Here is a 112,518-nt window from a genome sequence, read left to right as displayed (position 1 = left end):
GATGGTCCTCAGTGGATTGGCTGCCGGCGTCGTCATCTCGCCGAACCAGACCCTGATGCTCGCCGAGGTGCCCGTCCGTCAGGGCGGCGTCGCCGGCTCGATCGGCCAGCTCGGCCAGCGGATCGGAACGGCGGTGGGCACCGCGGTCGCGTTGGCGCTGTTCTACGCCACGGTGTACCGGGAGAAGGGCACTGAGCCCGACCCGGTGGTCTTCCACGACGCGTACGCCGTCGGCATGACCTCGGTGGGCGTGTTCCTCGGGCTCGCCCTCATCGCCGCAGTCGTCGACCTCGCCGTCCGCCGTCGCGACGGTGAGCCGCCCCTCCCGGCGGCGCCGGATCAGACGCCGTAGGCCTCGCGGATGCGCTCGCGCAGCTGGCGGGAGCACTCGATGACGGCGGTGTCCCATTCCACGGTCGCGCCGTCCTGTGCGCGATCGGAGACGGCCTTGAGGATGCGGATCGGCACGCCGAACTGCGCCGCCACCCACGCGTAGGCGAACGATTCCATGTCGACCAGGCGCGCGCCCAGGCGGCGGATGATCGCGACGGCGTCCGGGTCGTCGACGAACGAGTCGCCCGTGGCGATCGTGGCGCCCTCCACGGCCAGGGTCATGCGCGGGGGCAGCGACACGTGCTGGCCGCGCACGCCCTCCAGGTCGGTCACGTCGTGCTGCACCGTCGCGTCGATGTCGTACACGCCCGGCTCCAGCTCCGGGTCCAGCGCGCCGGCGGTGCCGACGACGACGATCTCGTCGTAGTGCGCGGCATCCAGCGCACGGGTCAGCGCGTAGGCGGCGCGGAGCTTGCCCACGCCGGTGAGGAGGCGGTCGAACCCGGGGAGCTCGGGTTCGAAGGCGACGAGTTCGGATTCGTGGGCGGCGACGAGGAGTCTCACCCACCCATTCTGCCGGTCGGAGCGGTCAGCCGCCGGTCGTGAGAATCCCGATGATGCCCGAGGCGAGCATGTAGACGCCGACGCCGGCCACGACGATCCAGATGCCCACGCGGGTCGGAGAGGGCTTTTTCGGGTCGTTCGGGGCAGGGAACATGCGGGTCCTCAGGGGCGGACGAGGAGGAAGACGGCGGCGGCGAGGGTCAGCGCGCCGCCGACCAGGGCGATGACGCCGATGACGAGGCCGAGGCCGATCAGGAGCGCGGCGGCGCCGAGCGCGAGGAACAGCGCGCCCACGATGATGCCGATCACGGCGGCGGCGCGGGGGCGTCGGACGGGGCGGGCGTCTTCCATCGCGTCCAGGCTACCTGCTCGCGGGCGCGCGGAGCGGATCGAGCACCACGCCCTCGAACGTGCGGTGCCACACCGCACCGGTGCGGCGGTGCTCGGCGCGCGTGGTGAAGCGGTAGTGGTAGGCGTGCACGCGCACCCACGCCGGTCGGCGCCCGTCGAAGGGGTCGCGGCGCAGCAGGCGCAGCATCCGCGGATCGGCCTCCAGCAGGCGCACGACGAAGTGGGTGAACCAGTCCTCCAGCGACCGGCCCAGGGGCAGGAACCACATCAGCCAATCCAGGCGCAGGTGGTACGGGGCCACCTGCGGAGGGATGCGGCGGACCTCCCCCGGCTTCCCGCGGAATCCGTACTCCAGCCACACCGCGTGTGGGTCGTCCGGATCGGTGGCCTCCGTGCCTTCGATCACCCACTCGATGCGTCGCTTGGTGACCGTTCCGAACGCGCCGTACGCGTTGGCGAGGTTCCAGCGGTTGAAGCTCGCGTTCATGAGCTGCCGGCGCGCGGCGAGGTTGCGCAGCGCCGGCCAGCTCAGCACGACGTACAGCACCGCCACGGCCCCGGTGATCAGCAGCCAGTACAGCGGCACGTCGGCGGGGGAGCCGGAGCCCGGGACGCTCACGGCGGAGAAACCGAGGACGATCGTGAGAACGTTCAGCCAGGCGAAGTTGCCGGTCGCCACGAGCCACAGCTGCGTGGCGATCACGATCGCGCCGGCGATCGTGCCGATCCACGCGAAGCCCGGCCACGGGATCCATACGCCCAGAAGCGGCGCGAACAGGAACCACGGCACCACGAGCTGCGAGAAGTGGTTGCCGATCACCTCGAGTTCATGGAACCAGCGCGGCAGCAGGTGGGCCTGACGACTGAGGGGCCCCGGCAGCGGCTGCGTCTCGTGGTGGTAGGTCAGTGCGGACAGATCCCGCCACTCCCGGCCTCCGCGGATCTTGATCATGCCGGCGCCGAACTCCAGCCGGAACAGCAGCCACCAGAACAGCACGATCACGACCGTGGGCGGCGGCTGGTCGGCCGAGCCGAGGAAGGCCGCGAGGAACCCGGCTTCCAGCAGCAGCATCTCCCACCCGAAACCGTAGAAGGTCTGCCCGAGGCTCACGACCGACATGTACGCCAGCCACACGAACAGGAAGCACAGCATCGGCACCCACGGCGGACCGAGCTGAGGGAGCCCGCACACGAGCGCAGCGGCCACCACGCCTCCCGCGCCGCACACCGCGAGCAGCCGGCGGTCGGTGTAGGCCCACCAGCGGAATACGGTGGGATGCAGCATCCGCCGTCGCGCGCGGGAGCCCGAGCGCACCCACTCCAGCAGCCGCGGGGCCGGGAGCAGCCCGTCTTCGCCCAGCAGCGCACGGAACTGCGCGGCGGTGGACAGGAAGGCGACGACGTAGACCGCGGCGATGCCCCGCTGGAGCACCTCCCTGGCCAGGGTGAAGTCGATCGCGGCGAAGCCGTCCATGCGTCCGAGGCTAGGGACGCCGCCCTACCCGTGCATCGGGGTTGCGTCCGCGCGAGTCTTTCCCACAGTGCACGTGCGGCGTCGTACCGTGGAGCATGGCGCACACATCGGGAACGGGAACCATCGTCGCCGTCGTCGGAGCCGGCTCGGGGGACGCGCTGGAGACGCTGGAGGGCCTCGCGGGGGTGGAGACGCTGAGTCTGCACGGCACCGAACCGGCCCTCGCCGCGCGGCGCATCGCCGCCGCATCCACCCCGTGGATCGTGCACGACGCCGACCCGCTCGAGCACGTCGCCGCCGCATGGGTGGAGCTGTACGAGGAGCGCGCGACGCTCGGGACGCTCGAAGTGGAGGTCGAGACGACGCTGGCCGACTTCGAGGCCGGCCGCGCGCTCATGCCCGACTACTACATCGTGCTCGACCCCGACCAGGCCGACACGACGTGGCGGCACTGGTGGTGCGGGGCGCTCGGGCACCGCGCGCCCCGTCGCGTCCTCCCCAGGGCCGCACCCTCGTCACCGCGCGATGCCGCGCTGCGGCGCACCCTGACGGCGCTGCCGACCTCGCGCCCGTGGCCCGACCCGGCCTCGTGGCTACCGGGCCTGCCGTTCGCCATCCCCGACCGCATCGGCCTGCAGGAGTAGCACCCCCGCCGCCGGCCCCCGCCCCGGTCCGCCGAGACACCACTTTCCGTCCGAAACACCACGCGTCGCCGGGGGTCTCGGACGGGATGTGGTGTCTCGGCGTCAGGAGGAGGGGAAGACGTCGGGGAGGGCGGCGTGCAACTCCTCGAGCCACGCGCGGGCGTTGCCGTCGGACGGGGCGCGCCAGTCGCCGCGGGGCGACAGCGACCCCGCGGGGGACACCTTCGGCCCGTTTGGGATGGCCGAGCGCTTGAACTGCGCGAACGCGAAGTACCGCTGCAGGAACACCTCCAGCCACCGGGCGATCGTGGGCAGGTCGTACGCATAGCGTGCGTCGTCGGGGAATCCGGGCGGCCACTCGCCGGCCTCGGCGTCGCGCCAGGCCTGGTAGGCGAGGAACGCGATCTTGGACGGGCGGAACCCGAACCGCAGGATGTGGTGCAGCGTGAAGTCGTGGAGCGCATACGGGCCGATGCGGTCCTCGGTCGACTGCATCCGTCCCTCGGCGTCGGCCGGCACGAGCTCGGGGCTGATCTCGGTGTCGAGCACCGACTGCAGCACGTCCTTGGCCTCGTCGACCTCGCCCGCGGAGATGACCCAGCGGATGACGTGCTGGATGAGCGTCTTGGGCACCCCGACGTTGACGGCGTAGTGGCTCATGTGGTCGCCGACGCCGTACGTGGCCCAGCCCAGGGCCAGCTCGGACAGGTCGGAGGTGCCGATCACGAGGCCGCCGTGGTGGTTGGCGAGGCGGAAGAGGTAATCCGTGCGCAGGCCCGCCTGCACGTTCTCGAACGTCACATCGTGCACGGGCTCGCCGGAGGCGAACGGGTGCCCGAGTTGGCGGAGCATCTCCTCGGCGGCGGGGCGGATGTCGATGGTCTCGATGGATGCGCCGAGAGCCTCCGCGAGCGCGATGGCGTTCTTCCGCGTGCGGTCGCTCGTGGCGAAGCCGGGCATCGTGTACGCGAGGATGTCGCTGCGCGGGCGTCCCATGCGGTCCATCGCTCTGGCCACGACAAGCAGCGCGTGCGTGGAGTCGATGCCGCCGCTGACCCCGATGACGGGCTTGGGTCCGCCGATCGCGGTGAGGCGCTGCTCGAGCCCCGAGACCTGGATGTTGAACGCCTCGTAGCAGTCCTGCGCGAGGCGGGCCGGGTCGTCGGGGACGAAGGGGAACCGGTCGAGGGAGCGGCGCAGCCCGATGTCGGTCGCCGGCGGCGCGAGGACGAAGGGGACGGTGCGGAACGCCGGCCGGTACGTGCGGCGGTTGTCGTCGAAGGTGCCCTGGCGCAGGCGATCCTGGCGGATCTTGTCGAGGTCGACGTCGGCGACGCTGCGCCGCGGCCCGTCGGGGAAGCGCTCGGTGGTGGTGAGCAGCTGCCCGCCCTCGTAGATCATCGTCTGGCCGTCCCATGACAGGTCGTTCGTCGACTCGCCCATGCCGGCCGCCGCATACGCGTACACGGCCAGGCACCGCAGCGACTGCGACTGCGCCAGCAGGTTGCGGTCATCCGCGCGCCCGATCGTGATGGGGCTGCCCGACATGTTCAGCAGCACCGTGGCGCCGGCCATCGCCGCCTCGGAGGACGGCGGGACGGGCACGAACATGTCTTCGCAGACCTCGGCGTGCACCACGAGGCCGGGGACATCCAGCGCCTCGAAGAGCAGATCCGGTCCGAACGGGGCCGCGAGGTCGCCGATGCGGATGTCTTCGCCGGCCTGATCGTCGCCGGCCGCGTACCACCGCCGCTCGTAGAACTCGCGGTAGTTGGGCAGGTACGACTTCGGCGCGACGCCGAGCAGTTCGCCGCGGTGGATCACGACGGCGCAGTTGTACAGGCGGTTGCGGTGGCGCAGCGGCGCCCCGACCACGAGCATCGGGAGCAGGTCGGCGGATGCCTCGACCAGCCGCTGCACGGCCGCCTCCACCGCATCCAGGACCGGGTCCTGCAGCACGAGGTCCTCGAGGGAGTAGCCGGTGAGGCACAGCTCGGGGAACAGTGCGACGGCCACGGTCTCGTCGTGGCACTTCCGTGCGGTGGCGAGGACCGATTCGGCGTTGGTGGCGGGGTCGGCGATGGCGACCGGGATCGTGCACGCGGCGACGCGGGCGAACCCGTGCCGGTATGCGCTGGCGAAGGGAAGGCTCGTGCTCACCGTCCCATCCTGGCAGGGCGCTCCCGCGGCCGCTCGGGGGTTGACGCTCCCGCGCGGGGGCGTGCGGCGACGTCGGAGGTCGCGGTTAGGGTCGAAGACGGAGAAGGGGACCATGCGCTACATCGAGAACGAAGGCCGGATCGTCTGGAGCGCGAGCGACCTCAAAGCAGCCGCCGAGTGCGAGTTCGCGTGGCTGCGTGCGATCGACGCCAAGCTCGGCCGGGTCGCCGCCGTGGAAGACCCCGAAGACCCCACCCTCGAACGGGCGGGGCGTCTGGGCACGGCGCACGAACTGCGCGTGCTCGAGGCGTACCGGCAGCGGTACGGCGCCGGGGTCGTGGAGATCCCCGAGACGCGGTCCTCGGATGCGGCGGCGCTCGCCGCGGCGGTGGAGCGCACGCGCGCCGCCCTGGCCTCCGACGCCGACGTGATCTACCAGGCGGCGTTCGCGACGGACGAGTTCGTGGGGTTCGCCGACTTCCTCGTGCGCGACCCCGGGGCGGAGCCGGGAGGCGCGACGGGCCCGGCGACCGCGACAAGCCAGCCGACTGCGCGGTGGCTCGTGCAGGACACCAAGCTCGCCCGACACGCCCGCGTGACCGCTCTCATGCAGCTGGCGGCATACGTCGACCAGCTCGACCGGCTGGGCGTGCCGCGCTCCGACCGCGTCGAGCTGCTCCTGGGCGACGGGACCGTCAGCACGCACGAGGTCGACGACCTCCTGCCCGTCTTCGGCCTGCGACGCGAGCGGCTGCGCGCGCTGATCGCCGACCGTCGTGTCGAGCTGGGCGGCGCGGGGGAGCCCATCGCGTGGGGCGACCCGCGCGGAGACCTCGCCGTCGTCGCGTGCGGGCGCTGCCCCACGTGCGAGCTCGAGATCGTCGCCCACCGCGACCTGCTGCTGGTCGCCGGCATGCGCCCGGTGCAGCGGGCACGGCTGACGGCGGCCGGCATCCGCACGATCGACGCGCTGGCCGGTGCGCCCGAGGCGCCCGACGGCATGAGCGCCGACACGTTCGCGTCGCTGCGCACGCAGGCCCGACTGCAGCTGCAGAGTCCCGACCCCGACGCCGACGCGACCGCCGTGCCGGTATACGAGGTCGTCGCACCCCAGGCGCTCGGCGCCCTGCCCCGCCCCGATCTGGGGGACATCTTCTTCGACTTCGAGGGCGACCCCCTCTACACCGAGGGCGAAGGCGGCCAGTGGGGATTGGACTATCTCTTCGGCTGGGTCGACATGCGGGAGCAGTACTCCGCGCTGTGGGCGCACGACTTCGCCGCCGAGAAGGCGGCGCTGGAGCGCTTCCTCGATTTGGTGGCCCTCCGCCGGTCGCAGCATCCCGACATGCACATCTACCACTACGCGCCCTACGAGCCGGCCCACCTGCTCACGATGGCGGCGCGCTACGGCGTGCGGGAGGGTGACGTCGACCGGCTGCTGCGCGAGGGCGTCTTCGTCGACCTGTACCCGATCGTGCGCCGCGCGCTGCGGGTGGGGTCGCGGTCGTACTCGATCAAGAAGCTCGAGCCGCTGTACATGGGCGAGGAGGTCCGCACCTCCGACGTGCAGCGCGGCGACGACTCGATCGTGCGGTACGTGCAGGCGCGGGCGCTCGCCGACGACGGCGACACCGCCGCATCCGAGGCGATCCTCGCCGACCTCGCCGACTACAACCGCTACGACTGCGTCTCGACGCGGCGCCTGCGCGACTGGCTCGTCGACCGGGCGCGTGAGGCCGGGCTCGTGCCCGCGCGCGGACTCGAGCCCGACGAGGTGGTCTACGCCGAGTCGCCGCGGGCCACCGCCCTGCAGCGCTGGGCCGCCGAGGCGCCGGAGTCGGAGGCCGGTGCGCTGCGGCTGGGTGCTGCGGCCATCGACTACTACCCGCGCGAGGCGAAGTCGTTCTGGGCCACGCACTTCCTGCGCCTGCGCGAACCGGTCTCGGTGTGGGAGGACACGCGCGACGTGGTCGTGGTCGACGCCGCGCGCTCGCGCGTGCTGACCGACTGGCACTTCGCCGAATCGGGCAGGGGAGCGGAGCGCCGCATCCTGCAGCTGCGGGGCGATGTCGCGCCCGGAACCCGCCTCACCGCGGGCGGAGAGCCGTTCGCGATCTACGACCTGCCGGCACCGTTCCCGTACCAGCCGCGTCCGCGGTGGATCCACGGGGCACGCTGGGTGCGCGTGGTGGAGGTGCTCGACGACGGCGCCGTCGTGGAGGAGACCGCCGTCGACGGCAACACCTGGAGCGAGCTGCCGCTGGCCCTCACGCCTGCCGCCCCGCCGCGCGCGGGCAACCAGCAGGCCGCGATCGACGCATGGGCGGATGCGGCGCTGGCCGCCGCACCCTCGCTGCCGGCCGACGCGGCCACCGACATCCTGCTCCGCCGTCCGCCGCGCACCCTTCGACAGGGGCAGGGCGGGGCCGGGGCCCTCACGCCGTCCGCCGGTGACGACGTCGCCGCCATCGTGCGCAGCGTCGCCGACCTCGACCGGAGCTACCTGGCCGTGCAGGGCCCTCCCGGCACGGGGAAGACCTATGTCGGCTCCCACGTCATCGCCCGGCTGGTCGCCGAGCGCGGGTACAAGATCGGCGTCGTGGCGCAGTCGCACGCCGTCGTGGAGCACATGCTCGACCGCGTGGTCGCCGCCGGCGTGCCGGCAGCCGTCGTGGCGAAGACCCCGAAAGACCCCGCGGCGGAGACCTCCTTCACGCCGCTGCCGCGCAACGGCCTCGCCGCCTTCACCGCCGAGCACGCGTCGGGCGGGTTCGTCGTGGGCGGCACCGCGTGGGACTTCAGTCACGAGGGGCGCATTCCCCGGGGGAGCCTCGACCTCCTCGTCATCGACGAGGCCGGCCAGTTCTCCCTGGCCTCCACGATCGCCGTCTCCCTCGCCGCGCCGCGCCTGCTGCTGCTGGGAGACCCGCAGCAGCTGCCGCAGGTGTCGCAGGGCACCCACCCCGAGCCCGTGGACACCTCGGCGCTCGGCTGGGTCATGGACGGCGCGGAGGTCGTGCCGCCCGAGTACGGCTACTTCCTCTCGCGCACATGGCGCATGCACCCGCGGGTGGCCGGCCCCGTCTCGCGCCTGTCGTACGAGGGCAAGCTCGCCTCCCACCCCTCCACGGCGCTGCGCGAGCTCGAGGGCATCGAGCCGGGCGTGCATCCGGTCGCGCTCCGCCACTCCGGCAACGCCACGTGCTCGCCGGAGGAGGCGGCGGAGGTCGTGCGGATCGTCGCCGACCTCGTCGGCCGCTCGTGGACGGCGACGGAGGTCGACGACGACGGCGCGGTGCGGATGCTGCCGTCCCGGCCTCTCCGGCCGGAGGACATCATCGTGGTGACGCCCTACAACGCGCAGCAGGTCGCGGTGGAGGAGGCGCTGTCCGCGTCCGGGTTCCCCGCCGTGCGCGTGGGCACCGTCGACCGGTTCCAGGGGCAGGAAGCCGTCGTGGCGATCGTGTCGCTCGCGGCGTCGTCTGGGCGGGATGCGCCGCGGGGTCCGGAGTTCCTGCTGTTGGCCAACCGCATCAACGTCGCGCTCTCGCGCGCGATGCAAGCCGCGTACCTGATCTACTCGCCGGGGCTGCTCGACGACCTGCCGCGCACCCCGGAGGGCGTCGCGCGCCTGAGCGCCTTCGCGCGACTGGTGTCCGCAGCGACTCCGGCAGCGACGCTCGTGCCCGCCTGAGGACTCCGGAGGAGGTCAGACGGTGCCGTACAGGCGGTCGCCGGCGTCGCCGAGGCCCGGCACGATGTAGCCCTTCTCGTCGAGGCGCTCGTCCAGCGCTCCCAGCACGAGGGTCACGTCGCGTCCGTCGACCTGCTTCTCGATCGCGGCGACGCCCTCCGGCGCGCCCAGCAGGCAGATCGCGGTGACGTCCTGCGCGCCGCGGCGGAAGAGGAAGTCGATCGCAGCTCCCAGCGAGCCGCCCGTGGCGAGCATCGGATCCAGCACGAAGCACTGGCGGTCGCTGAGGTCGTCGGGAAGGCGTTCGGCGTACGTCGTGGGCTCGAAGGTCTCCTCATCGCGCACCATGCCGAGGAAGCCGACCTCGGCGGTGGGGAGGAGCTTGACCATGCCCTCGAGCATGCCCAGCCCCGCGCGCAGGATCGGCACGACGATGGGGCGCGGCTCGCTGATGTGCACGCCCACGGTGGTCGTGACGGGGGTCTGGATCTCGTGGGGCTCGACGCGCACGCCGCGGGTGGCCTCGTACGCCAGCAGCGTCACGAGCTCCTCGGTGAGCTGCCGGAACACCGGCGAGGGGGTGCGCGCGTCGCGCAGCACCGTCAGTTTGTGGGTGATGAGGGGGTGGTCGGCCACGTGCACACGCATAGGCTCAATCTATCCGCTCGACATCGTCCGAACCTCGGAGCCGCATGACCGTCCTGCCCGGCGACCTTCTCGCGATGCGTCGCGCGCTCGCCCTGGCCGAGCAGGCGGAGGAGACCGGCGACGTTCCCGTGGGAGCGGTCGTGACGGATGCGGCGGGCACCGTGATCGGCGAGGGGCGCAACCTGCGCGAACGCACGCACGATCCCACCGCGCACGCCGAGGTCATCGCGCTGCGGGCGGCGGCTGCATCCGCGGGCACATGGCATCTGGCCGGCTGCACCCTCGTGGTGACCCTCGAGCCGTGCGTCATGTGCGCGGGGGCAGTGCTGCAGGCGCGCGTGCCGCGGCTGGTGTTCGGCGCGTGGGACGACAAAGCCGGGGCTGCCGGCTCGATGTACGACGTCGTGCGCGACCGCCGTCTGCCCCACCGGGTCGAGGTGGTCGCCGGTGTCGAGGCGGAGGCGTCGTTGATGCTGCTGCAGCGCTTCTTCGCCGGGCGCCGCTGATCCGGCCGCGGACCCGGCCGCACGGAGAGGTCAGCGCGGAAGGTGCGGCAGCACCTCGGACCCGAGGTACTCGAGCTGCTCCAGGTCGCCCATGTCCATGAGCTGGAAGTACACGCGCTCGGCGCCGAGCGCCTGCAGCCGCTCGACCTTGGCGGCGATCTCCGCCCGTCCGCCCGCGACGTTGCCGCCGTTGCCGCGGTACTCATCCAGATCCCGGCCGAGCGTCGCCGCGCGTCGGGCCACATCGGTCTCGGAGGCCCCGGCCAGCGTCGGGGTCGCCACCGAGAGCTTGAGGGTTCGCGGGTCGCGACCGATGGCCTCGCACGCCGCGCGCACGCCGGCGAACTTCTCGGCCACGGTGGGCTCGGGCACGAAGCCGATGTTGAACTCCGTCGCGAACCGCGCCGCCACCGCGGGCGTGCGGCGCGGGCCGCCGCCGCCGACGATCACCGGCATGCGCGTCTGGACCGGCTTGGGCAGGGCGGGGGAGTCCTCGACGGTGTAGTGCTCGCCGGCGAAGTCGAACCGTTCACCGACGGGGGTCTGCCACATGCCGGTGAGGATGGCCAGCTGCTCCTCGAGGATGCCGAACCTCTTCGCGGGGAACGGGATGCCGTAGGCGCGATGCTCGCGTTCGAACCAGCCCGTGCCGAGGCCGAACTCCACCCGGCCGCCGGACATCTGATCGACCTGCGCGACCTGGACGGCGAGCACACCGGGGAGGCGGTGCGTCGCGGAGGAGACGAGCGTGCCGAGGCGGATGCGGCTGGTCTCGCGGGCGAGGCCGGCCAGGGTCGTCCACGCATCCGTGCCGCCGGGGAGGGGATCGCCCTCACCCATGCGCAGGTAATGGTCGGAGCGGATGAACGCGTCGAAGCCGAGGCGTTCGGCCGCCAGGGCGAAGGCGAGCTGGTCGTCGTAGTCGTAGCCCTGCTGCGGCTCGGTGAAAATGCAGTACTCCACCGGCCCAGTCTGTCAGCCCGCCGGGGGAGTGCCGTCCGCGAGGGTGCCCGTCCCCGCCGCTGTCGCGCCACCCGGGGCGACGTCCGTGCCGGCACGGTCGAGGTCCGGCTCGAGATAGATCGCCCGTGCGACCGGTACCGCTGCGCGGATGCGCTCCTCGACGGTGTTGATGTGCGCGGCCACGGCGGTCAGCGTCTCGTCGGCGGGCAGCGCCAGCTTCGCCGCGACCAGCAGCTCGTCGGGGCCGAGGTACAGCGTCTTGAGGTGGATCACGCGATCGACCTCAGGACCGTCCTCGATGGCGGCGACGATGCGGTCGTGGTCGGCCTCGGTCGCGCCCTCGCCGACCAGCAGGCTCTTGGTCTCGATGCCCAGGACGATCGCCACGAGGATGAGGAGGGTGCCGATCATCAGGGTGCCGATGGCGTCGAAGACGGGATTGTGGGTCAGGGCTGCCAGCCCCACGCCGAACAGCGCGAACACCAGACCGGTCAGCGCAGCGATGTCCTCCAGGAGCACGACCGGGAGCTCGGGGGCCTTGGAGCGGCGCACGAACGACACCCAGGACTGGCCGGGCAGCCGGACATGATTGCTCTCCTTGACGGCGGTCCGCAGCGAGAAGGACTCCAGGACGATCGCGATGACCAGCACGGCGATGGGGATCCACACGTTCTCCAGCTCGTGCGGGTGCGTCAGCTTGTCCACGCCCTCGTAGAGGGAGAACAGCCCGCCCACGGAGAAGAGGATGATCGACACCACGAACGCGTACACGTAGCGTTCGCGGCCGTAGCCGAACGGATGCTCACGGTCGGCGCTGCGCCGCGCACGGCGACCGCCCAGCAGCAGCAGCAGCTGATTGCCCGAGTCGGCGAGCGAGTGGATCGCCTCGGCGAGCATCGATGCCGAGCCCGATACCAGCCACGCGAGGAACTTCGCGATCGCGATCCCCATGTTGGCCAGGAACGCCGCGATGATGGCGCGGCCGCCTCCGGTTGCGCTCACGTCAGTCCGCCGATCGGATGATGATGGCCTCGGTGGTGGGAGCAGGGTCGGCGGGCGTGCCGACGTAGCCGATGCGGGTCAGCAGCGCATGGCGGAACTTCGCCGGGGCCTCCAGGTGCGGACTGTGCCCGACGCCGGGAAGCGCGATCTCCACGACGTCGCCGCCGGCCGCGGCGTACGCGTCCAGCACGTCGCGGGTCTGCGACACCATCGGCTGCGGCGGGGCGATGTCGTCTCCGGGCCAATCGGGCAGGATCCCGAGGCTCCCGAGTCCGTTGGGCTCGTAGACCGACGCATCCGAGATGATCGCATCCACCTCTCCGTGCACCCACAGCAGCGGCGGCTTCTCGGCGAGGTCGACGATGCCGGAGAGGTCGAAGTGCTTCGGGGCGAGCGCGTTCAGGACACCGGTGGTGCCGGCGGCGAAGCCGGGCCACGCGTCGGTGCGCACGGAGTCACCCGGGTAGTTGCCGCCGGCGGTGGAGGTGGCGAGCATCGCCGCCACCCACACGTCTTCGTGATCGCTGCGGTAGCCGCTCGCGACGAAGCCGGCGCGGAACATGCTGCGCGGCGAGGTCTCCGCCTCGTCGCCGGAGTCGCCTGCCGCGAGGCGCCGCACGAAGTCGGGGTTCGCCGTCCCGCCCCCGGTGCCGGCATCCTCCGGTGTGAGGCGCGTGCCGTCCCGGCGGGTGCCGCCGAAGCCGTACGGCGAGATCGGCGCTTCGAGAGTGAGCGAGAGCGCGGGATGCTCCAGCGCGTACTGCAGGATGACGGCTGCGCCGAGCGACCAGCCCACGAGATGGGCGGTGCGGATGCCGATCGTGTCCAGGGTGGCGGCGAGGTCGTCGCTGAAGTCGCGCACCCCGCGTGTGGCGTCCACCGGTGCGTTCTCGGTGCCGCCGTACCCGCGCAGATCGACGGCGAGCACGCGGAGGTCGCTCGGGAGGTCCTGCAGGATCTCCTGCCAGAACAGCGAGGACCCGACGGTGCCGTGGACGAAGACGACGGTGCGATCGGCGGGGGTGGACGGATCGTCGCCGTCCCGCTCGAGCACGGTCACGCTCAGCCGCGGCGTCTCGACGCGTCGTGAGGAGATTCCGTCGAACAGGGTCATGGGGAGGTCCTCCGCACTGTGTCGCGGGCGATCGGGCGCCTGCGCATCGACTATATCTCCGGCGTCGGCGCGACGGAACGCGACCCTCGGCCCTTGCGGCGGTTCCTCTCCTCCGGTCGGGCCGTCGGTGCCGCCGCTGCGGCCGTGCGGTGCTTCTAGGATGGCGCCATGACCGATGCGCCGTCCGACTCCCTGCCCGCCGTCGCGATCCTGGGAGCCGGATCGATGGGCGGCGCCATCCTGAAGGGTCTCGTGCGTTCGGGGTTGGCCCCGTCGATCACCGTCACCAACCGCACGGCCGCGAAGGCGGGGAGTCTCGCCGCGCTGGAAGGCGTGACCAGTCTCGCCCTCGAGGAGGACCCGCAGGCCAATGCCGTCGCGGCCTCCTCCGCCGATGTCGTCCTCGTGGGCGTCAAGCCCGCCATGGTGCCCGATCTGCTCCGCGAGATCGCCCCGCACGTGCGCGAGGGAGCTCTCGTGGTGAGCCTGGCCGCGGGTGTGCCGCTCGCCACTTTCACCCGGATCCTCGGCCCGCGCGCGGTCGTCCTCCGCTCGATGCCGAACACGCCCGCGCTGGTGGGCAAGGCCGTCACGGGCCTCGCGGCCGATGCCGCCGCATCCCCGGGCGACATCGCCGTCGTGCGACGCCTGTTCGAGACGGTGGGAGAGGTCGTGGAGGTGCCCGAGTCGCAGATCGATGCCCTCTCCACCATCTCCGGCTCCGGTCCGGCCTACGTCTTCCTGCTCGTGGAACAGCTCGCCGAGGCGGCCGTGCGGAAGGGGTTCACCGAGGCGGAGGCGTGGATGCTGGCGCGGCAGACCTTCGTCGGCGCGGCGGCGCTGATGGAGGCCACGGGCGAGGACCCGCGCGAACTGCGTCGTCAGGTCACGAGCCCGAAGGGCACGACCGAACGCGCCGTCGCCGTGCTGCAGGAGGCGGATCTGGCCGCGGTGTTCGAGCGGGCGACGGATGCGGCGCTGGCACGCGCGCGGGAGCTGGCCGCAGGCTGACGCCGCCGCCGGCGCTCAGCGGTCGAGCGAGGCGAACCGCTCGATGTCGGAGTTGGTCCCCGACACGATGATGAGGTCGTGGTTGGTCACGATGGTGTTCGCCTCCGCGTAGCGGAACGGCCGCCCGGGGCTCTTCACGCCCACGACTGTGACGTTGTATTTGCTGCGCACGCCCGATTCGTTCAGGCCGATGCCCCGGATGAACTTCGGCGGGTACATCTTCGCCAGCGCGAAGTCGTCGTCGAAGCGGATGAAATCGAGCATCCGCCCGCTGACGAGGTGCGCCACGCGCTCGCCGGCCTCGCGTTCGGGGTAGATGACGTGGTTGGCGCCCACGCGGGCGAGGATCTTGCCGTGCGCCTGCGAGACGGCCTTGGCCCAGATCTGCGGCACCTTCAGGTCGACGAGGTTGGCGGTGATGAGCACGGATGCCTCGATGAGCGATCCGACCGCCACGACGGCGACCTGGAAGTCCTGCGCGCCGATCTGCTTGAGGGCGTCGATGTTGCGGGCGTCGGCCTGGACGGCGTGCGTGACGCGTTCGGACCACTTCTGCACGAGCTCGAGGCTCTCGTCGATGGCGAGCACATCGCGGTCCAGCCGGTCGAGTTCACCGGCGCACGCGGCGCCGAACCGGCCGAGGCCGATGACGAGGACGGGCGAATCGTTCCGGATGCGGTCAACCAACGATGGGCCTTTCCACGGGCAGGGAGTACAGCTGCGTGCGGGACGTCGCAGCGACCGCCGCGGCGAGTGTCACTGTACCAACGCGCCCCATGAACATGGTCGCCGCCAGAACGTAGATGGCCGGGTCGGGCAGGTCGGCGGTCAGACCCGTGGACAGTCCGACCGTCGCGAAGCCGGAGATCACATCGAACAGCACCTGTTCGATGGGCGCCTGGGTGATCTGACCGATCGCCACGGTGGAGACCGCCACGATCGTCGCGCCCCACGCCACGACGGAGAGGGCGACGCGCTGCACGTCGCTGGGGATGCGGCGACCGAAGGCCTCGACCGACGAGCGGCCCTTCGCCTCCGACCACACGGCCAGGGCCAGCACGGCGAGGGTCGTCACCTTGATCCCGCCGGCGGTGGAGGCCGATCCGCCGCCGACGAACATGAGCATCGAGCCGACCACGAGGGTGGAGCCGTTCATGTCGCCGATCTCGACGACGCTGAATCCGCCCGACCGGGTCATCGCCGAGACGAAGAAGGCCTGGAACGTGGTGTCCCACGCGTCCATGCTCCCGAAGGTCTTGGGGTTGTTGTATTCGAGCAGGAGGATGATGCCCGCCCCGGCGACGAAGAGGATCGTCGTGGTGATGAGGGTGAGCTTGGTGTGCAGCGACCAGCGGCGCACGTGCCAGTAGTTCTTCCACAGCGAGAAGATGACGGGGAAGCCGATCGAGCCGAGGAACACGCCGGCCATGAGCACGGTGAGCAGGAAGTAGTCGTCGGCGAAGGGCACGAGGCCGTTGGCGTTGGGGACGAACCCCGTGTTGGTGAAGGCCATGGCGGCGTAGTAGGGCGCTTCCCACAGTGCCACGAGCGGGTCGATGCCGGCCATGATGAGCGCGGGGTAGAGCAGGATCGCCAGCCCCGCCTCGATCGCGAGGGTGGAGAGGGCGACCGTGAGCAGCAGCTGTCCCACCTCGCCCAGACGAACCGTCTGGCCCTCGTTGACGGGCCCGCCGTGCACGCGGAGCGGGTTCGAGTCGCCGGCGGCGATGAGTTTGGCCCGCAGCCCGAGGCGCTTGGAGATCACCAGCCCCAGGATGGATGCGAGCGTGAGCACGCCGAGGGCGCCCACGTTGACGCCGATGTAGGTGAAGACGTGACCCAGCGGCGACCAGTGGGAGTACATGTCCACCGTCGCGAGGCCCGTCACGCAGATGGTGGACACCGCGGTGAACAGCGCGTCGGCGAACGGCGTGCGGGTTCCGTCGGCCGAGGCGGCCGGCAACGAGTACAGCGCCGTGAACAGCAGGATGAGCGCGAGGAACACGAGCACCGCGAACCGGGCCGGCGACGACGTCGTCAGGTTGCGGACCCGGTCCCAGCCTCGGTCGAGTGGCGCCGACCATCTGTGGCGGTCGCGAGACCACGCCGGCGCTGACGCCATCGCGTCGCCCCCTTCGCTCGTGGACCCCGCTCATGGTACTCCGCGGCGAGCGCGACTAATCTGAAGCAATGGCGGACATCTTCGACGTGATCGCAGACCGCACGCGTCGCGACATCCTCCAGCTCCTCCTCGATCGTTCCGCGGACGGCCAGGACGGCACCAGCGTGTCGCACATCGTGCAGGTCCTCGGGGCGAGCCAGCCCACGGTGTCCAAGCACCTGAGGGTGCTCCGGGACGCAGGGCTGGTGTCGGTGCGCGAAGAGGGTCAGCATCGCTATTACAGCCTGCAGACCGCGCCGCTGGACGAGGTCGACGATTGGCTGGTGGCCTTCTTCTCCGCGGATCCGCCGACGCCGGCGACGCTGCCCGAACCCGCCGCTCATGCGGCGGACGTGGTCGGGCGCGCCGCCGCGTCGGCGAAGCACGCCGTGACGGCGGCCCTGCGCAAACTGCCGGGCCGCTGACGCCTCACGCGTCGCTGTCGGCGTCGTCCTTCTGGTCGGCGTCCCTCCGGTCGGCGTCCCGATCCGCGTCGTCCGTCTCGGTGTCGTCCGCGTCGGCGTCGCCGTCCGGGGCCGTGGGGGTGCGGTCGTCGTCGCCGCCGCGCGGTCCGAATCCGTCACGCGGTCCGGAGCCGTCGCGGTCGTGCGATTCGGAGGGGTGGTCGTGCCCGCGCGGGCCGTTCCGGTCGTCGGAGCCGCCCCGGCCCGGGCCGCCCTCCTCCGGCATCTGTGAGCCGTCGGTGAATTCGAATCCCGACTCGGGGCCCGAGTTCAGGTTCCAGCCGGTCGCGAGACCGCCGCCGAAGGCGAGCGCCGTGACGGCGACGCCACCGGCGACGGCCGCGGCGATGACGGGCCAGTTCCGCTTGCGCTTCGTCGGCTCGTCCGCAGTCTCGGCGGGGGAAGGAGCCGCGGGGATCGTGGTGTCGGTGGTGGTGGATTCTTCCGGGGTACTGGGTGTGGCCGGAGCCGGTCCGGCAGCTGGTTTCTCGGTCATGCCCTCACTATCGCCATCCGGGATTTGCGCGATGTCAGGGCAGTTTCAGCGTGCGCTGTGAATCCTCGTCAGCGGCTGCGCCGGCGGAACAGCCACGCGCCCCACGCGGCGGAGACGGCGAGGATGAGACCGCACCACGCCAGCGCCCATCCGAGTTCGGCTCCCGCGCCCGTGCCGAAGAGGAAGGCGCGGATCGTCTCGATGATGGGCGTCACCGGCTGGGTGCTGGCGATCCCCTGCAGCCACTGCGGCATGGTCTCCACGGGGACGAAGGCGCTGGAGAGGTACGGCAGGAACAGCAGGATGAAACCGTAGGCGTTCGCCCCTTCCGGACTCCGTGCGGCCAGGCCGATGGCGGCGAACAGATACGTGATCGCGAGGATGTACAGCGCGATGATTGCCAGGGCGCCCAGCCATCCCAGCACGCCCGCGGTGGGGCGGAAGCCGACCACCACGGCGACGAGGATGACGACGCCGGTGGCCAGGAGGTTGCGCACGAGGCTCGCGACGACGTGTCCGGTCAGCACCGCCCCCGAGCGCAGCGGCATGGTGCGGAAACGGTCGACGATGCCGGCCTTCATGTCGCCGGCCACGTACAGGGCCGTGGACGACGCGCCGAAGCCCGCGCACGTGAGGATGATCCCGGGGACGACGTAGTCGACGTAGCCGCCGCCGGGTTCCAGGGCGCCGCCGAAGACGAACGTGAACATCAGCATCAGCAGGACCGGCAGCAGGATCGCCATCATGAGGGATTCCCCATCCCTCAGCGAGCGCACGAGCGATCGCCGCACGAAGACGCGTTCGGCGGTGATCCCGGTCAGGCGGGGGCGCAGGAGGGCGGGGGTGGTCACGGGGTGCTCCTTTCGGGGAGGGCTGCGGGGTCGTCGGTCAGGGCAAGGAACACGTCGTCGAGGGTCGGTCGACGAAGGGTCACGGCACCCTCGTCCCGGTCCGCGTCGAGGGTGTCGAGGGCGGCGCGCAGTCCCCGCACCGTCCCGTCCGTGGCGATCTCCTGCAGGAGCTCGCCGGCGGGGTCGCGCAGCTCCACCACCTCGGTTCCGACGCGCGATTTCAGCTCGGACGGAGCGCCGGATGCGGCGATGCGACCCCCGTGCAGGACGGCCACGCGGTCGGCGAGCTGGTCCGCTTCCTCCAGGTACTGCGTCGTGAGGAACACCGTGGTCCCACCCGCGGCCAGCGTGCGGATGACGTCCCACAGTTCACGCCGGCTGCGGGTGTCCAATCCGGTCGTGGGTTCGTCCAGGAAGAGCACCTCCGGGGTGACGACGAGGCTCAGGGCCAGATCCAGACGCCGCCGCATCCCTCCGGAGTAGGTGCCGACCGGCCGCGACGCGGCGTCGGTCAGATCGAACCGCGCGAGGAGCTCTGTCGCGCGCTCGCGCGCCATGCGGGGGCGCAGGCCGGACAACCGGCCGAGCATCATGAGGTTCTCGGCTCCGGTGAGCACATCGTCCACCGCGGCGGCCTGTCCGGTCAGGGCGATGCGCTGCTGCACGTCGCGCGGGGAGGTCGCGACGTCGAATCCCGCGACGGAGGCCTCCCCGCCGTCGGGTAGCTGCAGCGTCGTGAGGATCGAGATCGTCGTCGTCTTGCCGGCCCCGTTCGGTCCGAGCAGGGCGAAGACCTCACCGCGACGGACGCTGAATTCCAGGCCGTCGAGGACGGCATGTCCGCCGTACTGCTTGCGCAGGCGGTGGACCGAGATGGCGGCATCCATCGGCTTTCCTTTCTGTATACGACCTAAACTGCGTATGAAGATAACACACGGTGTACGTCATAAACAGCCCTAAGATGTCGGTGTGGATGAGCAGACCCCCGATCTCGAGCTGCCGCGCGGCGTGGCGCTGGCGTGGGGCATGGCGGCCGACCCGCAGCGCGGGCCGAAGCGGGAGATGAGCCTCGAGCGCATCGTCGACGCCGCCGTGCAGATCGCCGACGCCGACGGACTCGGCGCGGTGTCGATGGCGGCGGTCGCCGCGCGCCTGGGGTACACGACGATGTCGCTCTACCGATACGTCAGCGCCAAGGACGACCTCATCCAGCTCATGCAGGAGGAGGCGACGGGGCTTCCCCCGGAGTCCATCCGCGAGGCGAAGGGGTGGCGGGCCAGGCTGGTCGCCGCATTCCGTGCCAGCGTGCAGGTGTACCTGGAGCACCCGTGGATCCTCGACATCCCGATCACCGGGTCACCGGCCACGCCGAACTCCGCGGCCTTCATGGACGTCATGCTCGACGCCCTCGCCGAGACTCCGCTGACCGATGACGAGCGCCTCGCGGCGGCGCTGCAGGTCACCGGCCAGGCCCGGTGGTACGGCACGATCCTCGCCGCCTACGCCCGCCAGGCCAGGGAGCGGGGGATGTCGCCGGAGGAGATCGCGGCGTACGAGGATCGGCTCTTCGCGACCCTCATCACGCCGGAGGAGTACCCGGCCCTCCGGCGGGCCGTCGACGCCGGTGTGTTCCGCTCGGAGGCCGACCCCTTCCAGTTCGGGCTGGATCGCACTCTCGACGGGCTCGCCGCATACATGGCCGAGCGTGAATCCGGAGCACCGCCGGCACCCTCCGCGCCGTGGCACGAGCCGGAAGCGCCCGATGTCGCCGAGGACAAGCGGTACCGCGAGGCGCGCAAGGCCGTGCGGGACGCGGAGAAGGCGCTCAGGGCGGCGCGGAAGCTCGAACGCCAGGCGCTCGCCGAAGCGCGTCAGCGTGCGGCGCGCACTCGCCGCGACACGTGATTCTGCCCCATCCGGCCCATCAGCCACGCGGGTTTACACGTGTCGCACCCACGGCCTAGAGTGTCGACAGCACACCGCGAGAGGGGAACGCCATGGCCGAACTGCCGGACGTGCGCTTCCTCACCGTCGCCGAGGTGGCCGAGCTGATGCGCGTGTCCAAGATGACGGTCTACCGGCTCGTGCACTCCGGCGAGCTTCCCGCCGTGCGATTCGGCCGCAGCTACCGCGTGCCGGAATCGGCTGTGGTCGATGCCATGCAACGGCCGGTCTCCGACGTCGGCTAGACTGATCTGAGGCCTTTTTCTGCGCCTCGTGTACCCGGGAGCCGGCGATCGGCACCCAGACCCCTGACATTGTGAGGTTTTCCGTGGGTTCTGTCATCAAGAAGCGCCGTAAGCGCATGGCGAAGAAGAAGCACCGCAAGCTGCTTCGCAAGACTCGTCACCAGCGCCGCAACAAGAAGTAAGCGGCCGAACACACCGAGCGCCTGTCCTTCGTGGCGGGCGCTTCGTGTTCGACCGTTCCGCCGTCATTCTGGAGTCGCCATGCAGTCCATCTCCGTCCAGCAGCTGCGCGAGCGCGAGGGTGTTCCGCTCGTGGACGTGCGCGAGCCCGACGAGTACGCGGCCGGCCATGTGCCGGGTGCCGTCAACATGCCGATGTCGACCCTCGGCGAGCACCTCGATGAGCTCCCGGAGGGCCCGTTCGACGTGATCTGCCAGGTCGGTGGACGCTCGGCGCGTGTCGTGGAGGCCCTCACCGCGCGGGGCATGGATGCCACCAACATTGAAGGCGGCACGGGTGCGTGGGCCGAGGCCGGCTACGGCCTCGAGCACTGAGTGCCGCGCCGTGATGCCGCAGGGGATCCGGTCGTGACGACGCTGACGGTCATCGGCAAACCGGAGTGCCATCTGTGCGATGTCGCCGAGGAGATCGTGGAGGCGGTGGTCGCCGACCTGCCCGACGACGTCGCCGACTCCGTCGCCGTGGAGCGTCTCTCGATCCTGGAGGACGCCGCCCTGTATGAGCGATGGTGGGAGAAGATCCCGGTCGTGCTGATCGACGGATCCCTCCACGCGCACTGGCGGGTCTCCGCGGACCGCCTGCGCGAGGCGCTGCTGGTGGCGGAGAGGGCCTAGGGCCCCCGCGCGCCTCGACGCGCCCTCGCGCTGCGCCCTCGCGCTGCCCTGCCGCTGCCCGCCGCTGCGCCGTCGCGTCCGCCCTGCCGCTGCGCCCTCGCGCCGCCCTCCCGCTGCCCGAACTCCGCAAGAACGCGCCGGAAAGGCCCCGACAAACCCGTTTCGAGGCCTATTCGGCCGGGATTTGCGGAGTTCGGTCGGTGGGCAGCGGGCGGGCGGGCCGAGGCCGGTCGGCGGGGACGCCGGGGTCAGGCTTCGCGCGGCGGACGGGGCGGATCGTCCTCGGGGCGGATGACGGGGATCGCGTTCGTGAAGGCGGATGCGCGCTCCTCGGCCTCCGCGCTGCCGGTGAACAGGCCCGCACCCGGCTCGGGGGAGTGCTCGCGCGCGGGCGCGGGCTGCGGGTCGCCCGCGCTGGTCACCAGCACGCGCTGCACGGGGAGCGCGGCGGGCATCGTGTGCTGCATCCACGTCACCATCGCCTCGCGCACGTGGCAGCGCAGATCGAACAGCGTCGGCGCGTCGGCGGCCGTGACGAGGATGCGGATGCGGACGAGTCCGCCGGTGGCCTCGGTCACCTGCAGCACGGAGGCGCGCCCGTCCCACAGGTCGGTGCGGGCCAGCACGTCGTCGAGGTGCTCGCGCATGCGCGCCGGCGAGACGCGCCAATCCACGTCGAGCTCGACCGAACCCAGCAGCTCGCTGCCCCGCCGAGTCCAGTTCTGGAACGGCTGGGTGGTGAAATACGTGCACGGCAGCACGAGCCGGCGGTCATCCCACAGATCGAGCACGACGTAGCTCAGGGTGATCTCGCCCACGCGTCCCCACTCGTCCTCCACGACGACGACGTCGTCCACGCGCAGGGCGTCGCTGAAGGCGAGTTGCAGGCCGGCGAACATGTTCGCCAGCACCGTCTGGGCCGCCAGACCGGCGACGATCGAGGCGATACCGGCCGACGCGAGCACGCTCGCCCCGACGGCGCGGACGGCGGGGAAGGTGAGCAGGATCGCGCCCAGCGCGATCACGACGATGAGCGCGATCGCCAGGCGTCGCACGATGAGGGTCTGCGTGCGGATGCGGCGGGCCACCCGGTTGTCGGGGACGTCGATGCGATTACGGCCGAGGGTGAGGTCGGTCGCGAACGTCACGAGGGCGCCGAGCAGCCACGCGGCGGCGATGATCACGAGGATCGAGAGCAGCTGAGTGAGCGCGGGCAGCCACGACGCTTCCGGGAATGCCAGCCCCACGGCCGTCCACATCCCCGCGAGCAGCACGAGCGTACGGAACGGTAGGCGGGCGTGGTGGACGAGGCGGTGCGGCCACGACCGTCGTCGCGCGACCAGCCGCGCAATCCACGCGACGAGGAGGGTGACGATCGTCGCGACGACGACGCACGCGACGAAGGTGACCGCGAAGTTCAGCCAGGCATTGTCGAACACGTGCATCCACGCTACGGGGCGAGGCTGGACCGATCCTGGCCGTCGGCTCAGTGCCGGATGGTGCGGGGTGGGGTCAGGGAGCCAGGCGCGTGGGACCGCGGAAGAGGAACGTGACTTCGCGGATCGACGACTCGCCCAGCAGCAGCATCAGCAGACGCGCGAGACCCATGCCGAACCCGCCGTGCGGGGGAGTGCCGTACCGGAAGAAGTCGAGGTAGTGCTCCAGGCCGGCGAGGTCGAGCCCCTTCTCGACGGCCTGCTCCTCCAGGACGCGCACGCGGTGCTCGCGCTGAGCGCCCGTGGTAATCTCCACGCCCTTGAACAGAAGGTCGTAGCTCCGCGTCATCCCGGTCTCCGGATCGCGCATGTGGTAGAACGGCCGGATCTCGGGGTGGTAGTCGGTGACGAAGACGAACTGGTGCCCGTAGGTCTCCTCGATGTACGCGGCGACCTGACGTTCGCCCTCGGGGTCGAGGTCGCCGTCGGTGCGAGGGATCTCGTAGCCGCGCTGCTTGACCGTCTCGCGGGCTTCGGCCAGCGGGATGCGGGGGAAGGGGAGGGTGGGGACGACGACCTCGATGCCGAAGAGCTCCTGGATCTCGGCGCCGTGCTTGTCCTTGACCGCCTGGATGGCGAACTGCAGGAGCTCCTCCTGCATCCGGGCGACGTCCTCGTGCGAGTCGATCCAGCTGATCTCGGCGTCGACGGAGGTGAACTCGGTCGCGTGGCGGCTCGTGAACGACGGGTCGGCGCGGAAGACGTCGCCGATTTCGAAGATCTTGCCGAAGCCGGCCGACTGCGCCATCTGCTTGAAGTGCTGCGGGCTCTGCGCGAGGTACGCGGTCTTGTCTTCGAAGTAGTCCATGCTGAACAGCTCGGCGTTGGATTCCGAAGGGCTCGACATGAGCTTGGGGGAGTGGATCTCGATGTAGTCCCGCTCGATCCAGTACGTGCGCATCGCGTGCTCGAGCGTGGTCTGCACGCGGAAGATGAGGTTGTTGCGGGCCTGGCGCAGGTCGAGGAAGCGCCAGTCCATGCGCTTGTCCATGCCGCTGTCGGCGGCGATGGGCGTCTCGGGGAGGGCTTCGGCCGCGATGTCGAGCGTGCCGATCTTGATCTCGACGCCACCGAGCTTGACGCGCTCGTCGTGCTTGAGCTGGCCGCGCACCGTCAGGAAGGTTCCGGTGGCGAGGGCCGAGATCGTCTCGGTCAGGGCGAGCGCGGCGGATGCCTCGGGGCCGGCGTGCTCGGCGAGCTCACGCGTGGCGGGGTTCACCAGCTGCACGGCACCGGTCTCGTCCCGGAGGATGACGAACTGCACCTTCTTCTGATCGCGCACCGTTTCCACCCATCCCGACACCGATACCGGGCCGTCGGGGAGGGACTGCAGCTGCTTGACGAGGACGCGTTCGCTCACGAGGGTTCAGTCTACGTGCGGGCGGTGAACCCGTTCCCCCGGGTCGGCCTCGATGGGTTCGTAGCTCTGACCGTGCGGCCCGGTGAAGGCGATGGGTTCGCCGTCCACAGCCAGCACCGTTCGCCCCGCGGCCGGTTCGGGTAGTTTCCGCGCGATGTCGGGGAAGACCCCCTCACCTTCGTTGCTGAGCCACCGCGCGCCGCGGAGGGAGCGCACGATGTCGACGAAAGCAGAGCGCCGGCCGGGGTCGAGGTAGACGAGTACCGAGCTGTGGAACACGACCAGGGTCGCACCCTTCGGCGCGGCGGCGGCGAGGGTGTCGAGTTCTGCGACGAGATCACCGGGGACGATATCGGCCGGCCGCGGTTCCGCCGCGACGAGGGATGCGGCGGAGCGGAGCCGCTCTCGTCGTTCGCCGTGCTCGGGCCATACGAGCGCCTCGAGCCAGGCAAGGTCGTCCCCCCGACTGGGATCCAGCGGATGGAGATCGATCCCCGCGCGCCACACCACCTCCGGCACGCGCGCCGGAAGCGTCGTCGCCGTGGTGCGGCAACGGGCGAGCACGGGACTCGGGCCGTTCGTCGGATCGATCGCTACGGCGCCGGCGGGCGTGTCGTATCGGTAGCTGTACCGGTCGGGATAGAGGCAAAGACCCGCGGATGCGCCGACCTCCAGCAGGGCGAGCGGTCCGTCGATGGCGTCGAGGGCCGGGAGCAGCACCGCGCATCGGCCCGCCTCGTTGGTCTGCGTCGACCGCACGGTGATGATTGCGCGGACGCGGCGCCAGTGCGGGACGAGCCAGGTGCGGAAGCGCTCGTAGTCCGCCAGCGGCGCGCCAGCGGCCCGGGCCGAAGCGAAGACGAGGTTTGCCTGCTGCTTCGCGCGGGGGAGCGTGCCGATCAGCGCGGCGACCTCTTCGTCTCCGCCGACGCCGAGTGCCCACTCCTCGTAGGTCGGGGAAACCCCACGCGCCTCCATCTCGGCGAAACCGCGATAGCGCGCGGCCACGGAATCAGCGACCATGCCCCGACCGTATCTGCAGGGCACGGCCCGATCCAGCCGCTCGCGCGGTCACACATTCCCGCGCTCATCGCCGGCTGCCATGTCCCGGCCCGGATGGTTCTACGTCCGCCGGCCGACGAGGTCGAGGAGGCGGGTGCGCGACCGGGTGACCGCTCGCCATCGGCGATGAGGGTCGTGCCACCCGGGGGCACGCACCTCGGGGACTCCGCGATTCATCCGGATCCCCCAGCCGCTGCGGTCGAGGAACCGATGGTGGAACCAGCACAGGAGCACGCCGTTGTCGGTGTGGGTGGGCCCACCGTGGGCGTGCTCGGTGACATGGTGGATCTCGCACCACCCGGCTGGAACGCCGCATCCGGGAATGAGGCACCCGCCGTCGCGGAGTGAGATCGAGCGACGCTGATGCCGGTTGAAGACGCGCTCCTCCGTGCCGAGGCGCAGGATGCGGCCGCGGGAATCCACCACGACCCGCTGGATGCTGCCGCTGCAGGCGACGTGGCGGGCACATGCGGGCGACAGCGGCTCATCGGTGCCTTCGGCGTACGCCCAGCCCGCACCGGTCAGGTGGTCCTCTTCGCGGACCGAGACCACGAGCGTGGGGGCGGCCCCGCCGATCGTGGGCAGCTCACCGCTCGCGGCGGCGGCGCCCAGAGCGGTGGCCAGCGCGTCGTGCTGCCGCTGCGCGAGCCGGCGGTCATCGACCGGGGGTCGTTCGTCGAGGTCGGCGTACGAACCGGCCGGCGGCTCCTCGCGGAACGCGACGCCGCCGACCCGCGGCGACAGCACGGCGTCGAAGATGCGCCGCAGCTGCGCGGCCACCTCCGGCATGAGCCTTCCGTGCACGGGCACGAGGCCGTCCTGGGGTGCTCCGAGCGTCACGCCGCGGCGGTGGGAAGCGGCCCGGTCGCGCGGCTCTGCGCCGTCCTGGTCGAGCGCCGCCGACCACACCAGCGCCTGCAGGCGGAGCAGCTCCGCGCACGCCGGCGGGGCGGCATCCGGTCCGGTTCCCCGTGCCTGGGCGGCAGGATCTCGTCGGCGACGAGCAGGTCCTCCCGCGGGACGCGTCGGTCGAGCGTGGCCAGCGCCGTGCTCACCGCCAGGACGCCGTCGACGCCAGCCTCGCCGGCGGTCATGACGGCGCGCAGAGCGGGCAGGAAAGGGGGGAGGACCTCACCGGACGACGGCGACACCTGCCCGCGCACGGCACGGGCCGCCCGCTGCCACTTCGCCGCCGTCTGGGGCGCCACCCGCGTGGTGCGCTGCAGCAGCTCCGACACGTCGTGGCACCCGGCGTGCGAAGTGAGCCGGGCATCGCGATCGGGGGAACCCGACCGCGCTGCCGCTTCACCGGCGAGCTCGACGAGAACGGCCTCGACCCGGCGCTCGAGGCGCCCCGCGAGGCTGAGCGCCTCGAGGATGTCGTCGTCACGGGCGATGCCGAACGCGTCTCGCGCGATCAGCTCGCCGACGGCCGCATCCGCGCGATCGATCAGATCGCGGAGGGTGCCGACGAGTTCGTCCATACCCGTATCCTCCCGCGGGCCACCGGCATTGCGACCGCGAAAAACCCCGGTCGCACCGCGTTCTGTGGATAACCCGCGTGCCCTGCGCCCCGTCCGCGGCCGCCCCTTACGATGAGCGCGTGAGCTACGCCCCGCCCCCCGACTCCACCGCCGCCCCGCCGCGCACCGCCCGGCCCGTGCGCGTGTGGGACATCGTGCTCACCGTCGTCCTGCTGATCCTGCTGGCGATCTTCGCGGCGCTGGCGTCGTACTTCGGCCTCTTCCTCGCGATGGCGTCGGACGGATGCTTCGACGACAACTGCAACGACGGCCTGCTGACCTTCGGGGTCTGGTTCGCGGCGATCTCGCCGTGGGTGACGCTCCTGCTCGGCCTCGTGGGGGCCGTGATCCTCCTCGTCGTGAGGCGTGTCGCCTTCTGGGTGCCCCTGGTGAGCGCTGCGCTGATGGTGCTGACCTTCTTCGTGGCGGTCGCGATCGTCGGCGCCGCGGTGGGTGCGTAGTCCGGGATCCGGCTGACCGGAACCGGGACGGGGGCGAGCCCCCAGCAACTCGTAACCTCCCGCGCCTAGGCTGAATCGCGGCACCCGCACGTCCGCCGATCACCGAGAGCAAAGGCCCCGATGACCGAAATCACGCTTGCCGCGACCTCCACAGCCGGCGACGGATCGTGGCTGTCGGCGCTGGCCGACTGGACCGTCTCCCTGATGGACATCATCGGACCGGTGGGCGCGGGCCTGGCGATCGCGCTGGAGAACCTCTTCCCCCCGCTGCCGAGCGAGGTGGTGCTGCCGATGGCGGGTCTGGCGGCGAGCCGCGGCTCCTTCTCGCTGGCCGAGGCCCTCATCTGGACCACGATCGGATCGATCGTCGGCGCCCTGGCGCTGTACGGCCTCGGCCGGTGGCTGGGGGTCCAGCGGCTGCGCCGGATCGCCGACCGGATGCCGCTGATGAAGGTGCAGGACGTGGACGTGACCGTGGCGTGGTTCCAGCGGCACGGCGGCAAGGCGGTGTTCTTCGGCCGGATGCTGCCGATCTTCCGGAGCCTCATCTCGATCCCCGCCGGTGTCGCGAAGATGCCGGTGTGGCGGTTCACGCTGCTGACGGCGGCGGGCAGTCTGATCTGGAACACGATCTTCGTCCTGGCCGGGTATCTCCTCGGCGAGCAGTGGCACGTCATCGAGCAGTACGCCGACATCCTCCAGTACGTCGTGATCGCCGCCGTTCTCGTCGCGGTGGTGTGGTTCGTGGTCGTCCGGGTGCGCATGCTGACGCGCGCGCGCCGCACCGGCACTGACGGCGTCTGACCGAGCCCAGGGCCCACCCTCCCCACAGGCGCTCCACAGAACGCCCCCGCCTAGACTGGAGGGGTGTCCGCCGATCGCCTCCACCTCGTGCGCCACGGCGAGGTCGACAACCCCGGGCGTGTCCTCTACGGACGGCTGCCCGGCTTCGGCCTGAGCCCCGATGGGCGGCGGATGGCCCGGCAGGCCGCCGAGTACGTGCGATCGCTCGAACGATCCGTGAGTGCACTGGTCGTCTCACCGCTGCAGCGCACGCGCGAATCGGCCGAGCCGTTCGCGGAGCTGTTCGCGCTGGAGCCGGTCATCGATGAGCGCGTGATCGAGCCCACGAACGTCTTCGAAGGCCGGCGGATGGGGCGGGTCTTCTACAACCCGCTGAACTGGCGCCACCTCGCCCGCCCCGCCCTCCCCAGCTGGGGCGAGGCCTACGAGAGCATCGTCGCGCGGATGCGGACCGCCATGGACGACGCGTGGGACACGGCTGACGGCGGGGATGTCGTGATCGTGTCGCACCAGCTCCCGATCTGGATCTCGCACCTCTCGATCGCCGGCGGCGCGCTGCGCCACGATCCGCGTCGCCGTCGCTGCGCACTGTCCAGCGTCACGAGCTTCGAGCGCCGCGGCGACCGCTGGGTCGAGGTCGACTACGCAGAGCCGGCGTCGACCGCGGGTGCCGTCGACGTGGGGGCCGTGTGATGCGCCGGCGCCTCCTCGCCGCATCCCTCACCGCCGCTCTCGCGTTCGGGCTGGGCGCGTGTGCGGCCGACCCGCTGGCCGATCAGTACCGGGCGGGCGACAACAAGGGCTATATCGCCGCCAACGGCTTCCAGACCTCCGAGATCCCGGCCGCGGATCGCGGTGAACGGGTCGAGTTCGCCGGCGTGACCGAGACGGGCGCCGAGGTGTCGGACGCCGACTACGCCGGCCAGGTGCTCGTCGTGAACTTCTGGTACGCCGCCTGCGGCCCCTGCATCGTCGAGGCCCCGCGCCTGGAAGAGGCGTATGAGAGCTTCGAAGGGCAGGACGTCGCGTTCCTGGGCGTGAACACCTACGACCAGGCCGCGACCGCGGCATCCTTCGCCCGCGACAACGGCGTGAGTTACCCGAGCGTCATCGACGTCAACGGCGGCGCGGTCAAGCTCGCCTTCGCCGAGCATGCGCCGCTCACCGCCACGCCCGTGACGCTCGTGCTCGATAAGGAGGGTCGCGTCGCCGCGCGCATCATCGGCGAACTGCCGGAGGCCTCGATCCTCCAGACGATCGTGCGCGACGTCCTCGCGGAGCCGGCGTGAACCCCGGCGCGGTCGTGTTCGACGGTGCGCTGTGGCTCGCCCTGCCCATCGCCCTCGCCGCCGGGCTGGTGTCGTTCCTCTCCCCGTGCGTGCTCCCGCTCGTCCCGGGCTACCTCGGGTTCATCGGCGGCTCCGTCGCGCCCCGCCGCGGCTCCTCCGCGGCGGCGCCCGGCCGCGGCCGGCTCCTGGGCGGCGTGCTGCTGTTCATCGCCGGCTTCACGCTCGTGTTCATGACCGTCAACGTCCTGGGCGGCACGGTGGGGCGCTTCTTCGTCGAGTACGCCGACCCGATCACGCGCGTCATGGGCGTCATCGTCATCCTGCTCGGCCTGGTCTTCATCGGGCTGTTCGGCATCGCCCAGCGCACCGTGCGACTGCAGGCGCGCAACAACATCGGGCTCATCGGCGCACCGCTGCTGGGCATCGCCCTCGGCATCGGGTGGACGCCGTGCATCGGCCCGACCCTTGCCGCGATCTTCTCGGTGTCGTGGAACCTGGGCGACCCCGGCCGCGCCGCGCTGCTGGGCCTGGCCTACTCGCTGGGCCTGGGCATCCCGTTCCTCCTCCTCGCGCTCGGCTTCGGCTGGGCGACCCGTTCGGTGGCGTTCCTGCGCCGCCACATCCGCGCCATCAACCTGATCGGCGGGGCGCTCCTGATCCTCCTGGGCCTCGCGATGGTCACGGGCGTGTGGGGCGCGTGGATGTCGCAACTCCAGGGGGTGATCCAGAGTGTCCCCCTCCCGCTCTGACGAATCGACCATGACCGACCCGCTGCGCCCTGCCGACCACGCCTCCGCCGATCCCGAGGACATCACCGCGCCCGCCCTCGGATTCGTCGGATGGATGCGGTGGGGCTGGCGTCAGCTGACGAGCATGCGCACGGCGCTCGTCCTGCTGCTGCTGCTGGCGATCGCCGCGGTGCCGGGATCGATCGTGCCGCAGCGCAGTGCCGATCCCAACGGCGTCACGCAGTACTTCACCGACAACCCCGACCTGGCTCCCATCCTCGAGAACCTGAGCCTGTTCGACGTCTACTCCTCGCCGTGGTTCTCCGCGATCTACCTCCTCCTGTTCGTCTCGCTCATCGGCTGCGTCATCCCGCGCACCAAGCACCACTGGAAGGCGCTGCGCTCACGCCCGCCGCGGACGCCCGCGCGCCTGTCGCGCCTGGACGACTTCCGCGAGGCGGAGCTGGATGCCGCGTCCCCCGACGACGCCGCCCGCCTGGCGGCCGAATCCGTCGAGCTGGCGGCCGGGGAGCTGCGCAAGGCCGGGTACCGCGTCGAGCGCTACGACGGCCGTGGGGCCTTCTCGGTGTCGGCGGAGCGCGGGTACCTGCGTGAGACGGGCAACCTCGTCTTCCACGGGGCACTGGTCGGGGTGCTCGTGGCCGTCGGTGTGGGCGGCGGATTCACCTACACCGGCCAGCGCGTCATCGTCGAGGGGACGACGTTCGTCAACTCGCTGCTGGATTACTCCTCGTTCAACCCCGGTCGCTTCGTGAGCGCCGAGACTCTCACGCCCTACGCGCTGACCCTCGACGAGTTCGACGTCAGCTATGTGCCCCTCGGCGAACAGGGCGCCGGTCAGGCCGGCGACTTCGCCGCGAACCTCACCACGCGCGTGGACGGCGAGGAGGGCGAGGGGCAGGTGCGCGTCAACCACCCGCTCGACGTCGCGGGCGACCGCGTTTACCTGATGGGCAACGGCTACGCCCCGACCCTCACCATCCGCAACGCCGAGGGCGAGGAGATCTTCCACGACTCCGTGCCCTTCCTGCCGCAGGACACCAACATGACCTCGCTCGGCGTCGTGAAGGTGCCCGACGGTCTGCCCGAGCAGATGGGCCTGGTCGGGTTCTTCTATCCCACGCAGGCGGCGCTGGCCTCCGGCGCGTTCACGTCGGCGTATCCCGACCTCATCAGTCCCGTCGTCACCTTCAACGTCTTCGTCGGCGACCTCGGCATCGACGGGGGCCAGCCGCGCTCGGTCTACACGCTGGACACGAGCGAGATGGAACAGCTCAGCGGTGGAGACACGGGCATCGACTCGATCGAGCTCGCCCCCGGGCAGTCGGCCGAACTGCCGGACGGGCTCGGCACGATCACCTTCGAGGACGAATCGCCCGAGGGTGCCACCGGCTATGCCGAATCCGTGAAGCGCTTCGCGTCGCTGTCGATCCATCGCGACCTGGCCGCCCCGTGGGTGCTGCTCTTCGCGGTTCTGGCCACCCTCGGCCTGCTGGCGGCGCTGTTCGTCCCGCGACGGCGGATGTGGGTCAAGGCGACGGTGCAGGGCAGCTCCGTGCACCTGGAGTACGCCGGACTCGCCCGCGGGGAGGACCCCACGCTGGGCGCCGCGGTGGATCAGTTCCAGGCCCGTCACGCCGCCGCCGTCCAGGGTTGGCGCAGCACCTCGGACGTAGACTGAGACCATGCCCGGATCCGAAACGCTCTCCCTCGACGCGGTCTCCGTGCTGCTGGTCTGGACCGCCATCGCGATCTACGTGCTGGCCTTCATCGCCTACGCCGTCGATCTCGCGCGCCGCTCCGATGTGGCGCTCAAGGCGCAGGACGCCGCGCGCGAGCGCGAACTCGTGACCGCCGGCGCCGCCACCGCTCCCGCCGGCACCCGGACCGGGCGGCCGCAGGGCGCCATGGAGGCACGCGCCGCAGTCAAGCCCCGCTACGTCTGGGGGCGGATCGGCACGTCTCTGACGGTGCTGGGCTTCCTCTTCCACGTCGCCGCCGACGTCACGCGCGGAATCGCCGCCGAGCGCGTCCCGTGGTCGAACATGTACGAGTTCGCCCTCACCGGCACGATGCTCATCGTCGCGGTGTACCTGGTCGTCCTCTTCCGCTACGACCTTCGCTTCCTGGGCTCCTTCATCACGGGGCTCACGGTCGTCCTCCTCGGCGGCGCGACACTGGCGTTCTATGTCGAGGTCGTGCCCCTGGCCGACCCGCTGAAGTCCGCGTGGCTGGTCATCCACGTGTTCGTCGCGTCGCTGGCCACGGCCCTGTTCGCGCTCGCTTTCGGCCTGTCGGTGCTGCAGCTCATGCAGTCGCGCCGGGAGCGGCGTGCGGTGGCGACCGTGGCGTCGGGCGACGCAGCATCCGCGCCGTCGGCCAAGCGCGGGCCCGGGTTCCTGCGCACCCTCCCCTCCAGTGAGACGCTGGAGTCCCTCGCCTACCGCTTCGCGATCGTCGGGTTCATCTTCTGGACCTTCACCCTCATCGCCGGCTCCATCTGGGCCAACGACGCATGGGGCCGGTACTGGGGCTTCGACACGAAGGAAGTCTGGACCTTCGTCATCTGGGTGCTCTACGCCGGTTACATCCACGCCCGTGCGACGCGCGGATGGCGCGGCACGCGATCGGCGTGGCTGTCGATCATCGGGTTCACCGCCGTGATCTTCAACTTCACGATCGTGAACATGTTCTTCAAGGGCCTGCACGCCTACTCCGGCCTCTCCAGCTGACCCCGGGTTCCTGTCGGTCCTGACGCCGCCCCGCGCCTTCCCGGCCCGGGGCGGCGTTTCGCGTGCGTCACGATCGTCGCACTCTTGTCCCGCCCCGCGACATGCAATATATTGCACGTCGTCCGGACAACCGTCCCGACTGGACAGCACCGGGGGAGACCTGCCGGCGCGCGAACGAAAGGAACAGCACCATGAGCAGCACTCCCACCCAAGAGATCACCAATGTCGTGCTCGTGCACGGCGCGTTCGCGGATGGCTCCGGCTGGCGCCGCGTCTACGACACGCTGACCGCGCGCGGGTACCGGGTCATGATCGTGCAGAACCCGCTCACCTCCCTCGAGGACGACGTCGCGGCCACCACGCGCGTGCTGGACCTCATGGACGGGCCGACGATCCTCGTCGGTCACTCGTGGGGCGGCACCGTCATCACCGAGGCGGGCATGCATCCCCGCGTGGCGGGACTGGTCTACGTGTCGGCCCTCGCGCCGGACGCGGGGGAGACGACCGGCCAGCAGTACGAGGGCTTCGCGCCGACGCCGGAGTTCATCATCGACACCGTCGAGGACGGATACGGCTTCCTCAACCTCGAGAACTTCAAGGCGGGGTTCTCGGCGGACGCGACGGACGAGGATGCCGCGTTCCTGCGTGACAGCCAGGTGCCGATCAACATGTCGGTGTTCGCCACACCCGTGAAGAACGCGGCGTGGCACGACAAGCCGACGTGGGCCGTCATCGCGACGGAGGACAAGTCCTTCGACCCGGCGATGCTCCGGCACATGAGCGAGCGCATGGGCGCCAAGACCACGAGGGTCTCGGGGAGCCACGACGTCTACATCACGCAGTCCGACACGGTCGCCGCCGTGATCGTCGACGCCGCCCGGAGCGCCCTCGCACAGGAGTCACTCAGCTCGTCGACCGCGTGAGCGGCCGACGCGAGTGACCACGGTCAGGCCGGGGCGGCGGTCAGGAGGGCCCGCGCGGGAACCGAGCGGCGACGTGCCACCGCGATCGTCGTGACGACGAACGCCAGCGCTGTCCACACGGCGAGTCCGACGACCGCCGCCCCCAGGCCGTCCGCGGCGGTCAGTGCCGCGAGCATCCCCTGGTACGCCGGGGCGGTGGGGAGGAGCCCGGCCACGGCCGAGATGACTCCGGGGACGGTCGAGACCACGCCCGTGGCAACGGCCAGCACGCCCACCAGCGCCGAGATCCATCGCCCGGCGCCGCCGAAGACCGCCACCAGGGCCTGGTTCACGGCCGCGAACGCGACCCCTGCCACCGCGGCGACGGCGGCGAACAGTGACCAGTCCGCCCAGTTGTAGCCGGCGGCCAGCTGCACCACGATCGCCACGAGCACGCCCTGCACTGCGCCGATCGCGGCGGCCGGGGCGAGCGCGCGAAGCGCCAGCAGCGCCGACGGGCGGCGGGAGGACAGCGTGCGCGCGGTCACGGCGCGCAGTGCCACGAAGGTGCCCAACCCGCCGAACCACAGGGCCACCGTCACGACGAGGGGGACTGCCGACGCGCCGAACAGGTTCGTGCCCACGCCCTCCGCCGCGACGGGGTCGGCCACGACGGAGGCCAGGTCGGCGGCCTCGGTGTCGGTGTAGGAGGGCAGTTCTGCCACGGCGGTGCCGAGGCCCTCGGCCAGGTCCGCGGTGCCGTCGGCGACCTGCCGCACCCCACCGGAGAGCTCCTCGGCACCCGTGGCCGCCTCCCCGGCCCCGTCGGCCAGCTGCGATGCGCCGTCCGCCAGCGCGGATGCTCCGCCCGACAGCTGTGCGGCACCGTCCGACAGCTGCCGCACCCCACCGGCGGCGGTGGTCGCCCCCGCGGCGAGCTGGTCTATCCCGCCGGAGAGCTGCGCGAGGTTGGCCGAGATCGTCTGCAGGCCCGGGCCGAGCTGCTGGAAGCCGGTGACACCCGCCGCGATCGTGTCGGACTGCCCGATCAGCTCGTTGACGGGTCCGACGGCGGCCTGGGCCTCGGTGGACAGCTGCGTGAGGGTCGCGCACAGCTCCGCCGATCCGCCCTGTGCGGTGCAGTCGGCAGCTGCCCGGGTCAGCGCGTCGGATGCGGCGGTGACCTGCGCCTGAATGGCGGCGCTGTTGGCCGCCAGCCCGTTGGCCGCGGTGACGAGCTCCGCAGGAAGCTGCGGGATCGCATCGGCGGTCTGCTGCAGCCCGCCGGCGAGGAGCCGTCCGTTCGCGGCGATCTCCTGCGCGCCGCCGGCCCACGCGTCCAGGCCGTCAGCGGCTTGCGCGGCGCCGGTGCCCAGCTCGGCGGCGCCGCCGGCGAGCTGGGTCGCGCCGTCGGCGAGGGCTGCTGCTCCGTCGGAGAACTGCGCGATCCCGCCGGAGAGTGCGGTGGCGCCGTCGGCGGCCTGCGTCGCGCCGTCGGCGAGCTGGGCGGCACCCTCGGCGGCCGTGCCGAGCTGGTCGCCGAGCGTGGTGAACCCGAGGAACACGTTCTCCAGGTACACCTCCGACAGCGATGTCCCCAGGAGGGATGCCGCCGCCTGCGTGACCTGCGCCGAGATGGCGTCGTCCACCACAAGACTGTCCGGTGGCGTGGTCACCTCGATCGTGGCGCGCTCGGGTGCCTCGCCTCCCGGAGAGGTGGAGGTCGCCGCGGCGGAGAAGTTCTCCGGGATGCGGATGACGGCCGCGTACGAGCCGTCGGCCAAGCCCTGGCGGGCGTCTTCGTCGTTGGTGATCGTCCAGTCCAGATTGCTCGGGATGTCGTCCGAGCCCTCGATGAGGCCCGCTGTCAGCTGCCGGCCGAGCGGCACGGGCTGGTCGTCGATCGTGACGGGCTCGTCCGCGTTCACGATGGCCGCGCTCATGGACTCGAGGCGCTCGACGGGGTTGTACAGCGCGGCGACGAGCACGCCGCCGACGATCACCGGCAGCAGCAGCGCGCCGATAATCGTGAGCCAGGTCACGGGCCGGCGGGAGCCGGCGCGCTCGAGCGCGAGGGGGGAGCCAGGACGGGTCATGCGGTCACCTCGGACAGGTCGAACGTGCGGGGGGATGCGGCGGCGACGCGCGTGACGGATGCGCCGGTCCAGCCGGCATCCGACAGAACGCGGCCGGCCGCGTCGGGGTCGGCGGCGGTCAGCAGCAGCGTCCACTCGCCGGTGGCCGCGGCATCCCGCAGGGTCGCGGCGGCCTGATCGCGCAGGGCGCCGTGGGCGAGGGACTCGATGCCGGAGACCGCGAGCACTCCGGGCGTACCGGTGAGCGCGTCGCGGAGCTCGGCGAGCGGGTCTTCGGCCTCGTCCAGCGCGGCGATGCCGACGGAGCCGCGCACCCACGCCTCCCGGCCGGGCAGCAGGTGCCCGGCGACGCGGAGGCGGCCGGACGTGGGCGAGACCCGCCCGGAGAGGGTGTACAGCGCTGCGCGAGAGGCGCGCGGGTCGACGGAGGTGAGGATGGCCGCGTGCCCCGGCTCCACCTCGAGGGAGAGGTCGTCGAACAGGGGCGTGTCGCCGACTTCCAGTCCCACGCCGTCCGCGATCACGACGGCGCGCGAGCCGGGTCCCGGCCAGTCCTGCAGCGCGATCTCGCGCTCGACGGCTTCGCCCTCGACGTCGAGCTTGGGCAGCATCCGGTCCAGCCACCGCGGGATCCACCACGCCTTGTCGCCCAGGAGCGTCATGAGCGCGGGGATGAGGGTCATCCGCACCAGGAACGCGTCGACGGCGATGCCGACGGCCAGCCCCAGCGCGATGGGCTTGATCGAGGAGTCGCCCTCGGGCACGAACGCGGCGAACACCGCGAACATGATGAGGGCCGCGGCGGTGACCACGCGCGCGGTCGCGGAGAAGCCCGAGCGCACCGCCGCCACGGCGACGGCGCGGGCGTCGGCACCCGAGGCGTTCTTGGCCCGCGCGTGGACGTAGTCCTCGCGCATGCGGGTCACGAGGAACACCTGGTAGTCCATCGCGAGCCCGAACAGCACGCCCATCAGCACGATCGGCATGAAGCTGATCACGGGTCCCACGCGCGCCACGTGCAGCAGGTCGGCGAACCAGCCCCACTCGAACACCGCCGCGACCACGCCGAACGCCGCGGCCACCGACAGCAGGTAACCGAGGGCGGCTGTGAGAGGCACCGCGATGGAGCGGAACACCACCATGAGCAGGAGGAAGGACAGCCCGACCACGAACAGGCCGAAGGGGACCAGGGCGGCGCCCAGGCGGTCGGAGATGTCGATCGCGACGGCGGTGTAGCCGGTGACCTTGAGGTCGATGCCGTACTCGTCCAGCAGCCGGTCGTGCTGCGCGCGCAGCTCGCGCACGAGGTCGGCGGTGGCCGGGTCGTCCGGTGCCGTCTCGGGCACGATCTGCACGATCCCGGTGTCGGCGGTCTCGTTCGGGGTGGCCAGGGCCACCTCTGCGACGCCCGGAAGGTCTTCGACCTCCGCGGCGATGTCGGACATGAGGCCCAGGGGGTCGGTGGAGGTCACGATCGTGCCGGTCAGCACGAGCGGCCCGTTGACGCCGGGGCCGAAGTGCTCCGCGGCGAGGTCGTAGCTCTGGCGGGCGGAGTTGCTCTCGGGCAGGACGCCCGCGTTGGGGAGGGCGAGCGCGAGGCTTCCCGCCGGGACGGCCAGGGTGCCCAGGCCCACCACGACGGCGATGGCGGTGACGAGGGGGCGCCGCGACACCATCGCCACCCACCGGTTGGTGCGCACGGCGGCAGCCGGCGTGGCCGGGGGCTCTTCCGGAATGTCGCCGTCGGCCTCGGCCTCGGCTTCTCGTGCAGCCGCCGCCCGCCGGCGGGCGCGACCGCCGGCAGTGCGTCCGGCGGCCCGGCGGCCTACGAAGCCCAGCAGCGCGGGGGTGAGGGTGACCGAGACGACCACGGCGATCGCGACGGCGACGGATGCGGCGATCCCCATGGTCGTGAGGAAGGGGATGTTCGCGAACGACAGGCCGATCAGGGCGATGAGCACCGTGACGCCGGCGAACGTGACGGCCGATCCGGCGGTGCCGGTGGCGCGTGCGGCCGACTCCTCCGGGTCCATCCCGCCGCGCACCTGGTCCTGATGTCGCGCGGCGATGAACAGCGAGTAGTCGATCCCGACGGCAAGGCCCAGCATGAGCGCGAGCAGCGGGGTGGTCGAGGAGATGGTGGCGACCGCGGTGGCCAGGAGGATGAGCGCCATGGACAGCCCCACCCCGAGGATCGCGGTGACCAGGGGCAGCCCCGCCATCACGAACGAGCGGAAGGTCACGATCAGCACGATCAGGGCGATGAGCAGCCCCAGCGCCTCGGTGATCGTCACGCCGGGGATCGACTGGGCGAACAGGTCGCCGCCCAGTGCGGCCTGCGCGCCGTCGGGGAGGTCGGCGGCGAAGTCGTCGGCGGCGTCGCTGAGCGTCTGCTTGGACTCCGGCGAGACGCTGGCGCCCTGGCCGTCGAACTGCAGCCGCACGATGGCGGCGTCGCCCTCGTCGCTGATCAGGCCCGAGACGGTCTCGTCGAACGGGTCGGTGACGGCGAGGACGCCGTCGATGTCACCCAGATCGGCGACCAGCTCGTCGATGCGGGACGCATACGGATCGTCATCGATCCGGTCGCCGTCCGCCGCCACGACGACGATCTGGGCGCTCGTTCCGCTGACTTGCGGGAAGGTCCGGGAGAGCTGTTCGAGACCCTCCTCCGACTCGGTGCCGGGGATGGAGAAGGAGTTGTCGGTGCCCTGGTTGAACGCGAGCGCCCCGCCGCCCGCTGCCAGCAGGACGACCACCCAGGCGATGAGCACGCGCCAGCCGTGACGGTACGACCAGCGTCCCAGCGTGGCGAGGAGAGTGGACACAGCGGCTCCGATCGGTCAGACGGCTCCGATACAGCGTCGTATCCGATACACCCATGTATCGTATGTGGCGCAGAGCCCCCCGGGGCTGAGTGATCCGTGTGAAACGAGGACTGATGAGCGAGACGACCGCCACGACCCCTCGCGGCCGGGAGGCCACGCGCCAGCGGCTCCTGGACGCTGCCACCGAGGTGTTCGCCGAAGTCGGGCTCGATGCGACCTCCGTCGAATCGGTATGCGAGCGGGCGGGGTTCACGCGCGGGGCGTTCTACTCCAACTTCGCGTCGAAGGAGGAGATGTTCCTCGAGCTCGCGGCCTCCGTCGCGCGGTCCCGCGTCTCGGATGTGGAGGCGCGGGTCGCCGAGCTGGCGGGCGAGGGGGCGCTGGATGCGACCCCGGCCACCGCCGTCGCGCTGGTCGAGCGCGTGCTGGATCTCCCGGGGGATGACCGGCTGGGCGTGCTGCTCATGAGCGAGATCCGCATCCATGCCCTGCGCAATCCCGCGATGGCCGAAGCGTTCCTCGAGCAGGATCAGGAGCTCAGCCGGAACATCGCCCGCATGATCGGCGACATCGCGCGCGCCAGCGGGCTGCGCCTCGCGCTGCCGCAGGATCAGGTGGCCCAGCTGCTGCTGCTGGTGTGGGAAGGGACCATGACGCGCGCGGTGATGGCGGGACGTGACCGTCTCGGCGCACGCGAGGAGGTCCAGCACGCCCTCGCGGGCGTCGTCCCGCTGCTCATCGCCGGGTCGGACTGACCCCCGGTCAGCGTTCGGCGAGCAGCGCGTGGCAGCGCGTGAGACGGCGCAGCCACCACTCCCGGCGCTCGGGCGCGGCAGCGAGTGCGCGCAGCCGGTCCGGCGAGGGCACCACGGCTCCCACCGGCAGCATCCCCTCGCGCGGTCGCAGCGGCGGGTCGGCGACATCGGCCAGGAACAGGGACGAGGTCCCCAGGCCGCAGTCGTAATCCAGCTCGGGCAGCGCCGCGGCCAGCGCCACGCCCATGGCCAGTCCCACGGAGGTGTCCAGCGCGCTGGACACGACCGCCGGCAGGCCGGATGCGGCGACGATCTCCAGCGCGCGATGCACTCCCCCCAGGGGCTGGGCTTTGACGACGAGCAGGTCGGCGGCGCCGGCGCGCGCGACCCGTAACGGGTCATCCGCCTTGCGCACGCTCTCGTCGGCGGCGACGGGGATCCCCAGGTAGGCGATGCGCTCCCGCAACTGCGCCAGGTCTTCCAGGCCGCCGCACGGCTGCTCGACGTACTCGAGATCGAAAGGCGCCAGGGCGTGCACGGCGTGCTCTGCCTCATCGAGGTTCCAGCCGCCGTTGGCATCCACGCGCACTCGGCCCTCGGGGCCCATGGCGGTGCGGACGGCGCGCACGCGCGCGATGTCGTCGGCGAGGGTCTGCCCCGGCTCGGCGACCTTCACCTTGGCCGTGCGGCAGCCGTCGAAGCGCGCGAGCACCGCGGGGACGTCGTCGGCCGAGACCGCGGGGATCGTGGCGTTGACCCGCACGGTGTCGCGCCGAGTCGTCGGGGGCTCGCCCCATCCGAAGTCGATCGCGCCGGCGAGCCACGTCGCGGCCTCGGAGTCGTCGTACTCGACGAAGGGCGAGAACTCCGTCCATCCCGACGGGCCCTCCAGCACGACCGCCTCGCGCACGTCGACACCGCGGAAGCGTCGCGCCATCGGGAGGGCGACGACGTGCGCGTCGGCGAGCAGTTCGTCGAGCGGGGGTAGGGGAGCGGTCACGCCCCCATCCTGCCTCGGATGTGCGTCCGTGCAGTGACGGGCACACAGCGGTGTGAGGTTGACGTTAGTGTGTGACGCACAGTACCGTGTGCGTCATGAGTGAGGATGACGCGCTGAGCGGACACCTGCAGGAGATCCGGCGCGGGACCGTCGTGCTCGCCTGCTTGCAGCTCCTGCGCGAGCCCGGCTACGGCTATGGCCTGCTCGAAGACCTGGAGCGTCACGGGTTCCCCACCGACGCCAACACGCTCTATCCCCTGCTGCGCCGCCTCGAGAAGCAGGGCTACCTGACCAGCGAGTGGAACACCGACGAGACGCGGCCCCGCAAGTTCTACCGCACGAGTGCCGCCGGCGCGGCGCTCGCCGACCGGCTCACCGCCGAATGGCGCGCCGTCGCCGACGCAATCGCCACCCTGCCTGAGGAGAGATGACCATGTCCACGTTGACCGACCGGTACGTCGATGCCGCGATGCGTTCGGTGCCCGAGAAGCAGCGCGCTGACCTCGCCGCGGAGCTGCGGGCACTGATCGACGATCAGCTCGACGCCCGCGTGGCGGCCGGGGAATCGCCCGATGCCGCCGAGCGGGGGGTGCTGACGGACCTGGGCGACCCCGATCGCCTCGCGGCCGACTACATCGACCGCCCGTTGCAGCTCATCGGGCCGCGTTACTACCTCGCGTGGTGGCGACTGACGAAGCTGCTGTGGGCGATCGTGCCGGTGTGCGCCGCGTTCGGGGTGGCGCTGGGCCAGACCCTCTCCGGCGCGGCCTTCGGCGAGATCGTCGGCTCGGTCGCGAGCGTCACGGTGAGCGTGATCGTGAACGTCGGCTTCTGGACCACGCTGGTGTTCTTCACCGTGGAACGGTCTGCGGGCGGTGCGGACGTCGGGTTCGTGAGCCGATGGACGCCCGACCAGCTTCCGGAGCCTCGCGACAGCGGTGCGCGCCTGTCCGACCTGGTCGCGTCGCTCGTTCTCCTCGGGGTGGTGGCCGGCGCTGTCCTGTGGGACCACTTCGTGGGGACGGCGTACCTGGCCGACCGCGGCTGGACGTCGTTCCTGGCGCCGGGGCTGTGGCCGTGGTGGATCGGGGGCCTGCTCGCCCTGTGCGCGTGCGAGGCGCTCCTGGCAATCCGCGTGTATGCGCACGGCCGCTGGACGGCGCGTTCGGCTTCGGTCAACCTGCTGCTGAATCTGCTCATCGTGGTGCCGGGGCTGTGGCTGCTGGTGCGGGGCGAGCTGGTGAACCCGGAGTTCTTCGCCTCGGTGATCCCGGAGTCCGGCGACACCGTGGCGGTGATCGTCGGGGTCGTCTTCGGGTTCACGCTGGTCGGCGTCGCCGGGTGGGACAGCGTGGAGGCCTTCCTCAAGGCCCGGCGCGCGGGGCGGACGTCAACCCGGGCCCGGGCCGCGGTGACCGCGGAATAGGCTGACGGCATGCTCCTGGACACCCCCGTGCGCATCGGCGTGCAGATCGAACCGCAGCACGCCTCCTACCCGCAGATCCGCGATGCGGTGCTGCGGCTGGAGGAGATGGGCGTGGACGTCCTGTTCAACTGGGACCACTTCTTCCCCCTGCACGGCGACCCCGATGGTCTGCACTTCGAGTCGTGGACGATGCTCGCGGCGTGGGCCGAGCAGACCGAGCGCGTCGAGTTCGGCGCGCTGGTGAACTGCAACAGCTACCGCAATCCGGATCTGCAGGCCGACATGGCCCGCACGATCGACCACATCAGCGGCGGCCGGTTCGTCTTCGGCACCGGCGCGGGCTGGTTCGAGCGGGACTACGCCGAGTACGGGTGCGAATTCGGCACGCCCGGGACGCGCCTGAACGACCTCGCGGAAGGCCTCGACCGGGTCGTGGCCCGCTGGGGCGTGCTCAACCCGCCGCCCACCCGCCGCATCCCGATCCTCATCGGCGGCAAAGGGGAGCAGAAGACCCTGCGGATCGTCGCGCGTCACGCCGACATCTGGCACAGCTTCGTCGCGCCGGAGGAGATGGCGCACAAGATCTCGGTCATCCGGAAGTGGGGCGAGGTGGAAGGTCGGGATGTCTCCGGGATGGTCGTCTCCAACGAGCTCAAGGGGCGCGACGACGACGCGGCCGACGCACTGTTCGACGCCGGTGTGCGTCTGTACACCCTCGGCTGGGCGCCCGGCGCCGCGGATTACGACACGGTGGCGCGATGGCTGCGCTGGCGCGACGGAAAGAACGGCTCCTGATGGTCTCGGAGCTGTTCGACGCCGCGGAGTGGACGGCGGCACCTGGAAGCGAGCGCTACACCGACATCACGGCGCACGTCTCGCACGACGGGCGGATCGCGCGCATCGCGTTCGATCGCCCGGAGGTGCGCAACGCCTTCCGCCCGCACACCGTCGACGAGCTCTACACGGCCCTGGACATCGCGCGGCAGGATCCGCGCATCGGCGTCGTGCTCCTCACCGGCAACGGACCCAGCCCCAAGGACGGTGGCTGGGCGTTCTGCTCCGGCGGCGACCAGCGCATCCGCGGGCGCGACGGCTACACCTACGCCGGCGACGACGCGACCGCGCCGGACCCCGCCCGCGCCGGGCGGCTGCACATCCTCGAGGTCCAGCGCCTCATCCGCTTCATGCCGAAGGTTGTCATCGCCGTCGTCCCCGGGTGGGCCGCGGGAGGCGGGCACTCCCTCAACGTCGTGTGCGACCTGTCGATCGCCTCGGCCGAGCACGGCCGGTTCAAGCAGACGGACGCGGATGTCGGCTCGTTCGACGCCGGCTACGGCTCCGCGTACTTCGCGCGCCAGATCGGGCAGAAGCTCGCACGGGAGGTCTTCTTCCTCGCGGAGGAATATTCCGCCCAGCGCGCGTACGAGATCGGCGCGGTCAACCGCGTCGTGCCGCACGCCGACCTCGAACGCGAGGCGATCGCGATGGCCCGCACGATCCTCGGCAAGTCCCCCACGGCGATCCGCATGCTCAAGTTCGCCTTCAACGCCGTCGACGACGGCCTCGTCGGACAGCAGGTGTTCGCGGGGGAGGCCACGCGCCTGGCGTACGGCACGGATGAGGCCGTCGAGGGTCGCGACGCCTTCCTGGAGAAGCGCGACCCCGATTGGACCGGCTTCCCGTGGCACTACTGACGCCCCCGCGCACCCCCTTGCGAGAAGCGACCGCCGAGTCGACCGTGGAAAACAGCGGCATCCGGAGGGAGTGAGACCGACGTGAGGCTGGAGCAGATCGACGCGGCCGACCCGCGGGATGTGCTGCGGGCCCTGCGCGCGGCCCTCGGCGCAGGGCCGGCGGTGGGGTTCGGTTCCACCCGTGGCCAGCTGCCCGCCGAGGTGCCGGCGGGGACGGCGGTCGTCGTGACGACGTCGGGCTCCACCGGCGTGCCCAAGGCCGTCGCGCTCAGCCGCAGCGCGCTGACCTCCAGTGCGCTGGCGACCTCCGCCCGCATCGGCGAGGGCGCGTGGCTGCTCGCGCTTCCGCCGGCCTACGTGGCAGGTGTGCAGGTGCTCGTGCGCTCCCTGATCGCCGGGCGCGAGCCGGCGATCCTGTCGGGATCGTTCTCACCCACATCCTTCGCCGCCGCCGCACGGCTCATGACCTCCACCGAGAACGGCGTGCGCGTGCCCACGTACACCTCCCTCGTGCCGGTGCAGCTGCAGCGGGTGCTCGACGCCGCCGCATCCGATCGCGACGTCGCCGACGCGCTGCAATCGTTCGAGGCGATCCTCGTCGGCGGGCAGTCCCTCCCCGACGCCCTCCGCGAGCGCGCGGCCGACGCCGGTGCCCGGATCGTGCGCACCTACGGGTCGACGGAGACGTGCGGGGGGTGCGTCTACGACGGCGCGCCGCTGGACGGCGTGCGTATCCGGGTCGTCGGCGGCGAGGTGCAGATCACCGGCCCCGTCCTGGCCGACGGTTACCTCGGCGAACCGGGCCGCACGGCCGCGGTGTTCCCCACCGACCCGGACGGAACCCGCTGGTACCGCACGGGCGACGCCGGACTCGTCGACGAGCACGGGCTGCTCCGCATCCACGGACGCATCGACAACGTCATCGTGTCCGGCGGCGTGAACATCTCCCTCGACCGCGTGGAACAGGTCGTGCGCAGCATCCGCGGACTCGAATCCGCCGTCGTGGTGCCCGTGGCCGACCCGCAGTGGGGCGAGGCATCCGTCATCGTCGCCCCGCGCGGCGACGCCCTGCGCCGTAGCGAGGCGGAGCAGCTCGAGCACGCGCGCACAGCCGTCGCCGCCGAGCTGGGTGCCCCCGCGCGGCCGTCCCGGCTCATCGTCGTCGACGAGCTCGACTCCCTGCCCTCCGGCAAGCCCGACCGCGAGGCGATCCGCCGACTCGTGGCATCGCTGCACTAGGCGGAGCGGGCAGAGACCGCCGGTGGAGGGTGGCGCGCCCGCCTAGGATGGCACTTCGTGGCCGCTCAACCCCGTAAACGTCCCGCCCGCACCAGCTCCGCGCGCCCCCGCCCCCGTGGCAATCCGCAGAAGCGTCCGGTCGCGGCGCCTCCCGCGAAGGCCACCGCGCGCGACTGGATCGGTGCGGCACGCCTGCGCACGCTGCCGCTCGCGGTGAGCCCCGTGCTCGTGGGAACGGGCGCCGCCAACCTCGGCGCCGAGCCGTTCCACTGGGTCATCGCGCTGGCCTGCCTCGTCGTGGCGGTGAGCCTGCAGATCGGGGTGAACTTCGCCAACGACTACAGCGACGGCATCCGCGGCACCGATGACCACCGCGTGGGGCCTGCGCGGCTCACCGCATCGCGCAAGGCTCAGCCCCGCACCGTGCTCGTCGTGGCCCTGGTCTTCTTCGGCATCGGCGCGCTCGCCGGCCTTGCCATCGTCATCCGCACGCAGCAGTGGTGGATGATCGTGGTCGGGGCGGCGTGCATCGTGGCGGCGTGGTTCTACACCGGCGGGAAGCGCCCCTACGGCTACGCGGGGCTCGGGGAGCTGTTCGTCTTCGTCTTCTTCGGGCTGGTCGCAACGCTCGGGACGACGTGGGTGCAGGCCTTCGCTCTCCCGCAGGAGGCGTGGTTCGGCGCGGTCGCGATCGGCTTCCTCGCATGCGCCGTGCTCCTGGCCAACAACCTGCGCGACATCGACCAGGACCGCGTCGCCGGCAAGCGCACCCTCACGGTGCGCATCGGACGGCGGGCGACGCAGGTGCTGTACACCGTGCTGGTGCTGGCCCCCTTCGGGATCGCGGCGTATCTGGCGCTGTTCTACCCCATCGCTTGGCTGAGCCTCATGGCACTGCTGGCCGCCCTGCCGGCGATCCTCATCGTCTGGACCTACCGCGTGCCCCGCGAATTGGTGGTCGCGCTCGCACTGACGTCGCTCACCTCGCTCGCCTACGGCGCGTTCCTCTTCTGGGCGTTCATCGGCTGACGCCCCGAGCGGATCGTCAGCGGTCGGTGTCGCGGGAGGAGGCCGCGGTGTCTGCCGCGGCGTCCTCGGCGAGGGCGTCGTCGGCGGCGTTCGGGCGGTGGGCCCTGCTGCGGCGCTCCGCGATGCCGGAGGTCACCTGATCGAGCGGGCGGCGCAGGAACAGCAGCGACAGGCTCAGGCCGATCAGCGCCGCGAACAGCGCGGCCAGCCACGGCAGGTCCTGGAACACCGGGAACAGCATCAGGACACCGAACGGCACGAAGAACGCGAGCAGCCGCAGCACCGTGTAGACCAGGGCGGAGCGTGCGTTCATGCCTCCATCCTAATTCGCACCTCTCGAGGTCCCGGCCGCCCGGCCCACGCTCAGACATCCCGCCTAGGATGAGCACATGACGAGGCTGTTGCTGATCCTGGCGCTCGTGGGCACCGCGTTCTGGGTGTACGCGATCGTGGATTGCGCGCTGCAGCCCGCCACCCGCCACCGCGGTGTGAGCAAGGGCGCATGGATCGCCATCGTCGTGCTGCTTCCCGTCCTCGGCGGCCTCCTGTGGTTCGTGGTCGGACGTGGCCGAGGCGCGAAGGCCGCAGCCGCCCGTCGCGCTCCCGATGACGACCCGGAGTTCCTCGGCAGCATCGGATCGATCGCCGACCAGGACGAGCGCATCCGCCGCCTCGAGGAGGAGCTCGCCCAGCTCGACGCCGAGGCCGACGACGAGCAGTTCCGGGGGGATGCCTCCGCGGACACCCCGCCCGCCGACCCCGGCCCCACCCCGCCGAGCACCGACGGCGACGACGACGCGCGCGGTCAGCGCGGCGCCGTCGGCTGAGGTGACCTCAGCCCGCCGCCCCGACGCGGCACCCGCCACCGACGCGGCCGCTGCGCTCCTGGGTGCCCTCGTGGGCAGCGGTGTCGCACACGTCGTACTCAGCCCCGGCTCCCGGTCGCAGGCGCTCGCGCTCGTGGCCGCCGCGCTGGAGCGAGCCGGCCGCATCCGGCTGCACGTGCGCATCGACGAGCGCGTGGCCGGCTTCACGGCCCTGGGCATCGGACGCGAGACCGGCACCCCCGCGGTGCTGATCTGCACGTCGGGCACGGCCGTCGCCAATCTCCTTCCCGCCGTCCTGGAGGCGCATCACGCCGGCGTCCCCCTCGTGCTCCTGACCGCCGACCGGCCGCCAGAACTGCGCGGAGTGGGCGCGAACCAGACCACGCGCCAGCCGGGCCTGTTCGCCCCGAACGTCCGCTTCGACGCCGATCCGCCGGTGCCGGAGAGCGTCGACCCCGATGGATCCTCCGAGCAGACGATGCTGCTGCGCTCGCTCGCGGCGGAGGCTCTCACCGCAGCGCGGGGGAGCGCGGGCCGCCCTGCCGGCCCCGTGCACCTGAACCTGCCGTACCGGGAACCGCTCGCCGGCGCCCTCCCCGCGTGGCTCTCGGAGCCGGCGGCGGCGGAGAGCGACGCATCGCCGGAGGGCGAGTCGGGGGCGCTGTATCAGGGCGGCGGCGGCATCGGCGGCGCCGACGCGGGGCCTGCCGAGACACTGCCGCACGAACTCGCCCGTGGGCCGCGCACGATCGTGGTGGCAGGGGCGGATGCCGGTCCCGCGGCGGAGGAACTCGCCCACGTGGGCGGGTGGCCCGTCGTGGCGGAGATCGTCAGCGGTGCCCGCTTCGGCCGCAACCTCGTCCACGGATACCGCGAACTGCTGCGCGAACCCGACCTCGGCGGCGCCGTGCAGCGCGTCGTGGTGTTCGGTCATCCCACCCTCAGCCGCGAGGTCGCGGCGCTCCTGGCCCGCCCCGACGTCGAGGTGCTCGCCGTGCGCGGACCCGGCGAACCGCTCAACCTCAACGGCGCCACCGCCTGGGTGGATGCCGTGCGCGTCGGTGACGGTGCGCCCGATCGCGAGTGGCTGGGCCGCTGGATGCGCGCCTCGGCCGCCGCCGCGGTGGATCTGACACCGCCCGCGCCCGACGCCCAGGCGCTGTCCTCCGCCGAACCGCAGCAGCGGCTCGGGGCGATCGCGGCCGAAGTCGCCGTCCTGCGCACCCCGCTGGACCGCGCGTCGCTCGTGGATGCGCTGTGGCGGGCGACGTGGCCGCATGACCGGCTCGTATTCGGCTCCTCCCGGCTCGTGCGCGTGGCCGACGCGCTCCTCGGGGGCAAGAAGGTGCCCGTGCACGCCAACCGCGGCCTCGCCGGAATCGACGGCACCGTCGCGACCGCACTGGGGGTGGCTCTCGCCAGTCAGGCCGACGGGCGGCCCGGCGTCACCCGTGCCCTGGTCGGGGACCTGGCGTTCCTGCACGACGCCGGTGCGCTGCTGATGCCCGGCGTCGAGGACGAACCCCGCATCCAGGTCGTCGTGGGCAATGACGGCGGCGGCACGATCTTCGACGGCCTGGAGGTGGCGGCGACGGCCGGCCCCGAGGCCATGGACCGGGTGCTCTACACGCCGCAGGCCGTGCGGCTCGAGCACCTCGCTCTCGCGTACGGGTGGGAGTTCCACCGGGTCACCACGCGCGGCGCGCTCGATCAGCTGCTCACGTCCCCCGCCGGCGGGCGCCAGCTCATCGAGGTCCCGCTTCCACGGTGACCACTGCCATCCCACTGCCACCGTGAGGCAGGGGATGCGCCGCCGGCTGCGGGCCGCCATCATGAGGGCATGACCACTTCCGCGCGGTGGCGCACCGCTGCATCGGAGGTGCTGCGCGCCGGAGCGGGTTTCGCCCTCGCGGATGTCGATCCGGACTCGACGCCGGGGTACACGGGGAGGAAACGTGACGGCGTCGACGACCTGGCGGAGGGTGCCACGCGGCTGGGCGAGCTGCAGGAGCGCCTGTTCGCACAGAGCGTCGCCGGTACGGCTGAGGGGTCGGTGCTGCTGCTCCTGCAGGCCATGGACACCGCCGGCAAGGGCGGCGTCGTGCGGCACGTGGTGGGCGCCGTCGATCCCCAGGGCGTGGAGCTGGCCGCGTTCAAGAAGCCGACCGAGGAGGAGCTCGCCCACGACTTCCTGTGGCGGGTCGAACGGCGCTTGCCCGAGCCCGGCCGCATCGGGGTGTTCGACCGTTCGCACTACGAAGACGTGCTGATCGGCCGCGTGCGCGCCCTTGCTCCGCCGGAGGAGATCCAACGGCGCTACGGCGCGATCGAGGAGTTCGAGGCGGATGCGGCGGCCCGCGGCATCCGGTGGGTCAAGGTCATGCTGCACCTCTCCCGCGAAGAGCAGCGGAAACGGCTGGCCGACCGGCTCGACCGCCCCGACAAGCAGTGGAAGTACAACCCGGGCGACGTCGACGAGCAGGAGCGCTGGGACGACTACATGGCCGCCTATCAGGTGGCCATCGAGCGCACCTCCAGCGAGGCGGCGCCGTGGCACGTGGTGCCCGCCGACCGCAAATGGTACGCGCGGCTGGCCGTACAGGAACTGCTGGCCGAGGCGCTGGCGGGGCTGAACCCGACCTGGCCGGCACCGGACTACGACGTCGAACGGGAGAAGGCGCGGCTGGCGGCGACGTGAGGCCTCGCACTGCCGGGGCGCAGTAGGGTGCGACCGGAGGGATTCATGAGACGCGGGTCGAACCTGCCGGCGGTGGGCACGTACAACCAGACGCTGGTGCTCGACCTCATCCGCCGAGCGCCGGAGGGCATCAGCCGTACCGAGCTCGCCGAGCGGACGGGACTGTCGGCGCAGACGCTCAGCAACGTCGCGCGTCGGCTCGTGGGCGAGGGGTGGATCGTCGAGGGCACCCCGGTCGCCGCAGGACCCGGGAAGCCGCGCACGCCGCTGCAGTTGCGCCCCGCCGCCCGCTGCGCGGTCGGCATCCATCTCGACCCCGCCGTCGACACGTTCGTCGTGGTCGATCTGACCGGCGCCGTCATCGCCCACAGCGAGCGCACTCCGCCTCAGATGGGCACCGCCGCCGACCTCGTCGCCGATCTGGCCGACGCCGTCGAGGAGCTGCTGACCGCCGCCGGCGTCCCGCGCGAGCGCGTCCTGGGCATCGGCGTGGCCGCGCCCGGCCCCTTCGACGCCGAGCGCGGAGCACTGTTCGAGCCGCCCCTGCTGGCACCGGCGTGGCATCACGCCCCTCTGCGCGAGCACCTGTTCGCGGCCACCGGGCTCCCCACGACGGTGGAGAAGGACGTCGTGGCCGCAATGGTGGGGGAGCTGTGGATGGATGCCGACCAGGAGCTCGACGACGCGATCTTCGTGTACTACGGCGCCGGGGTCGGAATGGGGCTCGCGATGGGTGGCACGCCGCTGCGGGGCCGCACCGGCAACGCCGGCGACGTCGCCCACCTCGGCGTCGAGCGCGATGGCCCGCTGTGCGAGTGCGGGCACCGCGGATGCCTGGGCGCAGCGATCGCGCCGGAGCGGCTCCTCGTCGACGGAGGGGTTCTGCGGGCGGGTGCGGCGCCGACCGCTCCGGAGCTGCGGGCCCACGTCGACGTGCTGACGCGCCGTGCACGGGGCGGGGATGCGCGCGCCGCGGCCGCTGTCGAGCGGGTCGGGGAGAACCTCGCGCGTGCCGTCGTCCAGATCAACAATCTCCTCGACGCCGACGTCGTGGTGGTCGGGGGACCGTTGTGGAGCCGGTTGGCCGAGGCGGCGCGCCCCGTGCTGGAGCGCGCGGTGGCCGCCAGCCGCGCCACCGCGACGGTGCGCGGCATCCGGCTGCTCGACAGCGCGCTCGGAACCGACGTCGCCGCGGTGGGCGCCGCGTGCCTCGTGCTCGATTCCGCGCTCACGGCGCGCCCGGCCGATCTGATGATCTCCTCGGGCTGACCCGCGGTCCGGTTCGGCGCACTCTTGCCCATTTACTCCAGTTGGTTTAGAAAAGAGGGGCGCACCCCGGGCGCACTGCGGAACGAGCAAAGGAGCTTCGACCATGAAGAGATCGACGACGACTCTCGCCCTCGCCGGCCTCACCGCCACGGCACTGGCGCTGAGCGGATGCGGCGGAGGTGCCGAGTCGGAGGCGTCCGATGGAACCATCCGCGTCGCCTACCAGAAGACCAAATCGTTCACCGCGATGGACGAACTCATGAAGAAGGTCAAAGAGCAGTACGAGGAGGAGTTCCCCGATCGCTCGGTCGAGCTCATGCCGATCGAGGCCGAGCAGGATCAGTACTTCACCAAGCTCGCGCTGATGAACGGATCCGCCGACACCGCGCCCGACGTGATCTACGAAGACACCTTCCAGATCCGCTCCGACGCCGCGGCCGGCTACCTGCAGCCGATCGACGAGTTCGTCGCCGAGTGGGACGAGTGGGAGCAGTACGACGAGGGCGCCCGCCAGGCGGGACTCGGCGATGACGGCAAGATCTATGGGGTGCCGCTGGGCACCGACACGCGCGGCCTGTACTTCAACAAGGAGATCTTCGCCGACGCCGGCCTTCCCGAGGACTGGGCTCCGACGAGCTGGGACGACGTGCTGGACGCCGCGCGTGCGGTGCAGGAGAGCAATGCCGACGTCATCCCGTTGAACGTCTACGCAGCGCAGGCGCTGGGGGAGGCGACCTCCATGCAGGGCTTCGAGATGCTGCTGTACGGCACCGGGGACGAGCTCATGGACACCGAGTCGAACAAGTGGGTGACCGGATCACAGGGCTTCCTCGACGCGCTGGAGTTCTACCAGACCGTCGCCGAGGAGAAGCTCGGCCCCGACCCTGCGCTGGCCCTGGACGCCGGCTGGGGGACGAAGGTCAGCACCGAGCTGCTCCCGCAGGGCGGCATCGCGATCGCGCTGGACGGCTCGTGGCTGCCGAGCAACTGGATCAACGGCGAGAACGAATGGCCGGAGTGGGAGGAGACGCTCGGGTTCGCCGCGATGCCCACGCAGGACGGCGGGGGTGAGGGCTTCACCTCGATGTCGGGCGGATGGACGCTCTCGATGGGCGCCAACGCCTCCGACCCGCAGGCGGCCTTCGATTTCATGGCGCAGGCTCTGACCTTCGACAACGCGCTGACGTACCACCAGGAGGCCGGCCAGATCGCCGTGCGCACCGACGTCGCCGAAAGCCAGGAGTACCTCGACTTCAACCCGTCGTTCGAGTTCTTCTCCTCGCTGGTCCCGTACACGAACTTCCGCCCCGCGACGCCGGACTACTCGCAGATCTCCTCGAACATCCCGGTCGCCACCGAGGGCGTGTACACCGGGCAGACCACGCCCGAGGACGCGCAGACCGCGTACGACCAGGCTCTCGTGGGCATCGTCGGCGAAGAGAACACGCAGGCGGGCTGAACCCGCGATGACCGCCACCGCCACCCTCACGACCGGTGGTCGGCACCGTCCGGGCCGGGGGACACCCTCCCGGCCCGGGCGGCCCGGCCGCATGGCCGCTCGCCTGCTGTCACTCCTGCCCGCGACGCTGCTGCTGCTGGCGTTCATGCTGGGTCCCATCGTCTACTCGCTCTACGGATCCCTCACCGACCGGGCGATGACGGGGCCGCGCGCCGCCGACCCGCAGTTCATCGGCTTCGCCAACTACACCGAGCTGTTCGCATCCCCGGACTTCTGGCTCTCGCTCGGGCTCACGGTGGTGTTCGTCCTCGCTTCGGCCGTGATCGGCCAGAACGTGCTCGGGATGCTGCTGGCCGTGCTCCTGCGCAGCGCGGTCAAGCCGCTGCGGTCCCTGGTGGGAGGGCTCGTCGTGCTCGCGTGGGTGCTGCCGGAGATCGTGGCGGCCTTCGCCCTGTACGCCTTCTTCCAGACCGACGGCACGCTCAACGCGTTCCTCGGCTGGTTCGGGCTGGAGGGCACGAGCTGGCTGTATTACTTCCCGATGCTGTCGGTCATCCTCGCGAACATCTGGCGCGGCACCGCCTTCTCGATGATGGTCTACAACGCCGCGCTGTCCGAAGTGCCGCCCGAGCTGATCGAGGCGGCCACGATCGACGGTGCCGGCGCGTGGCAGCGTTTCACGCGCGTGACCCTTCCCGTGATCAACCGGTCGATCTCCACCAACCTGCTCCTCACGACCCTGCAGACCCTCGGCGTGTTCACCCTCATCTGGGTGATGACCGGCGGCGGGCCGGGCACCCAGTCCTCGACACTGCCGGTGCTCGCCTTCCAGGAGGCGTTCAAGTTCGCACAGGTCGGCTACGGCACGGCCATCGCCACCGTCACGCTGCTGATCGGCGCCGTGTTCTCGGCCATCTACATCAGGATCCTCAAGCCGGAGGTGGTGTGATGGCGACCTCCACCGCGGCAGTGTCCGTCTCCGCGCCGCGCCGGCGCCCGCAGACCGTGCTGTCCTCGATTCTCCTCGCCGTGATCGGCGTGCTGTTCCTCGTGCCGCTGCTGTGGATCGTCTTCGCCTCCTTCGACGGCGACGCGCAGGTCACGATGAAGCTGCCGGGGACGTGGACGCTGGAGAACTACACGCAGGTGATGACGTGGGAACTGACGTGGCAGCCCCTGCTGAACTCCGTCGTGATCTCCCTCGGCACCGCGGTCATCACGGTGGTGGCCGGTGTGCTCGCGGCCTACCCGCTTTCGCGGTACTCGATGCGGTTCCAGCAGACGTTCATGTACGGGATCCTCTTCGGCACGGGCCTGCCCATCACCGCGATGATGGTGCCGGTCTACGCGCTGTTCGTGTCGTTCGGACTGCTCGACTCGGTGTGGGGCGTCGTCGTCTTCATGGCCGCCACATCGCTCCCGATGGCGATCTGGATGCTGAAGAACTTCATGGACTCCGTGCCCATCTCCCTGGAGGAGGCCGCGTGGGTCGATGGCGCCGGGTCGATGCAGGCGCTCGGCCGCATCGTCATCCCGCTCATGCGGCAAGGTATCGGCGTGGTGTTCATCTTCGTGTTCACCATGGCGTGGGGGAACTTCTTCGTTCCCTTCGTGCTGCTGTTCACGTCGTCGAACCTCCCCGCTGCCGTATCGATCTTCAACTTCTTCGGGCAGTACGGCTCGGTCGCTTACGGGCAGCTCGCCGCGTACTCGGTGCTCTACGCCGCACCGATGGTCCTCCTCTACGTCCTGGTCCAGAAGCTCTCCGGCGGGGCCTTCGCCCTCGCCGGCTCCGTCAAGGGCTGACCGCCTCCTCTCCCCACTGCTCCACCGGAAGGCACGACATGCACGACCGCTCCACCCTGGCCGCACTCCGCGTCGACCGGTTCATCCGCGAACGGCTCCTGCCCGCCGTGCACCGCGACGCGCACCCTCTCGAGGTGACGTGCTGGGAGGCACCCGGTGAGCCGGTGACCTTCGCGGAGGCGGCTGCGGGCGAGTACCGGCCGATCTCCGCGGGGGAGGCGTGGGGTCGCCCGTGGGGCACGACCTGGTTCCGCGTGACGGGCGCGGTGCCCGACCGCTGGCGCGGGGCGGACGGTGCGCTGCCGGCCGGGACACGAGCCGAACTGGTGGCCGACCTCGGCTTCACGATCGGCCAGCCGGGCTTCCAGTGCGAGGCGATGGTGTGGTCTCCCGACGGCCGGCCGGTGCGCGGGATCGCCCCGCTGAACAACGCCGTCATCGAGGCCGTCGGCGCCGACGGCGCCGTCGACGTCTACATCGAAGGGGCGTCCAACCCCGATGTCGGGAGCCTGTTCACCTTCGCGCCGACACCCGTGGGGGATCCGCTCACCGCGGGCACGGATCCGGTCTACCGCCTCCGTCATGTCGACGTGCGACTGCGCGACCTGGAGGTGGCCGGCCTGCTGGCCGACACCGTGGCCCTGCACGGTCTCGCGGCGCAGCTGGATCCGGCCTCGCCGCGCCAGGCCGACATCGTCGCGGCGCTCGAGCGGATGATCGACGCCGTGGATCCGCACGACGTCGCGGGCACGGCGACCGCCGGTCGTGCCGTGCTCGCGCCGGCGCTCGCCCGCCCCGCGGCCGCCAGTGCGCACACGCTGCACGCGGTCGGTCACGCCCACATCGACTCCGCGTGGCTGTGGCCGGTGCGCGAGACCGTCCGCAAGGTGGCCCGCACGTTCTCCAACGTGCTGTCGCTCATGGACGAAGACCCGGGGGTGGTCTTCGCGGCGTCGTCGGCGCAGCAGTACGCGTGGATGAAGGAGTACTACCCCGACCTGTTCGAGCGCATCCGCGCGCGGGTGGCGGAGGGCCGGTTCGTCCCCGTGGGGGGCATGTGGGTGGAATCGGACACGAACATGCCCGGCGGGGAGGCCTTGGCGCGGCAGTTCGTCGCAGGGAAGGGCTTCTTCCTGCGCGAGTTCGGCATCGACACGCGGGAGGTGTGGCTGCCGGACTCGTTCGGCTACACCGGCGCGATGCCGCAGGTGGCAGCCGCCGCCGGCGCGCGGTGGTTCCTCACGCAGAAGATCTCGTGGAACGAGACCAACCGCTTCCCCCACCACACGTTCCAGTGGGAGGGGATCGACGGCACGCGACTGTTCACCCACTTCCCGCCGGTAGACACGTACAACTCCACCGTGTCCGCCGCCGAGCTCGCCTACGCCGAGCGGAACTACGCCGACAAGGGACGCGGCACCGTGTCGCTCCTGCCCTACGGCTACGGCGACGGCGGGGGCGGCCCGACGCGGGAGATGGCCGCGGCCGTCGCCCGTGCGCAGTCGCTGGAGGGCTCGCCCCGCGTCGTGCACTCGTCCCCGCGTCGGTTCTTCGAGACGGCCGAGGCAGAATACCCCGACCCCGAGGTGTGGGTGGGCGAGCTCTACCTGGAGTTCCACCGCGGCACGTATACGAGCCAGCTCCGCACGAAGCAGGGCAACCGGCGCAGCGAGCACCTCCTGCGCGAAGCGGAGCTGTGGGCGACGGCCGCGACCGTCCACACAGGCGCGGAGTATCCGGCCGAGCGCCTGTCGCGCGCGTGGGAGACGGTGCTGCTGCAGCAGTTCCACGACATCCTGCCCGGGTCCTCCATTGCGTGGGTCCACCGCGACGCCGAGCGCAACTACGTCCACGTCGCGCGCGAGCTCGAGGACATCATCGACGCGAGCCTGCGCCGCCTGGCCGGGGACGGCGCGCACACCCTCACCGCCAACGCGGCGCCGCATGCCCGTCGCGGTGTGCATGCCCTGTCGGCTGCTCCCCGCACGGCCACCGCCGGCACGGTCCCGCGTGCCGAGGCCGCCGGGTGGGTGCTCGACAACGGCGTCGTCCGCGTCGTGATCGACCGGCGCGGGCTGGTGACCTCAGCGGTCGATCTCGCCACCGGGCGCGAATGCATCCCGCCGGATGCCGCGGGTGGACTGCTGCAGCTGCATCGCGACACCCCGACGCAGTGGGATGCGTGGGACGTCGACGTGCACTACCGCGCGACCGTGACGGAGCTGACCGATGCCGACCGCGTCGTGGCGGTGGAGGACGCGGTCGTGGTGGAACGGTCTTTCGGCGACTCGCGCATCGTGCAGCGGATCTCGCTGGAGGCCGGCTCGCACACGGTGGAGTTCGCCTTCGAGCTGGACTGGCACGAGACGCAGAAGCTCCTGAAGCTCGCCTTCCCGATCGACGTGCACACCGACCGGGCGACCTCCGAGATCCAGTTCGGCCACATCGACCGCGCCACCCACACGAACACCTCGTGGGACACGGCCCGTTTCGAGACCGTGGCGCACCGATGGGTGCGCGTCGCCGAACCCGATTTCGGCGTCGCCGTCGTGAACGACTCCACCTACGGCCATGACATCACGCGCGCTCCGCGCTCCACCGGCGGCGGCACGGTCTCCATCGTGCGGCTGTCGCTCATCCGCGCGGCGCTGTTCCCCGATCCCACGCAGGATCAGGGGGCGCACGCGCTGCGGGTCGGTCTGGTCATCGGCGCCGAGGTCGCCGATGCCGTCGCGGAGGGCTACCGGATGAACCTGCCCGAGCGGGTCGTGACCGGAGCCGCCGCGACGGACATCCCGCCGCTCGTGTCCGTGTCCGCCCCCGGCGTCGTCGTGGAAGCGGTCAAACTGGCCGAGGACGGCAGCGGCGACGTCGTCGTCCGTCTGTACGAAGCGCTCGGACGCCGCACGACGGCCAGCCTGTCGACGGGGTTCGCCGCAACCGCCGTGACGGAGACCGACCTGCTCGAGCGCGCGCTCACGGCATCCGCGGTCGTGGACGTGCAGATGGGCGAACGGCTCGAGGTGACGCTGCAGCTGCGGCCGTTCCAGCTCGTCACGCTGCGCTTCGCCCGCTGACCCCGGCTCAGGCGAGTGCTTCGACGATCGGCCGGAACTTCACGCGCGTCTCCAGCAGTTCCGTCTCCGGGTCGCTGCCCGCGACGATGCCCGCTCCGGCATAGGCGGTGAGGGGCAGGGCGCCGTTGGCGTCGGGCAGATCGAACTGGGCGCAGCGCAGCGCGATGGCCCACTCCCCGTCCCCGGAGGCGTCGATCCATCCGACCGCTCCGGCGTACCGGCCCCGGTCGAAGGGTTCGAGCCGGCGGATCATCGCCATCGCGGCGGGGGTCGGGGTCCCCGCGACCGCTGCCGTGGGATGCAGTGCCGCGACGAGGTCGAGGGAGGACGATCCGTCGTCCAGCTCCCCCTCCACATCGGTGGCGAGGTGCCACACGTTCGGCAGGCGCAGCGTGAACGGCTGCTCGGCCGCGGCGAGGGCGCTCGTGTGCGGGCGCAGCGCGTCCAACACGCTCTGCACGGCGAAGCGGTGCTCGTCCTGGTCCTTCCCGCTGTCGGAGAGGAACAGGGATGCCGCGGTGTCGGCATCCGCGTCGGCGCCGCGGGCGATCGTCCCGGCGAGGACGCGCGCGGTGACGGTGCCGTGCGAGGCGGTCACCAGGGTCTCGGGGCTCGCCCCGATCAGGCCGTCGACGGCGAACACCCAGCAGTCCGGGTAACCCGACAGCAGGGCGCGGACGAGGCGGCGGAGGTCGGCTCCGGAGGGCGCGGTGCCCACGACGTCGCGGGCCAGGACGACCTTCTCGACGTCGTGGCGGGCGATCGCCGCCAGCGCCGCGCGCACCGCGTCCTGGTACCCCTGTGCGCTCATGCGCCCGGGGCCGAGCGTCGCCGACCAGTGCGGCCCGTACGGCGTCGCGGGCGGGAGCGCGGTGGCGTCCTCGGCGGGAACGGGGTCGTCGACGCGGACGTGCGTGACCCACGTGCGCCCGCCGCGCCGCCCCACGAGCGTCGCCGGCACGGTCAGCACGCTCGCGTGAGCGGAGCTGGGGTCGAACGCGAAGGAGCCGAACGCGACCAGGCCGGTTCCCGGGATCCCCACGGCGTCGTCGATGTCGGCGGCTGCCGCGACCGCGCGCCAGCGGACGGCCAGTTCGGCCGCCGGAGTCAGGGCGCCCGCCGCCGCCTCCAGTCGCAGAGCGACGCCGAAACCGGCCAGCGCATCGCCGCGGCGACTCCAGAAGAGCGGGTCGGTGGCGGCGGAATGCGCGAGGACGTCGTCCACCGTCGCGATCTCGCGCGTGACGACGCGCAGCCGCGGGATCGGAAGCGAGGCGGGCGAAGGCACGACTCTCAGCCTAGTTCGCGCCCGGTCAGCGATCCTGGGGAAGGGCCCGGGGTGGGCGCCGCATCCCTAGACTGCGATCGTGATCCCTCGTCCTGCCCCCGGCACCCGCGTGATGTTCCGCTGGCGCAAGTGGGACGGCGGTGTGCACTGGGAGCACGAGTGCGTGTACCTGGGCCGCGATGACCATGGCGACTGGGTGGGGCAGCAGGCCGGATGGCGCAGCGTGCGCCCCGGCCGCGATGTGCGGGCACGACAGCCCAATGTCACCCTGATCCCGCCGAGCGGGGAGTGGACGTTCACCTCCAACGCCGCCCCGCACCCCACGCGCGTCTACATCGACCTCGCATGGGACGTGGGCTGGGAGGGCGACGAGCCCACCGGCATCGACATGGACCTCGATGTGGTCGAGGAAGCCGGCCGCGGCATCTGGATCGACGACCGCGACGAGTGGGACGAGCACCGCGTGCAGTACGGCTACCCGCTCGACATCGTCGAGCGCCTGGAGTCGGTCGCCCTGGACCTCGAGCTGCAGGTGCGGCGGCGGCGGGCCCCCTTCGACGACGCCACGATCGGCCGCTGGCTCGACGCGCTCGCCTCCTTCCCCGGCTGACTCGCACCGTCCCGGGCGGGGTGCGTGCACGGTGGGGCGGCGCATCCGCCCGGCCTAGACTCGACACGTGACCACTCCCGAGCCGAATCGCGCCGACCTCGGCAAGGACCCGGCACGCGTCAGCGGCATGTTCGACCAGGTCGCGCCCGCCTACGACCGCACCAACACCGTCCTCAGCCTCGGCAACGACCGGTTCTGGCGCGTCGCCACCACCCGCGCGGTGGCCCCGCGCCCGGGGCAGCGGATCCTCGATCTGGCGGCCGGGACCGGCGCCAGTTCGGTGTCGCTGGCCCGCAGCGGCGCCGAGGTCATCGCCGCCGACTTCTCGCCCGGGATGATCGCGGAGGGCCGGCGCCGCCACGGCGGCATCCCGAACCTGTCGTTCGTCCAGGCCGACGCGACCGACCTCCCCTTCGGCGATGCCGAGTTCGACGCGGTGACGATGTCGTTCGGACTGCGCAACGTTCACGACCCGCGTGCGGCGCTGCGCGAACTGCGCCGCGTCACCAAGCCCGGTGGCCGCATCGTGATCTGCGAGTTCTCCCACCCGCCCGCACGTGCTTTCGCCGAGCTGTACCGCTTCTACAACGGCCGCATCCTGCCGCTCGTGGCCAAGGCGGTCAGCTCCAACGCCGAGGCGTACGACTACCTGAACGAGTCGATCCGCTCGTGGCCCGACCAGCGCACGCTGTCGAGGTGGCTGCGGGAAGCGGGCTGGACGGATGTCGCCTACCGCAACCTGTCGTTCGGGATCGTGGCGCTGCACCGGGGCATCGCTCCGGGAACAGAGGCCTCCAGCCTGGCGGGGTAGGGTGGGACGGTGACCCCCAGACCTTCCGCTGCGGGCTCGCAGATGGCGGGCAAACTGGGCCTCGCCGACCGCATTTTCGCCGGCGTCCGTTCCCGCAAGCTCCTCGCCACGGTCGAGGCCGGACTCGAGCGCGTCGAGCAGAGCCTCGCCGGCGAACTGCGCGTCACAGATTCCCTCGCTGATGCGACCAGCCGTTACCTCTACGAGGCCGGCGGCAAGCGCGTGCGTCCGATGCTGGCGATCCTCACCGCGCAGCTGGGGGACGGCGTGACCGATGCCGTCGTGCAGGGCGCGACCGCACTGGAGATGACCCACCTGGGCTCGCTGTACCACGACGACGTGATGGACGGCGCGGACGTCCGCCGCGGGGTCCCCAGCGCGCAGACGGTGTGGGGCAACAACATCGCGATCCTCACCGGCGACCTGCTGTTCTCCCGCGCCAGCGGGATCATGGCCCGGCACGGCGACCGCGCCATCCGGCTGCAGTCCGACACCTTCGAGCGGCTCGTCCTCGGGCAGATGCACGAGACGGTGGGCCCGCAGGCCGGCGACGATCCGGTCGCCTTCTATCTGCAGGTGCTCTCGGACAAGACCGGATCGCTCATCGCCGCCGCCGCCGAGGCGGGTGTCGTCTTCGCGCGCGGCCCCGAGGAGTACGAAGAGCCCGTGCGCGTCTTCGGCGAGAAGGCCGGAGTCGCGTTCCAGCTGCTGGACGACGTGCTGGACCTCTCCGACGACCCCGACGAGACGGGGAAGGTGCCCGGCACCGACCTGCGCGCGGGTGTGCCGACGATGCCGTACCTGCTGCTCGGGCAGCGTCAGGATGCGGCATCCCGCGACCTGCACGCGCGCATCGACGACGGCGTGGCGCGCATCGCCGGCGGCGCCGACCCGGGGATCCTCGACGGCGCGCTCGCCGAGCTGCGCGATCACGAGGCGACCCGTGCGACCCTCGATCTGGCCCACTCCTGGTCGGCCGAAGCGATCGCGGCGCTGGGCCCGGTTCCCGACGGCCCCGTGCGCGAGGCGCTCACGCGCTTCGCGCAGGCTGTCGCCGACCGCTCCAGCTGACCTTCGAACGCGCGCAGCGACCGGTGTCCGGAAAACCCGAAAGGATCTTCATGACCAAGCTCAGGCTGGCCATCGTCGGCGCCGGACCCGCCGGCATCTACGCGGCCGACATCCTGCTCAAGGCCGAGCGCAAGTTCGATGTGTCGATCGATCTGTTCGAGCAGCTGCCCGCGCCCTACGGGCTCGTCCGCTACGGCGTCGCCCCCGACCACCCGCGCATCAAGGGCATCATCACCGCACTGCGGGAGGTGCTCGACCGCGGCGACATCCGCCTGTTCGGCAACGTCCGCTACGGCCAGGACATCACGCTCGAAGACCTCAAGCGCCACTATCACGCGGTCATCTTCGCCACCGGCGCGGTCCGCGACACGAGCCTCGACATCCCCGGCATCGACGCGGAGGGCTCGTACGGCGCGGCCGATTTCGTCAGCTGGTTCGACGGTCACCCCGACGTGCCGCGTACGTGGCCGCTGGACGCCGCCTCGGTCGCCGTCATCGGCAACGGCAACGTCGCCCTCGACGTCTCTCGCATGCTCGCCAAGCATGCCGATGACCTGCTGCCCACCGAGATCCCGGACAACGTGTACGAGGGCCTGAAGGCCTCACCCGTCACCGACGTGCACGTGTTCGGACGCCGCGGCCCCGCGCAGGTCAAGTTCACCCCGCTCGAACTGCGCGAGCTCGGCGAGCTCCACGACGTCGACATGGTCGTGTACGACGAGGACTTCGACTACGACGAGGCCTCCAAGGCGGCCATCGCCAGCAACAAGCAGGTCATGGTGATCGATCGCGTGCTGCAGGCCTGGCGCAAGCGTCCGAGCGTGAACAACGCCGGCGGCGAGGCGTCCCGCCGCCTGCACCTGCACTTCTGGGCCAAGCCCGTCGAGGTCAAGACGGATGAGGCCGGCCACGTGTCGGGGTTCGTCTACGAGCGCACGCGCCCCGACGGCGAGGGCGGCGTGGTCGGCACCGGCGAACTGCGCGAGATCCCCATTCAGGCGCTCTACCGCGCGGTGGGCTATTTCGGCTCCCCGCTCCCGGGTGTGCCCTTCGACAAGCGGCACGGCGTCATCCCCAACCGCGAGGGCCAGGTGCTGCACAAGGACTCCAACGAGCCGGTGCCGGGCGTGTACGCCACCGGGTGGATCAAGCGGGGACCGGTCGGGCTCATCGGGCACACCAAATCGGACGCGATGGAGACCGTGCGTCATCTCATCAACGACCAGGGTTCGTGGTGGCAGCCCGAGGACGCGTCGGAAGGGGCGATCCCCGCGCTGCTGGAGTCGCGCGGGGTCCAGTGGACCGACCTCGAGGGATGGCACCGTCTCGACGAGCACGAAGTGGCCCTCGGCCTCCCGCACGAGCGCGCCCGCATCAAGGTCGTCCCTCGCGACGAGATGGTCTCGATCTCTCGCGGCGAGTGACCCACCCCCTCCAGCTCGAGGGCACCCCTGCCCGGGCGGGGGCGCGGCCCTGGGGGAGCGGATCGGTCCGCCCGTAGGGTGGGAGGATGAGTGGCCAGTGGCGCGCCGACATCCTCGGGCCGGGGTTCGAGCAGCTGACGCTCCCGCTCGGCCACGAGGACGGCGAGGAGATCGTCGCGACCCTGGTGCGGAGCATCCCCTCTGTCCTGCTGCGGACGGTGGGTCCGCTGCGGGATGTGGACGTGCTGTACGTGCACGGCTGGTCGGACTACTTCTTCCAGACCGAGGTCGCGGAGTTCTGGACCGAACGCGGTGCCCGCTTCTTCGCGCTCGACCTGCGCCGGTACGGCCGGAGCCTGCGGCCGGGGCAGCGCCCCGGCGACGTGCGCTCCCTCGAGGACTACGACCTCGACATCGCCGCCGCCCTCGCGGCGATGGAGGTGGACGCGCGTGGCCCCCGTAGGCTCGTGCTGCTGGGACACTCCACGGGCGGACTCACCCTCACGCTGTGGGCAGCCCGGCACCGCGGCCGCGCGGCCGCTCTCGTGCTGAACAGCCCGTGGCTCGAGCTCCAGCTGGGCCCGATCGGGCGTCAGGCCCTGACACCGCTCATCAACGCCCGCGCGCGCATCGATCCGCTCGGGGCGCAGCCGGTCCTCGACCTCGGGTTCTATACGCGTGCGCAGCGCGAGATCGGTGTGCTCCCGGCGGGCGTCGGACCGTGGCGGCCCGAGCAGGGGTTCCCGACGCATCCGCGCTGGCTGGCCGCCGTCGTGGCGGGGCATGGCCGGATCGCGGACGGGGTGGATGTCGGATGTCCCGCGCTCGTGCTGCTCTCGGCGCGCTCGACGCCGCCGATCCGGTGGAGCGATGACATGACCTCGACCGATTCGGTGCTCTTCGTCGACGACATCGCCCGCGCGGCGACGCGCATAGGCGAGCTCGTCACCATCGCGCGCATCGAGGGTGCGATCCACGACGTGTTCCGCTCCCGCCCCGAGCCGCGGGCGGCAGCGTTCGCGACCCTGGACCGGTGGATGCGCTGGCTCCGCTGACGGCGGGGTGTCAACCCCCGTCCGGGGTGGGACGCACCCGTGCTGGAGTGATGGCATGGACATCGACCGCGAGAAGCCGCCGATCGAACCCACCACCGAGCCCGACACGACGTCCGCCGGCGAGCCCAGTGGCACCGGCGAGAGCATCGACGCCGAGGATCGCCCGGCCCTGCAGGAAGACGACGGGGTCGACGGCACGCCCGCGTGACCCGCGGATGAGGCATCCGTCAGTGTCGTGACCGTGCGACGAGCGCGCACACCAGCGCGGCGGCCGCGGCGCACGTTCCGACCACGGCCATCGGCAGTGCCGTGCCTTCGCCCCACAAGCCGACGATGGGGGAGATCGACCCGCCGAGGGCGAACTGCGTCGCGCCCAGCAGCGCCGCCCCGGCGCCGCGGGAGGTCGGCCCGGTGCGTGCGAGGGCCAGCGCACTGGCGTTGGACATGATCAGCCCGGCGCCGCCAGTGATCACGAAGGCGTAGGCGATGAACAGGGCCGCCGAGAGCGCGCCGGTGGCCGCGAGCGCCGTCATCGCCGCGCCGGCGGTAAGGGTCGCGGCGACCCCGATCAGCAGCATCCGCTCGGGTCCCACCCGTGGAGCCACGCGCGCGTTGACGAGGTTCACGCACACGAGGGCGACGCCGCCGGCGGCGAACGACAGCGAGTACAGCAGCGGCGAGAGCCCGAGCATGACCTGACCCACGAAGGGGGAGGCCGCGATGTAGGCCATCATGCCGGTGAACCCGAGGCCGAACACGACCACGTACGCGGTGAACGACGCATCGCGCGCGAGCTGCCCGAACCGCCGGAAGACGGAGAGGACGGTCCCGGTGTGCCGGCTCTCCGGGGGCAGCGACTCGGGCACCACGACGGTTGCCAGCGCCAGCATCAGCACGGCCGCCAGCGCGAGGGCGGCCAGCACGCCCCGCCATCCCGCGATCGGGGCGATGAGGCCGCCGATGGGCGGAGCCACCACGGGCCCGAGCGCACCGACCGTCGCGATGAGGCTCAGGGCGCGCACCGCCGTGGCACCCGTGCTGAGGTCGGCGGCGATCGCCCGGGCGATCACGACGCTCCCCGCTCCCGCGAACCCCTGGAGGAGGCGCAGGCCGATGAGCACCTCGATCGACGGGGTGAAGACCATCGCCACGCTCGTCGCAGCGAACAGCGACACCGCCGTCAGCAGCACGGCGCGGCGCCCCCAGCGGTCCGAGAGCGGGCCCAGGACGAGTTGCCCGGCACCCATGCCCGCCAGGAACGCCGTCAGGGTCAGTTGCACGGAGGGGGCGTCGGTGCGCAGGTCGCCGGTCATGTCGGTGAACGACGCCAGGTACATGTCCGTTGCCAGCGGCCCCACGGCGGAGAGGAAGCCGAGCACCGCCAGCAGGCCGGGGGTGAGCGAGCGGGGGCGCCTCATGTCCTCGCTCCGCTCACTGATTCATCCTGGCATCCGCGAGCGGGTCGGATGGATCCTCCGCGTGCGCGTCAAGCCCCCGTGCCCGGTGCCGTGACCTCCTTACGCTCGGGGGATGGCGAACACGGAGAAGAGCGCACCCGACGACCGGCACGACGACGTCGTGGCGGAGCAGCAGATCGTCGAGCCGCCGGCGGCTCCGCAGGAGCAGATGGAGTCCGGCGCGGACGGCGCCGGCTCCGGCGACGACTGATCGTCGCAGGAGCGCCACTCACCGCGTGGGGCGTGCGCTGCGACGGAGCATCGCGATCAGGACGACGCCGGTCACCACGTGCATGAGCGCCAGTGTCAGCTTGGTCGCGTCCGTCGCCTCCAGGAAGAGCAGCGGCGGCAGGGACAGCAGCAGCACGGCGACGGCCACCGCGGTCCACACCCGCCGTGGGCGGGGGGTGAATCGCTCCGCCAGTGCGAGGGCGCCCCATGCCGCGAGGGCCAGGGGGAGTGCGCTCGCCACGACCAGGGCGGCTCCGATGCGAAGCGTGCCGGCCGCCGGACTCGTGACCTCGAGACCGCCTCCGCCGGCCCAGGCGATCACCCACACGAGCAGCGCCGCGCACACGGACACGGCCACGGCCAGCGCGCGGTACGCCCTGCGCTGCCCGCGTGACACGGACACATCGACCTCGCTGTTCGTTCCCATCACGTTCCTCCCTGGACATCCGCTGCGTTGGGCACCGACGATACGGCCGAATACTTGAAGCGTCAACGTTTATGCTGGGGTGATGACGAATGAACCGCTGGGCCCCGAACTGAGCGTGCTGCAACGCACCGCGTGGATCCGCTTCGCCATCGTCGCGCACGGCATCCCGGCGGAGCTGAACTCCCGCCTGCTCGCCCAGCAGGGAATCGGTCAGTTCGAGTTCCTCGTCCTGAACCACCTCCACCTCAGCGAGGACCGCTCCATGCCGATGTCGCGCCTGGCCGTCCTGATGGCCTCGTCGCTCTCGCGCCTGTCGCACGTGGTGTCGAGGCTGGAGTCCGACGGGCGGGTGGCGCGGAGTCGCTCGACGCAAGACGGGCGGGTCGCCGTCGCCACCCTCACCGACCGGGGAGAGGAGCTGTTCCGCACCGCTGCACCGGGGTACCTCGCGGCCGTGCACGAGCTGTTCTTCGACCGGCTCGATGATCACGACCTGGCACAGCTCGACCGACTGGTCGCGAAGCTGCTGCCGGGGGTGGATGCCGGCGGTATCCTGGCGCCCCTGGCCCGCGACGTGGGTGGCCGCACGCCGTCCGCCGGCTGACGGATCAGCCGGCGGCGGTGGATGCCTGCCGCGCGCCACCGGCCGGCGCCGTGGCGAGCAATCGTGTGATGTTCTCCTGACGCAGGGTCCACAGGGCCCCGTGGATGGCTGCGCCCGTGATGCTGGCATCACGCTCGGTCTGCGTCTTCGCGATCGTCAGGCTGTCGGTGATGTGGGGGATGGAGCGGGCGAAGAGCACCTCGCGTATTCCTGCCATCAGGTGGTCGCCGGCGAACGCGAGGAATCCTCCGACGACCAGCACCGAGGGATTGAGCAGCGTCACGCAGGAGGTGAGGACATCGCCGAGGTCGCGTCCGGCACGACGGAGCACATGCGCCGTCGTGACGTCGCCGTCGCGGACGAGGGCGAACAGGTCCTGGGCGTTCTCCGCCTGCACCCCCCGCGAGCGGAGCTCGCTGAAGATGGCATCCGAGCTCGCCACGGCGACGAGGCATCCGGTGTTGCCGCAGTTGCACGGAACGTCGGCGTCGGGGCGACGCACCGGGAGGTGGCCGATGTCGCCGGCGAGGCCGTGAGCACCGGAGTAGGCGGATCCCCGGAGGATGAGCCCGAGGCCGATTCCGTTGGAGGCCGTGACGAACATGAGGTCCTCGGCCGACGGATAGTGCGCGGCTTGCTCGCCGATCGCCATCAGGGTGGCGTCATTGTCGATGAGGATGTCGACGGCGAATCGCGCCCGCAGCCACGGCTCGAGCGCGAAGGCGGACCAGTTCGGCATGGGGCTCACGTTGAAGATGAGTCCGGTCGTGGGATCGATCGGGCTCGAGACCCCGACCGTGATGACCGCGACGGGCCCGTACTCGGCCGGCAATTCCCGGATGAGCCGTTCGAGCTCCTCCGCTGCGCGGTCCAGCACGACCTCCGGCCCGTCGCTGAGTCGGATGTCGAATCGCTCGCGAGCCAGGATCCCGCTTCCGAGGTCGGCGACCGCGACCGTGCAGTGTCGGCGCCCGATCTGCATGGCGCCCACCGTGCGCGCCCGGTCGTTGAGGGCGAACCTCGTGGATGGTCGGCCCCCGGTCGATGATCCCTCGCCGACTGCCGCGACGAGTCCGGCTCTGCGCAGAGCGTTGATCCGGTTGAAGACCGTCGAACGCGATGCGCCCGTGAGGCGAGCGATCTCGGCTCGTGTCCGAGGGGTGCGGTCCGCCAGGAGCTTGAGCAGGTCCACTGCGCCGGCATCAAGGCCCACGGCGTCCTGAGGGTGGCTCATGTCGGGAGTTTACGCACCGATCAGTCCGACGAGGCGGCCTTCATGCCGGCAGCGAGCCGCTGCATCCGTTGTGGGTGCCTGATTGCCTCAAATTTCCGCGAAGGGAAGAGCTTTTGCTTGTTTACAAGACATAAGCGTGCCAGCATTCACGTGGACGGTCCGTCCGGTGCGGAGGAAGGGCAATCATGAGCGTCGAGGTCGGCATTCAGCTGTACTCCGTGCGCAACGCGATGGCCGTGGATCCCGAGGGGACGCTGGCGCGCCTGGCCGGACTCGGGTTCACCCGCGTGGAAGGCGCCAATCACGAAGCAGACACCGATCCGGGGATCGGGTTCGGGATCTCGGTCGATCGCCTGGCTGCGGTCCTCGAGGCCAACGGGCTCTCGATCGTCGGGAGTCACATCAATCCCCTCGACCTCTCCCAGCTGGGGCCGACGCTCGACTTCCATGCCGGCATCGGCAGTCCGGGCATCGGATGCGACATCGAGTTCTACCCGTATGGCGACATCGACTACGTCAAGCGGCGCGCAGACGCGTTCAATCGCGTGGGGGAGCTGTGCGCCCAGCGCGGGATGGTCTTCTACTACCACAATCACTTCCAGGAGTTCCAGGAATTCGACGGCACACCCGTGTACGAGCTGATCCTGGAGCACACCGATCCTGCGCTCGTGAAGATCGAGATGGACACGTTCTGGGTGTATCGCGGCGGCCACGATCCGCTCGAGTGGATCCACCGGTATGCCGACCGCGTGATCCTCACCCATCAGAAGGACTTCCCTCGTGACTTCTCTGAACCTCTGAACCTCTACGACGGCATCGTCGATCCGCGCGAGAACATCACGCTGGAACGCTTCCTGGAGGTCAAGAACCCGTTGTCCTTCGTGGAGATCGGAACGGGGACCCTCCCCATCCAGGACATCATCACGACGCTGGCCGAGCTGCCATCCTTCCGCTGCATGGTGCTGGAGCAGGACTTCAGCACGAACGAAGATCTCGAATCCGCGCGCATCAGCCGAGACGCGTTCAGCCGTCTGCGCGGCACGGAGCTGGAATCGCGCGCCTGAACGCCGACTGTTTCGGAGGGGAGCTCCCATGAGCGCGACGGTGTTCAGGTGGGGAATTCTCGGCCTGGGAGAGGTCGCCGAACGCTTCGCCGAGCAGTTGCCGCTCAGCGCGTCCGGGCGGCTTGCCGCCGTGGGCAGCCGCGACGGCACCCGCGCCGCGGCGTTCGCTGCACGACACGGATCAGCGCAGACGCGTGCCTACGGGTCGTACGAGGAGCTGATCGCCGATCCCGGGATCGACGCGGTGTACGTCTCCACCGTGCACACAGAGCACGCCGTGTGGAGCGTGCGGGCCGCCGAAGCGGGCAAGCACGTCCTGTGCGAGCAGCCGCTGACCGTCACGTTCGCTGAGGCGATGGCTGTGCACGAGGCTGCCCGGCGAGCGGACGTGGCGCTCGTCGAGGCGTACATGTACCGGTACCACCCCCAGACCGAAGAGGTCCTGCGTCGCGTCGCCGAGGGGGAGATCGGCGACCTGCAGCACATCGAGGCCGGGTATCTCTTCCAGGCGGGCAACCCCGCGGGCCGGCTGTTCGACCCCGAGGTCGCCGGGGGAGCGATCCTCGACGTGGGCGGGTACGCGGCCTCGATGGCACAGGCCGTCGTCTCCGCGACCGGCCGCAAACCCGATCCGGTCACGCTGACCGCTCGGGCGTCCCTGCACCCCTCGGGGGTCGATCAATGGTCGACCGCTTCGCTGACCTTCGCCGACGGCATCACCGCCCACCTGACGAGCGCCATCTCGCTCGAGGACACTCCGCCGCTGCGGATCTGGGGCTCGGAGGGCGTCATCGAGGTTTCCCAGCCCTGGACCGTCCTGCCCGGCGAGCGGCCGACCTTCACGGTGGCGCGCGCCGGTGAGGGGCGACGCGCCGTGGTGTGCGAGCCGGCCGCGGTGTATGCGCGGGAGGCCGACGCGGTCCACACTGCCGCCGAAGCCGGTTTCTCGCCGGATGCGGCGAGCACAGCCATCGCGCTGGCGCAGCTCCTCGCCCGGTGGCGGGCCGCGGCCGGCGTCCGCTACCCGTTCGAACACGACGACGCGTTCATCCCCACTGTCGGCAGGCGGCCCCTCGTCCGCGGAGACCACTCGATGACCTACGGGACGATCCCCGGCGTGGACAAGCCCATTTCGCGTCTCGTCTTCGGCTGCGACAACCAGCGCGACCTCGGGTTCGCGAGCGTCGTGTTCGATGACTTCTTCGAGCGCGGCGGGAACGCGTTCGACACCGCGTATGAGTACGGCGATCGGCTGCAGCAGAAGCTGTTCGGGCAGTGGATGGCCAATCGGGGCGTGCGTGAGGAGGTGTTCGTGATCGGGAAGGGCGCGCACACGCCCTACTGCGATCCGGAGAATCTGGAGTCCCAGCTGCTGGAGACCCTCGAGGATCTTCAGACGGACCACCTGGACCTGTACTTCATGCACCGCGACAACGAAGAGATCCCCGTGGGGGAGTTCGTGGACGTCCTCGACCGCTACCACCGAGCCGGGGCCATCCGTGCCTTCGGCGGATCGAACTGGAGCAGGGAACGCTTCGACGCCGCCAACGAGTACGCGCGGGCGAACGGCACGCAGGGCTTCACGGCGCTGAGCAATCACTTCGGGCTCGCGGAAGCCTATGCACTGCCCTTCCCTGGGAGTCGGCACGTCACCGACAGCGCGTCCAAGCGGTGGCTCGAGGAGGCTCAGATCCCGCTGTTCGCGTGGGCTTCGGGTGCGCGGGGGTTCTTCAGCCGCGCCGACCCCGCCGACCTGTCCGATCCGATCCTGGTGGAGTGCTACTACAGCGAGCAGAACTTCGAAAGGCTCCGGCGTGTGCGAGAACTCGCGGACAACCTCGGCGTCTCCCCGACTGCGGTCGCCCTCGCCTACGTGTTGACGCAGAAGTTCCCCACGTTCGCCCTGATCGGGCCGCGCACTCTCGCTGAGACGAGAACCTCGACGGCAGCGCTGGACATCGACCTGGACGACGCCACGATCGCGTGGCTCGACATCCGCGAGGCGTAGGGGTCGTCCCCGCAGCCGGCGGGGGACAGGTCACAGCGTCCGATGGGTGAAGCGCCCTCCGAGCATGGTGGCAGCCACCGGCATCGACCGCAGCTCGTCGGAGGTGCAGTGGAAGGGGTCGCGTTCGACGACGATCAGGTCGGCCGGCTGACCGACCTGGACGCGTGTGCGTGTGGACGCCGCCAGCGCCGCTTCCACACTGATCGCCTGCTCCGGATGCCACGGGGGGCGGCCGTCGCGGGAACGGTCGACCGCAGCGGCGAGCGTCACCCACGGATCCAGCGGAGCCACGGGTGCGTCCGAACCCAGCGCCAGCTCCGCACCGGCATCCAGCAGGGTCTTCAGCGCGAAGGAGCGAGCAGTCTTCCCCGCCCAGTACCGATCGGCCACGTCGCGATCGTCCATGGCGTGCTCGGGCTGCACGCTGGCCACGACGCCGAGCTTCGCGAACCGGCCGACGTCGGACTCGTCGAGGAGCTGGGCGTGCTCGATGCGCCCGCCGATCCCGAGGGCTTCGAAGGCGTCCAGCGCCAGGGTGTTCGCTCTGTCGCCGATCGCATGCACGTCGGGGACGAGCCCCGCTTCCGATGCGCGCCGCATCAGCGGGACGAGCCGCTCGGGCGGCACTTCGAGCAGTCCGCGGGAATTCGGCTGTCCTTCCAAGCCCGGGTATTCGTCGTGGCAGAAGGCCGTGCGGGTGTTGAGCGAACCGTCCGTGAGCACCTTGTACCCGCCCACGGTGACCAGATCGTTGATCGCCATTCCTGTGCGCAGCCCCATCCCGATGGCACGCTCGAGGTCTCGCGTGTAGATGCCGAACTCCACCCGCAGCGATTCGAACCCGTTCGCGGTGCGCCGGACCCAGGGGTCGAGATTCCATGTCATCTCCAGGTCGACGACACCGACGACACCCCGCCGCGCGGCCTCCACGCCCGCAGTGGCCGCCCATGCATCGAGGGTGGCCTCGGGAACCGTGCCGATGCGGCGGGTGACCTCGAACGCCGGCTCCTCCTGCAGGAGACCGGTGGGGTGATCTGCATGCCCGTACCGCTCGAGGGCCGCCGAGTTCAGCCAGGCGGTGTGGAGGTCGGCGCTCACCAGCACGACAGGGTGGCGACCGGCCGCGTCATCCAGCGTGGTGCGGGTGGGAGCATCCGGCCACAGTCCGTCGCGGAACCCGAACCCGATCAGCGGAGATTCGGCGCTGTCGGCCAGAGCGGTGGTGACGAGCGCGGCTGCCTCGGCGGCGGACCTCGCCCCCGACAGGTCGACCCTTTGCTGCACCATCGCCCACTGCGTGAAATGCACATGGTTGTCCCACATGCCGGGAAGGAGGATGCGGCCGTCGAGTTCCACCTCCTCGGCCGACCGCTCCAGGCCTGCGCCGATCTGCGTGATGGCCCCGTTCTCGACCCGCACGTCGAGAACGTCACCACCGCCCACCCACGCGTTCCGGAGCACTGTGGTCATGACCGTCCCTCCCCACATCGGGCGTGTCTCAGCATCTCCGGACTTATGCCTGAAAGGTAGACAAAGGTCCGGGCGTGTGTCAATCTTCGTGCGTGGCAATCGAGGGCGAACGCCGGCTGTGTGCTCCTGCGTCGAAGTGGTCGAGCGCAGCGGCATCGCGTTGCCGTGTCCCCTCGGAAGTGCGCCCCGGCGCACGTAACATCCAATGCAGGAGGGCGGGCCGCAGCGCTGCGCACCCGGCCTGCACCTGACCACCAGGGAAAGGACAGCGACAATGATGCGCACCACGAAGACAGGGATGTCTCGGGCTGCCGGACTCGGCGCCGCGGTGGCGATCACCGCGGTCACCCTCGCCGGATGCGGTCGAGCCGACGACGGCGCGGGCGCATCCGGCGCATCGGAGGGGGTCAGCGACGGGCCGGCGACCGGCACGATAGAACTGTGGGCCGCCGGAGCCGAGGGCGAAGAACTGCCCGAGCTGTTCGACGCCTTCATCGAAGACAATCCGGACGTCGACATCAACATGACGCCGATCCCCGAGGAGGACTTCGTCACGAAGATGACGGCGGCCATCGCCGCCGGCACGGTGCCCGACCTCATCTACGTCTTCGCCGAGCACCAGCCCGCCCTGTTCGCGACCGAGGCCTTCGCGCCGGTGCCCGACGGCCTCGTCGACGAAAGCGCGTTCTTCGAGTCGGTGTGGGAGACCGGTCAGGTGGACGACGTCGCCTACGGCGTTCCGTGGTTCACCTACGCGCGCGTGTTCCAGTACCGCGCCGACCTGGCGGAGGCGGCAGGCGTGGACGCCCCCGAGAACTGGGACGATCTCCGCGAGTTCGCCCGAACGCTCAAGGACACCGGCGTCGCCTACCCGCTCGGGTTCTACGTCGTGCCGTTCGACGAGTACACCGCGGCGCAGTTCGATACCTTCGCGCACCAGAACGGCGGGGGGATCATCGACGACGACAACTCGGCCTGGACCATCAACTCCCCGGAGAACGTGGAGGCGCTGGAGTTCTACAGCTCCTTGTTCGCCGACGGGTTCGTGTCGCCGGACGGTCCGACCTCCGTGGACTCCGTGGCCTACCTCACCGAAGGACGCCTCGCCGGCGTGCTCAACGGGCCGTGGCTGCGCGGCTGGATCAAGGATGCCAACGGTCAGGAGTGGCTCGACGCGCACATGGCTGCGCTCGTCCCGCCGGCCGGGCCCGACGGGGAGCGCGCAGCATCCATCGGCGGAGGCAACTGGGCGGTCCCAGAAGACGCCGACAACGCGGACGCCGCCTGGAAGTTCGTGCAGTACGCGTCCGAGCCTGAGGTCCAGCTGACGTGGTTCGGGCTCATGGGCAATCTGCCGACGGTCAAGGTGGCGTGGGATGACCCCGCCATCGCCGACGACGAGGCGCTGGACGAGGTGCGGGCGGCGATGGAGTTCGGCGTCCCCATCCCGGCGGTGCCGACGTGGAATCAGGTGGGCAAGATCCTCGGCGAGCAGATCGAGCGTGTCGTGCGAGGTGGGGCGACGCCGCAGGAGGCGCTGGACACCGCACAGGCCGAAGCCGAATCGATCGGCGTCGGGCGGTAGTCGTGTCGGCCGTGGCGACCACGACGCCGGAAGAGCGGGCGCCGTCCCCTCCCTCCGGCGGCCGGGGGTCGCCGCACCGTCACAAGCCGCGCTCGAGCGTTCTCCGCAGGTCCCAGACCCGTGCGGCGTGGATCTTCCTCGCGCCGTTCCTGCTCATCACGGCGGTCTTCACCGCGATCCCGGTGGTCGCGGCACTGGGGATGAGCCTCACGGATCTGACCTCGCGCGACATCCGGACGCCGCTGGCGGTGGATTTCGTCGGCCTGGAGAACTTCGTCGACGTCCTGACGGACGTGGCGTTCCAGAGATCGATGCTGAACACGGCGATGTTCGTTCTGCTGAGCGTGCCGCTGAACCTCGTCCTGGGCCTCGCCCTCGCGCTGCTGCTGAACCGCGGCATCCGGCGCCTGCGGACCTTCTTCCGCGCCGCCGCCTACCTGCCGGTCATCACGAACATCGTGGCCGCCGCCGTCATCTGGCAGTACGCCTTCGCTCCGCGCGGACCGGTCAACGCGGCCCTGGAGAATCTCGGCACGGGCGGGCTGAACTGGCTGGGCGAACCGCCGTCGGCGGTCGCGGCCATCGTCATGCTGGGCGTGTGGCGCAACGTCGGCACGTGCATGGTGCTGTTCCTCGCCGGACTCCAGTCGATCCCGGAGTCGGTGTACGAGGCGGCCGCCGTCGACGGTGCGACTGCACCCCGCAGGTTCTGGTCCATCACCCTCCCGCTCCTGCAGCCGACCACGCTGCTGGTGACGGTGCTCATGACGGTGTCGTTCCTGAGCATCTTCGAAGAGCCCTACCTCCTCACCGCGGGTGGCCCGCTGGGCTCCACGCGCTCCATCGCGCTGTGGGTCTACGAGCAGTTCGGCTTCGGCAACACCGCCGCGTCGATGGCGGGATCGTTCATCCTGATCGCCTTCGTGTCGGTGGTGGCGGTCGTGCAGTTCCGATTCCTGAGGGGGAAGGATTGAACAAGACCTCCCGCCTCGCCACCACCGTCATGTACGCGGCGACGATTCTCGTCGTCGCGGCGCTCCTGCTGCCGTTCGTGTGGGTGGTCTTCGGCTCGTTCAAGACCCAGGCCGAGTTCATGTCCGACCCCGGCGCGTGGTTCCCCCGCGGATTCCCCGTCGACAACTACGTCGACCTGTTCGTGGAGGAAGGCTTCGGGCGCTACTTCCTCAACAGCGCCATCGTGTCGGCGGTGGCAGTCTCGGCGAACGTGCTGCTCAGCTCGATGGCCGGCTACGCCCTGGCCAAGCTCGACTTCCGCGGGAAGAACCTGATCTTCTCGATCGTGATCTTCGCGTGGATCGTGCCCTACGTGGCGATCTTCGTTCCGCAGTTCCTCATCATCGTGCAGCTGGGGCTCGTGGACACGCTCGCGGGGATCATCGCGCCGATCCTCGTGTCGCCGCTGTCGGTGTTCATCATGCGGCAGTTCGCCTACTCGCTGCCCAACGATCTCCTGGAGGCCGCGCGAGTGGATGGTGCGGGGGAGGGGCGCCTGTTCTTCCAGATCTTCCTTCCGCTGTCGGGGCCCGCCGTCGCCACCATCGCGATCCTGTCGTTCCTGGGCTCGTGGAACTCCTTCCTCTGGCCGCTGATCGTCGCGCAGAGTCAGGGCACCTTCACCCTGCCGGTCGCGCTGGCCGTGGCATCCCAGGCGTCGAACACCACCGAGTTCGGCCTCCTGCTCGCCGGCGCCGTGGTCGTGCTGCTGCCGGTGCTGATCCTGTTCCTCTTCCTGCAGCGGTACTTCATCCAGGGTGTCGCGACGGCCGGTTTGAAATAGGAACGCGCCGTGGCCGAGCCGGTGAGGCTCGGCCACGGCGCGCGTGGCGGGGCAGCCCGTCGGCCCGAGGCCGTGGGCGGCGGTCAGGCCGTGACCAGTCGGTCGGTCTCCCGGGACTGCGGCAGAGCCACCGGAGACTCGACGGGGAGGTTCGCGTCGCGCACCTCCTTGTACTGGGGCAGGTGGGTGTACAGCTCGTCGCGCAGCGGGTTCTTGTGCAGCTTGACGATCGTGTGCAGCTGGTAGGCCGCCACGGCAACGTTGGCCGCCAGCGACAGGGCCGACACCACGAACAGCGCGGTCGGGTTGTGGGAGGACTGCACGGCGAACGGCGACGACGTCACGAACGTCGGAACCGCCATCGTGAACATCATCCACAGGGCCAGCGTGTGGGCGCGGTGCTGCAGCCACGCACCCTTCTTGATGAAGAAGGCGGGGATGGTGCAGGAGATGAGCAGGGCCGCACCGGCGTAGAAGGAGTGGTCGCCGACGCAGTTGTAGACGTAGGCGAAGTTCCACAGGTCGTAGGCGATGATCCAGAACCACATCATGTCGGGCCAGATCATGTCCTTGGACTTGTCGCTCGACACGATGATGCCGGCCCAGCCGCAGATGGTGATCAGGTTGAGGATCCCGGCGATGGCGTTCATGTAGTTCCAGGGGCCGCCGACCATGAAGACGCCGTCGTGCATGCCCTGCAGGCCGGCCACCTCGAAGTCGCGGATGACGGCCTCACCGATGTTGATCGCGAGGATCAACGGCGGGAACAGCAGCATCCACCGGTTCGCGGCCAGACGCGGGATGTAGCGGATGAGCATGAAGCCCAGGCACCCGATGAGGGCGGAGTACACCTTCACCCAGTGGAACCAGGTGCCGGTCGATGACCCCTCTCCGGCCGTCGTCGGCCACACGAAGATCGTCAGGACGAGGGGCAGCACGACGAAGAAGCCGATACCGGCCCACTTCCAGCGGCGCGTCACCTCGTTGAGTGCGATGAGGGCGACCAGGACGACGCCGAACATCGCCCAGGAATACCAGGGAATCGATTCGTACAAGAACATGTTTCGGACCTCCGGTTCCGCGGCCCGCGGCATGCGTGCCGTCTGTGATATCCACGGTATAAATCCCTGTTCAGCTGGTCATTAGACACCTTCGGAGAAGTGTCCAGAACGGTGCGGTGGTACCGTCGGGCATGGCCCACGCGACCGCCGAGGAGCACCGGCATGGACGTGCGCGCGAAGCGCTGGCGGCGGCGCTGAAAGCCCGCCTGCGGACCGAGCCGCTGGACCGGGTGACGGTCACCGAGCTGACGCGCGACTGCGGGCTGACCCGGCAGGCGTTCTACTACCACTTCCCCGACGTGCGGCAGCTCGCGGTGTGGGTGTTCGAGACCGAGGTCGCCGGCCGGGTCCGTGCGTTCGCGTCCGAACTCGGCTGGGCCGACGGCCTCGTCCGGTTGATGCGGTACATGCGCGACAACCGCTCGTCGACGCTGGGGGTGCTGGACGGGCTGGGCCGGTCGGGGCTCGAGCGCTTCCTGTTCGGGCAGATGCGGCCCATCACCGAGGCCGTGATGGACCGGGAGGGCGGCGGGCCGGTGCGCGCGCAGGACCGCGTCCTGGTGGTGGACTTCTACACCTCAGCGGTGCTCGCCGTGGTGCTGCGGTGGGTCGCGGACGGCATGGTGGAGCACCCCTACCGGGTGGTCGGCGATCTGGAGATCATGCTGCACGGAGCGATGCGGGAGTCGGTGCGCCGGCTCGACGAACGTGCCGCGCCCGGGCGGGGTCAGGGGCGCGGGTGAGAGAGGACCGCGTCAGACCGCCTGGCGCTGCTGAAGCAGGGGGCACTCGAACGGGTCGCGCTCCCCAAGGCCCACGCGATTGATGTAGCGGACCACGATCGCATACGACTGCCACAGGCCGGTCTGCGTGTAGGTGACCCCCTTCTCGCGGCAGTACGCCGCGATCATCGCCGAGGCCTTGCGAAGGTGCGGCCGGGGCATGGAGGGGAACAGGTGGTGCTCGATCTGGTAGTTCAGCCCGCCCATCGCGGTGTCCAGCAGCCGGCTGCCCCGGGTGTTGCGACTCATGAGCACCTGCCGGCGGAGGAAGTCGCCCTTCACGCCGGCCGGAACGAGCGGCATCCCCTTGTGATTCGGCGCGAACGACATTCCCATGTACACCCCGAACACTCCGAGCTGCACGCCCAGGAAGGCGAAGGCGATCCCGGGGGAGAGGACGACGAACACCAGCACCAGGTAGCCGATGATGCGCACCAGGAGGAAGGTGATCTCCACGGGCCGTCGCCGCAGGGGTTCACGGGAGAACACCCGGCGCACACCGGCGGCGTGCAGGGAGAGGCCTTCGAGCAGGAGGATGGGGAAGAAGAAGAGCCCCTGGTGGGCCATCAGCCAGCCCAGCGGCCCCTTTCGTCGCTCGGCCGCCTGATCCGCCGTGAAGGAGATGACCGGCAGCTCGATGTCGGGGTCTGAGCCGATCTTGTTGGGATTGGCGTGGTGCTTGGTGTGCTTGTGCTGCCACCAGCCGTAGCTCATCCCCACGAACAGATTGCCGATGATCAACGACGTCCAGTCGTTCCACGTGCCCGAGCGGAAGATCTGCCGGTGGGCGGCGTCGTGCCCGAGCATGGCGATCTGCGTGAACACGACGGCCAGCACGGCGGCGGTGACCAGCTGCCACCACGAATCGCCGATCCAGACGAACGCGAGACCCATCGCCGCGATGACGACCGGGACGGCGAGCAGTTTCGTCCAGTAGTAGCCGTACCTGCGTCGCATCAGTCCGCTGGAGGTGACCCGGCGCGAGAGCTCGGTGAAGTCGTTTGCGAGCTTCGGCGTGGTCGACCGCACGGCTGCGGCGGAGGAACCGGGGAGGATGTCGGTCATGGTGACCCCTTGTCGGGATGAGGGAGGCGCGGAAGCCTCGGGGGAACGACGGGGTCTGGGCCGATCGGTGTCAGCCTAGGGGCGGCGGCTCCGCACGAGAAGCCCTTGGCGAGGATGGTCGGCGGACTGTCAGCGGTCGTACGCCATGGCGGCGATCGGGGGCTCAGCTCGGCGAAGGGCCGGTTCGGTGCAGGAGCGGCAGCAGCATCTCGGTGAGCGCGCGCTCGGTGGCGCCCGGATCCAGGTCGCCGTCGATGCGGAGCACGCGCCATGTCGTGGCATCGCAGAGCGCCACGATCTGCGCCGAGCGGCGGGCGCGGGTCGCCTCGTCCAGCTCGGGATCGAGGTGTGGGGCGAACGTTCGTCGGCACCAGTCCACGTGATACGCCCGGCCGCGCCCGGCGATGTCCGCAAGCCCTGGCACGAGGGGCGCCTCCGCGTAGGTCTTGAGGATCAGCAGCCCATACTCCTCGTAGTGCGCCACGAGGGCGCGGATCGTCTCGGTCGGCGTCGACCGCGCCGCGGCCTCACGTGTCGCGGCGATGCGCGCGAGTTCACGCTCCACCGTCGTGGTCATCAGCCCGGGCTTGCTTCCGAACCGGCGGATGACCGTCTGCACCGTGACGCCGGCATCCGAGGCGACGTCCTCGAGGCGGACGCGTTCGTACGGCGTGGTGCGCAGCCGCGCGAGCATCGCGTCCACGATCCGCTCCGCGGTCGACTCGGCCGCATCCGCCCGTGCCGACATGCGATACGTGCGGGTTTTCATGTTAATTACGCTAACATCAAAATGTGGAAGCCTTCATCGAGCACGCTCGGCGCGTCCCCACGCGCCTCGGCTCCCTGTTCGTCCGGCGGGTCGGCCGTGGCGTCCCCACGGTGCTGTGGTCGTCGATGTTCGTCGACGGTCACACGTGGGACCGGCTGCTGCCCCTTCTGCTGGCCGATGCTCCGGGGCGGGAGTACATCGTGATCGACCCGCCGGGGCTCGGCCTCAGCGAACCTCTGCAGCGCCGCACCACCATCGCCGAGGCGGCCGGTGCCGCGCGCGACGCCCTCGAGGTGCTCGGGGTGGGCGAGCCGGTGGACTGGATCGGCAACGCATTCGGAGGTCATGTCGGATACGAGCTGGCCACAGATGCGTCGGTGGTACGGAGCTTCGTCGCGATCAGCGCACCCGTCGAGCCGCTTCCTGCGGAGCTCCGGCGGAAGATCGCCCTGCTGCATCCGCTCCTGCGCCTGGCCGGCCCCGTCCGTCCCGTGGAGAACGCCATCGTGGCGGCGATGCTGACGTCCGACTCTGCGAAGGACACCGGCATCCTGCGCGTCGTCATGGAGAGCCTGGCGCGACCGACGCGCGCAAGCCTGAGCTTCGCGCTGCGCTCCTTCATCATCGATCGCTCCGATGTCACCGACCGCCTCGCGCGCATCTGCGCACCGAGCCTGTTCGTCGCCTCCGACGACCGCGGCGACTGGAGCCCGGCCGACGCCCGGCGGGCCGCCGACCAGGCGCCGAACGCTCGATCCGTCACGATCGCGGGTGCACGGACCCTCATCCCGCTCGAGCAGCCGGCCGCGCTCGCGCGAGCGATCGTGGACTTCTGGCGCGCCGGAGCCGGCGAGCCGTCTCAGCGGTAGTTGATGAACTGCAGGTCGACGTCCAGGTCGGCGGCCTTGAGGATGCGGATGACCTCCTGGAGGTCGTCACGGCTCTTGGACTGCACGCGCAGCTCGTCACCCTGGATCTGGGACTTGACCGACTTGGGGGCCTCGTCCCGGATGAGCTTGCCGATCTTCTTGGCGTTCTCCTGAGAGATGCCCTCCTTCAGCGTGGAGACGATGCGGTACTCCTTGCCGCTGGCGGTGGGCTCACCGGATTCGAGGCTCTTCAGGGAGATCCCGCGCTTGATGAGCTTCGTCTGGAAGACGTCGAGCACCGCCTTCGCGCGCTCCTCGGAGTTCGCCTTGATGAGGATGGACTCCCCGCTCCACTCGATCGAGGAATCCGTGCCCTTGAAGTCGTAGCGCTGCTCGACCTCCTTGCGGGCCTGGTTGAGCGCGTTGTCGGCTTCCTGCCGATCGATCTTGGAGACGATGTCGAATGAGCTGTCGGCCATGACGCGAGTTTAGCCGGGAGGGTGCCGCCGGACATCGGCGAGGCGCCCCGCGGTGCAAGCGCTTCCGCCCAGACGGATCCATCACGTCTTGATATCGAATGGGCGTGCGCGTTGCGCGGCCCTCGCCGCTCGCCCAAACTGTAAGCGCTTGCATAACGAGCCGGGGTCGACGGTGTCCGCCAGTGCGCTGACAGCGGGGACTCCTTCTGACAGAGAGGCACACACCGATGAAGGTGAACACCAAGGGAGCGCTCGGGTTCGGCGCACTCCTCGCGACCGGCGCCCTGCTCCTCGCCGGATGCGCCGGCGGCGGCGGGGACGACGAAGGTTCGAGCGGCGGCGGCGACGCGTCGGCGAAGCTGACCGTCTGGGTCGACGCGAACCGCGTGGACGCGCTCAAGGACGTCGCGGCCACCTTCGAGGAGGAGAAGGGCATCGAGGTCGAACTCGTCCAGCGCGACTTCACCAAGATCCAGGCCGACTTCGCCGCTCAGGTCCCCACGGGCAAGGGCCCCGACATCACCGTCGGCGCGCACGACTGGCTGGGCGGCTTCGTCCAGGACGGCCTGGTCGCCCCGATCGAACTCGGCGACAAGGCCGCCGATTTCCAGGAGGTCGCCATCCAGGCCTTCACCAACGAGGGCAACGTCTACGGCCTGCCCTACGCGACCGAGAACCTCGCCCTCATGCGCAACGTCGACCTCGCCCCCGAGGCCCCGACGTCCTTCGACGACATGATCGCCAAGGGAAACGCGGCCGGCGTGCAGTACCCGTTCGTCGTGGGCCTGGACCCGGCCAACGCCGACCCGTACCACCTGTACCCGTTCGAGACGTCGTTCGGAAACTCCGTCTTCGCCCAGAACGCCGACGGCAGCTACGACGGCTCGCAGCTGACCATCGGCGACGAGAGCGGACTGGCGTTCGCGTCGTGGCTGGGCCAGCAGGGTGCCGCCGGCACCATCAACCTGAACCTGACGCAGGACCTCTCCAAGGAGGCCTTCAACTCGGGCCAGACGCCGTTCATCCTCACCGGCCCGTGGAACGTCGCCGACGCCGAGGCGAAGGGCATCACGGTCGCCATCGACCCGATCCCCTCCGCCGGTGGCCAGACGGCCAAGCCGTTCGTCGGTGTGCAGGGCTTCTACCTCAACGCCAAGTCGGACAACGCCCTCGCGGCCAACGAGTTCCTTGTGAACTACCTGGCCACCGAGCCGGTCCAGACCGCCCTGTACGAGGCGGGCGACCGCCCGCCAGCCCTGACTGCCGCGTACGAGAAGGCCGCGAGCGACCCGATCATCGCCGGGTTCGGTGCGGTGGGCGCCGAAGGTGCGCCGATGCCGAGCATCCCCGAGATGGGCGCCGTGTGGGAGTTCTGGGGCGTCGCCGAGGTCGCGATCCTCAAGGGTGAAGACCCCGCCGCCACCTGGACCAAGATGGCGGAGGACATCCAGGGCAACATCGGCGGCTGAGACTCCGCGTCTCTCCGCCCACGGATGGGGCGGTCTTCGGGCCGCCCCATCCTCACCCCACACGATCCGACGAAGAAGAAGGCCCCGAGGATGACCCTCACCCCGGTCGAGACCGATCAGCCCACCGAGCGCCGGGACCCGGCCGCCGACAAGCGCCGCCGCCGCGCGGAGCGCTACGCCGAAGCGGCGTCGGCGGGGTGGAAGGTGTGGCTGGTCAAGATCGCCGCGCTGGCGATCATCGACGCCGCCGCCGTCTACGCCACGATGGTGCTCGCCGCATCCGATCAGTGGGTCATCGCGGGCATCGTGGCGGTCGTGACGGTCGCCGTCAACGTCGTCTATCTCACGCCGGGACTGCTTCCCGCCAAGTACCTCACGCCCGGACTCATCTTCCTGCTCGTGTTCCAGATCTTCGTGATCGGGTACACGGTGTACATCGCCTTCACCAACTACGGGTCCGGCCACAACTCCAGCAAGGACGACGCGGTGAACGCGCTCCTGCTGCAGTCGCAGTCGCGGCTGGAGGACTCCGCGACGTACCCCATCACGGTGGTCGAGCAGAACGGCGTGTTCTCGCTGCTGGTGACCGACCCCGAGACCGGCGACGCCGAGGTGGGCAACAGCGACGCCCCCCTCGAGCCGGTCGACGCCGAGTTCAGCGGCGGCAAGGCCGTCGAAGCCCAGGGGTACACCACCCTCCAGTTCGCCGAGGTGATCGCCAACCAGAAGGAGATCGGCGCCATCGCGGTGCCGGTGTCCGAAGACCCCAACGACGGCTACCTCCGCACGACCGACGGCTCGAGCGCGTACCTGTTCACGTCGAGCCTGCAGTGGGACCCCGACGCCGACACGATGACCGACACGCGCACGGGCACGGTGTACCACGACGTCGGCACGGGTGCCTTCACCGCCGATGACGGCACCGAGCTCCTTCCCGGGTGGGTCGTGACCGTCGGTGTGGACAACTTCGTCCGCGCCTTCACGGAGGAATCCATCCGCGGCCCATTCATCGCCGTGGCCATCTGGACCTTCGTGTTCGCCTTCCTCTCGGTGGCGACGACGTTCGTGCTGGGGCTGTTCCTGGCGATCGTCTTCAACGATCCGCGGATGAAGAGTCGCAAGTACTACCGCGTCATCATGATCCTGCCGTACGCGTTCCCGGCGTTCCTGTCGGCGCTGGTGTGGGCGGGACTGTTCAACCAGGACTTCGGCTTCATCAACCAGGTGATCTTCGGCGGTGCCTCCATCCCGTGGCTGCAGGATCCGTTGCTGGCCAAGATCGCGATCCTGATCGTGAACCTGTGGCTGGGCTTCCCCTACATGTTCCTGGTGACCACCGGCGCGCTGCAGTCCATTCCCGACGACGTCACCGAGGCCGGCAAGGTCGACGGGGCGAGCGTGTGGCAGATCTTCCGGTACATCAAATTCCCGCTGCTGCTGGTATCGGTCGCCCCGCTGCTGATCTCGTCCTTCGCGTTCAACTTCAACAACTTCAACCTGATCTACATGCTCACCGGCGGCGGCCCCCGATTCGCCGACGCCTCGATCAACGCCGGCGCCACCGACATCCTGATCTCGATGGTCTACAAGGTCGCCTTCGTGGGGCAGCTGCGCGACTTCGGGCTCGCCAGCGCGTTCTCGATCATCATCTTCGTCCTGGTGGGGGTCATCTCCTACATCTCGTTCCGCCAGACCAAGGCCCTCGAGGAGCTGAACTGACATGGCGCTGAATTCGACCCCGTTGACCGGGGGCACCGGGCCGGAGGTCGCCCGCGCTCTGGGCGAAGACGCCGCGGCGGGGCGCGCCGACGACTCCGGCCGGCGAGGCGCGCGCGCGCCGCGACGTCCCTTCGGCGTGTGGTTCCGGCAGACCGGATGGCGTCACCTCATCGGCATCGTGATGCTGGTGTTCTGCTCCTTCCCCCTCCTGTACGTCCTGTCCGCGGCGCTGAACCCGGGTGGGACCCTGCTGACGGCGAACGGGCTGTTCCGCACGTTCAGTGTGGAGAGCTTCACGCGGCTGTTCGAGAACCCGACCCAGCCGTTCGCGGCCTGGTTCGTGAACTCGATGGTGATCGGGCTCGCCACCGCGATCGGCACCGTGTTCCTCGGCGCGCTGGCGGCGTATTCGTTCTCGCGGATGCGGTTCGCCGGGCGTCGCATCGGATTGCTCAGCCTGCTGCTGGTGCAGATGTTCCCGCAGCTGCTGGCCTTCGTCGCGATCTTCCTGCTCATGTCGACGATCGCCGACATCTTCCCCGCGATCGGTCTGAACACGCAGATCGGCCTCATCATGGTCTACCTCGGTGGGGCGCTCGGGGTGAACACGTACCTCATGTACGGGTTCTTCAACACCGTGCCGATGTCCATCGACGAGGCCGCGAAGATCGACGGCGCGGGGCACGCCCGCATCTTCTTCACGATCATCCTGCGCCTGGTGGCGCCGATCCTCGCCGTCGTCGGGCTGCTGTCATTCATCGCCACCCTCAACGACTTCGTGATCGCCTCCGTCGTGCTCGTCGACACCGACAAGCAGACCCTGGCGGTCGGGCTGTACCGGATGGTGTCGGAAGAGACGGCGGCGAACTGGAGCCTCTTCGCCGCCGGCGCGGTCTTGGCGGCGATCCTGCCCATGGCGCTGTTCCTGGCGTTGCAGCGGTACATCGTCGGAGGGCTCACGGCCGGCAGCGTCAAGTAGCCCGCCCGGCTCGCACGCATCGGCGGCGACGAGCCGGCGGGCCCGGCGTCGGATCCGACTTCGTAGACTGGTCGCCGAGGTGATGCCATGCGTCCTCTGACCGAGGAAGAAGTGCGCGAGTCGTTCGTCAACGCCGCCGGCGAGGACCGACGGATCGTCGCGATGCCCGATGATTTCCTGCTGACCGATTGGGACCACTTGGACTTCCTCGCGTGGCGGGACCCCCGCACGCGCGGCCGGGGATACCTCGTGACCGAGCGCGACGGCCGGCCGCTGGGAGTCGTCCTGCGTGCGGCGGAGGGCACCTCCCATGCGCGCTCGGCCCTGTGCAACCTGTGCCACACGATGCAGCCCGGTGACCAGGTCGCCCTCTTCACCGCGCGCAAGGCCGGTCACGCCGGCGAGGCGGGCGACAGCGTCGGCACGTACATGTGCGCCGACCTGTCGTGCCACGAGACGGTGCGACTGGCGATGCCGCTCGCGCCGAACGAGGTGCGCGCCAGCGTGGACCTGAAGATCGACGGCACGCGCCGGCGCACCGAGGCGTTCGTGGAGCGCGTGCTCGAAAGCGCGCACGCATGAGCGGCCGGGTGGTCGTGGTCGGTGATGCCCTCATCGACGAGCTGCGCGACGACACCGGCGTTCGGGAGTTCGTCGGCGGTGCCGCGCTCAACGTGGCCGTGGGGCTGTCACGCCTGGGCGTTCCCACGACGCTCGTCGCGATGGTCGGCGAGGACGAACCCGGCGGCCGGATCCGCACGTACCTCGAGGATTACGGCGTCGAGCTGCTGGCGACGCCGTCGCCGTTCGGGACGTCGCGCGCCGTGAGCACGCGGTCGCCCTCGGGTGAGCCGGAATACGTCTTCAACGAAGCCGCGCAGAAGCGCCGCATCCGCTTCGGCGACGCCGAGCGCGCCGCCTTCGCGGATGCGGCGATGGTCGTCGTCAGCTGCTTCCCCTTCGACGACCGGGCGCAGACCGACGAGTTCGCCGATGCGCTGGATTCGGCATCCGCGGCCCTCGCGGTCGACCCGAACCCGCGCGAGGGCATGCTGCACGACCGGGAGGAGTTCGTGCGCGGATTCGAGCGGGTCAGCACCGGCGCCGTGCTGGTGAAGATCGGCGAGGACGACGCGACGCTGCTGTACGGGGAATCGCTGGATCTCCTGCGTCCCCGCATCGCCGACCTCGGGGTGGGCGCCGTGCTGGCCACGTACGGCGCCGGCGGTGCCGCGATCGACGCCGGGGCCGACACGGTGTCGCGTCCGATCTCCGCCATGCCGGGGCGCATCGTCGACACGATGGGCGCCGGCGACGCCGTGCTGGCCGCCACCGTCGCGCTGCTGCAGGACGGCATGCCCGCCGACGCGGACGAGTGGGGTGCCGTGCTCGAGCGGGCCATGGATGTCGCAGCGGCCACGTGCCGGTTCGAGGGCGCGCTGCTGCGCGTTCCCCGCGCGCTCGAGGGCCGCGACATGGACCGCATCGGCACCTGACGCCCGTCCGCCGCCGCCGCCTGCGGCGCCTGCGGTCGCCGAAATCAGGAGAAACGCCCGAATCAGGATGCTTTGCGCTGCATCCGTCCTGATTCGGGCGATTCGCCTGATTTCGGCTGGCGGACCTGCTGATTCGGTGCGCCGGTCGCGGGGAGGTAATATGGGGGATCGCGCCTCCGGTCGACTGCACAAGCCGGGCGGGTGCGCACCTGGCGAGTTACCCAAGCGGCCAAAGGGATCTGACTGTAAATCAGACTGCTCAGCATTCGGGGGTTCGAATCCCTCACTCGCCACCAAAGGAAAGCCCCTCAGGGGGCTTTTTCCGTATCCCCGTCGGCGGATGCGTCGAAGGCCTGCTGCAGCGCGTCCCGGACCGCGCGGATGCCAGGACGCCCCCGGGATCCGCGGCGCACGGCGGTGAAGACGTCGCGTCGGGGCGTGCCGGGAAGGTCGACCAGGCGCACCGGGGGAGTGGCGCCGGTGAAGACGAGGTCGGGGATCATCCCCACGGCCGCGCCCGCCGCGACCAGGCGGGCGTGCGCGGTGAGGTCGGCGAGCTCGAACCGCACGTCGGGCTCGAAGCCGGCGGCCCGGCACTGCTGCGTCGACCACTGCCGGGCCGCCGTGCCACGCGGCTCCATCACCCACGCGCGATCGGCGAGCGCGGCCAGATCGGTCGTCGGCTCGTCCGGTGAGACGGCGAGGCGGATCGCGTCGCGCCCCAGCAGCGTGTGCTCGATGCCGGCGCGGTGCTCGCGGGTGTGGCCGGGGTACTGCTCGGCCACGACGAGATCGAAGCCCCGGGCCGACAGCTCGAACAGGCCCTCCTCGGGCGCGAGCTCCATGACCTCGACGCGCAGCTCGGGTTCGCTCTCGGCGAGGGAGCGCACGGCCGCCGGGATGAGACCGTGCACGGCGGACTGCATCGCCGCCACGCGGACGGGCGCGTGCGAGGGCTGCAGGCGCTCGAGCTCTGCCCGTGCCTGCTCGTCCGCGTCCAGCATGATGGCGGCGTGCGCGGCCAGCGCTTCACCCTGGGCCGTGAGCCGTACGCGGCGCCCGTCGGGCTCGAGGAGCGGCACGCCCGCGTCGCGCTCCAGCTGCGCGAGCTGCTGCGAGATCGTCGACGGGCTGTACGCGAGGGCCTCGGCCACAGCGGCGAGCGTGCCCCGCACCGACAGCTCGTACAGCAGGCGTAGTCGCCGTAGGTCGAACATTCCGAGCACCCATCAGTTGAGCCGAATGGTACTGATCGTAATCCATCGCTTTTCTCGAAGGGTCTGGGCGGTGAGACTGGGCTCATCCCCAGGAGGCACGCCATGACGCTCACCGATTCCCCGCCCCACGCCGTCGCGCCGGCCGATCTCGCCGACGAGGCCATCGCCCTCGTGCGCGAATGGCTGGAGGCGGCGCGGGATCAGCCCGCCGACGTCTCCGCCCAGCGCCTGGCCGGGGTGCTGCGCGACCCGCGCGGGCTGGACTTCACCGTCGGCTTCGTCGACGGCGTCGTCCGTCCGGAGGATCTGCGCGTGGCCGCCCGGAACCTCGCCGCGCTGAAACCCCTCGTCCCCGCCTTCCTGCCGTGGTACCTCAGGGCCGCGATCCGTGCGGGGGCGCTCGCCGCGCCGGTGCTGCCGGCGGTGGTCGTGCCCATCGCCCGCCGTGCGCTGCGCGCGATGGTCCGTCACCTCATCGTGGATGCCACCGACCGCCGCCTGGGACGCTCGATCGCGCGGATCCGCGGTGGAGCGGACAGCGGCATCCGGTTGAACGTGAACCTCCTCGGGGAGGCCATCCTGGGCAAGCGCGAGGCCGCGCGCCGGCTGGAGGGCACGCGCCGCCTGCTCGCCCGGGACGACGTGGACTACGTCTCGATCAAGGTGTCGTCCACGGTGGCGCCGCACACGCCGTGGGCCTTCGAGGATGCCGTGACCGACGCCGTCGACGCCCTGCGGCCGCTGTACCGGCTCGCCGCCGCGGGTGGCAAGTTCGTCAACCTCGACATGGAGGAGTACAAAGACCTCGACCTCACCCTCGAGGTGTTCATGCGCACCCTCGGCGAACCGGAGTTCCAGAGCCTGGAGGCGGGCATCGTCCTGCAGGCCTACCTGCCCGACGCCCTGGGCGCGATGATGCGGCTCCAGGAGTGGGCGGCGGCGCGCATCGCCGCCGGCGGCGCACCCATCAAGGTGCGCGTGGTCAAGGGCGCGAACCTCCCCATGGAGCGCGTGGACGCCGACGTGCATGACTGGCCACTGGCCACCTGGCCCACCAAGCAGGCGACGGATGCGTCGTACAAAGCGGTGCTCGACTACGCACTGCGCCCCGAGCACACCGCGCACGTGCGCATCGGGGTGGCCGGGCACAACCTCTTCGACATCGCCCTGGCGTGGCTGCTCGCCGAACGGCGCGGCGTGACCGGCGGCATCGACGTCGAGATGCTGCTGGGGATGGCCACGGCGCAGGCCGCCGTCGTGCGGCGCACGGTCGGCTCGATCCTGCTGTACACGCCGGTCGTGCACCCCCAGGAGTTCGACGTCGCGATCGCCTACCTCATCCGCCGCCTGGAAGAGGGGGCGTCGGGGGAGAACTTCATGTCGGCGGTGTTCGACCTCGACAGCGACGCGGGCCTGTTCGCCCGCGAACGCGACCGTTTCCTCGCCGCCCTCGAGGATCTGCCCGCCGGTGTTCCCGCCCCGCGCCGGGTCCAGGACCGCCGCACTCCGGCCGAGCCGGCGCCGCGTGACGGATTCCGCAACGCGCCCGGCTCCGATCCGTCGATCGCCGCGAACCGGGAGTGGGCCGCCGGCATCGTCGGCCGGATGGCCGCCTCCCGCCTGGGTGAGGAGACCGCTGCCGGCCACGTCATCACCGAGGCGGGCGCGCTGGATGAGCTCCTCACCGCCGCATCCGTCGCATCCGCCGCGTGGCGCGCCCTGGGGGCCGAAGGCCGCGCCGAGATCCTGCACCGCGCCGGCGACGTGCTCGAGGCCCGTCGAGCGGACCTCATCGAGGTCATGGGCTCCGAATGCGGCAAGGTCGTCGAGCAGAGCGACCCGGAGGTGTCGGAGGCGATCGACTTCGCGCACTACTACGCCGAGCAGGGTCGCGGCTTGAGCGGGGTCGACGGCGCCCAATTCGCCCCCGTGGCGCTGACGGTCGTCACCCCGCCGTGGAACTTCCCCGTGGCGATCCCCGCCGGCTCCACCTTGGCCGCCCTCGCCGCCGGAAGCGCCGTGGTCATCAAGCCCGCGCGCCAGTCGCGCCGGGCCGGGGCGGTCATGGTGGAGGCGCTGTGGGAGGCCGGCGTCCCCCGCGACGTGTTGCGGTACGTGCAGCTGGAAGACCGCGATCTCGGGCGGCGGCTCATCGCGCACCCGGCGGTGGAGCGCGTCGTGCTCACCGGCGCGTACGAGACGGCGGAGCTGTTCCGCTCCTTCCGGCCGGATCTGCCCCTCCTGGCCGAGACCAGCGGCAAGAACGCCATCATCGTCACCCCCAGCGCCGATCTGGACGTCGCTGCCCGCGACGTGGCCTTCTCGGCGTTCGGCCATGCCGGCCAGAAGTGCTCGGCCGCCTCCCTCGTGATCCTGGTGGGATCGGTCGCGACTTCCGACCGGTTCCGGCAGCAGCTCGTGGATGCCGTCACGTCGATGGAGGTGGGGATGCCGTGGCAGCCCGCCAGCCGCATCGGACCGCTCATCGGCCCGGCCGAGGGAAAGCTCCTGCGCGCGCTCACGACGCTCGAGCCCGGTCAGCGGTGGCTCGTGCAGCCGCGACGTCTGGACGACGAGGGAGCGCTGTGGACCCCGGGCATCCGCGTGGGAGTGCAGCCGGGGAGCGAGTTCCATCTCACCGAGTACTTCGGGCCGGTGCTGGGAGTCATGTCCGCCGCGACGCTGGAGGAAGCCGTCGCGCTCGTCAACGCCATCGAGTACGGGCTGACCTCGGGGCTGCACTCGCTGGACGAGGCGGAGATCGCCACGTGGCTGCGCACGGTGGAGGCGGGCAACGCGTACGTCAATCGAGGCACGACAGGGGCCATCGTGCAGCGGCAGCCCTTCGGCGGCTGGAAGAAGTCGGCGGTGGGGGCCGGAACCAAGGCCGGCGGTCCGAGCTACCTCTTCGGTTTCGGAACGTGGACGGATACGGCGCCGTCGGCCGTCGGCCGCCTCGACGCCCTCGCCACCACGGCGCTCGCCGCGGTGCCCGAGGACGATCGGGCATGGCTGGCCGCTGCCCTGACGACTGACGAACGGGCGTGGCGCGAGGAGTTCGGCCTCGCCCGCGACGTCTCCGGGCTCGAGACGGAGCAGAACGTCCTCCGCTACGCGCCCGTTGCCGTGACCGTCCGGATCGAGGACGCGCCCTGGCGGTCGCTCGTGCGTGTGGTGGCCGCCGGCGCGCGCGCCGGCGCGGACCTCACCGTCAGCACCGCGAGCGACCCCGCGCCGGCGGTGCGCGCCTGGCTGGAAGGGCTGGGGGTCACGGCGCACACGGAGGGACCCGCCGCCTGGACGCGGCGGATGGCGGACGTGGCGCGCGGAGGCGGCCGCATCCGGCTGCTGGGCGGATCGGTGGGCGATGTCGCCGCGGCGACGGAGGGATCACCGGCGGTCGCCGTCTACGCCGGCCCGGCCGTCAGCGCGGGCAGGGTGGAGATGCTCCCGTTCCTGCGCGAGCAGGCCGTGTCGATCACGGCCCACCGGTTCGGGACGCCGCGTCGGTACGCCGTGCCTGCTGCAGTGGTCGACGGCGTCATGCCCCCGGGGCGAGAACACTAGCGGATCTTCCCCAGCCGGGCCGACGCAGCCGGGCGGCGGAGCGTGCGCATGCCAGGATGGAGCGAACCTGCCACGAGAGGATTCTCATGACCGAAGCCCTGCAGCATCCGCCTCAGCCCGCCCCGCCCGCCCGCGACCGCAGCCGCGGTCTGCTGAGGATGGCGATCTGGGTCGCCATCGGTGCACTCATCGCCGCAGCGATCGTGTGCGTGGTCTGGGTGCTCATCGGGCCCGAGAACGACATCATCGGCCGGGCGTTCCTGACGATCCTGCTGCTGGCGGCGTTCGCCGGAGTGGCGATCCTCGATGTGCATCTCTCGGAGCGCCGGCCCGCGTGGTTCGCGCTCACGAGCATGATCACGTGGGTCGTGACGCTTCTGGTGGGGGCGTTCCTCATCTGGATGCCGACAGAGGAATACGGCTTCGAGGGCTTCACCCGCTTCGTGTCCTTCCTCGCCGTGATCCTCGTGCTCCAGCTGGCGCTGCTGCACGTGCGCCTCTACATCAAGTCCCTCGCGCGCCACATCACGCCGTTCACCCAGACGATCGCGGGCGTCACCGTCGCTCTCGTCGCCAGCCTCGCCGTCATGCTCGTGCTGCCGCTCACGTTCCACGAGTTCATCGACTTCCGTGACCTGTACTGGCGCATCGTCGTGGCCATCACGATCCTCGCGGCCGTCGGCACGGCGCTGATCCCGCTCATGAACGCCCTGTTCGCGCCCAAGCGCCCGCGGCCCGAGCCCGCGCCGTACGCCGCGCTGCCCGCGCAGGGCGGCGCCGCGTACGCGCCCGAGCAGCCGGCGCTCCTGCCGTGGCCCACCTTCGCCGACGGCGTGACGCCGCTGCCGGTGATGCCCGACGGGTCGCCCGACTGGAACGCGTACTACACCGGTTACCCGACGTACCCGCAGCAGCACGGTCTCGCTTCGGGCAGCGCTCCGCAGGCGCACCCGCCGGTCGAGCAGCAGCAGGCGTATCCGGCCGCCGAGCCGCAGGCGTACCCGCCGGAGCAGCAGCCGCAGGCGTACCCGCCCGCCGAGCAGCAGCCGCAGGCGTACCCGCCGGCCGAGCAGCAGCAGCAGCCCGGCTATCCCGGTGCTCCGCAGCCGGGCTACGAGGGCTTCCCGCCTCCGCCGCCGGCACCGCGCTGATCCGCCGCGCCCGGGCTGGTCGTCGCGGTGGATCCGCGCACGACCAGCTCGGGAAGCAGGCTGATGTGCGACACCGGTCGACGCGGGTTGGCCCGGAGCGCCCGCAGCGCCTCCACGGCCGCCGCACCGCTCTCGGGAAACGGCTGACGCACCGTCGTCACGGAGAACACCTCCGCGACCTCGACATCGTCGTAGCCGGCCACGCGGACGTCGTCGGGCACTCGGACGCCGCCCTCGCGCAGCCCTGACACCACACCCGCGGCGATGATGTCGTGGAGGGCGAAGACGCCGTCGGGCCGCTTTTCCGCCGCGAGCAGTTCGGCCGCCGCGGCCCGCCCGCCCTCGAAGCTGTCGTCGCACACGACGAAGGCGAGCTTGCGGTCGAAGCCCGCTTCGCGCAGTCGCTGCGCGAAGCCCTGGAGGCGGAGCTCGCCGTTGGTGACGTATTCGCTCGAGCGCGGTACGGGGCTCACCCACGCGATCTCGCGCACACCCTCTTCGAGCAGGTGATCGGCCACGAGTGCTCCGCCCCGCCTGTCGTCGACGGTGACGCTGGTGTACTCCTGCGAGGGCCGATCCAGCAGGACGATCGGTACCCCGCTGTCCTCCAGCTCCGCCGCCAGGCGCGTCGTCGGCTCGGCGCCCATGATGATGAGACCGTCCACGGGCCCGCGGCCCACGACGCGGTCGATCGTCGGCTGATCCGTCGCGGGGAAGTCGATCACGGTCACATCGGCGTCGGGTTCCGCTTCCGCGAGCACCCCCAGGAGCCGTTGCAGATACGTGGAATGCGTCGAGAACGGCGCGACGACGGCGATGCGACGCAGGGTCCGCACGGCTCTGCCCCGGCCCCGGGGGACGAATCCGAGTTCTTCCGCCGTCTCCAGGATCCGCCGGCGAGTGGTGGGGGCGACCCGATCCGGACGGTTGAGCGCGTGCGAGACCGTGGCGATGCTGACGCCGGATCGGGCGGCGACCTCGTAGATCGTCACGTTCGCGGATGCGCGTCGTTCGTCGGGCGGTTCGATGTCAGACGGCATGACTCATCGCGACCTTTCGATCCGCACGGACCTCATCGTAACGGCGACGCGTCGGCGGTGTGAGAGGGGTCCTCGCGGTCCGTCGCGGTGGCACTGTCGAACTCGGCCAGTTCCCCGCGCAGCTCCTCGATCGCCGCTTCCTGCCAGTCGCGCGACGACGCGACGGCCGCCGTGAGGCCGGGCGTGCCGTGCAACTGGCCCGCGCCTCGGCGGAGTCGTCCCGCCACGCCGGCATGGGTGATCCGGTGCACGAAGGCTTCGGCCGCATCCCGCAGTGCGTCGAACTGTGCCGTCATGACGAGGGTGCGGGGAAGCCCGGACAGGTCGGCGACCCGGGACGGGTTGAGGTAGGGGCCGGGGTCTTCGACACCGCGGTACGCCGCGACGACCGCCAGAGCGCCCTGGAGTTCGGCCGGTGTGGCGAACGCCCGCATGGAGGGCCAGTCCACCGACAGGTCCAGTGCGGGAACCTCGAGAAGCATGTGCGCGAGTGACGGGCCGGCCGGGTCCGCGCGCCGCGCGTCGCGCAGCCGTAACGCCGTGACGGCCGCGATGTGGCCGCCCGCGGAGCCGCCGCCGATCCCCAGCCGCCAGGGGTCGACGTCCCAGCGGTCTGCGGCCGTGTACAGCGCCTGCAGGACCGACAGGGCGTCTTCGACGGCGGCGGGATACGGGTGCTCGGGAGCCAGCCGGTAGTCCAGCGCGATGATCTGCAACCCCGCCGCGGCGGACCGCTCCGACAGCACCGCGTCGTTGAGGAGCTCGCGAGCGCTGCCCGAGACGAAGCCGCCGCCGTGCAGGAACAGCTGGGTGGGCAAGGGCCCGCCGACTCCGCGAGGTCGGATGCGGCGGGCGGAAAGCGGTGCGTGCCCGTCGACGCCGGGGAACTCGATGTCGGTGAGCTCGGCACGCGGATCCACCGGTGCGACGAACTCGGCCGCCAGCGCATCGGAGAGCCGCCGATCGCGTTCGCGCCGGGCGGGGAAATCCCCCGGCCGTGGCAGGGGGAACTCCGCCTGCAGATCGTCGATGCGGGCCAGCCAGTCTCGAATGCCGGGCTCCAGGCCGGTGTAGTCGATCATGGGGCGTCCTCCTCGGATGCGGTCTCGGAGCTCGCTGGTCGGGTGCCGGCGGGCGATGCGGCGATCATTCGGCCACCGGCAGAGTCAGCTGGGAGGGGCTCGCCCCGCCCAGGACGATCGTCTGCGTGCTGGGGATCAGCCGGCCGAAGTCGTGCAGTGGATCGGCGGTGCCGGGGTTGCGCAGGTGGAGCGGGTGCGCGCCGGAGGACACCTGGAGTCGCAGCCGATGCCCGGCCGCCACGCGGTACGCCGCGGGGGAGAGCGTGAGACGCACGCTCCGTCGGTCCGAGACGGTGCCGACAGCGTCCATGCGCCGGTACCCGTCGGTGATCGTGCGCGAGCGTCCGCGCACGTCGACATCGCACAGGCGGACGAAGAAATCGACGCGGGGGTTCGTCGAGGTGAAGGTGAGGTCGACGGTCGCCTCGCCCATGATGACGGTGTCGTGGGGGAGCGGGGTGCCGGTGAAGACGAGGACGTCCGTCCGCCTCTCGCGCTCCCGCTGGTCGCGCGGCCCGGACGTGAAGGGGTTGAGGGAGCGTCCGCCGCCCTGGGGTGTGGGATCTGCCGGATCGTACGCGTACGCGATCGTGTGCTCACTGCTGCCGGCATGCGTGCCCGTGACGGGGTCGAGGTGACCCTCCGGCGCGAGCAGCCACCGGGAGTCGGTGCTCGGAGGGGGCCAGGCCGCAAGGTCGCGCCATCCGCCCGCGCCGCCCACCTGCACGCGCACCGGCGATGGGGGCGGCACCGTCGCGGCATCGCTCAGGCGGCGCAGCGCCTCCCCGACGGCGACGGCCCCCGCTTCGGCCCCGTCATGGGTCCAGTCGCCGACGATCAGGCGGACGGGGCGGCCGGCGGCGTGCAACTCCCGGTAATCGTCCACTCCACCGGTGAGGAAAAGATCGTGCCACCCGGCGATCACCGTCACCGGCGGCACAGTCCGCGGGTCGCCGGCGAACCGCATCGGCTCCCACCACGCGTCGTCGCCGCTGTGCGCGAGCCAATCGCGGAAGAAGGCCGCCTCCCGGCCGGTCGTGACGCGTACTGCGGTCTCCGGAGGCACGGCGAGGCTGCCCCGGGCGACGCGGTGCCGGGCGTGCAGGAGCTTCCACAGCTGCACGATGATTGCTCGCTCCTGCATGTCGAGGGCGTACGCCCAGGTCACGGCGGTCTCCATGCTGAAACCGCCGCCGGCATAGATCATGGCGCGGTCGATGCTGCGGGCCGACAGCCCCGCGACGAGGGCGTCGGGGCGGTCGGGGCCGTCGCACAGTGCCCACTGGGTCGTTCCGACGTAGCTGAAACCCCACGAGATGACAGGGCCGGCCGACCACGGCAGGGTGCGGAGCCACCGCATCGTCGCCTGGCCGTCTGACACGTCGTCGCGCAATGGGGAGAACTGCCCGCCCGACCCGAAAGTCCCGCGGACGCTCTGGATGACGACGTGGTGCCCGCGCTCGGCGAAGAACGTCGCGACCGCCGCCATGCCGCGCCGGCCGTAGGGTGTGCGGATCAGGATCGTCGCCCCGCCGGCGTTGTGAGCGAACCAGTGGTCGGTGAGCAGCGCGACGCCGTCGGAGGCGAGGACGCGGATGTCCCGCTGCACCTTGACGCCCGGGTGGCTCGGCGCGGGCATGCCGGCCGTGGCCCCGAGCCGCCGGTGCTCCGCGCGTGCCCGCCGGCGCAGGCGCGGAGCATCCACCGCGCGCGGGAACGCGGCCGACGGTGACGCTGGGCTCATTCCAGCACCCCGCCCAGCCACGCGAGGGTCTCGTCGTGCATGCGGCGGAACACCTCCGGTGTCGCGACGGTGTGCGTCATCGGATACCGGTGCCGAGTTACGGCGACCCCCGCGAGCTCGAGCCGATCGGCGTAGGCCAGCGCGTCCGCGCTCAACGGGTCGTCGTCGCCGGTGATGACGAGGGTCGGGCTGGAGCCGCGGAGGTCTTCTCGGCGAGCGGGTGAGACGCGCGGATCCTCCGGGTCTGCGCCGGCCGTGTACAGCGCGATGATCCGCCGGGCGTCCGCGACGCTCGCCTCGTCGGCCCGGAAGCGACCCGACTCGATGCTCAGATCCACCGACGGGGACTGCAGGACGACGGCGACCGGACGTGGCAGCTCCCCGTCGAGGGCGCGGTGCGCTGCGGCGGAAACGAGGTTTCCGCCCGAGCTGATCCCGAAGAGCACGAGACGGTCCGCATCCGCTCCCCACTCGTCGGCGTGATCGGCGATCCACGAGATCGCCGCGGCGACGTCGTCGGCGGGGATGGGGTACGGATGCTCCGGAGCCAGGCGGTGGTCGATTCCGACGACGACGGCCGGAAGGCGTGCGGCGAGTTCCCGGCACAGGGTGTCGTTCAGGTGCCAGCCGGCGGCGCCACCGCCCATCCAGTAGGCCCCGCCGTGCACGAAGGCGATCACGGGCAGCTTCTCCTCGGCGGCCGGACGGTGGACCCGGAGCCCCACGGCGCCCCCGGGCACCGGCGCACCGGCCCACGTCGTCTGGACCGGCTGCTCGCCCGCCGCGGGGAAAGCGGCGCCCGAGGCCTCCGCCAGGATCGTGTCGTAGAACGCGCCCGCGGCCAGGGCGGCGGCGTCGTGGCGTGCGCGTCGCAGCGCCACCTCGGCTTCCCATGCCGGCCGGGAGGATGGATCGGCCGGCGGCGGCTCGGGCAGCGGGCCTCCGCCCGGTGCGAGCCGGGGGAGTCCTCGGGCGATGATCTCCGCGATCAGGGCCGCGTGGTCGGGCTCGCTGTCACTCAGCGGGCGTGGCAACGGCATGAACTCTCCAGTCCGGGCATACGGGTGGACGACGATCCGTCCCGATCAGCGCACACTCTTGATGGGCAGCACCGAGAGCCCCCCGAGCACGGCGAAGACGACCGCGGCGACGTACAGCGCCGTGTAGTTCTCACCGCCGCCGATCGCCAGCAGCGGCACGGCGACGACAGGGACGAGCAGCTGCGGCAGCTGGTAGGACAGCGCGACGATCCCGAGGTCTTTCCCGGCCTCCTCGAACGTCGGCAGCACCTCGGTCATCAGCGCGATGTCGACGGAGACGTACGCGCCCTGCGCCGCCCCGACGATGAGGATGCCGACCAGGAACATGTCGGGGGCGGCGATCGCCACGAGCAGGCCGGCCGCCGACAGTGCGCACGATGCCCACACGATCCCCTTGCGTCGGCCGGTGCGGTCCGAGATCCACCCGAACAGGATCGTCATGACGATGTTGCCGACGGTGAAGACGATCAGCGTGATCGCCTGAACTCCGGATGCCTCCTCGGCCGGTACTCCGAGGTGATCGATGATGAAGAACAGGAGGTAGGTCGACACCGACACGATCGACATCGTCACGAGAAGCCGGCACGACCATGCCCAGAAGAAGTCGCGGTAGCGGATGGGGTCGAGCCAGTACGTCGCCACGACGTCCGACCACTTCCAGGGGGCGGGGCGCTCCGTGCGGACGATGTCGCGCAGCCCGAAGAACAGCAGCGCGCTGAAGAGCGCTCCGAGCGCACCGGGAACGAGGAACCACGACCACTGCGCCCCGTTGGGCAGCGCGGCGATGAGCGATGCGCCCACGATGAGCGCCAGACCCGCGGAGGCGCTGGCGACGGCGGCGACCCTCGCCCGGATGCGCTTGGGGATCTGATCGGCCAGCAGCGCGTGGACGGCGGCGTTGGATGCGCCGAACCCGCACTGCACGATGATCCATCCGAGGACGACCATCCACACCGAGCCGGAGAAGGCCAGGACGACCACGCCCACGGTTCCCGCGATCGCGCCGCCGAGGATCCAAGGCCGCCGTTTGCCCAGCGACGACATCGTGCGATCGCTGAACCGCCCGAACAGCGGAGTGATCACCATGACGACGATTCCGCCGATCGCCGCCGTGATCGAGAGGTTCAGCCCCTTGGTGTCGTCGTCCAGGAAGGCGAAGACCTTGGGGATGGCCGCCCCGCCGATCGTCCCGGTCGCCAGGCTCAGCCCGAACCAGGCGAGTACGAAGAAGAACAGGAAGCTGCGGCGCTGCGGGGACCCGGGCACCTCGTCACTGCCCGCATCCGCCACCGGTTCCGCAAGGATCGCTTCCGAGGCGGGAGTCGCGCCCGCGCGGGCATTCCCCTCCCGGGGCAGGCTCGGTGACATTCGTCGGCTCCTCATCGACATGCTCGTCGGTGAGCGCCGTGCCGAGGGAGTGCGCGTCCTGACTCATGGCGGCGCGGCTCCGTCGCAGCGGTGCGACAAGCGAAAGTAAAGCTCTCACACTTTACAGAAAGAACCGTCCCTCGGAAGGGTGGATCTCGGCGGTGCACGGAGCGACGGGGAACGCGCCAGTAGCGTGGAGGTATGACCTCCGCCGACGACCTGCTCGACATCGCCACCGAGATCGCGCGGGAGGCCGGCGCCCTGGCGCACCGGCGCCGCGCCGAGGGCGTCACGATCGCCGCCACCAAGTCGGCGCTCGCTGACATCGTCACCGAGGCCGATCGCGAGGTGGAGGACCTGATCCGCCAGCGCCTGAGCGTCGCGCGGCCGGCCGACGGGTTTCTGGGCGAAGAGTCGGGTGGCCGGCCGAGCGGCGCGGAGGTCACGTGGGTCGTCGATCCCATCGACGGCACCGTCAACTACGCCTACGGGCAGCCCGCCTATGCCGTCAGCATCGCGGCGGTCGCCGGTGAGCCGGACCCGGAGAGCTGGACCGCGCTGGCGGGCGTCGTGTACTGCCCACCCACCGGGGAGCTCTTCCGCGCCGCCCAGGGTGGCGGCGCATGGCTCGGCGACCACCGGCTGCGGGTCAACGACGATGCCGGCCCCGCCGGCGCCCTGATCGGTACCGGATTCGGCTACGACCCGGCCACGCACGAGGGCACTCTGGACCAGATCCGCCGGGTGATGCCCCTCGCACGCGATCTGCGACGCGGGGGCGCGGCGTCCCTGGACCTGGCGAGCGTCGCCGCGGGGCGACTGGACGCGTACTACGAGCGTGGACTGCAGCCCTGGGACCACGCGGCCGGCGCGCTCCTGGTCCACGAGGCCGGCGGCGTGGTGTCGGGCTCGCCCGGCGGCCGTCCGGGCCGGCGCATGACGATCGCCGCCGCACCCGGTCTCTTCGAGCGGCTGTCTGCGCTGCTGGACGACTGACACGCCCACACCGCCTGTCGGCTCGTGCGGCTTCCCGGTCCCAAAGGCCCGGATGAGCGATCCACGCTTGCCTCACCAGGTGTCACGGCGTAGACCCGGGGCATGACCCAGCCCGTCGAAGGACCGAGCTCGGCCCCGCCCGTCGAGCTCTCCCGCCGACGCGTCTTCGTCATCTTCGGCGCACTCCTTGCCGCGATGTTCCTCTCCTCCCTGGACCAGTCGGTCGTGGGCACGGCGCTTCCCACCATCGTGGGCGACCTCGGCGCCGCGCAGAACGAGGGCTGGATCATCACGGCCTACCTCCTGGCCATCGCGATCGTCATGCCGATCTACGGCAAGCTGGGCGACCTCGTCGGTCGGCGCATCCCGTTCCTCGTGGCGATCGCGCTGTTCGTAGTCGGATCGACCGGCTCCGCGCTCGCCGGGTCGTTCGTCGACCTGATCCTCTGGCGCTCGGTGCAGGGCCTGGGCGCCGGCGGGCTGGTGATCCTCGCGCAGGCCGTCATCGCCGACATCGTCTCCGCCCGCGAACGCGGCAAGTACATGGGGCCCATGGGTGCGGTGTTCGGCGTGGCGACGGTGACCGGCCCGCTCCTGGGCGGATGGTTCACGCAGGGGCCCGGCTGGCGGTGGTGTTTCTGGACCAACGTGCCGATCGGGCTGATCGCTCTGGGCGTCGCATGGTTCGCCCTGAAGCTGCCCTCGCACCGCCCCGCGCACCGTTTCGACCTCGGCGGGGCGCTGCTGCTGGCGACGGCCACAGCCGGCGTGGTCTTCCTCACGAGCTGGACCTCCCTCACCGGCGCCGCCGGCTACGACTGGGGCGATCCGGGGCTGCTGGCGCTGACGGCGGGGACCCTGCTCGCCGTGGCGGGCTTCCTCGTCGTGGAGTCGCGGGTCAGCGACCCGATCGTGCCGCTGCGTCTGTTCCACAGCAGCACCTTCGCCGTCGCGGCGATCATCGCCCTCTCGATCGGCATGGCGATGTTCGCGGCGCTGTCGTTCCTGCCCACCTTCCTGCAGATGGCGCAGGGCGTGGGGGCCACCGAATCCGGTCTGCTGATGCTGCCCATGACGATCGGCATCCTCATCACCTCCCTCGCGTCGGGCCTGCTCATCACCCGCACCGGCCACTACAAGCTCTATCCGATCGTCGGGATGGGGGTCGCGACGGCGGCGCTGGCCTGGCTCACCCTCATCTCGGCGGGCATGTCGATGGTGCTGTTCGGGGCGATGATCTTCGTGCTCGGACTCGGGCTGGGAGCGGTCCTGCAGACGATCGTCATCGCGGCGCAGAACTCCGTTCCGGCCACCCAGGTGGGCGTGGCGACCTCGACCAACAACTTCCTGCGAGAGATCGGCGCCGCCGTGGGCACGAGCGCGTTCTCCACCGCCTTCACCACGCGTCTGTCGACGACACTCGCCGAAGACATGCGGCAGTTGCCGGCATCCGACGTGCCTGCCGCATTCGGCGCCCGCTCCCTGACCCCCGCCGACGTCGCGTCCCTGCCTGCGAGCGTGCGCGAGGCGGTCGTGGAGGCCTACACCACCTCCCTCGCGCCGTCCTTCTGGTACCTCGTCCCGGTGGCGGCGGTCGGCTTCATCGCGGCATTCTTCATGCGTGAGATTCGCCTGTCCGACCGTGCCGGACTGAGCGCGCGCGCGTCATCCTGAAGCGAGCGCATGCTCCGGTAGCCGCGGGATGTACCGCTCGATTCACGTCCACATGGCATTCCCAGACCGCGCGATGTAGTGTTTACCCGATCGTTACCTTCGTCGCCCGAATGGCGGGGGTGGCCCAACCCGAATCGATGTACATCGTCGCGCCCTCGTGACACGACCCGGAAGCCTCCTCGTCTTGACCGACCCTCGCCCGGCTGAGCCCGCCCTTCCCCGGCGGTCCGGCCACACGTCCCACGCGCGTGCGGACGAAAGCCTCGCCCTCACCAGAGCCGAGTTGCGGCGACAGGCTCAAGCCCTCCCGGCCGCGCCCACCCCTCCGCCGCTCACGCGTCGTGAAGCCCGTGGCCGACTCGGCGCCGCGAGCGTCGCGCCCGAGGTCGCCGTCGAGAACCTGCCCGACCTCGCGCCCGAAGCGCTCGAGCTCCCCGCCGTTCCGGCCGACGTTCCGGTGGTCGTCGAGACGGCTGCGGCCGCCATCGACGCCTCGCCCGCCGCTCTCCCCACCTCGCCGATCGATCTCCCGCAGGTGCGCGCCGGGCGTGCTGCGGAGGCAGAGGACACCGCCTTCGGCCGAGTGCGCACCGGATGGCCCGAGGCCGACGCGCATCCCCTGGCCGACGAGGCCGCGCCCCTGTTGGACGAGACGGAACTCGATGCGTTCGAGGCCGCCGCCCGGCTGTTCGCCTTCACCGGTGAGACGCCCGTGCAGGTCGCCGCCGCGGCGCGCGACGAGGGCGACCTGACGCCTGCTCCGGCGCCGGAGCCCGCGCGACGCGGTGCCGGCTTCCGGCGGATGGCCGCTGCATCCTTCTCCGTCGGCGTCATCGGCGTCGTCGGACTGCTCACCGTCGGCATGACCACGCCGGTCGAGGCCGTCGCCGCTGCGCAGGGTGGCACGGCAGCCCTCAGCGTCATGGCGCCGGGCGACGCGGAAACCGACGAGGAGGCCATCCAGGCCTACGTCGCGCCGGCCGACGTGCACACTCAGGGCCTCGTGCGCAACGAGAGCTACCGCACCGCGACGATCGCCGAGATCGCCGCCGAGTCGGGCATCTCCAACTTCTCCAGCTTCTTCGTCAACAACCCGAGCTCGGCCATCCAGTGGCCGTTCGCGGTCGGGGTGCCGATGACCTACGGCTACGGGATGCGCTCGGGCCGCCTGCACGAGGGCCTCGACTTCGTGCCCGGCGCCGGTGCGCCCATCCAGGCGATCGCCGACGGCACGGTGCGCATCGCGACCGAATCGGGCGGGGCCTTCGGTGTCACCGTCGTGATCGATCACGTCATCGACGGCGAGATGATCTCCAGCCGCTACGCGCACATGCAGTACGGCTCGCTCCAGGTCACACCGGGCCAGCAGGTCAGCGTGGGGACCTTCCTCGGCCGCACCGGAGACACCGGGCGCTCCTTCGGCGCGCACACGCACTTCGAACTCCTCGCCGGCGGTACGACGGCGATCGATCCACTCCCGTGGCTCCGGGAGCACGCCGGCGGCTGACCTGCGTGAGGCGAGGCCCAGGGCTCTGGTATTCTCGTTGAGTTGCCCGGATCACTCCGGGTACGCCCCGATAGCTCAGTGGTAGAGCACTTCCATGGTAAGGAAGGGGTCGTCAGTTCAATCCTGACTCGGGGCTCGAAGCATCCAACGGATGCGTCGCGGCAGGGTAGCTCAGTTGGTGAGAGCGCACGACTCATAATCGTGAGGTCGCGGGTTCAAGCCCCGCTCCTGCTACCGCCAGAACCCCCGGGGGAATCCCCGGGGGTTCTTTGCTTCCGGCGGCTGCCGGGTCCGGCGGGAAGGCTACCTCAGGACGAGCACCACCCCGTAGCCCTTTCCGGGTGCGACCGCGTCGTCACCGGCATAGGTCGCGGTGATCACGTGAGCCCCCCGGGGCAGCTTGCCGGCGTCCACCGTCACTCTGCCGTCCACCGCCGTTCCGGTGAAGGTCCTGCCGGCAAGCGTGACGGTGACGTCGCCGCTCGCCCGCGAGGGCAGGATGTGCACGGTGACGGTCACGTTCTTCGACGTGCTCGTGACCAACAGCGGCTTCGTCGTCACGAGAACCGAAACCTTGTACTTCACGGTCACCGAGGCACTTGTCGCCTCGGTGGAACCGCCGGCGGACGTGGCGGTCACCCGCACGCTCAGCGACGTGCCCTGGTCGGCGGGGGTCGCACGGTACTGCGCCGAGGTGGCACCGGGGATCGGCTGCCCGTCCCGCAGCCACTGATATGCGAAGGTCGGCTCGCCGCCCGTCCACTCGCCGGCGCTCGCGGAGAGGGTCGACCCCACGACCGGGGTGCCGCTGATGAGCGGCGCCGCGGTGTTCACCGGCGACGCGTCGGTGACGCACGTGAAGCTGTCGGCGGAGTCCGGGTCTTCGCCGGTGTACTGCGGCCACGTCGGGTACTCGCACACGGGGCGCTCGCGTCCGGCGGTTGCGGCGACGGTGTCGATCGCCGTGAGGGTGCCCGGCTCGACACCTTCCTCCACCCACTTCATGAGCGCGGGCAGCGACTCGAAACCGGCGACGAACGGGCCGAAGCCGTGCGACATCCCGGGGATCGTGTAGAACTTCAGGAACTCGTCGACCTTCTCCTTCCCCATCGCCGCGACCTGCCGGTCGTAGAACTGGATGGTGTTGTACGGCGAGATGCCGTCATCGGCCAGCCCCGTGTACAGCAGGATCTTCACGCCTTTGTCGTGCGCGGGGGTGAAGTCCACGTTCGTGGTGTCCACGATGTCGCCCAGTTCGGAGACGCGCTCGGCGTGCGCCCGGAGGTCGAAGTCCAGATAGTCGAGGGTGGGGTCGCCGGTGACGAACCACTTCGCGTTCGTATCTCCGGTCTGGTAGTGCCACGCGTCCTGGGCGGGATCGGCGGGGTTGGACGGTGTCGGGGTGAGACCCAGGTTGTACTGTCCCCGGATGGTCGACCCGGCTATCGTGCCGCCCGCGAGCAGTCCGCCGTTGTAGATCGGGTTCGGTGCGGCGACGCTGTTTCCGGCGATGTCGATGCCGATGTCGTTGGGGGAGGCCAGCGTGTCGAGCGTCGCGATCTGCGCGTCGGAGAGGCACGTGTCGCCGGTGTCCGCTCCATCCGGGCAGCGCAGGGTCTGGACATCGAAAGCCTCGAGGCACCCCGATATGTCGGAGATGATGCCGTCGGCCAGGCCGTCGATGGGGTCACAGGTGGCGTACACCGAGTCGACGAGCAGGGTCTGCTTGGCGGGGTTCACCCAGCCGGCGCCCCCGTCGGCGTAGAGGGCGTTCTTGTACACGTCGCCCCAGCCGGCGTGCATCATCGTCACGTTGTACGCAGGCGTGCCGGCGACGACGCCGTCGTAGTCGTCCGAGTATCGTCCCGCCGCGTCGAGGGCCTCATGACCGCCCTGAGAGAACCCGGCGAAGTAGAACCATTCGGGTTCGGCGGAGTAGGCGGCCTTCATCAGTGACATCGCGACGTCATGGGTCTTCTTGATCGAGTGCTGCCCGTAGTTGAGCAGCGCCTCCGCATTGAGTGCGAAGCTGCCGCCTCCGCCCTGGTGACCTCCGTCGGATCCGAGTGTGACGAAGCCGTCCTGCAGCGGGGTCGGCTGCCCGGGAGGCTGATAGCGGTAGGGTCCGGTCGCGGCGACCAGGGTGCCGTTCAGGCCACCGCCGCCCATCTGCAGCGCTCTGCTGTTCCAGTTGTCGGGAAGATTCACCTGGAAGGTGATGTTCGGCGCAGTGGGGTCGACAGGGCGGATATCGCCCTTCACGCGGCACTGGCCGTTGGTCTCCGTCACCCACTCGGCTGTCGTGACTGCGGCTCCCGTCGTGGGCAGACCGATCTCCGCGGCGTCGATCTCCATTCCCACCAAAGCAGCGCAGCGTTCGGCATCGATCGGAGGGGCTGCCTCCTGAGCGGACGCGGCTGTGCTGGTCAGTAGCGCTGCCACCAAAGCGACGGTCACCGTCGCGACGGCATGCGTCATTCTGTGCATGATGCTCCTCGTCGAGTCTTCACACGTCCGGTCGGGGGCGCCGGACCTACGCGCAAAACTACCGATCGGGGCATGCGACAGGAAGGTCTGCGCCATGATCGTCGACAAAATGGTCCATCAACGAACCCCGCACCCCCCGCCTGCCGGCCCGGGCCCAGTCACTCTTCGGCGGGGCCCCGCCGGGACGGTGAGGGCGGAAAAGAGTGATTCCCGCCGACCTCGCCTACGCGGAGGTGGCGCTGAGGTCGTGGACGAGTTCGCGCTCCTGATCGTGGGACAGCGAGGTCTGCACGACGCTCCCGTGGTAGGGCGCCAGGGCGGCGGCGAACTTGTCCGCCGTCAGCTTGGTGGCGTAGAGGACGACGGCCGACTTCCCGGCGCTCACGGTGTCCTGCACACGCTGGCGGAACTCCGCATCCAGGCCGGACTTGTCCATCGCGGCGAAGAGGGCGCCCAGGAGGCCGCCGAACACGAGGCCGACGACGGGGACGAAGAAGAGGATGCCCACGAGCGTTCCGAACAGGGCTCCGCTGGCGGTGCCGAGACCGAACCTGGCCGCCGAGCCCGGATATTCGACGCGGGTCTTGCCGTCGCCGTCGACCTTGACCAGCGCGAGCCCGGCGAGCTCGACCACGAGGTCGTTCTGGAGTTCCTGGATCTTGTTGTAGGCGGCTTCCGCGTCCGGCTCGGTGTCGAACGCGATCACGATCAGGTCGGCCATGGGGTCCTCGCTTCGCTGGGGGTGGTGTCTGGCCGACGCTAGTTCCCGGCCGCGCAGGGCAGCAAGGACGGCCGGGCCTTTCGGCCCGTCGTCGCATGGCGAGGTGGCCGGCGCATCCGTGGGAGGCTGAGTGGATGGCGCAACCCTCGCGGGCACCGGCCCAGCGCAACGCATTCGTCCCGTCCTTGCTCGCGGCGGCCATCCTGTTCCTCGCGCCGCTGCTGTTCGGTGCCGGGTGGACGCTGTTCGTGCTCTTCGCCACCGCCATCCTCGCCCTGATCGTGGCGTGGTTCGCGGTGCAGGCGCGGCACTGGTGGTGGGTGCCGGTGTTCGTCGCGATCGCCGTCGTGTGGAATCCCGTCTATCCGCTCGCGCTGAGCGGACCGGTCTGGACTGCCGCCCAGCCGGTCGCAGCGGTCGTCTTCCTGATCGCGGGTGCACTCATCCGGACCCGCCGCTCGTAGAGCGCGATGGCGGCCGCGACGGAGACGTTGAGCGATTCCACCGCCGGGCTCACCGGGACGTGGAAACGAAGCGCCGCGCCCTCCTCCATGCGGGCGGACGCCCCGCGCCTCTCACTGCCCATCAGGAGGGCGAGGCGGCGATCGACGAGGCCTGCCTCGCTGAGGGGAGCGGGCGCGCGGGCGCTGAGGCTCGCGACGGGGATGTCGGCCCGGTCGAGGCACCGCTGAAGCTCGCCCGCGTCGGCCAGCACGACCGGCATCGCGAAGACCGTGCCGCGGCTCGAGCGCACCAGCCGCCGATCCACGACGGTGGGAACTCCGCTGTCCAGGAGTACCACTCCGGCGGCATCGAACGCGCGTGCCGAGCGGATCACTGCCCCGACGTTGCCCATCAGCCGGACTCCGTCGAGGACCACGATGTCGCCCGGCCGGGCGATCACATCGGCGAGGACGGCGGGGGGAGGCGTCCGCGCCAGCGCGAACAGCCGTGATCGCCTGTCCGTGCCGAACAGGGCCGCGACGACGTCGTCGGCGAGGAGATGGAACGGCGCATCCGTCAACCCCGCTGCGGCAAGGGGCGCGTGCCGTGACTGCTGATCGACGGTGCCGTAGACGCTGTCCAGGCGCACTCCGCTGCGCACGGCCTCGAGGATGTTCTCCTCGTCGTCGATGACGAATGTGCGCCGGCGGACGGCCGAGCTCCGGAGGATGTCGCGGACGCGGCGCACGGCGGGATGGCCGACGTCGCCGATGATCGTGCCGGCGGTCATCCCGTCGGCCCTTCCCACCTGCTCTGCCGTGCTTGCCATGACGATCACCTTCGAGCATGACGCGACGTCAGGGTCAAGACGGCGCGACCACCTCGGCGCGGAGAGGGCTTCGTCGACGGATGGAGCCGGGGGTCCGCCCGACGATGCGGGTGAAGGCCCGATGGAACGCCGCCTCGGAGTGGTATCCCAGTTCGTCGGCGAGGGCGGCGACCGTCGTATCGCCGTCCGCCAGACGCGACTGGGCCAGAGCCATCCGCCACCGCGCCAGGTAGGCGATCGGGGCTTCTCCGGTGAGCTCGGTGAAGCGCGCGCTGAAGGCAGAGCGAGACATTGTGGCCGCGTGCGCGAGGAGCTGGAGGTTCCACCGGCGCCCGGGATCGTCATGGATGGCTTCGAGGGCACGCCCGATCCGCTCGTCCTGCACCGCGTGCATCCACCCGCTCGCCGACCCGTCCTGGCCGGCGATCCATGCCCGGATGGCCTGGAGCACCAGCACGTCGGCCAGGCGTGTGGCCACCGTCTCACCGCCGATCTGAGGGTGCGACAGTTCCCTCGCCATCGTGCGCAGCGTGTCGTGGACGGAGGATCCGGCCTCGAGGTCGTCGCCGCGCACCGGCACGACGGCGGGCAGCGCACGCATGAGTTCTCGAGCGGCGGGGGCGTCGAAGGAGACGATGCCGCAGATGAGCTGCGACGCCTCGCCGGAGCCGCCGTGCCGCAGGGTGGAGTACTGCTCGCCGATGTACTCCTGCGGAAGCCGGTCGACCCGCAGGGCCGGGCCCGCCGAGGGCGAGCTCACGAGGTCGTGACCTCTGCCGTGCGGCACGAGGGCGAGGTCGCCGCGGCGCAGTTCGAGCGGAGGGGAGTCGGGGAGCCGCACCCAGCAGGACCCGTTCGTCACGACGTGGAAGCTGACGGAGTCCTCGATGGCCGGCATCTCCAGCGCCCACGGGCCGGTCAGTTCGGCATGGCAGTAGAACGTGCTCCGCATCTGGACGGTTCGGAGCAGTCGTGCGAGCCGTGCTCGATCCATGGGGCTCCTCCGATCGAGGTCATTGCGGAAGAGATTACTCCCGGCGGTCCACGGTTGCTGGACGATCGAGCAAGAATCACGGCGCTTCTGGCATGGAGCATCCTGGCGCACCCCCGTAGCTTCGGACGCGTTCACCCCTACGGAAAGGATCCACCATGTACGTCATCGCAGGAGCAACCGGACGCGTCGGGTCGGCCGCCGCACAGGAACTGATGGACGCGCACGCCGACGTCCGCGTCGTGGTGCGGCGACAGGCGGACGCCGAACGATGGGCCGCGCGTGGAGCCGAAGCCGCCGTGGCGACGCTCGCGGACCGAGCCGCGCTGGGAACGGCACTGCGGGGATGCTTCGGTCTGTTCGTCCTGCTCCCCTTCGACCTGAGCGCGGATGACCTCGACGCACACGCCGACGAGCTGATCGCCTCGGTCGCAGGGGCCGTCGCCGACCAGCGCGTGCCGCACGTGGTGATGCTCTCCTCCGGCGGCGCGGATCTTCCCGAGGGCACGGGCCCCATCCGCGGGCTGCATCGGATGGAGCGCGCGCTCGCGGAGACGGGGGCCACCGTGACCGCCCTGCGTTCGGGGCACTTCCAGGAGAAGGTCGGCGACGTGATCGATGTGGCCCGGGAGGCCGGCATCTACCCGGTCTTCGCCTCCTCCGCCGATACCGCCCGCCCGATGGCGGCCACGCGTGACATCGGCGCGGTCGTCGCCGACGTCCTCCAGAACCCGCCGGTCAGCAGCGAGGTGGTGGACGTGCTGGGTCCGGAGTACTCCGAGCGGACGGTGGCCGACCTCCTCGGCGCGGCGCTGGGTCGCGAGCTCCACGTCGCCACCGTCCCGGAGGAGGCGTGGCCGGCCGCGTTGATCGAGGCGGGCTTCCGTCCGCACATCGCCGAGAGCCTGGCAGAGCTGTACCGCGCCGACGACCGCGGACTGCTCGCGCCCCGCGGCGATCGCGCGGTCCACGTCTCCACGGAGCTGGCGTCGACCCTCGACGCCATGCTCGCCTGACCGGGTGGGGTCGGGATCGGGCTGGACCGAGTGCGCAGAATTCAGGAGATCCGGGCGTATCGCCGCCGCCGGAGCACCCCGGCGCGGCGTGTCTCCTGAATTCTGCACGGTAGAGGGGGCGGGGTCGGCGCCGCGGCGGGCTGAACCGAGGGCGTCAGGGCGTCTCGATCGCGACGAGCGGATCGGACGTGGGCTGGCCGGTGGGCGAACCGCCCTCGGGCTCCCGCGTGACCGCCAGCACGTCCCCCGGCTCGGGCGTGTCGGCCAGGAGCGCGGGCCCGCTGCCGTCATCGGCGGGCACGAGGCCGGCGGAGACGGCGGCGCCGTCGCGGATGAGCCACATCTGGTAGCTCTCGTCCTCGCCGAGGGGCGGGAAATCCTCCAGGACCAGGACGGCCTTGCCGACCGTCGGCGACCAGTACGCCGTCGCCTCGCCTCCGCCGGCGACCGCGGCCGACTCCGTTCGGGCATCCGGGGCCTGCCGGATCTCCTCGAGGGCCGCCACCGGCGCGGGGCGGTTGAGCTGCTGGTTCACGAACGCCGCACCCCAGCCGATGCCCACCAGCAGCGCGAGGGACGCGGCCAGGGCGAACCAGGAGCGCGCGCGCCACGCACGGGGTCGCCGCGCCGGCGCGCCCGGCGCGCCGGGGACGTCCGGCTCGGCCTCCGGCGCCGCGGGGGCGGGATCCTGCGGGGTGACGGCGATCCGGGCCAGCAGCGCGCTGCGGATGCCGGCGGGTGGGGCGACGTCGGCGACGCCGTCGGCGAGCACGGCGGCGGTGGCGACGTTCGCCGTCACGTGATGCTCCCATTCCGGATGCTGCCGGCGGGCGGTGTCGAAGGCGACCCGGTCGTCGTGCGACAGGGCGTGGAGCGCGGCGCCGGCGGCGAGCTCGGCGAAGTCCTGCTCGTTCACGTCGTCACCCCCATCGTCGCCCGAAGGCGGGACAGGCCGTCCCGCATCCTCGTCTTGACCGTGCCCAGGGGAGACCCGACGAGCGCCGCGATCTCGCTCTGACTGTAACCGCCGTAATACGCCAGTGTGAGCGCCTCACGCTGCGGCTCGGGGAGGGTCGCCAGGGCCTTGGCGACCCGTTCCGCGTCGGCTCGCAGCTCGACTTCCTCCGCCACCCCGTCATGGGCGACCCCCAGGTCGCGGAAGCCCGCACGCATGTCGCGGTCGGTGCTGGCCTGCGCTGCCCGCACGCGGTCCACCGCCCGGCGATGCGTGATTGTGAGAATCCACGATCTCCCCTGACCTTTATCCGGAGCGAAGCGGGCGGCGGATTGCCAGATCTCCAGGAACACCTCCTGCAGCACCTCCTCGCTCTGCGCACGGTCGACGAGGACTCGCAGGATGAGGCCGAAGGCGCGGGGCGAGAGCATGTCGTAGAGGCGCGCGAAGGCGCCCTGATCCCCACCGGCGATCCGCACGAGGAGGGCGCCGACGTGGTCGACGGCATCGCCGCCGTCCTCAGGCACCTCCACGCCGTCGATCACCACAGCATCCAGCATGCCGCAGGACACACGCGACGGTCCGCCCCCGCGCGGAACCGGGTGATCCGAGCCGCGCCGACTCCGTCCGATTCGAACCGGGCCGACTTCGTCCCATCCGATCCGCGACGTGTTCCGAAGAGTCCGTGTAGCCCGCTTGAGCGGCTGCAGCAGCACCGACACGACGGCGCCCCGGCGTCGCCAGATCAGGAGAAGACGATGTCCCGCAAGAAGCTGTACCTGCTCGGCATGCCGATGGCCGTGGCGGCCGTCATCGCCCTGAGCGCCTGCTCGCCGTCATCGGGTGGAGACATGTCGGAGGAGTCCTCCTCTGCGCCCTCGTCCGAGGAGACCATGGAGACGGAAGAGATGGATCCGGCCGCCGGCCTGGTCGGAGCCGGCTGCGCGGAGTACGCCGAGACGGTGCCCGATGGTGCCGGGTCGGTCGAGGGGATGTCTCAGGATCCGGTCGCGACCGCCGCCTCGAACAATCCCCTGCTGACGACGCTGACGGCGGCGGTGTCGGGCCAGCTGAACCCGGGCGTCGATCTGGTCGACACGCTGAACGGGGACGAGTTCACGGTGTTCGCGCCGGTGGACGACGCGTTCGCCAAGATCGACGCGGCCACCCTGGAGACGCTCAAGACCGACAGCGACCTGCTCACCTCGATCCTGACGTACCACGTCGTTCCGGGTGCGCTGGCCCCCGACGAGGTCGAGGGGACTCTGGCCACCGTCAACGGCGCCGAGCTCGAAGTCACCGGCAGCGGTGACGAGATCATGGTCAACGGCGAGTCCGCCGTGATCTGCGGTGGCGTCCAGACCGCCAACGCGACCGTCTACCTCATCGACACGGTGCTGATGCCGCCGATGATGTGAGAAAGCTCCCGGTGGGCGGGGGCCCGGGGGATAGAGCGGTCGCCGACGCGTGCGAGGGGGAGCGTCGGCGACCGCGCATCCGCGCAGGCGGTGCGTCGCCGGGGCTCCTCCCGGTGCGAAACGGCCGGAGGCAGGGAGAATGCACACGACGGGATGCCGCGCAGGCGCGCGACGGGGGGATCGGCTGTGGGGAAGGTGACGAGGATGCGGCGCAGATTCTGGGGCTGGGCCGCCCTCGGGGGAGTGGTGGGCGCGGGGGTCTTCCTCGCCGCGGCAGAGCTGGTCGCGCTCGTCGCATCGCCGGAGGCCAGCCCGCTGCTGGCCCTGGGGTCGGTCGTGATCGATGCGGTTCCGCAGCCGCTGAAGGAACTCGCGATCACGACCTTCGGGGAGTACGACAAGATCGCGCTGCTGCTCGGTCTCGCCGTCGCCGTTCTGGTCGCCGCGTCCGTGGCCGGCGTGCTGCAGTTCGTCCGGCCGCCGCTGGGCATCGCGGTGGTCGTGATCGCCGGTGGCCTCTCGCTGGCCGCCTCCCTCACGCGGGCCGGGGCCGGTCCCGCCGCCGCGGTTCCCGCTGCGGGGGGCACGGTCACCGGCGGCCTCGTGCTGTGGTGGCTGATCGCCCGGTTACGCGCCTGGGCCGCCGCGCCCGGCGATGAGGGGCCGCTCGAGCAGCCCGTGCCGCACGCGCACGAGGGGGAGCCCGCCGAGCGACCCACCGTCCATGCGAAGGGCGCTGCCGGACCGGGATCCGTCGACCGGCGCGCGTTCTTCGGCGTCACCGCGATCGCCGGAGCATCCGCGCTCCTCATCGGTGTCGGGGCACGCGCGCTGATCACTGCCTCCTCGTCGTCGCTGGCCGCCGTCCGCAAAGCCCTGCGCCTGCCCGCGGCGAAATCCTCCGTGGCGATTCCCGCCGGTGCCGAGCTCGATATCCCGGGGATCTCGCCCCTGTTCACGCCGAACGCCGACTTCTACCGCGTCGACACCGCGCTGACGGTGCCGTCCGTGGATCCGGCCGCCTGGCGGCTGGTGATCGACGGGATGGTGCAGCAGAGGGTTGAACTCACCTTCGACGATCTCGTCGGAATGGGGCTCGACGAGTACGCCATCACGCTGACGTGCGTGTCCAACGAGGTCGGCGGGCCTCTCGTGGGCAACGCGAAGTGGCTGGGCGTACCCGTCCGCGACGTGCTGAGGATGGCGGCACCGACCCCGGGCGCCGACATGGTGCTCTCGCGCAGCGTCGACGGCTTCACCGCCAGCACACCGCTGGGCTCGCTGCTGGACGACGACCTCGACGCGATCCTGGCCGTGGGGATGAACGGTGAACCGCTGCCGCTGGAGCATGGGTTCCCCGTGCGCATGGTCGTACCGGGGCTGTA

General features: G+C 70.9%; 107 protein-coding genes and 3 tRNA genes (2 of these 110 only partly in view). 66 read left to right on the top strand and 44 right to left on the bottom strand.

The window, feature by feature from the left end:
- Positions 1-352 carry the 3' end of an MFS transporter gene (locus E4K62_RS15005; RefSeq protein ID WP_135068820.1) on the top strand. 1,154 nt of this gene lie to the left of the window's left edge, so the window shows 352 of its 1,506 coding nt (coding positions 1,155-1,506); its start codon lies off the left edge, out of view; the stop codon is at positions 350-352.
- On the opposite strand, the gene E4K62_RS15000 is transcribed toward E4K62_RS15005, so the two are convergent.
- The 4 genes from E4K62_RS15000 to E4K62_RS14990 are packed head-to-tail and all read right to left on the bottom strand — an operon-like array spanning position 340 to position 2,722.
- Entirely contained in the window at positions 340-897 is a 558-nt protein-coding gene (locus E4K62_RS15000; protein ID WP_135068818.1) for a nucleosidase, read from the bottom strand. The genes E4K62_RS15005 and E4K62_RS15000 overlap by 13 nt on opposite strands.
- 25 nt (positions 898-922) lie before the next feature.
- Complete coding sequence (locus tag E4K62_RS18995) at positions 923-1,051, bottom strand: hypothetical protein (protein WP_261799178.1); 129 nt, start codon at positions 1,049-1,051, stop codon at positions 923-925.
- A gap of 8 nt (positions 1,052-1,059) precedes the next feature.
- Positions 1,060-1,248 carry a hypothetical protein gene (locus E4K62_RS14995; RefSeq protein WP_135068814.1) on the bottom strand — a complete coding sequence of 63 codons (189 nt, stop codon included), beginning with the start codon at positions 1,246-1,248 and terminating at the stop codon, positions 1,060-1,062.
- 10 nt (positions 1,249-1,258) lie between these two features.
- A complete protein-coding gene (locus tag E4K62_RS14990; protein ID WP_135068812.1) occupies positions 1,259-2,722 on the bottom strand; it encodes a lipase maturation factor family protein in 1,464 nt (487 codons plus the stop codon).
- Between the two features lie 95 nt (positions 2,723-2,817).
- On the opposite strand from E4K62_RS14990, the gene E4K62_RS14985 reads away from it, so the two are divergent.
- Positions 2,818-3,366, top strand: a complete 549-nt coding sequence (locus tag E4K62_RS14985) for a hypothetical protein (protein ID WP_135068810.1) — start codon at positions 2,818-2,820, stop codon at positions 3,364-3,366.
- A gap of 102 nt (positions 3,367-3,468) precedes the next feature.
- Here the strand turns inward: E4K62_RS14985 and E4K62_RS14980 are convergent, their stop codons facing one another.
- Positions 3,469-5,526 carry an NAD(+) synthase gene (locus tag E4K62_RS14980; protein WP_135068808.1) on the bottom strand — a complete coding sequence of 686 codons (2,058 nt, stop codon included), beginning with the start codon at positions 5,524-5,526 and terminating at the stop codon, positions 3,469-3,471.
- Positions 5,527-5,638: 112 nt separating this feature from the next.
- On the opposite strand from E4K62_RS14980, the gene E4K62_RS14975 reads away from it, so the two are divergent.
- Positions 5,639-9,220, top strand: a complete 3,582-nt coding sequence (locus E4K62_RS14975; protein ID WP_135068806.1) for a TM0106 family RecB-like putative nuclease — start codon at positions 5,639-5,641, stop codon at positions 9,218-9,220.
- Positions 9,221-9,235: 15 nt separating this feature from the next.
- On the opposite strand, the gene upp is transcribed toward E4K62_RS14975, so the two are convergent.
- Positions 9,236-9,868, bottom strand: coding sequence for a uracil phosphoribosyltransferase (upp, locus tag E4K62_RS14970; protein WP_135068804.1), 633 nt, complete (start codon positions 9,866-9,868; stop codon positions 9,236-9,238).
- A gap of 44 nt (positions 9,869-9,912) precedes the next feature.
- On the opposite strand from upp, the gene tadA reads away from it, so the two are divergent.
- Positions 9,913-10,374, top strand: a complete 462-nt coding sequence (tadA, locus tag E4K62_RS14965) for a tRNA adenosine(34) deaminase TadA (RefSeq protein ID WP_205805782.1) — start codon at positions 9,913-9,915, stop codon at positions 10,372-10,374.
- Between the two features lie 30 nt (positions 10,375-10,404).
- Here the strand turns inward: tadA and E4K62_RS14960 are convergent, their stop codons facing one another.
- The 3 genes from E4K62_RS14960 to E4K62_RS14950 are packed head-to-tail and all read right to left on the bottom strand — an operon-like array spanning position 10,405 to position 13,453.
- Complete coding sequence (locus E4K62_RS14960) at positions 10,405-11,337, bottom strand: LLM class F420-dependent oxidoreductase (protein ID WP_135068802.1); 933 nt, start codon at positions 11,335-11,337, stop codon at positions 10,405-10,407.
- 12 nt (positions 11,338-11,349) lie between these two features.
- Positions 11,350-12,339: a cation diffusion facilitator family transporter gene (locus E4K62_RS14955; RefSeq protein ID WP_135068801.1), complete on the bottom strand. Its 990-nt coding sequence runs from the start codon at positions 12,337-12,339 to the stop codon at positions 11,350-11,352.
- 1 nt (position 12,340) lies between these two features.
- Positions 12,341-13,453, bottom strand: a complete 1,113-nt coding sequence (locus E4K62_RS14950; protein WP_135068799.1) for an alpha/beta fold hydrolase — start codon at positions 13,451-13,453, stop codon at positions 12,341-12,343.
- 168 nt (positions 13,454-13,621) lie between these two features.
- Between E4K62_RS14950 and proC the strand changes: the two genes are divergently transcribed.
- Positions 13,622-14,464: a pyrroline-5-carboxylate reductase gene (gene proC, locus E4K62_RS14945; RefSeq protein ID WP_135068797.1), complete on the top strand. Its 843-nt coding sequence runs from the start codon at positions 13,622-13,624 to the stop codon at positions 14,462-14,464.
- Between the two features lie 15 nt (positions 14,465-14,479).
- On the opposite strand, the gene E4K62_RS14940 is transcribed toward proC, so the two are convergent.
- Both E4K62_RS14940 and E4K62_RS14935 read right to left on the bottom strand, forming a co-directional pair.
- The gene (locus tag E4K62_RS14940) at positions 14,480-15,151 is read right to left on the bottom strand and encodes a potassium channel family protein (protein ID WP_135068795.1); all 672 of its coding nucleotides are present in this window, start codon (positions 15,149-15,151) and stop codon (positions 14,480-14,482) included.
- Positions 15,144-16,586: a TrkH family potassium uptake protein gene (locus E4K62_RS14935; protein WP_135068793.1), complete on the bottom strand. Its 1,443-nt coding sequence runs from the start codon at positions 16,584-16,586 to the stop codon at positions 15,144-15,146. Before E4K62_RS14935 ends, E4K62_RS14940 begins: the two co-directional genes overlap by 8 nt.
- Positions 16,587-16,654: 68 nt before the next feature.
- Between E4K62_RS14935 and E4K62_RS14930 the strand changes: the two genes are divergently transcribed.
- A complete protein-coding gene (locus E4K62_RS14930; RefSeq protein ID WP_135068791.1) occupies positions 16,655-17,050 on the top strand; it encodes an ArsR/SmtB family transcription factor in 396 nt (131 codons plus the stop codon).
- Between the two features lie 4 nt (positions 17,051-17,054).
- Here the strand turns inward: E4K62_RS14930 and E4K62_RS14925 are convergent, their stop codons facing one another.
- The 3 genes from E4K62_RS14925 to E4K62_RS14915 form a co-directional block, all read right to left on the bottom strand.
- Entirely contained in the window at positions 17,055-17,585 is a 531-nt protein-coding gene (locus E4K62_RS14925) for a hypothetical protein (protein ID WP_135068789.1), read from the bottom strand.
- A 68-nt stretch (positions 17,586-17,653) separates the two neighbouring features.
- Complete coding sequence (locus E4K62_RS14920) at positions 17,654-18,436, bottom strand: ABC transporter permease (protein WP_135068787.1); 783 nt, start codon at positions 18,434-18,436, stop codon at positions 17,654-17,656.
- Entirely contained in the window at positions 18,433-19,323 is an 891-nt protein-coding gene (locus E4K62_RS14915; protein ID WP_135068785.1) for an ATP-binding cassette domain-containing protein, read from the bottom strand. The genes E4K62_RS14920 and E4K62_RS14915 overlap by 4 nt, the downstream gene beginning before the upstream one ends.
- A gap of 82 nt (positions 19,324-19,405) precedes the next feature.
- Here E4K62_RS14915 and E4K62_RS14910 point away from each other — a divergent pair, with 82 nt between their 5' ends.
- The 5 genes from E4K62_RS14910 to E4K62_RS14890 all read left to right on the top strand — a co-directional run bounded on the left by E4K62_RS14910 (position 19,406) and on the right by E4K62_RS14890 (position 21,480).
- Positions 19,406-20,341, top strand: a complete 936-nt coding sequence (locus tag E4K62_RS14910) for a TetR/AcrR family transcriptional regulator (RefSeq protein ID WP_240742713.1) — start codon at positions 19,406-19,408, stop codon at positions 20,339-20,341.
- 92 nt (positions 20,342-20,433) lie between these two features.
- On the top strand, positions 20,434-20,625 hold the full coding sequence (locus E4K62_RS14905; RefSeq protein WP_135068783.1) for a helix-turn-helix domain-containing protein: 192 nt from the start codon (positions 20,434-20,436) through the stop codon (positions 20,623-20,625).
- Between the two features lie 83 nt (positions 20,626-20,708).
- Complete coding sequence (locus E4K62_RS14900) at positions 20,709-20,807, top strand: 30S ribosomal protein bS22 (RefSeq protein ID WP_003792170.1); 99 nt, start codon at positions 20,709-20,711, stop codon at positions 20,805-20,807.
- 79 nt (positions 20,808-20,886) lie between these two features.
- The gene (locus E4K62_RS14895; RefSeq protein WP_135068781.1) at positions 20,887-21,180 is read left to right on the top strand and encodes a rhodanese-like domain-containing protein; all 294 of its coding nucleotides are present in this window, start codon (positions 20,887-20,889) and stop codon (positions 21,178-21,180) included.
- Between the two features lie 33 nt (positions 21,181-21,213).
- Positions 21,214-21,480 (top strand): glutaredoxin family protein, encoded by a 267-nt coding sequence (locus E4K62_RS14890; RefSeq protein WP_135068779.1) that lies wholly within the window; start codon positions 21,214-21,216, stop codon positions 21,478-21,480.
- Positions 21,481-21,728: 248 nt separating this feature from the next.
- On the opposite strand, the gene E4K62_RS14885 is transcribed toward E4K62_RS14890, so the two are convergent.
- The 5 genes from E4K62_RS14885 to E4K62_RS14865 all read right to left on the bottom strand — a co-directional run bounded on the left by E4K62_RS14885 (position 21,729) and on the right by E4K62_RS14865 (position 26,882).
- The gene (locus E4K62_RS14885; protein ID WP_240742712.1) at positions 21,729-22,919 is read right to left on the bottom strand and encodes a mechanosensitive ion channel family protein; all 1,191 of its coding nucleotides are present in this window, start codon (positions 22,917-22,919) and stop codon (positions 21,729-21,731) included.
- 73 nt (positions 22,920-22,992) lie between these two features.
- Complete coding sequence (gene aspS, locus E4K62_RS14880) at positions 22,993-24,336, bottom strand: aspartate--tRNA(Asn) ligase (RefSeq protein WP_135068775.1); 1,344 nt, start codon at positions 24,334-24,336, stop codon at positions 22,993-22,995.
- Positions 24,337-24,342: 6 nt separating this feature from the next.
- Positions 24,343-25,359, bottom strand: coding sequence for a DUF2332 domain-containing protein (locus E4K62_RS14875; RefSeq protein WP_135068773.1), 1,017 nt, complete (start codon positions 25,357-25,359; stop codon positions 24,343-24,345).
- Between the two features lie 99 nt (positions 25,360-25,458).
- On the bottom strand, positions 25,459-26,238 hold the full coding sequence (locus E4K62_RS14870; protein ID WP_374108150.1) for an HNH endonuclease signature motif containing protein: 780 nt from the start codon (positions 26,236-26,238) through the stop codon (positions 25,459-25,461).
- Positions 26,235-26,882: a hypothetical protein gene (locus tag E4K62_RS14865; protein ID WP_135068769.1), complete on the bottom strand. Its 648-nt coding sequence runs from the start codon at positions 26,880-26,882 to the stop codon at positions 26,235-26,237. Before E4K62_RS14865 ends, E4K62_RS14870 begins: the two co-directional genes overlap by 4 nt.
- Positions 26,883-26,959: 77 nt before the next feature.
- Here E4K62_RS14865 and E4K62_RS14860 point away from each other — a divergent pair, with 77 nt between their 5' ends.
- The 8 genes from E4K62_RS14860 to E4K62_RS14825 all read left to right on the top strand — a co-directional run bounded on the left by E4K62_RS14860 (position 26,960) and on the right by E4K62_RS14825 (position 33,879).
- Entirely contained in the window at positions 26,960-27,382 is a 423-nt protein-coding gene (locus E4K62_RS14860; RefSeq protein ID WP_261799179.1) for a DUF6264 family protein, read from the top strand.
- 120 nt (positions 27,383-27,502) lie between these two features.
- A complete protein-coding gene (locus E4K62_RS14855; RefSeq protein ID WP_135068765.1) occupies positions 27,503-28,186 on the top strand; it encodes a DedA family protein in 684 nt (227 codons plus the stop codon).
- A 63-nt stretch (positions 28,187-28,249) separates the two neighbouring features.
- Positions 28,250-28,879, top strand: coding sequence for a histidine phosphatase family protein (locus E4K62_RS14850; protein ID WP_135068763.1), 630 nt, complete (start codon positions 28,250-28,252; stop codon positions 28,877-28,879).
- Positions 28,879-29,475, top strand: a complete 597-nt coding sequence (locus E4K62_RS14845; protein ID WP_135068761.1) for a TlpA family protein disulfide reductase — start codon at positions 28,879-28,881, stop codon at positions 29,473-29,475. Before E4K62_RS14850 ends, E4K62_RS14845 begins: the two co-directional genes overlap by 1 nt.
- The gene (locus E4K62_RS14840) at positions 29,472-30,224 is read left to right on the top strand and encodes a cytochrome c biogenesis CcdA family protein (RefSeq protein WP_135068759.1); all 753 of its coding nucleotides are present in this window, start codon (positions 29,472-29,474) and stop codon (positions 30,222-30,224) included. The genes E4K62_RS14845 and E4K62_RS14840 overlap by 4 nt, the downstream gene beginning before the upstream one ends.
- Positions 30,225-30,234: 10 nt before the next feature.
- A complete protein-coding gene (gene resB / locus E4K62_RS14835; protein ID WP_135068757.1) occupies positions 30,235-31,905 on the top strand; it encodes a cytochrome c biogenesis protein ResB in 1,671 nt (556 codons plus the stop codon).
- A gap of 4 nt (positions 31,906-31,909) precedes the next feature.
- Positions 31,910-32,956: a c-type cytochrome biogenesis protein CcsB gene (gene ccsB / locus E4K62_RS14830; protein ID WP_135068755.1), complete on the top strand. Its 1,047-nt coding sequence runs from the start codon at positions 31,910-31,912 to the stop codon at positions 32,954-32,956.
- A gap of 191 nt (positions 32,957-33,147) precedes the next feature.
- Positions 33,148-33,879 (top strand): alpha/beta fold hydrolase, encoded by a 732-nt coding sequence (locus E4K62_RS14825; protein ID WP_135068753.1) that lies wholly within the window; start codon positions 33,148-33,150, stop codon positions 33,877-33,879.
- Positions 33,880-33,902: 23 nt separating this feature from the next.
- Here the strand turns inward: E4K62_RS14825 and E4K62_RS14820 are convergent, their stop codons facing one another.
- On the bottom strand, positions 33,903-35,954 hold the full coding sequence (locus tag E4K62_RS14820; protein ID WP_135068751.1) for a YhgE/Pip family protein: 2,052 nt from the start codon (positions 35,952-35,954) through the stop codon (positions 33,903-33,905).
- On the bottom strand, positions 35,951-38,782 hold the full coding sequence (locus tag E4K62_RS14815; protein WP_135068749.1) for an MMPL family transporter: 2,832 nt from the start codon (positions 38,780-38,782) through the stop codon (positions 35,951-35,953). Before E4K62_RS14815 ends, E4K62_RS14820 begins: the two co-directional genes overlap by 4 nt.
- Positions 38,783-38,895: 113 nt before the next feature.
- On the opposite strand from E4K62_RS14815, the gene E4K62_RS14810 reads away from it, so the two are divergent.
- Complete coding sequence (locus E4K62_RS14810; RefSeq protein WP_135068747.1) at positions 38,896-39,537, top strand: TetR/AcrR family transcriptional regulator; 642 nt, start codon at positions 38,896-38,898, stop codon at positions 39,535-39,537.
- 7 nt (positions 39,538-39,544) lie between these two features.
- Here E4K62_RS14810 and E4K62_RS14805 read toward each other — a convergent pair whose 3' ends face one another.
- Positions 39,545-40,537, bottom strand: coding sequence for an o-succinylbenzoate synthase (locus tag E4K62_RS14805; protein WP_135068745.1), 993 nt, complete (start codon positions 40,535-40,537; stop codon positions 39,545-39,547).
- Between the two features lie 95 nt (positions 40,538-40,632).
- On the opposite strand from E4K62_RS14805, the gene E4K62_RS14800 reads away from it, so the two are divergent.
- From E4K62_RS14800 to E4K62_RS14775, 6 genes are all read left to right on the top strand, one after another.
- Positions 40,633-40,968, top strand: coding sequence for a PadR family transcriptional regulator (locus E4K62_RS14800; protein WP_135068743.1), 336 nt, complete (start codon positions 40,633-40,635; stop codon positions 40,966-40,968).
- A gap of 2 nt (positions 40,969-40,970) precedes the next feature.
- Complete coding sequence (locus tag E4K62_RS14795) at positions 40,971-41,963, top strand: permease prefix domain 1-containing protein (RefSeq protein WP_240742711.1); 993 nt, start codon at positions 40,971-40,973, stop codon at positions 41,961-41,963.
- Positions 41,964-41,972: 9 nt separating this feature from the next.
- The gene (locus E4K62_RS14790; protein ID WP_135068739.1) at positions 41,973-42,758 is read left to right on the top strand and encodes an LLM class F420-dependent oxidoreductase; all 786 of its coding nucleotides are present in this window, start codon (positions 41,973-41,975) and stop codon (positions 42,756-42,758) included.
- On the top strand, positions 42,758-43,657 hold the full coding sequence (locus E4K62_RS14785; RefSeq protein WP_135068737.1) for a 1,4-dihydroxy-2-naphthoyl-CoA synthase: 900 nt from the start codon (positions 42,758-42,760) through the stop codon (positions 43,655-43,657). Before E4K62_RS14790 ends, E4K62_RS14785 begins: the two co-directional genes overlap by 1 nt.
- Before the next feature lie 81 nt (positions 43,658-43,738).
- Positions 43,739-44,896: an AMP-binding protein gene (locus tag E4K62_RS14780; RefSeq protein ID WP_135068735.1), complete on the top strand. Its 1,158-nt coding sequence runs from the start codon at positions 43,739-43,741 to the stop codon at positions 44,894-44,896.
- 57 nt (positions 44,897-44,953) lie between these two features.
- Positions 44,954-45,925: a 1,4-dihydroxy-2-naphthoate polyprenyltransferase gene (locus tag E4K62_RS14775; RefSeq protein ID WP_135068733.1), complete on the top strand. Its 972-nt coding sequence runs from the start codon at positions 44,954-44,956 to the stop codon at positions 45,923-45,925.
- Positions 45,926-45,941: 16 nt separating this feature from the next.
- On the opposite strand, the gene E4K62_RS14770 is transcribed toward E4K62_RS14775, so the two are convergent.
- Positions 45,942-46,238 (bottom strand): DUF4229 domain-containing protein, encoded by a 297-nt coding sequence (locus tag E4K62_RS14770; protein ID WP_135068731.1) that lies wholly within the window; start codon positions 46,236-46,238, stop codon positions 45,942-45,944.
- 76 nt (positions 46,239-46,314) lie between these two features.
- Here E4K62_RS14770 and E4K62_RS14765 point away from each other — a divergent pair, with 76 nt between their 5' ends.
- The 8 genes from E4K62_RS14765 (at position 46,315) to E4K62_RS14730 (ending at position 57,061) form a co-directional block, all read left to right on the top strand.
- Positions 46,315-46,752 (top strand): PLDc N-terminal domain-containing protein, encoded by a 438-nt coding sequence (locus E4K62_RS14765; protein ID WP_135068729.1) that lies wholly within the window; start codon positions 46,315-46,317, stop codon positions 46,750-46,752.
- Positions 46,655-48,523, top strand: coding sequence for a 2-succinyl-5-enolpyruvyl-6-hydroxy-3-cyclohexene-1-carboxylic-acid synthase (gene menD / locus E4K62_RS14760; protein ID WP_135068727.1), 1,869 nt, complete (start codon positions 46,655-46,657; stop codon positions 48,521-48,523). Before E4K62_RS14765 ends, menD begins: the two co-directional genes overlap by 98 nt.
- A 69-nt stretch (positions 48,524-48,592) precedes the next feature.
- Entirely contained in the window at positions 48,593-49,450 is an 858-nt protein-coding gene (locus E4K62_RS14755; protein ID WP_135068725.1) for a PPK2 family polyphosphate kinase, read from the top strand.
- Between the two features lie 45 nt (positions 49,451-49,495).
- Positions 49,496-50,719 (top strand): ROK family transcriptional regulator, encoded by a 1,224-nt coding sequence (locus E4K62_RS14750; RefSeq protein ID WP_135068723.1) that lies wholly within the window; start codon positions 49,496-49,498, stop codon positions 50,717-50,719.
- 103 nt (positions 50,720-50,822) lie between these two features.
- Positions 50,823-52,178, top strand: a complete 1,356-nt coding sequence (locus E4K62_RS14745; protein WP_135068721.1) for an extracellular solute-binding protein — start codon at positions 50,823-50,825, stop codon at positions 52,176-52,178.
- Between the two features lie 7 nt (positions 52,179-52,185).
- On the top strand, positions 52,186-53,127 hold the full coding sequence (locus E4K62_RS14740) for a carbohydrate ABC transporter permease (protein WP_135068719.1): 942 nt from the start codon (positions 52,186-52,188) through the stop codon (positions 53,125-53,127).
- A complete protein-coding gene (locus E4K62_RS14735; RefSeq protein WP_135068717.1) occupies positions 53,127-53,984 on the top strand; it encodes a carbohydrate ABC transporter permease in 858 nt (285 codons plus the stop codon). Before E4K62_RS14740 ends, E4K62_RS14735 begins: the two co-directional genes overlap by 1 nt.
- 38 nt (positions 53,985-54,022) lie before the next feature.
- Positions 54,023-57,061 carry an alpha-mannosidase gene (locus tag E4K62_RS14730; protein ID WP_135068715.1) on the top strand — a complete coding sequence of 1,013 codons (3,039 nt, stop codon included), beginning with the start codon at positions 54,023-54,025 and terminating at the stop codon, positions 57,059-57,061.
- Between the two features lie 7 nt (positions 57,062-57,068).
- Here E4K62_RS14730 and E4K62_RS14725 read toward each other — a convergent pair whose 3' ends face one another.
- The gene (locus E4K62_RS14725; protein WP_240742710.1) at positions 57,069-58,349 is read right to left on the bottom strand and encodes an isochorismate synthase; all 1,281 of its coding nucleotides are present in this window, start codon (positions 58,347-58,349) and stop codon (positions 57,069-57,071) included.
- Positions 58,350-58,428: 79 nt separating this feature from the next.
- Between E4K62_RS14725 and E4K62_RS14720 the strand changes: the two genes are divergently transcribed.
- The 6 genes from E4K62_RS14720 (at position 58,429) to E4K62_RS18750 (ending at position 63,528) form a co-directional block, all read left to right on the top strand.
- Positions 58,429-58,959 carry a DUF402 domain-containing protein gene (locus E4K62_RS14720; protein WP_135068713.1) on the top strand — a complete coding sequence of 177 codons (531 nt, stop codon included), beginning with the start codon at positions 58,429-58,431 and terminating at the stop codon, positions 58,957-58,959.
- Positions 58,960-59,026: 67 nt separating this feature from the next.
- Positions 59,027-59,770 (top strand): demethylmenaquinone methyltransferase, encoded by a 744-nt coding sequence (locus E4K62_RS14715; RefSeq protein ID WP_135068711.1) that lies wholly within the window; start codon positions 59,027-59,029, stop codon positions 59,768-59,770.
- 9 nt (positions 59,771-59,779) lie between these two features.
- Entirely contained in the window at positions 59,780-60,841 is a 1,062-nt protein-coding gene (locus E4K62_RS14710; RefSeq protein ID WP_374108152.1) for a polyprenyl synthetase family protein, read from the top strand.
- A 50-nt stretch (positions 60,842-60,891) separates the two neighbouring features.
- The gene (locus E4K62_RS14705; RefSeq protein ID WP_135068709.1) at positions 60,892-62,265 is read left to right on the top strand and encodes an FAD-dependent oxidoreductase; all 1,374 of its coding nucleotides are present in this window, start codon (positions 60,892-60,894) and stop codon (positions 62,263-62,265) included.
- Between the two features lie 86 nt (positions 62,266-62,351).
- Entirely contained in the window at positions 62,352-63,320 is a 969-nt protein-coding gene (locus tag E4K62_RS14700; protein ID WP_135068707.1) for an alpha/beta hydrolase, read from the top strand.
- 55 nt (positions 63,321-63,375) lie between these two features.
- On the top strand, positions 63,376-63,528 hold the full coding sequence (locus tag E4K62_RS18750) for a hypothetical protein (protein WP_167747805.1): 153 nt from the start codon (positions 63,376-63,378) through the stop codon (positions 63,526-63,528).
- Between the two features lie 19 nt (positions 63,529-63,547).
- Here the strand turns inward: E4K62_RS18750 and E4K62_RS14695 are convergent, their stop codons facing one another.
- Positions 63,548-64,738 carry a multidrug effflux MFS transporter gene (locus E4K62_RS14695; RefSeq protein WP_135068705.1) on the bottom strand — a complete coding sequence of 397 codons (1,191 nt, stop codon included), beginning with the start codon at positions 64,736-64,738 and terminating at the stop codon, positions 63,548-63,550.
- A gap of 112 nt (positions 64,739-64,850) precedes the next feature.
- Here E4K62_RS14695 and E4K62_RS18745 point away from each other — a divergent pair, with 112 nt between their 5' ends.
- Positions 64,851-64,988 (top strand): hypothetical protein, encoded by a 138-nt coding sequence (locus tag E4K62_RS18745; RefSeq protein WP_167747804.1) that lies wholly within the window; start codon positions 64,851-64,853, stop codon positions 64,986-64,988.
- A gap of 18 nt (positions 64,989-65,006) precedes the next feature.
- On the opposite strand, the gene E4K62_RS14690 is transcribed toward E4K62_RS18745, so the two are convergent.
- The gene (locus tag E4K62_RS14690; protein ID WP_135068703.1) at positions 65,007-65,435 is read right to left on the bottom strand and encodes a DUF6069 family protein; all 429 of its coding nucleotides are present in this window, start codon (positions 65,433-65,435) and stop codon (positions 65,007-65,009) included.
- A gap of 82 nt (positions 65,436-65,517) precedes the next feature.
- Here E4K62_RS14690 and E4K62_RS14685 point away from each other — a divergent pair, with 82 nt between their 5' ends.
- Complete coding sequence (locus E4K62_RS14685; protein ID WP_135068701.1) at positions 65,518-66,039, top strand: MarR family winged helix-turn-helix transcriptional regulator; 522 nt, start codon at positions 65,518-65,520, stop codon at positions 66,037-66,039.
- 4 nt (positions 66,040-66,043) lie between these two features.
- On the opposite strand, the gene E4K62_RS14680 is transcribed toward E4K62_RS14685, so the two are convergent.
- A complete protein-coding gene (locus tag E4K62_RS14680) occupies positions 66,044-67,273 on the bottom strand; it encodes an ROK family transcriptional regulator (protein ID WP_135068699.1) in 1,230 nt (409 codons plus the stop codon).
- A gap of 185 nt (positions 67,274-67,458) precedes the next feature.
- On the opposite strand from E4K62_RS14680, the gene E4K62_RS14675 reads away from it, so the two are divergent.
- Positions 67,459-68,337 (top strand): sugar phosphate isomerase/epimerase family protein, encoded by an 879-nt coding sequence (locus E4K62_RS14675; protein ID WP_135068697.1) that lies wholly within the window; start codon positions 67,459-67,461, stop codon positions 68,335-68,337.
- 28 nt (positions 68,338-68,365) lie between these two features.
- Positions 68,366-70,345, top strand: a complete 1,980-nt coding sequence (locus E4K62_RS14670) for an aldo/keto reductase (protein WP_135068695.1) — start codon at positions 68,366-68,368, stop codon at positions 70,343-70,345.
- A gap of 30 nt (positions 70,346-70,375) precedes the next feature.
- Here the strand turns inward: E4K62_RS14670 and E4K62_RS14665 are convergent, their stop codons facing one another.
- Complete coding sequence (locus E4K62_RS14665) at positions 70,376-71,815, bottom strand: amidohydrolase (RefSeq protein ID WP_135068693.1); 1,440 nt, start codon at positions 71,813-71,815, stop codon at positions 70,376-70,378.
- Between the two features lie 298 nt (positions 71,816-72,113).
- Between E4K62_RS14665 and E4K62_RS14660 the strand changes: the two genes are divergently transcribed.
- The 3 genes from E4K62_RS14660 to E4K62_RS14650 are packed head-to-tail and all read left to right on the top strand — an operon-like array spanning position 72,114 to position 75,198.
- A complete protein-coding gene (locus E4K62_RS14660) occupies positions 72,114-73,400 on the top strand; it encodes an extracellular solute-binding protein (protein WP_167747803.1) in 1,287 nt (428 codons plus the stop codon).
- An 11-nt stretch (positions 73,401-73,411) separates the two neighbouring features.
- Positions 73,412-74,374, top strand: a complete 963-nt coding sequence (locus E4K62_RS14655) for a carbohydrate ABC transporter permease (protein WP_135068689.1) — start codon at positions 73,412-73,414, stop codon at positions 74,372-74,374.
- On the top strand, positions 74,371-75,198 hold the full coding sequence (locus tag E4K62_RS14650) for a carbohydrate ABC transporter permease (protein WP_240742709.1): 828 nt from the start codon (positions 74,371-74,373) through the stop codon (positions 75,196-75,198). Before E4K62_RS14655 ends, E4K62_RS14650 begins: the two co-directional genes overlap by 4 nt.
- Before the next feature lie 83 nt (positions 75,199-75,281).
- Here E4K62_RS14650 and E4K62_RS14645 read toward each other — a convergent pair whose 3' ends face one another.
- Positions 75,282-76,259: a DUF5692 family protein gene (locus tag E4K62_RS14645; protein WP_135068687.1), complete on the bottom strand. Its 978-nt coding sequence runs from the start codon at positions 76,257-76,259 to the stop codon at positions 75,282-75,284.
- A 131-nt stretch (positions 76,260-76,390) separates the two neighbouring features.
- On the opposite strand from E4K62_RS14645, the gene E4K62_RS14640 reads away from it, so the two are divergent.
- Positions 76,391-77,002, top strand: coding sequence for a TetR/AcrR family transcriptional regulator (locus E4K62_RS14640; protein WP_135068685.1), 612 nt, complete (start codon positions 76,391-76,393; stop codon positions 77,000-77,002).
- A gap of 12 nt (positions 77,003-77,014) precedes the next feature.
- Here the strand turns inward: E4K62_RS14640 and E4K62_RS14635 are convergent, their stop codons facing one another.
- Together E4K62_RS14635 and E4K62_RS14630 are read right to left on the bottom strand one after the other, a co-directional pair.
- Positions 77,015-78,106, bottom strand: a complete 1,092-nt coding sequence (locus E4K62_RS14635) for a fatty acid desaturase family protein (RefSeq protein ID WP_135068683.1) — start codon at positions 78,104-78,106, stop codon at positions 77,015-77,017.
- A 163-nt stretch (positions 78,107-78,269) separates the two neighbouring features.
- On the bottom strand, positions 78,270-78,875 hold the full coding sequence (locus tag E4K62_RS14630) for a TetR/AcrR family transcriptional regulator (RefSeq protein ID WP_135068681.1): 606 nt from the start codon (positions 78,873-78,875) through the stop codon (positions 78,270-78,272).
- A gap of 23 nt (positions 78,876-78,898) precedes the next feature.
- Between E4K62_RS14630 and E4K62_RS14625 the strand changes: the two genes are divergently transcribed.
- Positions 78,899-79,744: an alpha/beta fold hydrolase gene (locus E4K62_RS14625; RefSeq protein WP_205805780.1), complete on the top strand. Its 846-nt coding sequence runs from the start codon at positions 78,899-78,901 to the stop codon at positions 79,742-79,744.
- On the opposite strand, the gene E4K62_RS14620 is transcribed toward E4K62_RS14625, so the two are convergent.
- Complete coding sequence (locus E4K62_RS14620; protein WP_135068679.1) at positions 79,735-80,223, bottom strand: YajQ family cyclic di-GMP-binding protein; 489 nt, start codon at positions 80,221-80,223, stop codon at positions 79,735-79,737. The two genes, E4K62_RS14625 and E4K62_RS14620, sit on opposite strands and share 10 nt — an antisense overlap.
- 227 nt (positions 80,224-80,450) lie before the next feature.
- On the opposite strand from E4K62_RS14620, the gene E4K62_RS14615 reads away from it, so the two are divergent.
- The 6 genes from E4K62_RS14615 to E4K62_RS14590 all read left to right on the top strand — a co-directional run bounded on the left by E4K62_RS14615 (position 80,451) and on the right by E4K62_RS14590 (position 86,182).
- Positions 80,451-81,692 (top strand): sugar ABC transporter substrate-binding protein, encoded by a 1,242-nt coding sequence (locus tag E4K62_RS14615; RefSeq protein WP_135068677.1) that lies wholly within the window; start codon positions 80,451-80,453, stop codon positions 81,690-81,692.
- A gap of 90 nt (positions 81,693-81,782) precedes the next feature.
- The gene (locus tag E4K62_RS14610) at positions 81,783-83,411 is read left to right on the top strand and encodes an ABC transporter permease subunit (protein ID WP_135068675.1); all 1,629 of its coding nucleotides are present in this window, start codon (positions 81,783-81,785) and stop codon (positions 83,409-83,411) included.
- 1 nt (position 83,412) lies between these two features.
- Positions 83,413-84,390, top strand: coding sequence for a sugar ABC transporter permease (locus tag E4K62_RS14605; protein ID WP_135068673.1), 978 nt, complete (start codon positions 83,413-83,415; stop codon positions 84,388-84,390).
- 87 nt (positions 84,391-84,477) lie between these two features.
- Positions 84,478-84,972 carry an FBP domain-containing protein gene (locus E4K62_RS14600; RefSeq protein ID WP_135068671.1) on the top strand — a complete coding sequence of 165 codons (495 nt, stop codon included), beginning with the start codon at positions 84,478-84,480 and terminating at the stop codon, positions 84,970-84,972.
- The gene (locus tag E4K62_RS14595; protein ID WP_135068669.1) at positions 84,969-85,886 is read left to right on the top strand and encodes a PfkB family carbohydrate kinase; all 918 of its coding nucleotides are present in this window, start codon (positions 84,969-84,971) and stop codon (positions 85,884-85,886) included. The genes E4K62_RS14600 and E4K62_RS14595 overlap by 4 nt, the downstream gene beginning before the upstream one ends.
- A 211-nt stretch (positions 85,887-86,097) precedes the next feature.
- Positions 86,098-86,182 (top strand) — tRNA-Tyr (locus E4K62_RS14590).
- Between the two features lie 12 nt (positions 86,183-86,194).
- Here E4K62_RS14590 and E4K62_RS14585 read toward each other — a convergent pair.
- Positions 86,195-87,103 (bottom strand): LysR substrate-binding domain-containing protein, encoded by a 909-nt coding sequence (locus tag E4K62_RS14585; RefSeq protein ID WP_135068667.1) that lies wholly within the window; start codon positions 87,101-87,103, stop codon positions 86,195-86,197.
- Positions 87,104-87,205: 102 nt separating this feature from the next.
- Here E4K62_RS14585 and E4K62_RS14580 point away from each other — a divergent pair, with 102 nt between their 5' ends.
- Positions 87,206-90,670 carry a bifunctional proline dehydrogenase/L-glutamate gamma-semialdehyde dehydrogenase gene (locus E4K62_RS14580; protein WP_135068665.1) on the top strand — a complete coding sequence of 1,155 codons (3,465 nt, stop codon included), beginning with the start codon at positions 87,206-87,208 and terminating at the stop codon, positions 90,668-90,670.
- A gap of 86 nt (positions 90,671-90,756) precedes the next feature.
- Positions 90,757-91,821, top strand: coding sequence for a hypothetical protein (locus E4K62_RS14575; protein WP_135068663.1), 1,065 nt, complete (start codon positions 90,757-90,759; stop codon positions 91,819-91,821).
- Here E4K62_RS14575 and E4K62_RS14570 read toward each other — a convergent pair.
- The 5 genes from E4K62_RS14570 to E4K62_RS14550 form a co-directional block, all read right to left on the bottom strand.
- Positions 91,782-92,861 carry a LacI family DNA-binding transcriptional regulator gene (locus E4K62_RS14570; protein ID WP_135068661.1) on the bottom strand — a complete coding sequence of 360 codons (1,080 nt, stop codon included), beginning with the start codon at positions 92,859-92,861 and terminating at the stop codon, positions 91,782-91,784. The two genes, E4K62_RS14575 and E4K62_RS14570, sit on opposite strands and share 40 nt — an antisense overlap.
- Positions 92,862-92,893: 32 nt before the next feature.
- Positions 92,894-93,943: an alpha/beta hydrolase fold domain-containing protein gene (locus E4K62_RS14565; RefSeq protein ID WP_135068659.1), complete on the bottom strand. Its 1,050-nt coding sequence runs from the start codon at positions 93,941-93,943 to the stop codon at positions 92,894-92,896.
- 64 nt (positions 93,944-94,007) lie between these two features.
- Complete coding sequence (locus E4K62_RS14560) at positions 94,008-95,687, bottom strand: CocE/NonD family hydrolase (RefSeq protein WP_135068657.1); 1,680 nt, start codon at positions 95,685-95,687, stop codon at positions 94,008-94,010.
- A complete protein-coding gene (locus E4K62_RS14555; protein WP_135068655.1) occupies positions 95,684-96,727 on the bottom strand; it encodes an alpha/beta hydrolase in 1,044 nt (347 codons plus the stop codon). The genes E4K62_RS14560 and E4K62_RS14555 overlap by 4 nt, the downstream gene beginning before the upstream one ends.
- Positions 96,728-96,772: 45 nt before the next feature.
- On the bottom strand, positions 96,773-98,095 hold the full coding sequence (locus E4K62_RS14550; protein WP_167747802.1) for an MFS transporter: 1,323 nt from the start codon (positions 98,093-98,095) through the stop codon (positions 96,773-96,775).
- Between the two features lie 201 nt (positions 98,096-98,296).
- Between E4K62_RS14550 and E4K62_RS14545 the strand changes: the two genes are divergently transcribed.
- The 5 genes from E4K62_RS14545 to E4K62_RS14525 all read left to right on the top strand — a co-directional run bounded on the left by E4K62_RS14545 (position 98,297) and on the right by E4K62_RS14525 (position 102,506).
- Positions 98,297-99,091 carry an inositol monophosphatase family protein gene (locus E4K62_RS14545; RefSeq protein WP_135068651.1) on the top strand — a complete coding sequence of 265 codons (795 nt, stop codon included), beginning with the start codon at positions 98,297-98,299 and terminating at the stop codon, positions 99,089-99,091.
- Positions 99,092-99,193: 102 nt separating this feature from the next.
- Complete coding sequence (locus E4K62_RS14540) at positions 99,194-100,765, top strand: MDR family MFS transporter (RefSeq protein ID WP_135068649.1); 1,572 nt, start codon at positions 99,194-99,196, stop codon at positions 100,763-100,765.
- A gap of 184 nt (positions 100,766-100,949) precedes the next feature.
- Complete coding sequence (locus E4K62_RS14535) at positions 100,950-102,272, top strand: M23 family metallopeptidase (RefSeq protein WP_240742708.1); 1,323 nt, start codon at positions 100,950-100,952, stop codon at positions 102,270-102,272.
- 64 nt (positions 102,273-102,336) lie between these two features.
- A tRNA-Thr gene (locus E4K62_RS14530) sits at positions 102,337-102,408 on the top strand.
- A gap of 24 nt (positions 102,409-102,432) precedes the next feature.
- A tRNA-Met gene (locus tag E4K62_RS14525) sits at positions 102,433-102,506 on the top strand.
- A gap of 69 nt (positions 102,507-102,575) precedes the next feature.
- On the opposite strand, the gene E4K62_RS14520 is transcribed toward E4K62_RS14525, so the two are convergent.
- On the bottom strand, positions 102,576-104,759 hold the full coding sequence (locus E4K62_RS14520; protein ID WP_167747801.1) for a tannase/feruloyl esterase family alpha/beta hydrolase: 2,184 nt from the start codon (positions 104,757-104,759) through the stop codon (positions 102,576-102,578).
- 223 nt (positions 104,760-104,982) lie between these two features.
- Positions 104,983-105,480 (bottom strand): DUF1269 domain-containing protein, encoded by a 498-nt coding sequence (locus E4K62_RS14515; protein ID WP_135068645.1) that lies wholly within the window; start codon positions 105,478-105,480, stop codon positions 104,983-104,985.
- 134 nt (positions 105,481-105,614) lie between these two features.
- On the opposite strand from E4K62_RS14515, the gene E4K62_RS14510 reads away from it, so the two are divergent.
- Positions 105,615-105,944 carry a DUF6804 family protein gene (locus E4K62_RS14510; RefSeq protein ID WP_135068643.1) on the top strand — a complete coding sequence of 110 codons (330 nt, stop codon included), beginning with the start codon at positions 105,615-105,617 and terminating at the stop codon, positions 105,942-105,944.
- Here E4K62_RS14510 and E4K62_RS14505 read toward each other — a convergent pair.
- Complete coding sequence (locus tag E4K62_RS14505; RefSeq protein ID WP_135068641.1) at positions 105,842-106,753, bottom strand: TrmH family RNA methyltransferase; 912 nt, start codon at positions 106,751-106,753, stop codon at positions 105,842-105,844. The genes E4K62_RS14510 and E4K62_RS14505 overlap by 103 nt on opposite strands.
- A gap of 34 nt (positions 106,754-106,787) precedes the next feature.
- The gene (locus E4K62_RS14500; RefSeq protein ID WP_135068639.1) at positions 106,788-107,747 is read right to left on the bottom strand and encodes an AraC family transcriptional regulator; all 960 of its coding nucleotides are present in this window, start codon (positions 107,745-107,747) and stop codon (positions 106,788-106,790) included.
- Positions 107,748-107,902: 155 nt separating this feature from the next.
- Here E4K62_RS14500 and E4K62_RS14495 point away from each other — a divergent pair, with 155 nt between their 5' ends.
- The gene (locus E4K62_RS14495) at positions 107,903-108,760 is read left to right on the top strand and encodes an NmrA family NAD(P)-binding protein (protein WP_135068637.1); all 858 of its coding nucleotides are present in this window, start codon (positions 107,903-107,905) and stop codon (positions 108,758-108,760) included.
- A gap of 154 nt (positions 108,761-108,914) precedes the next feature.
- On the opposite strand, the gene E4K62_RS14490 is transcribed toward E4K62_RS14495, so the two are convergent.
- Together E4K62_RS14490 and sigK are read right to left on the bottom strand one after the other, a co-directional pair.
- The gene (locus tag E4K62_RS14490; RefSeq protein WP_135068635.1) at positions 108,915-109,676 is read right to left on the bottom strand and encodes an anti-sigma factor; all 762 of its coding nucleotides are present in this window, start codon (positions 109,674-109,676) and stop codon (positions 108,915-108,917) included.
- The gene (sigK, locus tag E4K62_RS14485; protein ID WP_135068633.1) at positions 109,673-110,275 is read right to left on the bottom strand and encodes an ECF RNA polymerase sigma factor SigK; all 603 of its coding nucleotides are present in this window, start codon (positions 110,273-110,275) and stop codon (positions 109,673-109,675) included. Before sigK ends, E4K62_RS14490 begins: the two co-directional genes overlap by 4 nt.
- 198 nt (positions 110,276-110,473) lie before the next feature.
- Here sigK and E4K62_RS14480 point away from each other — a divergent pair, with 198 nt between their 5' ends.
- Both E4K62_RS14480 and E4K62_RS14475 read left to right on the top strand, forming a co-directional pair.
- Positions 110,474-111,133 carry a fasciclin domain-containing protein gene (locus E4K62_RS14480; protein ID WP_135068631.1) on the top strand — a complete coding sequence of 220 codons (660 nt, stop codon included), beginning with the start codon at positions 110,474-110,476 and terminating at the stop codon, positions 111,131-111,133.
- Between the two features lie 204 nt (positions 111,134-111,337).
- A protein-coding gene (locus E4K62_RS14475; protein WP_135068629.1) for a molybdopterin-dependent oxidoreductase crosses the window boundary here: on the top strand, positions 111,338-112,518 show its 5' portion. The gene runs 439 nt beyond the window's last position; 1,181 of the gene's 1,620 nt are visible here — the first part of the coding sequence; it begins with the start codon at positions 111,338-111,340; the stop codon falls past the right edge of the window.

It is taken from the genome of Microbacterium wangchenii (assembly GCF_004564355.1).
GTDB classification, from domain to species: domain Bacteria; phylum Actinomycetota; class Actinomycetes; order Actinomycetales; family Microbacteriaceae; genus Microbacterium; species Microbacterium wangchenii.
This window is presented reverse-complemented; position numbering and strand designations above follow the sequence as displayed.

Excerpts from the sequence above, each read along its gene's own strand:
- E4K62_RS14480 (WP_135068631.1), top strand. The coding sequence starts at position 110,474 with ATGTCCCGCAAGAAGCTGTACCTGCTCGGCATGCCGATGGCCGTGGCG.
- E4K62_RS14790 (WP_135068739.1), top strand. The coding sequence starts at position 41,973 with ATGCTCCTGGACACCCCCGTGCGCATCGGCGTGCAGATCGAACCGCAG.
- E4K62_RS14930 (WP_135068791.1), top strand. The coding sequence starts at position 16,655 with ATGGCGGACATCTTCGACGTGATCGCAGACCGCACGCGTCGCGACATC.
- E4K62_RS14520 (WP_167747801.1), bottom strand. The coding sequence starts at position 104,759 with ATGCACAGAATGACGCATGCCGTCGCGACGGTGACCGTCGCTTTGGTG.
- E4K62_RS14600 (WP_135068671.1), top strand. The coding sequence starts at position 84,478 with ATGCGTCCTCTGACCGAGGAAGAAGTGCGCGAGTCGTTCGTCAACGCC.
- E4K62_RS14615 (WP_135068677.1), top strand. The coding sequence starts at position 80,451 with ATGAAGGTGAACACCAAGGGAGCGCTCGGGTTCGGCGCACTCCTCGCG.
- E4K62_RS14990 (WP_135068812.1), bottom strand. The coding sequence starts at position 2,722 with ATGGACGGCTTCGCCGCGATCGACTTCACCCTGGCCAGGGAGGTGCTC.
- E4K62_RS14825 (WP_135068753.1), top strand. The coding sequence starts at position 33,148 with ATGAGCAGCACTCCCACCCAAGAGATCACCAATGTCGTGCTCGTGCAC.
- E4K62_RS14700 (WP_135068707.1), top strand. The coding sequence starts at position 62,352 with ATGAGTGGCCAGTGGCGCGCCGACATCCTCGGGCCGGGGTTCGAGCAG.
- E4K62_RS14515 (WP_135068645.1), bottom strand. The coding sequence starts at position 105,480 with ATGGCCGACCTGATCGTGATCGCGTTCGACACCGAGCCGGACGCGGAA.
- E4K62_RS14995 (WP_135068814.1), bottom strand. The coding sequence starts at position 1,248 with ATGGAAGACGCCCGCCCCGTCCGACGCCCCCGCGCCGCCGCCGTGATC.
- E4K62_RS14685 (WP_135068701.1), top strand. The coding sequence starts at position 65,518 with ATGACGAATGAACCGCTGGGCCCCGAACTGAGCGTGCTGCAACGCACC.
- resB (WP_135068757.1), top strand. The coding sequence starts at position 30,235 with ATGACCGACCCGCTGCGCCCTGCCGACCACGCCTCCGCCGATCCCGAG.
- E4K62_RS14575 (WP_135068663.1), top strand. The coding sequence starts at position 90,757 with ATGACCGAAGCCCTGCAGCATCCGCCTCAGCCCGCCCCGCCCGCCCGC.
- E4K62_RS14755 (WP_135068725.1), top strand. The coding sequence starts at position 48,593 with ATGACCACTTCCGCGCGGTGGCGCACCGCTGCATCGGAGGTGCTGCGC.
- E4K62_RS14620 (WP_135068679.1), bottom strand. The coding sequence starts at position 80,223 with ATGGCCGACAGCTCATTCGACATCGTCTCCAAGATCGATCGGCAGGAA.
- E4K62_RS14565 (WP_135068659.1), bottom strand. The coding sequence starts at position 93,943 with ATGATCGACTACACCGGCCTGGAGCCCGGCATTCGAGACTGGCTGGCC.
- E4K62_RS14915 (WP_135068785.1), bottom strand. The coding sequence starts at position 19,323 with ATGGATGCCGCCATCTCGGTCCACCGCCTGCGCAAGCAGTACGGCGGA.
- E4K62_RS14875 (WP_135068773.1), bottom strand. The coding sequence starts at position 25,359 with ATGGTCGCTGATTCCGTGGCCGCGCGCTATCGCGGTTTCGCCGAGATG.
- E4K62_RS14735 (WP_135068717.1), top strand. The coding sequence starts at position 53,127 with ATGGCGACCTCCACCGCGGCAGTGTCCGTCTCCGCGCCGCGCCGGCGC.
- menD (WP_135068727.1), top strand. The coding sequence starts at position 46,655 with ATGCCTCCGCGGACACCCCGCCCGCCGACCCCGGCCCCACCCCGCCGA.
- E4K62_RS14610 (WP_135068675.1), top strand. The coding sequence starts at position 81,783 with ATGACCCTCACCCCGGTCGAGACCGATCAGCCCACCGAGCGCCGGGAC.
- E4K62_RS14510 (WP_135068643.1), top strand. The coding sequence starts at position 105,615 with ATGGCGCAACCCTCGCGGGCACCGGCCCAGCGCAACGCATTCGTCCCG.
- E4K62_RS14695 (WP_135068705.1), bottom strand. The coding sequence starts at position 64,738 with ATGAGGCGCCCCCGCTCGCTCACCCCCGGCCTGCTGGCGGTGCTCGGC.
- E4K62_RS14560 (WP_135068657.1), bottom strand. The coding sequence starts at position 95,687 with ATGAGCCCAGCGTCACCGTCGGCCGCGTTCCCGCGCGCGGTGGATGCT.
- E4K62_RS14495 (WP_135068637.1), top strand. The coding sequence starts at position 107,903 with ATGTACGTCATCGCAGGAGCAACCGGACGCGTCGGGTCGGCCGCCGCA.
- E4K62_RS14585 (WP_135068667.1), bottom strand. The coding sequence starts at position 87,103 with ATGTTCGACCTACGGCGACTACGCCTGCTGTACGAGCTGTCGGTGCGG.
- E4K62_RS14935 (WP_135068793.1), bottom strand. The coding sequence starts at position 16,586 with ATGGCGTCAGCGCCGGCGTGGTCTCGCGACCGCCACAGATGGTCGGCG.
- tadA (WP_205805782.1), top strand. The coding sequence starts at position 9,913 with ATGACCGTCCTGCCCGGCGACCTTCTCGCGATGCGTCGCGCGCTCGCC.
- E4K62_RS14855 (WP_135068765.1), top strand. The coding sequence starts at position 27,503 with ATGACCGAAATCACGCTTGCCGCGACCTCCACAGCCGGCGACGGATCG.
- E4K62_RS14705 (WP_135068709.1), top strand. The coding sequence starts at position 60,892 with ATGACCAAGCTCAGGCTGGCCATCGTCGGCGCCGGACCCGCCGGCATC.
- E4K62_RS14730 (WP_135068715.1), top strand. The coding sequence starts at position 54,023 with ATGCACGACCGCTCCACCCTGGCCGCACTCCGCGTCGACCGGTTCATC.
- E4K62_RS14865 (WP_135068769.1), bottom strand. The coding sequence starts at position 26,882 with ATGGACGAACTCGTCGGCACCCTCCGCGATCTGATCGATCGCGCGGAT.
- E4K62_RS14630 (WP_135068681.1), bottom strand. The coding sequence starts at position 78,875 with ATGAAAACCCGCACGTATCGCATGTCGGCACGGGCGGATGCGGCCGAG.
- E4K62_RS14635 (WP_135068683.1), bottom strand. The coding sequence starts at position 78,106 with ATGACCGACATCCTCCCCGGTTCCTCCGCCGCAGCCGTGCGGTCGACC.
- E4K62_RS14845 (WP_135068761.1), top strand. The coding sequence starts at position 28,879 with ATGCGCCGGCGCCTCCTCGCCGCATCCCTCACCGCCGCTCTCGCGTTC.
- E4K62_RS14680 (WP_135068699.1), bottom strand. The coding sequence starts at position 67,273 with ATGAGCCACCCTCAGGACGCCGTGGGCCTTGATGCCGGCGCAGTGGAC.
- E4K62_RS14795 (WP_240742711.1), top strand. The coding sequence starts at position 40,971 with ATGTCCACGTTGACCGACCGGTACGTCGATGCCGCGATGCGTTCGGTG.
- E4K62_RS14505 (WP_135068641.1), bottom strand. The coding sequence starts at position 106,753 with ATGGCAAGCACGGCAGAGCAGGTGGGAAGGGCCGACGGGATGACCGCC.
- E4K62_RS14785 (WP_135068737.1), top strand. The coding sequence starts at position 42,758 with ATGGTCTCGGAGCTGTTCGACGCCGCGGAGTGGACGGCGGCACCTGGA.
- E4K62_RS14660 (WP_167747803.1), top strand. The coding sequence starts at position 72,114 with ATGTCTCGGGCTGCCGGACTCGGCGCCGCGGTGGCGATCACCGCGGTC.
- E4K62_RS14950 (WP_135068799.1), bottom strand. The coding sequence starts at position 13,453 with ATGACCCTGTTCGACGGAATCTCCTCACGACGCGTCGAGACGCCGCGG.
- E4K62_RS14605 (WP_135068673.1), top strand. The coding sequence starts at position 83,413 with ATGGCGCTGAATTCGACCCCGTTGACCGGGGGCACCGGGCCGGAGGTC.
- E4K62_RS14925 (WP_135068789.1), bottom strand. The coding sequence starts at position 17,585 with ATGACCGAGAAACCAGCTGCCGGACCGGCTCCGGCCACACCCAGTACC.
- E4K62_RS18995 (WP_261799178.1), bottom strand. The coding sequence starts at position 1,051 with ATGTTCCCTGCCCCGAACGACCCGAAAAAGCCCTCTCCGACCCGCGTG.
- E4K62_RS14820 (WP_135068751.1), bottom strand. The coding sequence starts at position 35,954 with ATGACCCGTCCTGGCTCCCCCCTCGCGCTCGAGCGCGCCGGCTCCCGC.
- E4K62_RS14670 (WP_135068695.1), top strand. The coding sequence starts at position 68,366 with ATGAGCGCGACGGTGTTCAGGTGGGGAATTCTCGGCCTGGGAGAGGTC.
- E4K62_RS14985 (WP_135068810.1), top strand. The coding sequence starts at position 2,818 with ATGGCGCACACATCGGGAACGGGAACCATCGTCGCCGTCGTCGGAGCC.
- sigK (WP_135068633.1), bottom strand. The coding sequence starts at position 110,275 with ATGCTGGATGCTGTGGTGATCGACGGCGTGGAGGTGCCTGAGGACGGC.
- E4K62_RS14580 (WP_135068665.1), top strand. The coding sequence starts at position 87,206 with ATGACGCTCACCGATTCCCCGCCCCACGCCGTCGCGCCGGCCGATCTC.
- E4K62_RS14595 (WP_135068669.1), top strand. The coding sequence starts at position 84,969 with ATGAGCGGCCGGGTGGTCGTGGTCGGTGATGCCCTCATCGACGAGCTG.
- E4K62_RS14975 (WP_135068806.1), top strand. The coding sequence starts at position 5,639 with ATGCGCTACATCGAGAACGAAGGCCGGATCGTCTGGAGCGCGAGCGAC.
- E4K62_RS14800 (WP_135068743.1), top strand. The coding sequence starts at position 40,633 with ATGAGTGAGGATGACGCGCTGAGCGGACACCTGCAGGAGATCCGGCGC.
- E4K62_RS14895 (WP_135068781.1), top strand. The coding sequence starts at position 20,887 with ATGCAGTCCATCTCCGTCCAGCAGCTGCGCGAGCGCGAGGGTGTTCCG.
- E4K62_RS14500 (WP_135068639.1), bottom strand. The coding sequence starts at position 107,747 with ATGGATCGAGCACGGCTCGCACGACTGCTCCGAACCGTCCAGATGCGG.
- proC (WP_135068797.1), top strand. The coding sequence starts at position 13,622 with ATGACCGATGCGCCGTCCGACTCCCTGCCCGCCGTCGCGATCCTGGGA.
- E4K62_RS14675 (WP_135068697.1), top strand. The coding sequence starts at position 67,459 with ATGAGCGTCGAGGTCGGCATTCAGCTGTACTCCGTGCGCAACGCGATG.
- E4K62_RS18750 (WP_167747805.1), top strand. The coding sequence starts at position 63,376 with ATGGACATCGACCGCGAGAAGCCGCCGATCGAACCCACCACCGAGCCC.
- E4K62_RS14545 (WP_135068651.1), top strand. The coding sequence starts at position 98,297 with ATGACCTCCGCCGACGACCTGCTCGACATCGCCACCGAGATCGCGCGG.
- E4K62_RS14750 (WP_135068723.1), top strand. The coding sequence starts at position 49,496 with ATGAGACGCGGGTCGAACCTGCCGGCGGTGGGCACGTACAACCAGACG.
- E4K62_RS14570 (WP_135068661.1), bottom strand. The coding sequence starts at position 92,861 with ATGCCGTCTGACATCGAACCGCCCGACGAACGACGCGCATCCGCGAAC.
- E4K62_RS18745 (WP_167747804.1), top strand. The coding sequence starts at position 64,851 with ATGGCGAACACGGAGAAGAGCGCACCCGACGACCGGCACGACGACGTC.
- E4K62_RS14555 (WP_135068655.1), bottom strand. The coding sequence starts at position 96,727 with ATGCCGTTGCCACGCCCGCTGAGTGACAGCGAGCCCGACCACGCGGCC.
- upp (WP_135068804.1), bottom strand. The coding sequence starts at position 9,868 with ATGCGTGTGCACGTGGCCGACCACCCCCTCATCACCCACAAACTGACG.
- E4K62_RS14770 (WP_135068731.1), bottom strand. The coding sequence starts at position 46,238 with ATGAACGCACGCTCCGCCCTGGTCTACACGGTGCTGCGGCTGCTCGCG.
- ccsB (WP_135068755.1), top strand. The coding sequence starts at position 31,910 with ATGCCCGGATCCGAAACGCTCTCCCTCGACGCGGTCTCCGTGCTGCTG.
- E4K62_RS14540 (WP_135068649.1), top strand. The coding sequence starts at position 99,194 with ATGACCCAGCCCGTCGAAGGACCGAGCTCGGCCCCGCCCGTCGAGCTC.
- E4K62_RS14905 (WP_135068783.1), top strand. The coding sequence starts at position 20,434 with ATGGCCGAACTGCCGGACGTGCGCTTCCTCACCGTCGCCGAGGTGGCC.
- E4K62_RS14690 (WP_135068703.1), bottom strand. The coding sequence starts at position 65,435 with ATGGGAACGAACAGCGAGGTCGATGTGTCCGTGTCACGCGGGCAGCGC.
- E4K62_RS14640 (WP_135068685.1), top strand. The coding sequence starts at position 76,391 with ATGGCCCACGCGACCGCCGAGGAGCACCGGCATGGACGTGCGCGCGAA.
- E4K62_RS14550 (WP_167747802.1), bottom strand. The coding sequence starts at position 98,095 with ATGTCACCGAGCCTGCCCCGGGAGGGGAATGCCCGCGCGGGCGCGACT.
- E4K62_RS14810 (WP_135068747.1), top strand. The coding sequence starts at position 38,896 with ATGAGCGAGACGACCGCCACGACCCCTCGCGGCCGGGAGGCCACGCGC.
- E4K62_RS14645 (WP_135068687.1), bottom strand. The coding sequence starts at position 76,259 with ATGTTCTTGTACGAATCGATTCCCTGGTATTCCTGGGCGATGTTCGGC.
- E4K62_RS14665 (WP_135068693.1), bottom strand. The coding sequence starts at position 71,815 with ATGACCACAGTGCTCCGGAACGCGTGGGTGGGCGGTGGTGACGTTCTC.
- E4K62_RS14740 (WP_135068719.1), top strand. The coding sequence starts at position 52,186 with ATGACCGCCACCGCCACCCTCACGACCGGTGGTCGGCACCGTCCGGGC.
- E4K62_RS14745 (WP_135068721.1), top strand. The coding sequence starts at position 50,823 with ATGAAGAGATCGACGACGACTCTCGCCCTCGCCGGCCTCACCGCCACG.
- E4K62_RS14765 (WP_135068729.1), top strand. The coding sequence starts at position 46,315 with ATGACGAGGCTGTTGCTGATCCTGGCGCTCGTGGGCACCGCGTTCTGG.